At 68.4% G+C, this 103,333-nt stretch carries 110 protein-coding genes and 1 tRNA gene; 50 read left to right on the top strand and 61 right to left on the bottom strand.

Annotated elements, in window-relative coordinates; genetic code table 11:
• The 4 genes from GVN21_RS10210 to GVN21_RS10195 form a co-directional block, all read right to left on the bottom strand.
• A partial coding sequence (locus GVN21_RS10210) for an outer membrane beta-barrel protein (RefSeq protein WP_166574629.1) occupies nucleotides 1-808 on the bottom strand: 808 nt, incomplete at its 3' end.
• Nucleotides 809-1,082: 274 nt separating this feature from the next.
• The gene (locus GVN21_RS10205) at nucleotides 1,083-3,152 is read right to left on the bottom strand and encodes an NAD(+) synthase (RefSeq protein ID WP_166574628.1); all 2,070 of its coding nucleotides are present in this window, start codon (nucleotides 3,150-3,152) and stop codon (nucleotides 1,083-1,085) included.
• 47 nt (nucleotides 3,153-3,199) lie between these two features.
• Nucleotides 3,200-4,102, bottom strand: coding sequence for a division plane positioning ATPase MipZ (locus GVN21_RS10200; RefSeq protein WP_166574634.1), 903 nt, complete (start codon nucleotides 4,100-4,102; stop codon nucleotides 3,200-3,202).
• Nucleotides 4,103-4,253: 151 nt separating this feature from the next.
• The gene (locus GVN21_RS10195) at nucleotides 4,254-4,400 is read right to left on the bottom strand and encodes a hypothetical protein (protein ID WP_166574627.1); all 147 of its coding nucleotides are present in this window, start codon (nucleotides 4,398-4,400) and stop codon (nucleotides 4,254-4,256) included.
• Between the two features lie 204 nt (nucleotides 4,401-4,604).
• Here GVN21_RS10195 and GVN21_RS10190 point away from each other — a divergent pair, with 204 nt between their 5' ends.
• Both GVN21_RS10190 and GVN21_RS10185 read left to right on the top strand, forming a co-directional pair.
• Nucleotides 4,605-6,431 (top strand): dipeptide ABC transporter ATP-binding protein, encoded by a 1,827-nt coding sequence (locus tag GVN21_RS10190; protein ID WP_166574626.1) that lies wholly within the window; start codon nucleotides 4,605-4,607, stop codon nucleotides 6,429-6,431.
• A 25-nt stretch (nucleotides 6,432-6,456) separates the two neighbouring features.
• Nucleotides 6,457-8,403, top strand: coding sequence for a prolyl oligopeptidase family serine peptidase (locus tag GVN21_RS10185; RefSeq protein ID WP_166574625.1), 1,947 nt, complete (start codon nucleotides 6,457-6,459; stop codon nucleotides 8,401-8,403).
• Nucleotides 8,404-8,407: 4 nt separating this feature from the next.
• Here GVN21_RS10185 and GVN21_RS10180 read toward each other — a convergent pair whose 3' ends face one another.
• The 6 genes from GVN21_RS10180 to GVN21_RS10155 form a co-directional block, all read right to left on the bottom strand.
• On the bottom strand, nucleotides 8,408-9,103 hold the full coding sequence (locus GVN21_RS10180; RefSeq protein WP_166574624.1) for a hypothetical protein: 696 nt from the start codon (nucleotides 9,101-9,103) through the stop codon (nucleotides 8,408-8,410).
• Between the two features lie 60 nt (nucleotides 9,104-9,163).
• Nucleotides 9,164-9,865: a hypothetical protein gene (locus GVN21_RS10175; protein ID WP_166574623.1), complete on the bottom strand. Its 702-nt coding sequence runs from the start codon at nucleotides 9,863-9,865 to the stop codon at nucleotides 9,164-9,166.
• 46 nt (nucleotides 9,866-9,911) lie between these two features.
• On the bottom strand, nucleotides 9,912-10,685 hold the full coding sequence (locus GVN21_RS10170) for a hypothetical protein (RefSeq protein WP_166574622.1): 774 nt from the start codon (nucleotides 10,683-10,685) through the stop codon (nucleotides 9,912-9,914).
• A 35-nt stretch (nucleotides 10,686-10,720) separates the two neighbouring features.
• The gene (locus GVN21_RS10165) at nucleotides 10,721-11,551 is read right to left on the bottom strand and encodes a protein-glutamate O-methyltransferase CheR (RefSeq protein ID WP_166574621.1); all 831 of its coding nucleotides are present in this window, start codon (nucleotides 11,549-11,551) and stop codon (nucleotides 10,721-10,723) included.
• The gene (locus GVN21_RS10160) at nucleotides 11,548-11,913 is read right to left on the bottom strand and encodes a response regulator (protein ID WP_166574620.1); all 366 of its coding nucleotides are present in this window, start codon (nucleotides 11,911-11,913) and stop codon (nucleotides 11,548-11,550) included. The genes GVN21_RS10165 and GVN21_RS10160 overlap by 4 nt, the downstream gene beginning before the upstream one ends.
• 107 nt (nucleotides 11,914-12,020) lie before the next feature.
• Nucleotides 12,021-12,698, bottom strand: a complete 678-nt coding sequence (locus GVN21_RS10155; protein WP_166574619.1) for a histidine phosphotransferase family protein — start codon at nucleotides 12,696-12,698, stop codon at nucleotides 12,021-12,023.
• A gap of 87 nt (nucleotides 12,699-12,785) precedes the next feature.
• Between GVN21_RS10155 and GVN21_RS10150 the strand changes: the two genes are divergently transcribed.
• Nucleotides 12,786-12,971 carry a DUF3553 domain-containing protein gene (locus GVN21_RS10150; RefSeq protein WP_166574618.1) on the top strand — a complete coding sequence of 62 codons (186 nt, stop codon included), beginning with the start codon at nucleotides 12,786-12,788 and terminating at the stop codon, nucleotides 12,969-12,971.
• Nucleotides 12,972-13,742: a 3'(2'),5'-bisphosphate nucleotidase CysQ gene (gene cysQ / locus GVN21_RS10145; protein ID WP_166574617.1), complete on the top strand. Its 771-nt coding sequence runs from the start codon at nucleotides 12,972-12,974 to the stop codon at nucleotides 13,740-13,742.
• 172 nt (nucleotides 13,743-13,914) lie between these two features.
• On the opposite strand, the gene GVN21_RS10140 is transcribed toward cysQ, so the two are convergent.
• Nucleotides 13,915-15,093, bottom strand: a complete 1,179-nt coding sequence (locus tag GVN21_RS10140) for an MFS transporter (RefSeq protein WP_166574616.1) — start codon at nucleotides 15,091-15,093, stop codon at nucleotides 13,915-13,917.
• A 98-nt stretch (nucleotides 15,094-15,191) separates the two neighbouring features.
• Between GVN21_RS10140 and GVN21_RS10135 the strand changes: the two genes are divergently transcribed.
• Nucleotides 15,192-16,001, top strand: a complete 810-nt coding sequence (locus tag GVN21_RS10135; RefSeq protein WP_166574615.1) for an exodeoxyribonuclease III — start codon at nucleotides 15,192-15,194, stop codon at nucleotides 15,999-16,001.
• 71 nt (nucleotides 16,002-16,072) lie between these two features.
• Here the strand turns inward: GVN21_RS10135 and GVN21_RS10130 are convergent, their stop codons facing one another.
• Nucleotides 16,073-16,288 carry a hypothetical protein gene (locus GVN21_RS10130; protein WP_166574614.1) on the bottom strand — a complete coding sequence of 72 codons (216 nt, stop codon included), beginning with the start codon at nucleotides 16,286-16,288 and terminating at the stop codon, nucleotides 16,073-16,075.
• 99 nt (nucleotides 16,289-16,387) lie between these two features.
• A complete protein-coding gene (locus GVN21_RS10125) occupies nucleotides 16,388-17,074 on the bottom strand; it encodes a response regulator transcription factor (RefSeq protein ID WP_166574613.1) in 687 nt (228 codons plus the stop codon).
• Nucleotides 17,075-17,084: 10 nt separating this feature from the next.
• Between GVN21_RS10125 and GVN21_RS10120 the strand changes: the two genes are divergently transcribed.
• Nucleotides 17,085-17,648: a L,D-transpeptidase family protein gene (locus GVN21_RS10120; RefSeq protein ID WP_166574612.1), complete on the top strand. Its 564-nt coding sequence runs from the start codon at nucleotides 17,085-17,087 to the stop codon at nucleotides 17,646-17,648.
• A complete protein-coding gene (locus tag GVN21_RS10115; protein ID WP_346764243.1) occupies nucleotides 17,641-18,846 on the top strand; it encodes a CoA transferase in 1,206 nt (401 codons plus the stop codon). The genes GVN21_RS10120 and GVN21_RS10115 overlap by 8 nt, the downstream gene beginning before the upstream one ends.
• Here the strand turns inward: GVN21_RS10115 and GVN21_RS10110 are convergent.
• Nucleotides 18,843-20,771, bottom strand: coding sequence for an HWE histidine kinase domain-containing protein (locus GVN21_RS10110; protein ID WP_240902852.1), 1,929 nt, complete (start codon nucleotides 20,769-20,771; stop codon nucleotides 18,843-18,845). The two genes, GVN21_RS10115 and GVN21_RS10110, sit on opposite strands and share 4 nt — an antisense overlap.
• Before the next feature lie 152 nt (nucleotides 20,772-20,923).
• Here GVN21_RS10110 and GVN21_RS10105 point away from each other — a divergent pair, with 152 nt between their 5' ends.
• From GVN21_RS10105 to GVN21_RS10060, 10 genes are all read left to right on the top strand, one after another.
• Nucleotides 20,924-21,268 carry a hypothetical protein gene (locus GVN21_RS10105; protein ID WP_166574610.1) on the top strand — a complete coding sequence of 115 codons (345 nt, stop codon included), beginning with the start codon at nucleotides 20,924-20,926 and terminating at the stop codon, nucleotides 21,266-21,268.
• Nucleotides 21,265-21,678: a hypothetical protein gene (locus tag GVN21_RS10100; protein ID WP_166574609.1), complete on the top strand. Its 414-nt coding sequence runs from the start codon at nucleotides 21,265-21,267 to the stop codon at nucleotides 21,676-21,678. Before GVN21_RS10105 ends, GVN21_RS10100 begins: the two co-directional genes overlap by 4 nt.
• A gap of 84 nt (nucleotides 21,679-21,762) precedes the next feature.
• Entirely contained in the window at nucleotides 21,763-22,383 is a 621-nt protein-coding gene (locus GVN21_RS10095; RefSeq protein WP_166574608.1) for a superoxide dismutase, read from the top strand.
• 83 nt (nucleotides 22,384-22,466) lie between these two features.
• Complete coding sequence (locus GVN21_RS10090) at nucleotides 22,467-22,637, top strand: DUF1328 domain-containing protein (RefSeq protein ID WP_166574607.1); 171 nt, start codon at nucleotides 22,467-22,469, stop codon at nucleotides 22,635-22,637.
• Between the two features lie 170 nt (nucleotides 22,638-22,807).
• Nucleotides 22,808-25,645 (top strand): pitrilysin family protein, encoded by a 2,838-nt coding sequence (locus GVN21_RS10085; protein WP_166574606.1) that lies wholly within the window; start codon nucleotides 22,808-22,810, stop codon nucleotides 25,643-25,645.
• On the top strand, nucleotides 25,642-26,436 hold the full coding sequence (thiD, locus tag GVN21_RS10080; protein WP_166574605.1) for a bifunctional hydroxymethylpyrimidine kinase/phosphomethylpyrimidine kinase: 795 nt from the start codon (nucleotides 25,642-25,644) through the stop codon (nucleotides 26,434-26,436). The genes GVN21_RS10085 and thiD overlap by 4 nt, the downstream gene beginning before the upstream one ends.
• Nucleotides 26,437-26,526: 90 nt before the next feature.
• Nucleotides 26,527-26,982 carry a surface-adhesin E family protein gene (locus GVN21_RS10075; RefSeq protein WP_166574604.1) on the top strand — a complete coding sequence of 152 codons (456 nt, stop codon included), beginning with the start codon at nucleotides 26,527-26,529 and terminating at the stop codon, nucleotides 26,980-26,982.
• A gap of 53 nt (nucleotides 26,983-27,035) precedes the next feature.
• Nucleotides 27,036-27,521, top strand: coding sequence for a surface-adhesin E family protein (locus GVN21_RS10070; protein WP_166574603.1), 486 nt, complete (start codon nucleotides 27,036-27,038; stop codon nucleotides 27,519-27,521).
• A 41-nt stretch (nucleotides 27,522-27,562) separates the two neighbouring features.
• Complete coding sequence (locus GVN21_RS10065) at nucleotides 27,563-28,129, top strand: nucleotidyltransferase family protein (RefSeq protein WP_166574602.1); 567 nt, start codon at nucleotides 27,563-27,565, stop codon at nucleotides 28,127-28,129.
• 9 nt (nucleotides 28,130-28,138) lie between these two features.
• Entirely contained in the window at nucleotides 28,139-28,951 is an 813-nt protein-coding gene (locus GVN21_RS10060) for a PhzF family phenazine biosynthesis protein (protein ID WP_166574601.1), read from the top strand.
• A 91-nt stretch (nucleotides 28,952-29,042) separates the two neighbouring features.
• Here the strand turns inward: GVN21_RS10060 and GVN21_RS10055 are convergent, their stop codons facing one another.
• Both GVN21_RS10055 and GVN21_RS10050 read right to left on the bottom strand, forming a co-directional pair.
• The gene (locus GVN21_RS10055; protein WP_166574600.1) at nucleotides 29,043-29,369 is read right to left on the bottom strand and encodes a hypothetical protein; all 327 of its coding nucleotides are present in this window, start codon (nucleotides 29,367-29,369) and stop codon (nucleotides 29,043-29,045) included.
• Nucleotides 29,370-29,490: 121 nt separating this feature from the next.
• A complete protein-coding gene (locus GVN21_RS10050; RefSeq protein ID WP_166574599.1) occupies nucleotides 29,491-31,383 on the bottom strand; it encodes an ATP-binding protein in 1,893 nt (630 codons plus the stop codon).
• Nucleotides 31,384-31,556: 173 nt separating this feature from the next.
• Between GVN21_RS10050 and GVN21_RS10045 the strand changes: the two genes are divergently transcribed.
• Nucleotides 31,557-31,892, top strand: coding sequence for a hypothetical protein (locus GVN21_RS10045; protein WP_166574598.1), 336 nt, complete (start codon nucleotides 31,557-31,559; stop codon nucleotides 31,890-31,892).
• A gap of 235 nt (nucleotides 31,893-32,127) precedes the next feature.
• Nucleotides 32,128-32,592, top strand: coding sequence for a hypothetical protein (locus tag GVN21_RS10040; RefSeq protein ID WP_166574597.1), 465 nt, complete (start codon nucleotides 32,128-32,130; stop codon nucleotides 32,590-32,592).
• On the opposite strand, the gene GVN21_RS10035 is transcribed toward GVN21_RS10040, so the two are convergent.
• Nucleotides 32,575-33,495, bottom strand: a complete 921-nt coding sequence (locus GVN21_RS10035; RefSeq protein ID WP_166574596.1) for an EamA family transporter — start codon at nucleotides 33,493-33,495, stop codon at nucleotides 32,575-32,577. The genes GVN21_RS10040 and GVN21_RS10035 overlap by 18 nt on opposite strands.
• Nucleotides 33,496-33,824: 329 nt before the next feature.
• Here GVN21_RS10035 and GVN21_RS10030 point away from each other — a divergent pair, with 329 nt between their 5' ends.
• The 4 genes from GVN21_RS10030 to GVN21_RS10015 all read left to right on the top strand — a co-directional run bounded on the left by GVN21_RS10030 (nucleotide 33,825) and on the right by GVN21_RS10015 (nucleotide 38,188).
• Entirely contained in the window at nucleotides 33,825-35,000 is a 1,176-nt protein-coding gene (locus GVN21_RS10030) for a phosphoserine transaminase (RefSeq protein WP_166574595.1), read from the top strand.
• 39 nt (nucleotides 35,001-35,039) lie between these two features.
• The gene (gene serA / locus GVN21_RS10025; RefSeq protein ID WP_166574594.1) at nucleotides 35,040-36,617 is read left to right on the top strand and encodes a phosphoglycerate dehydrogenase; all 1,578 of its coding nucleotides are present in this window, start codon (nucleotides 35,040-35,042) and stop codon (nucleotides 36,615-36,617) included.
• A gap of 56 nt (nucleotides 36,618-36,673) precedes the next feature.
• Nucleotides 36,674-38,059, top strand: a complete 1,386-nt coding sequence (locus GVN21_RS10020) for an NCS2 family permease (protein ID WP_166574593.1) — start codon at nucleotides 36,674-36,676, stop codon at nucleotides 38,057-38,059.
• A 52-nt stretch (nucleotides 38,060-38,111) separates the two neighbouring features.
• Nucleotides 38,112-38,188: transfer RNA gene (locus GVN21_RS10015), tRNA-Arg, on the top strand.
• 77 nt (nucleotides 38,189-38,265) lie between these two features.
• Here GVN21_RS10015 and GVN21_RS10010 read toward each other — a convergent pair.
• Nucleotides 38,266-39,177 (bottom strand): iron-containing redox enzyme family protein, encoded by a 912-nt coding sequence (locus GVN21_RS10010; protein ID WP_166574592.1) that lies wholly within the window; start codon nucleotides 39,175-39,177, stop codon nucleotides 38,266-38,268.
• Between the two features lie 172 nt (nucleotides 39,178-39,349).
• Here GVN21_RS10010 and GVN21_RS10005 point away from each other — a divergent pair, with 172 nt between their 5' ends.
• From GVN21_RS10005 to GVN21_RS09995, 3 genes are read left to right on the top strand one after another with little or no spacing between them, the layout of a single operon-like run.
• Nucleotides 39,350-39,580 carry a hypothetical protein gene (locus GVN21_RS10005; protein WP_166574591.1) on the top strand — a complete coding sequence of 77 codons (231 nt, stop codon included), beginning with the start codon at nucleotides 39,350-39,352 and terminating at the stop codon, nucleotides 39,578-39,580.
• The gene (cphA, locus tag GVN21_RS10000) at nucleotides 39,577-42,294 is read left to right on the top strand and encodes a cyanophycin synthetase (RefSeq protein WP_166574590.1); all 2,718 of its coding nucleotides are present in this window, start codon (nucleotides 39,577-39,579) and stop codon (nucleotides 42,292-42,294) included. The genes GVN21_RS10005 and cphA overlap by 4 nt, the downstream gene beginning before the upstream one ends.
• Nucleotides 42,287-43,120 (top strand): cyanophycinase, encoded by an 834-nt coding sequence (locus tag GVN21_RS09995; protein WP_166574589.1) that lies wholly within the window; start codon nucleotides 42,287-42,289, stop codon nucleotides 43,118-43,120. Before cphA ends, GVN21_RS09995 begins: the two co-directional genes overlap by 8 nt.
• Here GVN21_RS09995 and GVN21_RS09990 read toward each other — a convergent pair.
• Entirely contained in the window at nucleotides 43,104-44,036 is a 933-nt protein-coding gene (locus tag GVN21_RS09990; protein WP_166574588.1) for a methyltransferase, read from the bottom strand. The two genes, GVN21_RS09995 and GVN21_RS09990, sit on opposite strands and share 17 nt — an antisense overlap.
• Nucleotides 44,037-44,204: 168 nt before the next feature.
• Here GVN21_RS09990 and GVN21_RS09985 point away from each other — a divergent pair, with 168 nt between their 5' ends.
• Nucleotides 44,205-44,618 (top strand): YbaN family protein, encoded by a 414-nt coding sequence (locus tag GVN21_RS09985; RefSeq protein ID WP_166574587.1) that lies wholly within the window; start codon nucleotides 44,205-44,207, stop codon nucleotides 44,616-44,618.
• A gap of 13 nt (nucleotides 44,619-44,631) precedes the next feature.
• Here GVN21_RS09985 and GVN21_RS09980 read toward each other — a convergent pair whose 3' ends face one another.
• Together GVN21_RS09980 and GVN21_RS09975 are read right to left on the bottom strand one after the other, a co-directional pair.
• Nucleotides 44,632-46,089, bottom strand: coding sequence for an MFS transporter (locus GVN21_RS09980; RefSeq protein ID WP_166574586.1), 1,458 nt, complete (start codon nucleotides 46,087-46,089; stop codon nucleotides 44,632-44,634).
• 87 nt (nucleotides 46,090-46,176) lie between these two features.
• Nucleotides 46,177-46,560, bottom strand: coding sequence for a DoxX family protein (locus GVN21_RS09975; protein ID WP_166574585.1), 384 nt, complete (start codon nucleotides 46,558-46,560; stop codon nucleotides 46,177-46,179).
• Nucleotides 46,561-46,632: 72 nt separating this feature from the next.
• Here GVN21_RS09975 and GVN21_RS09970 point away from each other — a divergent pair, with 72 nt between their 5' ends.
• Nucleotides 46,633-47,115, top strand: a complete 483-nt coding sequence (locus GVN21_RS09970) for a PaaI family thioesterase (protein ID WP_166574584.1) — start codon at nucleotides 46,633-46,635, stop codon at nucleotides 47,113-47,115.
• Nucleotides 47,108-48,058, top strand: a complete 951-nt coding sequence (locus GVN21_RS09965) for an alpha/beta hydrolase (RefSeq protein WP_166574583.1) — start codon at nucleotides 47,108-47,110, stop codon at nucleotides 48,056-48,058. Before GVN21_RS09970 ends, GVN21_RS09965 begins: the two co-directional genes overlap by 8 nt.
• A 166-nt stretch (nucleotides 48,059-48,224) precedes the next feature.
• On the opposite strand, the gene GVN21_RS09960 is transcribed toward GVN21_RS09965, so the two are convergent.
• The gene (locus GVN21_RS09960; protein ID WP_166574582.1) at nucleotides 48,225-48,629 is read right to left on the bottom strand and encodes an NtrZ family periplasmic regulatory protein; all 405 of its coding nucleotides are present in this window, start codon (nucleotides 48,627-48,629) and stop codon (nucleotides 48,225-48,227) included.
• A 338-nt stretch (nucleotides 48,630-48,967) separates the two neighbouring features.
• On the opposite strand from GVN21_RS09960, the gene GVN21_RS09955 reads away from it, so the two are divergent.
• The 3 genes from GVN21_RS09955 (at nucleotide 48,968) to lptE (ending at nucleotide 52,592) form a co-directional block, all read left to right on the top strand.
• Entirely contained in the window at nucleotides 48,968-49,447 is a 480-nt protein-coding gene (locus tag GVN21_RS09955; RefSeq protein WP_166574581.1) for a DUF3576 domain-containing protein, read from the top strand.
• 68 nt (nucleotides 49,448-49,515) lie between these two features.
• Entirely contained in the window at nucleotides 49,516-52,098 is a 2,583-nt protein-coding gene (gene leuS / locus GVN21_RS09950; protein WP_166574580.1) for a leucine--tRNA ligase, read from the top strand.
• 23 nt (nucleotides 52,099-52,121) lie between these two features.
• Nucleotides 52,122-52,592, top strand: a complete 471-nt coding sequence (gene lptE, locus GVN21_RS09945) for an LPS assembly lipoprotein LptE (protein ID WP_346764242.1) — start codon at nucleotides 52,122-52,124, stop codon at nucleotides 52,590-52,592.
• Here the strand turns inward: lptE and GVN21_RS09940 are convergent.
• Nucleotides 52,589-53,023, bottom strand: a complete 435-nt coding sequence (locus GVN21_RS09940; protein WP_166574578.1) for a PaaI family thioesterase — start codon at nucleotides 53,021-53,023, stop codon at nucleotides 52,589-52,591. The genes lptE and GVN21_RS09940 overlap by 4 nt on opposite strands.
• 83 nt (nucleotides 53,024-53,106) lie before the next feature.
• On the opposite strand from GVN21_RS09940, the gene GVN21_RS09935 reads away from it, so the two are divergent.
• On the top strand, nucleotides 53,107-53,697 hold the full coding sequence (locus GVN21_RS09935; RefSeq protein ID WP_166574577.1) for a TetR/AcrR family transcriptional regulator: 591 nt from the start codon (nucleotides 53,107-53,109) through the stop codon (nucleotides 53,695-53,697).
• A 12-nt stretch (nucleotides 53,698-53,709) separates the two neighbouring features.
• Entirely contained in the window at nucleotides 53,710-54,759 is a 1,050-nt protein-coding gene (holA, locus tag GVN21_RS09930; RefSeq protein WP_166574576.1) for a DNA polymerase III subunit delta, read from the top strand.
• On the opposite strand, the gene GVN21_RS09925 is transcribed toward holA, so the two are convergent.
• Nucleotides 54,756-55,160: a cupin domain-containing protein gene (locus tag GVN21_RS09925; protein ID WP_166574575.1), complete on the bottom strand. Its 405-nt coding sequence runs from the start codon at nucleotides 55,158-55,160 to the stop codon at nucleotides 54,756-54,758. The two genes, holA and GVN21_RS09925, sit on opposite strands and share 4 nt — an antisense overlap.
• Nucleotides 55,161-55,246: 86 nt before the next feature.
• Between GVN21_RS09925 and GVN21_RS09920 the strand changes: the two genes are divergently transcribed.
• On the top strand, nucleotides 55,247-55,876 hold the full coding sequence (locus GVN21_RS09920) for a LysE family translocator (protein WP_166574574.1): 630 nt from the start codon (nucleotides 55,247-55,249) through the stop codon (nucleotides 55,874-55,876).
• A gap of 90 nt (nucleotides 55,877-55,966) precedes the next feature.
• Entirely contained in the window at nucleotides 55,967-56,557 is a 591-nt protein-coding gene (locus GVN21_RS09915; RefSeq protein ID WP_166574573.1) for a hypothetical protein, read from the top strand.
• A 61-nt stretch (nucleotides 56,558-56,618) separates the two neighbouring features.
• Here GVN21_RS09915 and GVN21_RS09910 read toward each other — a convergent pair whose 3' ends face one another.
• Nucleotides 56,619-57,407, bottom strand: coding sequence for an SDR family NAD(P)-dependent oxidoreductase (locus GVN21_RS09910; protein ID WP_166574572.1), 789 nt, complete (start codon nucleotides 57,405-57,407; stop codon nucleotides 56,619-56,621).
• 56 nt (nucleotides 57,408-57,463) lie between these two features.
• Between GVN21_RS09910 and GVN21_RS09905 the strand changes: the two genes are divergently transcribed.
• Both GVN21_RS09905 and GVN21_RS09900 read left to right on the top strand, forming a co-directional pair.
• Nucleotides 57,464-57,868, top strand: coding sequence for a YkvA family protein (locus GVN21_RS09905; protein ID WP_166574571.1), 405 nt, complete (start codon nucleotides 57,464-57,466; stop codon nucleotides 57,866-57,868).
• A gap of 77 nt (nucleotides 57,869-57,945) precedes the next feature.
• The gene (locus GVN21_RS09900) at nucleotides 57,946-58,704 is read left to right on the top strand and encodes a lysoplasmalogenase (protein ID WP_240902850.1); all 759 of its coding nucleotides are present in this window, start codon (nucleotides 57,946-57,948) and stop codon (nucleotides 58,702-58,704) included.
• Here GVN21_RS09900 and GVN21_RS09895 read toward each other — a convergent pair.
• From GVN21_RS09895 to GVN21_RS09880, 4 genes are all read right to left on the bottom strand, one after another.
• Nucleotides 58,701-59,639, bottom strand: coding sequence for a DMT family transporter (locus GVN21_RS09895; protein ID WP_240902849.1), 939 nt, complete (start codon nucleotides 59,637-59,639; stop codon nucleotides 58,701-58,703). The genes GVN21_RS09900 and GVN21_RS09895 overlap by 4 nt on opposite strands.
• Nucleotides 59,632-60,357, bottom strand: coding sequence for a 2OG-Fe(II) oxygenase family protein (locus tag GVN21_RS09890; protein ID WP_166574570.1), 726 nt, complete (start codon nucleotides 60,355-60,357; stop codon nucleotides 59,632-59,634). Before GVN21_RS09890 ends, GVN21_RS09895 begins: the two co-directional genes overlap by 8 nt.
• A gap of 11 nt (nucleotides 60,358-60,368) precedes the next feature.
• Entirely contained in the window at nucleotides 60,369-61,256 is an 888-nt protein-coding gene (locus GVN21_RS09885; RefSeq protein WP_166574569.1) for a glucose 1-dehydrogenase, read from the bottom strand.
• Nucleotides 61,257-61,346: 90 nt separating this feature from the next.
• The gene (locus GVN21_RS09880; protein WP_166574568.1) at nucleotides 61,347-62,345 is read right to left on the bottom strand and encodes an NADPH:quinone oxidoreductase family protein; all 999 of its coding nucleotides are present in this window, start codon (nucleotides 62,343-62,345) and stop codon (nucleotides 61,347-61,349) included.
• Nucleotides 62,346-62,423: 78 nt separating this feature from the next.
• Between GVN21_RS09880 and GVN21_RS09875 the strand changes: the two genes are divergently transcribed.
• Nucleotides 62,424-63,308, top strand: coding sequence for an isoaspartyl peptidase/L-asparaginase (locus GVN21_RS09875; protein ID WP_166574567.1), 885 nt, complete (start codon nucleotides 62,424-62,426; stop codon nucleotides 63,306-63,308).
• Nucleotides 63,309-63,354: 46 nt separating this feature from the next.
• Nucleotides 63,355-64,611 (top strand): UbiH/UbiF/VisC/COQ6 family ubiquinone biosynthesis hydroxylase, encoded by a 1,257-nt coding sequence (locus GVN21_RS09870; RefSeq protein WP_166574566.1) that lies wholly within the window; start codon nucleotides 63,355-63,357, stop codon nucleotides 64,609-64,611.
• A gap of 220 nt (nucleotides 64,612-64,831) precedes the next feature.
• On the opposite strand, the gene GVN21_RS09865 is transcribed toward GVN21_RS09870, so the two are convergent.
• The 12 genes from GVN21_RS09865 to GVN21_RS09810 form a co-directional block, all read right to left on the bottom strand.
• A complete protein-coding gene (locus GVN21_RS09865; protein ID WP_166574565.1) occupies nucleotides 64,832-65,026 on the bottom strand; it encodes a Trm112 family protein in 195 nt (64 codons plus the stop codon).
• Nucleotides 65,027-65,035: 9 nt separating this feature from the next.
• Nucleotides 65,036-65,689 (bottom strand): LON peptidase substrate-binding domain-containing protein, encoded by a 654-nt coding sequence (locus tag GVN21_RS09860; protein WP_166574564.1) that lies wholly within the window; start codon nucleotides 65,687-65,689, stop codon nucleotides 65,036-65,038.
• 10 nt (nucleotides 65,690-65,699) lie between these two features.
• On the bottom strand, nucleotides 65,700-66,599 hold the full coding sequence (gene trxA, locus GVN21_RS09855; protein ID WP_166574563.1) for a thioredoxin: 900 nt from the start codon (nucleotides 66,597-66,599) through the stop codon (nucleotides 65,700-65,702).
• Between the two features lie 87 nt (nucleotides 66,600-66,686).
• Nucleotides 66,687-67,196 (bottom strand): YbaK/EbsC family protein, encoded by a 510-nt coding sequence (locus GVN21_RS09850; protein ID WP_166574562.1) that lies wholly within the window; start codon nucleotides 67,194-67,196, stop codon nucleotides 66,687-66,689.
• A 3-nt stretch (nucleotides 67,197-67,199) separates the two neighbouring features.
• On the bottom strand, nucleotides 67,200-69,173 hold the full coding sequence (locus GVN21_RS09845) for a polar localization protein TipN (RefSeq protein WP_166574561.1): 1,974 nt from the start codon (nucleotides 69,171-69,173) through the stop codon (nucleotides 67,200-67,202).
• Between the two features lie 152 nt (nucleotides 69,174-69,325).
• Nucleotides 69,326-69,538, bottom strand: coding sequence for a hypothetical protein (locus GVN21_RS09840; RefSeq protein ID WP_166574560.1), 213 nt, complete (start codon nucleotides 69,536-69,538; stop codon nucleotides 69,326-69,328).
• 117 nt (nucleotides 69,539-69,655) lie between these two features.
• The gene (locus tag GVN21_RS09835) at nucleotides 69,656-70,804 is read right to left on the bottom strand and encodes an MFS transporter (protein ID WP_166574559.1); all 1,149 of its coding nucleotides are present in this window, start codon (nucleotides 70,802-70,804) and stop codon (nucleotides 69,656-69,658) included.
• A gap of 29 nt (nucleotides 70,805-70,833) precedes the next feature.
• The gene (locus tag GVN21_RS09830) at nucleotides 70,834-71,079 is read right to left on the bottom strand and encodes a DUF2164 domain-containing protein (RefSeq protein ID WP_166574558.1); all 246 of its coding nucleotides are present in this window, start codon (nucleotides 71,077-71,079) and stop codon (nucleotides 70,834-70,836) included.
• Nucleotides 71,076-72,113, bottom strand: coding sequence for a DUF1176 domain-containing protein (locus GVN21_RS09825; RefSeq protein WP_166574557.1), 1,038 nt, complete (start codon nucleotides 72,111-72,113; stop codon nucleotides 71,076-71,078). The genes GVN21_RS09830 and GVN21_RS09825 overlap by 4 nt, the downstream gene beginning before the upstream one ends.
• Nucleotides 72,114-72,123: 10 nt before the next feature.
• Complete coding sequence (locus GVN21_RS09820) at nucleotides 72,124-72,540, bottom strand: hypothetical protein (RefSeq protein ID WP_166574556.1); 417 nt, start codon at nucleotides 72,538-72,540, stop codon at nucleotides 72,124-72,126.
• The gene (locus GVN21_RS09815) at nucleotides 72,537-73,550 is read right to left on the bottom strand and encodes a phosphotransferase family protein (RefSeq protein WP_166574555.1); all 1,014 of its coding nucleotides are present in this window, start codon (nucleotides 73,548-73,550) and stop codon (nucleotides 72,537-72,539) included. The genes GVN21_RS09820 and GVN21_RS09815 overlap by 4 nt, the downstream gene beginning before the upstream one ends.
• The gene (locus GVN21_RS09810) at nucleotides 73,547-74,656 is read right to left on the bottom strand and encodes a hypothetical protein (protein ID WP_166574554.1); all 1,110 of its coding nucleotides are present in this window, start codon (nucleotides 74,654-74,656) and stop codon (nucleotides 73,547-73,549) included. Before GVN21_RS09810 ends, GVN21_RS09815 begins: the two co-directional genes overlap by 4 nt.
• A 112-nt stretch (nucleotides 74,657-74,768) precedes the next feature.
• On the opposite strand from GVN21_RS09810, the gene GVN21_RS09805 reads away from it, so the two are divergent.
• The gene (locus tag GVN21_RS09805; protein WP_166574553.1) at nucleotides 74,769-75,134 is read left to right on the top strand and encodes a DUF423 domain-containing protein; all 366 of its coding nucleotides are present in this window, start codon (nucleotides 74,769-74,771) and stop codon (nucleotides 75,132-75,134) included.
• On the opposite strand, the gene GVN21_RS09800 is transcribed toward GVN21_RS09805, so the two are convergent.
• Nucleotides 75,112-76,332, bottom strand: coding sequence for a multidrug effflux MFS transporter (locus GVN21_RS09800; protein ID WP_166574552.1), 1,221 nt, complete (start codon nucleotides 76,330-76,332; stop codon nucleotides 75,112-75,114). The two genes, GVN21_RS09805 and GVN21_RS09800, sit on opposite strands and share 23 nt — an antisense overlap.
• 94 nt (nucleotides 76,333-76,426) lie before the next feature.
• Here GVN21_RS09800 and GVN21_RS09795 point away from each other — a divergent pair, with 94 nt between their 5' ends.
• Complete coding sequence (locus tag GVN21_RS09795) at nucleotides 76,427-76,864, top strand: hypothetical protein (RefSeq protein WP_166574551.1); 438 nt, start codon at nucleotides 76,427-76,429, stop codon at nucleotides 76,862-76,864.
• A gap of 168 nt (nucleotides 76,865-77,032) precedes the next feature.
• Nucleotides 77,033-79,162, top strand: a complete 2,130-nt coding sequence (locus GVN21_RS09790; RefSeq protein ID WP_166574550.1) for a sodium-translocating pyrophosphatase — start codon at nucleotides 77,033-77,035, stop codon at nucleotides 79,160-79,162.
• A 64-nt stretch (nucleotides 79,163-79,226) separates the two neighbouring features.
• Here the strand turns inward: GVN21_RS09790 and GVN21_RS09785 are convergent, their stop codons facing one another.
• Nucleotides 79,227-80,117: a sulfotransferase domain-containing protein gene (locus tag GVN21_RS09785; protein WP_166574549.1), complete on the bottom strand. Its 891-nt coding sequence runs from the start codon at nucleotides 80,115-80,117 to the stop codon at nucleotides 79,227-79,229.
• Nucleotides 80,118-80,256: 139 nt separating this feature from the next.
• Between GVN21_RS09785 and GVN21_RS09780 the strand changes: the two genes are divergently transcribed.
• Nucleotides 80,257-81,558: a replication-associated recombination protein A gene (locus GVN21_RS09780; RefSeq protein ID WP_166574548.1), complete on the top strand. Its 1,302-nt coding sequence runs from the start codon at nucleotides 80,257-80,259 to the stop codon at nucleotides 81,556-81,558.
• On the top strand, nucleotides 81,555-82,277 hold the full coding sequence (locus GVN21_RS09775) for an RluA family pseudouridine synthase (RefSeq protein WP_346764241.1): 723 nt from the start codon (nucleotides 81,555-81,557) through the stop codon (nucleotides 82,275-82,277). The genes GVN21_RS09780 and GVN21_RS09775 overlap by 4 nt, the downstream gene beginning before the upstream one ends.
• A 164-nt stretch (nucleotides 82,278-82,441) precedes the next feature.
• Here GVN21_RS09775 and pip read toward each other — a convergent pair whose 3' ends face one another.
• From pip to glyA, 10 genes are all read right to left on the bottom strand, one after another.
• A complete protein-coding gene (gene pip, locus GVN21_RS09770) occupies nucleotides 82,442-83,434 on the bottom strand; it encodes a prolyl aminopeptidase (protein WP_166574547.1) in 993 nt (330 codons plus the stop codon).
• A 280-nt stretch (nucleotides 83,435-83,714) separates the two neighbouring features.
• Nucleotides 83,715-84,716 (bottom strand): alpha/beta hydrolase, encoded by a 1,002-nt coding sequence (locus tag GVN21_RS09765; RefSeq protein WP_166574546.1) that lies wholly within the window; start codon nucleotides 84,714-84,716, stop codon nucleotides 83,715-83,717.
• 59 nt (nucleotides 84,717-84,775) lie between these two features.
• Nucleotides 84,776-85,753, bottom strand: coding sequence for a thiamine-phosphate kinase (gene thiL / locus GVN21_RS09760; RefSeq protein WP_166574545.1), 978 nt, complete (start codon nucleotides 85,751-85,753; stop codon nucleotides 84,776-84,778).
• Nucleotides 85,737-86,273 (bottom strand): transcription antitermination factor NusB, encoded by a 537-nt coding sequence (nusB, locus tag GVN21_RS09755; RefSeq protein WP_166574544.1) that lies wholly within the window; start codon nucleotides 86,271-86,273, stop codon nucleotides 85,737-85,739. The genes thiL and nusB overlap by 17 nt, the downstream gene beginning before the upstream one ends.
• The gene (gene ribH / locus GVN21_RS09750; RefSeq protein WP_166574543.1) at nucleotides 86,270-86,734 is read right to left on the bottom strand and encodes a 6,7-dimethyl-8-ribityllumazine synthase; all 465 of its coding nucleotides are present in this window, start codon (nucleotides 86,732-86,734) and stop codon (nucleotides 86,270-86,272) included. Before ribH ends, nusB begins: the two co-directional genes overlap by 4 nt.
• Nucleotides 86,731-87,867, bottom strand: a complete 1,137-nt coding sequence (ribB, locus tag GVN21_RS09745; protein ID WP_166574542.1) for a 3,4-dihydroxy-2-butanone-4-phosphate synthase — start codon at nucleotides 87,865-87,867, stop codon at nucleotides 86,731-86,733. The genes ribH and ribB overlap by 4 nt, the downstream gene beginning before the upstream one ends.
• Entirely contained in the window at nucleotides 87,864-88,457 is a 594-nt protein-coding gene (locus tag GVN21_RS09740) for a riboflavin synthase (protein WP_166574541.1), read from the bottom strand. The genes ribB and GVN21_RS09740 overlap by 4 nt, the downstream gene beginning before the upstream one ends.
• Nucleotide 88,458: 1 nt before the next feature.
• Entirely contained in the window at nucleotides 88,459-89,154 is a 696-nt protein-coding gene (locus GVN21_RS09735; protein WP_166574540.1) for a RibD family protein, read from the bottom strand.
• A gap of 4 nt (nucleotides 89,155-89,158) precedes the next feature.
• On the bottom strand, nucleotides 89,159-89,626 hold the full coding sequence (gene nrdR / locus GVN21_RS09730) for a transcriptional regulator NrdR (protein ID WP_166574539.1): 468 nt from the start codon (nucleotides 89,624-89,626) through the stop codon (nucleotides 89,159-89,161).
• Nucleotides 89,627-89,657: 31 nt separating this feature from the next.
• Nucleotides 89,658-90,947, bottom strand: a complete 1,290-nt coding sequence (gene glyA, locus GVN21_RS09725) for a serine hydroxymethyltransferase (protein ID WP_166574538.1) — start codon at nucleotides 90,945-90,947, stop codon at nucleotides 89,658-89,660.
• 165 nt (nucleotides 90,948-91,112) lie between these two features.
• On the opposite strand from glyA, the gene GVN21_RS09720 reads away from it, so the two are divergent.
• A complete protein-coding gene (locus tag GVN21_RS09720) occupies nucleotides 91,113-91,547 on the top strand; it encodes a MucR family transcriptional regulator (RefSeq protein ID WP_166574537.1) in 435 nt (144 codons plus the stop codon).
• 84 nt (nucleotides 91,548-91,631) lie between these two features.
• Nucleotides 91,632-92,297, top strand: a complete 666-nt coding sequence (locus GVN21_RS09715) for a hypothetical protein (RefSeq protein ID WP_166574536.1) — start codon at nucleotides 91,632-91,634, stop codon at nucleotides 92,295-92,297.
• Nucleotides 92,298-92,301: 4 nt separating this feature from the next.
• On the opposite strand, the gene hemA is transcribed toward GVN21_RS09715, so the two are convergent.
• From hemA to GVN21_RS09685, 6 genes are all read right to left on the bottom strand, one after another.
• Nucleotides 92,302-93,528 (bottom strand): 5-aminolevulinate synthase, encoded by a 1,227-nt coding sequence (gene hemA, locus GVN21_RS09710; protein WP_166574535.1) that lies wholly within the window; start codon nucleotides 93,526-93,528, stop codon nucleotides 92,302-92,304.
• 206 nt (nucleotides 93,529-93,734) lie between these two features.
• Nucleotides 93,735-94,490, bottom strand: coding sequence for a class I SAM-dependent methyltransferase (locus tag GVN21_RS09705; RefSeq protein ID WP_166574534.1), 756 nt, complete (start codon nucleotides 94,488-94,490; stop codon nucleotides 93,735-93,737).
• Nucleotides 94,487-95,287, bottom strand: coding sequence for a class I SAM-dependent methyltransferase (locus GVN21_RS09700; RefSeq protein ID WP_166574533.1), 801 nt, complete (start codon nucleotides 95,285-95,287; stop codon nucleotides 94,487-94,489). The genes GVN21_RS09705 and GVN21_RS09700 overlap by 4 nt, the downstream gene beginning before the upstream one ends.
• A 66-nt stretch (nucleotides 95,288-95,353) precedes the next feature.
• Nucleotides 95,354-96,406, bottom strand: coding sequence for an enoyl-CoA hydratase/isomerase family protein (locus GVN21_RS09695; RefSeq protein ID WP_166574532.1), 1,053 nt, complete (start codon nucleotides 96,404-96,406; stop codon nucleotides 95,354-95,356).
• Entirely contained in the window at nucleotides 96,403-96,837 is a 435-nt protein-coding gene (locus GVN21_RS09690; RefSeq protein WP_166574531.1) for a type II toxin-antitoxin system VapC family toxin, read from the bottom strand. Before GVN21_RS09690 ends, GVN21_RS09695 begins: the two co-directional genes overlap by 4 nt.
• A complete protein-coding gene (locus GVN21_RS09685; RefSeq protein WP_166574530.1) occupies nucleotides 96,834-97,100 on the bottom strand; it encodes a type II toxin-antitoxin system Phd/YefM family antitoxin in 267 nt (88 codons plus the stop codon). The genes GVN21_RS09690 and GVN21_RS09685 overlap by 4 nt, the downstream gene beginning before the upstream one ends.
• A 93-nt stretch (nucleotides 97,101-97,193) precedes the next feature.
• Between GVN21_RS09685 and GVN21_RS09680 the strand changes: the two genes are divergently transcribed.
• From GVN21_RS09680 to GVN21_RS09670, 3 genes are read left to right on the top strand one after another with little or no spacing between them, the layout of a single operon-like run.
• On the top strand, nucleotides 97,194-97,637 hold the full coding sequence (locus GVN21_RS09680) for a hypothetical protein (RefSeq protein WP_166574529.1): 444 nt from the start codon (nucleotides 97,194-97,196) through the stop codon (nucleotides 97,635-97,637).
• Between the two features lie 40 nt (nucleotides 97,638-97,677).
• The gene (hemB, locus tag GVN21_RS09675) at nucleotides 97,678-98,694 is read left to right on the top strand and encodes a porphobilinogen synthase (RefSeq protein ID WP_166574528.1); all 1,017 of its coding nucleotides are present in this window, start codon (nucleotides 97,678-97,680) and stop codon (nucleotides 98,692-98,694) included.
• A 55-nt stretch (nucleotides 98,695-98,749) separates the two neighbouring features.
• Nucleotides 98,750-99,748 carry a pyridoxamine 5-phosphate oxidase gene (locus GVN21_RS09670; RefSeq protein ID WP_166574527.1) on the top strand — a complete coding sequence of 333 codons (999 nt, stop codon included), beginning with the start codon at nucleotides 98,750-98,752 and terminating at the stop codon, nucleotides 99,746-99,748.
• Here the strand turns inward: GVN21_RS09670 and GVN21_RS09665 are convergent.
• On the bottom strand, nucleotides 99,742-101,460 hold the full coding sequence (locus tag GVN21_RS09665) for an alkaline phosphatase family protein (RefSeq protein ID WP_166574526.1): 1,719 nt from the start codon (nucleotides 101,458-101,460) through the stop codon (nucleotides 99,742-99,744). The genes GVN21_RS09670 and GVN21_RS09665 overlap by 7 nt on opposite strands.
• Before the next feature lie 58 nt (nucleotides 101,461-101,518).
• Nucleotides 101,519-103,333, bottom strand: a 1,815-nt coding sequence (locus GVN21_RS09660; RefSeq protein ID WP_166574525.1) for a molybdopterin cofactor-binding domain-containing protein, incomplete at its 5' end; no start/stop codon positions are given.

Here is a 103,333-nt window from a genome sequence, read left to right as displayed (position 1 = left end):
ACCTTCGGCCTGCGCTACAGCTTCGCCCCGGCGGCGGCGGGGCCGCAGCCGGGGCGAAGCTGTAGCGCAGGCCGAAGGTCAGGGACTGATCTTCGTACTGGCCTTCGATGTCGCCGGGGGCCGGCATGCCGGGCGGGGTCGAGACGTAGTCGGTCGAGAACCGCAGGTCGTTGCCGTCCAGGTAGCGGTAGGTGACGTCGGCCGTCAGGCGCTGGGTGATGTCGAAGGAGACACCGCCGATGAACTGCCAGGCGAAGGCCGTGTCGCTGTCATCGATCCGCCAGCCACCGAAGGCCGGGGCGTCGTTGAAGCGGCCGCCGATGTCCATCTTCACCTTGTTGACGCCGATACCGGCGCCGACGAACGGACGGAAGGACGAGGACGGGAAGAAGTCATACAGGACGTTCGCCATGAACGTGTACGACTCGACGGAGCCCTGCGGGGCGCTGCAGGTCGGACCGACCGGGACGGTCGGCGAGCAGACCGCGTCCGGAACCGTCAGGCGGTTCGGGTCGCCGGTGATCGACTCGATGTCGCCGGTGCGCACGCCGCCTTCCAGCTCGACACGCCAGTTCGGAGCGAACTGGTAGCCGAGGCGGGCGAAGCCGGCCAGATTGTCTTCCTGCTGGAAGTCATACTTATAAGGGGACCCGTCGACGGCGATGCCTTCCGACGAGGTTTCCATGCCCTCGGGCCAGTGGTAGCCGAGGTCGAACGCGCCGTACCAGCCGCGTTCCTGAGCCATGGCCTGGGGAGCCAGCGCCAGAGCGCCGAGCACACCGCCCAGCAACAGTGCTTTCTTATTCAAGGTGAGCCCCTCACTCTATAGTTTGCCAACGCGCCATCGCCCGGCATGATTTTGTACCGCACGATCCCCTTAAGAACCCCTTTCGCCAGGCCAATGGCCAAGCGAAACGAACCCCTCCGGATACCGCCGCCGACTGCCAAACGCCGAAGGGAAGGTTGGGTTCCCGACGAAAATTTCAGCTATCGACTGCTTGTACAGAACCAAGCGCGATGCCGCGACCTTACGCCACGCCGACGGCGTTTGCCAGCCTTGCTTGCCCCTGCGGAGGCAGGGTTCAGGGCTTGTCGGGCGTGTTCGCCTCAAGTTCGGTCAACCAGGCATCGACCCGGGCGTCCGACGGCATCCGCCAGTCGCCCCGCGGAGATAGAGCGCCCCCGGACGAAATCTTCGGGCCGTTGGGGACGGCGGAACGCTTGAACTGGTTGGCGAAGAACCGGGTCAGGAATAGCCGCAACCAACCCTTGATCGTTGGCAGATCGTAGGTTTTTCGATCTTTTTCAGGGATTTCGGACGGCCAGGGCCGGCTGCTGTGGGGGCCCCAGGCCTCGTGCGAAAGATAGGCGATCCGCGAGGGCGCAAAGCCGTAGCGGGCGAGGTAATGCAGGTTGAAATCCTGCAGCGCATAGGGGCCGATGGAGGCTTCCGTGGACTGGGTCTGGCCGCTGTGGCTTGCCGGTATCAGTTCGGGAGAAATTTCGCTGGCCAGCACGGCAAGCAGCACGTCCGAGGTCGCCGCGTCCACTTCACCGGATCCGGCGACGTAGCGGATCAGGTGCTGGATCAGCGTCTTGGAGACCGATCCATTGGGGTTGTAGTGGCTCATGTGGTCGCCCACGCCGTAGGTGCACCAACCCAGCGCCAGTTCCGACAGGTCCCCGGTCCCCACCACCAGCCCGCCGTGCTGATTGGCCAGCCGGAACAGATAGTCGGTGCGCAGGCCGGCCTGGACGTTCTCGAAGGTCACGTCATGAACCGGCTCGCCCTTGGCGAAGGGATGGCCCATGCCCTCGAACATGGTCATGGCCGTGGGCCGGATATCGAGCTCGGCCCCGGTGACCCCCAGGGCGTTCATCAGCCGCCAGGCGTTCGACTTCGTCCCCTCGGAGGTGGCGAAGCCTGGCATGGTCCAGGCCAGGATGTTGCTGCGCGGCCAGCCCAGGGCGTCCATCACCTTGGCGCTGACCAGCAGGGCCTGGGTGGAGTCGAGGCCGCCGGAGACGCCGATCACCAGCTTCTTCAGGCCGGTGGACTTCAGCCGCTGGGCCAGGCCCTGGACCTGGATGTTGTAGGCCTCGTGGCATTCCTCGGCCAGGCGGGCCGGGTCGCTGGGCACGAACGGGAAGCGCTCCAGCGGGCGGGCCAGATCCAGTTCCCCGGCCGGGGGCTCCATCGCGATGGCGATGCGGCGGAACGGGTCGCGGGGCCTTGAGGCGGCGGCGTCGCCGAAGGTCACCGTGCGGCGGCGCTCCTGGCGCAGGCGCAGGATATCGACATCGGCGGCCACGAAGGCCGATCGGGTCGGGAAACGCGCGGTCTCGACCAGCTGGGCGCCCAGCTCGAAGACCGCCGCCTGGCCGTCCCAGGCGTTGTCGGTGGTCGATTCCCCCGGGCCGGCGGCGGAATAGACATAGGCCGCCTGGCAGCGCAGCGACTGGCCAGCGCAGAGCAGCTGGCGCTCCCTGGCCTTGCCGATGACAATGTTGCTGGCCGACAGGTTGAGCAGCACCTCGGCCCCGGCCATGGCGGCGAAGGTGGAGGGCGGTTCCGGCGTCCAGACATCCTCGCAGATCTCGATCCCGAAGGTGGCGGCGGTTCGGCCGAACAGCTCGATGTCGAAGAGCAGATCGGTCCCGAACGGCGCCTCCTGGCCGGCAACTTTGAGGGTCCGGCCGACGACGCCCAGGCCCGAGGCGAACCAGCGGCGCTCATAGTACTCACGATAGTTGGGCAGATAGGTCTTGGGGACCACGCCCAGGATCCTGCCGCCCTGGATGACCACCGCGCAGTTGTAGAGCCGGCTTTCACCGCGCAGCGGGGCGCCGACGACGAAGGCCGGGCGCAGCTTGCGGGTTTCTTCGGCCAAAGCCGCGATCGCGGCCTCGACCGCGTCCAGCAGGGCCTCCTGGTGGAACAGGTCGTCGATTGAATAGGCCGACAGCCCCAGTTCCGGGAAGGTCATCAGCGCGACACCCGCCTCATGGCCCTCGCGAACCAGGGCGGCGGTCTCCCGCCCATTGGCGGCCGGATCGGCCACGGCGGTCAGCGGCACGCAGCCGGCGACGCGCACGAAGCCGTGGCGGTAGGGTGATCGGAACGGCAGGTCGGTCGGGGCGCGGTGAGCCATGGCGTCTATATAGAGGGCCGCGCCGAAATGCGGGAGTTCCTAAGCGGTCAGGCCATTTCCCGGGCGGCGACCTCGATCACCGGCGCATTGGCCGGGGCAGCCGCGTCGGGGATCAGCCGCAGGGCGACCAGCAGCTCGCGCAGCTCCTCCTTGGCCGCGGCGCGCGGGGTGCTGATGCTGACAGGCCGCACACCGGGCGACAGGTCGGCGATGGTCAGGCCGAAAGGGAACATCTCCCGATAGGCGACCCGGTCGCGCAGCCAGGGGCCGATCCGGAAGCCGGCGGTGTCGGCCAGGGCTTCCAGGCCCTGGGTGACGCGTTCACGATTACGGACGTCGGCGCCGGCCATGCGGTTGCGCAGCACCACCCAGTCGAGCGACCGGCCGTGGGCCTCACGCGTCCGCCGGGCCTCCTGCACCACGCGGGTGTAGAGGCTGGGGCGAAGCAGCTCCAGGCTCATCGGGTCGACCTGGCCCAGCACGTCGAAGTCGACGAAACTGTCGTTCATCGGGGTCACCACAAGGCTGGCCTGCAGGTGGGCGGATCGCGAAACGGGCGTGTCGGACCCGGGGGTGTCGACCACCACCAGATCCGCGTCGGCCATGGCCAGGCCGATCGCCTCCTCGAAGCGGGCCACGGCTTCGGCGGGATCGCCCATCGCCAGGGCCATGGTGTCGTCAGCCAGCTTGTATTCGAGCGGCACCGGCGCATCGACCCCCGCGGCGGGAAGCCAGCGGCGGCGGTTTTCCAGGAAGCGGCCCAGGGTCTGTTGGCGCAGGTCGGTGTCGATCACCGCCACCCGGCTGCCGCGATACATCATGGCGGTGGCGATCAGCGCCGCGACGGTGGACTTGCCGGCGCCGCCCTTTTCATTGCCGATCACGATCACCCGGCCAGGCGGGGGCCGGCTGGTCTGGTCCTCGACCTCGCGGTCGTTGCGCCACCACATGTTCATCCCCGTGCCCCAAATCCGTCCATGACGGAGGGCCGCCTGCAACAGGCGGGCCACAAGGCCTTGTAGCATAAGGGAACGCCCGGCGCCGAATCCGGGCGAACAGTGTGCGGCGATTTGCCTAATCTCTAATCGGGGAGCCCGGCGACTACCGGAAAACGCCCTCGACGAAGAGACAGGCCAGCGCGACCCCCGCGACCAACGCCCAGGGCGCGGCGGCGACCAGCACCTGGCGCGGCGTGGCCGGCTCGTCCGAAGCGAGCGGCGAGAGGGTGATCAGATTGAACAGCCGCATGGCGCGACATCCCCAATGACGACGTTTCTTATAGTGGGCAGACGTTGACGCTGGTTGAAGATGTCGGGAATGCGACATCTTTGTCCAACTGGATTTTTAGCACCCAGTTTGGGTATCGCCCGCCGGCGCTCCGGGGATTGCCGGACGTTCATTTGCGCGTCAGCCGGGGATCGCTATCGTAGCGCACCTTTCGGAGTGCCCTGATTGTCCAGTTCCAATGCCCCCGTGCTTTCCCTCCGCGACCTGAAGGTCAGCTTCGACACCCCCGACGGCGTGGTCGAGGCGGTGCGGGGGGTCTCCCTCGATGTCGGGCCGGGCGAATGCCTGGGCGTGGTTGGCGAAAGCGGCTCGGGCAAGAGCCAGACCTTCATGACGGTCATGGGACTGCTGGCCCAGAACGGCCGGGCCAGCGGATCGGCCACCTTCGAGGGCAAGGAGCTGTTGACCCTTTCGCCTCGGGCGCTGAACGGCATTCGTGGGTCGAAGATGACCATGATCTTCCAGGACCCGCTGACCGCCCTTACCCCCCATGTGAAGATCGGCGAGCAGATCGCCGAGCCGCTGCGGCTGCACCTGGGCCTTTCCGACAAGGAGGCCAAGGCCCGGGCGCGGCAGTGGCTGGACCATGTGCGCATTCCCGAGGCCGCCCGGCGACTGAACCAGTATCCGCACGAACTGTCCGGCGGCATGCGGCAGCGGGTGATGATCGCCGGCGCCATGGCCTGCGATCCGGCCCTCCTTATCGCTGACGAGCCGACAACGGCCTTGGATGTCACTGTGCAGGCCGAAATTCTCGACCTCATGGCCGAGCTTCAGCGGGAGACCAAGACGGCCCTCGTGCTGATCACCCACGACATGGGGGTTATCGCCCGCCTCGCCGACCGCGTCTGCGTGATGAAGGACGGGGCCTATGTCGAGGAAGGGCCGGCCGCAGAGCTCTTCGCCGACCCGAAGACCGCCTACACCCGCGCCCTGCTGGACGCGATCCCGCGCCTGGACCGTCCCGATCGCGGCGGGCGGCCGACCACCGAAGCGGTAGCCGAGGCGGCGCCGGTGATCGTCGAGGGCCAGGACGTCAAGGTCTGGTTCCCGGTGCGCCAGGGCGTGCTGGGTAAGAAGGTGATGCTGCGGGCCGTCGACGGGGTCGATTTCGCCATCAAGCAGGGTGAGACCCTGGGCGTGGTCGGCGAGAGCGGTTGCGGCAAGTCCACCCTCAGCCGGGCGGTGCTGCGCCTGCTGCCGCCGGGCAGCGGCGAGCTGGACGGGACCATCACCGTGCTGGGCCGCGACATCACCCACGCCGACCAGGAAGAGATGCGCAAGGCCCGGCGCGACCTGCAGATCGTCTTCCAGGACCCGCTGGCCAGCTTGGACCCCCGCTCGACCATCGGCGATTCCATAGCCGAGCCGCTGCGCGTCTTCCGCCCCGAGTTGAACCGCGCCCAGCGCGAAGTCGAAGCCGCCGCGATGATGGAGCGGGCCGGCCTGTCGCCCACCCTGATCAACCGCTATCCGCACGAGCTGTCCGGCGGCCAGAACCAGCGGGTCGGCATCGCCCGGGCGATGATCCTGAAGCCAAAGCTGGTCATCTGCGACGAGGCGGTCAGCGCCCTGGACGTCTCGATCCGGGCCCAGATCATCGACCTGTTGATCCATCTCCAGAAGGAGATGGGCATGGCAATGATGTTCATCAGCCACGACCTGGCCGTGGTCCGCGAGATCAGCCACCGGGTGATGGTGCTCTACCTCGGCCGGGTAATGGAGTTGGCCAGCCGCGACCAGCTCTATGCCGATCCCCGGCATCCCTACACCAAGGCCCTGCTGTCGGCGGCCCCGATTCCCGACCCGGCCATCGAGCGTCAACGACAGCGCGTCCGCCTGACCGGCGAGCCGCCCTCGCCGCTCGACCCGCGCGCGGCCTTGCGTTTCCTGCCGTCCAGGCTCTCCGACGATCCGAACGAGCCGGTCTATAGTCCGCAGCTGAAAGAGGTGGCCCCCGGCCACCTGGTCAGCGAATTCGATCCCGCCTGATCCACCGTTCTTGGGGCCTTTTCACATGATCCGCCGAATTCTGCTCGTCTCGGGGGCCGCCGCCGCGCTCGCCCTGCCCTTCGCCGCCGTGGCGCAGCAGGCCGCGCCGCCGGTCGAGAAGCGCCAGCAGGGGACCCTGTCGCTGGAAAACGTGCCGGTCACTCCGCCCGAGGTACGCGAAGGCCTGCGCCGCTACCAGAACGCCCGCTCCGCCAGCTTCCAGGGCTGGCTGGGCGACGGCTCGATGCTGATCGGCACCCGGTTTGGCCAGACCGGCCAGATCCACAGGGTGGCCAAGCCCGGCGCCGACCGCACCCAGCTGACCTTCTTCGATGAGCCGGTGGGCGGGGCGGAGGGCATCCCCGGCACGGCCGACCGCTTCATCTTCGTCAAGGACACCGGCGGGGACGAGTACTACCAGGGCTACATCGCCGGCCTGACCGGACCTGAGGTCGCCTTCACCGAGGCCGGGACCCGAAACCAGGCGATGGTGTTCAGCAAGGACGGCAAGACCCTGGTCTGGGCCCGGGTCGGCAAGGGTGATCCTGACTACGACATCGTCATGATGGACGTGGCCGACCCGTCCAGCCGCCGCAAGATCTTCGACGCCAGCGGCGCCACCGCCCCGATCGCCCTGTCGGATGACGGCAAGACAGTGCTGCTCGGCCGCTACTACTCCTCGACCTCCAGCAAGCTGTTCCTGCTCGACGTGGCCAGCGGCAAGCTGACCGAGCTCAATCCGTCCAAGACCGAGATCTCCTACCAGGGCGGGGTCTTCACCCCGGACGGCAAGTCGATCCTGGTGCTCAGCGACCAGGGCTCGGACGTCAAGCGGCTGGTCAGCATGGACCTGAAGACCGGCAAGTCGGTCCCGATCACCCCCACGGACCTGAAGTGGGACGTCGAGACCTTCGAACTGTCCGACGACGGCCGCCTGCTGGCCTACAGCGTCAACGAGGGCGGCCAGAGCCGGGTGGTGGTCCAGGGCTTCCGCACCAAACAGGCCGTGCCGCAACCCAAGCTGCCGGTCGGGGTGCTGGCCGCGCTGAAGTTTTCGCCGGACGGCAAGAGCCTGGCCATCGGGCTGAACACCGCCACCTCGCCGGCCGACGTCTGGAGCTTCGATGTGGCCGGGGGCGAGCTGACCCGCTGGACCTACAGCGAGGCCGGCGGGCTGGACCTGTCGACCCTGCGCGAGCCGGAGCTGGTCAGCTTCAAGTCGTTCGACGGGCTGGAGGTGCCAGCCTGGGTCTACAAGCCCGGCAAGATCGACGGCAAGGCGCCGGTGATCATCGACATCCATGGCGGACCGGAAGGCCAGGACCGGCCGGGGTTCAACACCCGCCGGCAATACTGGGCCCAGGAACTGGGCGCGGTGACCATCGCCCCGAACGTTCGCGGCTCCGACGGCTACGGCAAGCGCTACATCGCCCTCGACAACGGGCCCAAGCGCCAGGACAGCGTCAAGGACATCGGCGCCCTGCTCGACTGGATCGCCACCCAGCCGGACCTCGATAAGGACCGGGTGGTGGTCTATGGCGGGTCATACGGCGGGTTCATGGTGCTGGCCTCGCTGGCCGCCTACAACGACCGGCTGGCGGGGGCCGTGGACATCGTCGGCATCTCCCACTTCAAGACCTTCCTCGAAAACACCGAGGGCTATCGCCGCGACCAGCGCCGGTCGGAGTACGGCGACGAGCGGGATCCGAAGATGGCCAAGATCTTCGAGGAGATCTCGCCCCTGAACCTGACCGACAAGATGAAGAAGCCGCTGTTCGTCATCCAGGGCCGCAACGATCCCCGCGTGCCCTGGACCGAGGCCGAGCAGATCGTCGCCAAGGTGCGCGCCCAGGGCGGCGAGGTCTGGTACATGATCGCCGCCGACGAAGGCCACGGCTTCCGCAAGAAGCAGAACATCGACGCCCAGCGCGAGGCCGAGACCCTGTTCCTGCGGAAGGTGTTCGGAGAGTAGCCGGCTACTTCGGCCGGACCTCCATGCGGTAAGGAATGTAGAGAGCCAGCTCGAGGGGGCCCGACTGGTACCAGCTGATCGGCAGTTGCAGCCCTTGGGCCGTAACGCCGTAGCCGTCACCGAAGGCGGCGGCGGACTTGAGCGAGTCCTTGGCGATTAGGGCAATGACCTCGCCCCGGTACTGCTCCGGCTGGATGATGCTGAGGTTCACATCAGAGCTGGTGGTGATCTCGGTGCGGCCGGATTTCGGGGTCTTTTTCACGAAGTCCTCGATCCGCTGGCTGGCGCCGTCGAGGGTGTCCGCGGGGCCGATCCGGGTCTTGATCAGCAGGGTGACCTGTTCGGTGTCCACCCGGCTCGACGAGCTGATCAAGGACTCGATCATCGTCTCATCAACCTTCCCGACGATTTCTTCGCCGATGCCCAGTTCGATGCTGGGGTCCTTGGCCGCGGCCGCGATCATGCTGCGCAAGGTGGCCTTCAGCTCGGCACGCCGCATCGCCGGGTCTCGGGTGTCGCAGACGACATAGGTTTCGACCAGCAGGTTGTCGGCCCGCTTTCGCAACACGACATGCGGCGTCTGCGTCGCGTCGTACTCCGAAATCCGCGAGCCGGTGACAACGATCTCCTCGACCTCCTGGGCCAGGACGGGCGCGGTTAGCAGCCCGGCGATGGTCAGGCCGATGATAAGTTTTCGCATGATGAGTTCCTCCCGGCGCCAGTTGCGCGCCGGGAGCCGACAGTCGTCAAGCGGGGCCGGCTATTTCGGCTGAATCTCCAGCCGGTAGGGGATGTAGAGGGCCAGCTCCAGCGGGCCGGAGCGGTACCAGGTGACCGGCAGGTTGAGGCCGCCGACCGAGACGCCGTAGCCCGCGCCGAAGGCGGAGGCCGAGCCCAGCGCGTCCTTGGCGATCAGCGCGATGATCTCACCCCGGTACTGCTCCGGCTTCACCAGGGTCAGGTTCCACTGGTTGCCGCCGAGGATTTCGGTGCGGCCGTCCTTGGGGGTGGACTTGATGAAGGCGGCGATGCGGGCCGAGGCGCGGTCGAAGGTATCGTCAGGCCCGATCGGCGTCTTGATCTGGATGCGGGCGCTGGAGGTGTCCACCTTCGACGCGCTGCCGATCACGCTGTCCAACATGGTCTCGTCGAAGGGCGCGATCACCTTGTCGCCGACCCCCAGCTCGATCCCCGCGTCGCGGCCGGCGGCGCGGATCATGTTGCGCAGGGTGGCCTTCAGCTCCTCGCGGCGCTGGGCCGGGTCGCGGGTGTCGCAGATGACCGTGACCTCGAGGATCAGGTTGTCGGCCCGCCGCCGCAGCACGACATGGGGCGTCACCGCCGCGTCGAAGGTATTGGCCCGCGAGCCGGTGACGTTGACCTCACCCGCGTAGCCGTCCTGGGCTCCCGCGGGCATGGCGATGAGCCCGGCGAGGGCCAGGCCGAGAATGAGTTTGCGCATGTTGAAATCCTCCCGGCGCTGAGTGCGCGCCAGGACGGGCGGATCGTCAACCGTTGTCGGCCAGGCAGCGTTGGTAGAGTTCGTAGTCACGGGCGCAGAGCCGCTCGATCTTGGCGCGTTCGTCGGCGCTGATGTCAGACCGGGCGATGGTCTGTGTCTTGTTGTGGCGACCGAAGGCGACGGGCTTTCCCATCCGCGCGGTCAAGCGAGCGGCCAGCTTGTCGGCCGTTTCCAGGGTGGCCCAGTCCCAAAGGGTTTCCGTCAGATGGGCGTCCAGACTCTTGCCTTCCGGCCAGCCGAGATAGGCGGCGGCCAGGTCACCGAACACCTCTGGATGGTCGAGCTGGAAGTCGAGGAAGCCGGCGAAGTCATAGCGGCCCGCCGCGCCGGCCAGGATGTGGGCGTCGAACCGTTGCCAGGGCTTCTTCTTCAGATAGCCGGCACGGGCGTAGTTGTAGTCGCTGCGGGCCCGCTCGGCCGGCTCGCGCATCAGGGTGACGAACCGCACCGGCAGGGTCACGCGGCGGCGGACCGTGGCGACATCGCTGTGGCCCCCGGCGATCAGGTCGCCAGGCCGGCCTTCGGCTTCAATCTTGCGAAGGGCGGCGTCGAGGGTCAGGACACCGAGCTTCTGGACCAGGTTCTGGGTCTGGGAGCGCCAGAGTCGGAAGGCCTGCCAGCCGCTCAAGCTCGCTTCCCGGCGCAGGGTGTCGGGGAGATAGAACCGGCCGCGATCCTCGAACGCTTGGCCGAGCATCCGCGTCAGGCTGGTCGAGCCGCTCTTGGGAATCCGGATGCAGTGGACGAGGGCCTCGCTCATGACCCCATCGGTAGCAGGCCCGCCAGGACCGTCAATCAGGCCGCCGCCGCGCGATGCGCCGGGTTGCGGACATAGAGGCCCGGCCGGCCGGTCACCGGGCGGAAGGCCGTGGTGATCGTCTCCGCCGCCTCGCCCGCCCCCAGCATGAGCAGGCCGTCGGCCGGCAGGAGGGCGGCCAGGCTTTCCAGCACACGCCGGCGATAGGGCGGCTCCATGGCGCTGAGCACATTTCGGCAGAAGATGACGTCGAACCGGCCCATGACGGTCAGGTCGCTGATCAGGTTGACCCGCCGCCAGCGGACCCGCTGGCGGATGCGGGGGGTCAGGCGCCAGTTGTCCTCGACCTTTTCGAAATGAGCCAGCAGCTGCCGGATCGGCAGGCCGCGCTGGACCTCGAACTGGGTGTAGAGGCCCGACTGCGCCTTCTCAAGCAGCCGTTCGGAGAGGTCGGAGCCATAGATCTCCACCTTCGTCCCCGGGGGCAGGCCCTCGCCCTGTTCGGCGATCATCGCCAGGCTGTAGGCTTCCTGGCCGCTGGCGCAGGCGCAGCTCCAGATACGGATCGGCTCCTGCCCGCGCAGCCGCGCCAGCGTCGGCAGCAGCTCACGCTGGAAGGTGGTGAACGGCGCGCGGTCGCGGAAGAAGGCGGTCTCGCCCTGGGCCAGGGCCTCGACCACCGCCCAGATCAGCTTCTCGTCCCGTTGGCTGCGCAGGGCGGCGGCCATCTCCGGAATCCCGGCGAAGCCCTCGCGGCGGGCCAGGGGGTTGAGCCGGCTTTCCAGCAGATAGGTCTTGCCGGGATCCACCTTCAGGCCGGCGCGGGCGCGGGCCAGGGCGGCGAACAGCTCGATGTCCTGCGGGCTCAAAGCACACCGGCCTCGGCGAACTTCGCCTCGATGATGTCGCCGTCGAAGGGCTTCATGATGTACTCGGTCGCGCCGGCGTCGAGGGCCTCGCGGATGCGTTCGGGGTCGGTCTCGACGCTGCAGAACACCACCTTGGGATGGTCGCCGCCGGGCTCCAGCCGCAGCTGGCGCAGGAAGTCGATGCCGTTCATCAGCGGCATGTTCCAGTCGAGCAGTATGGCGTCAGGCATGGCCGCGCGGCACCAGGCGAGCGCCTCCATCCCGTCGGCGGCCTCGGCGATCTCGAAGCCGAGGTCCTCCAGGATGCGGCGGGCCACCTTGCGGATCACCCGGCTGTCATCGACCACAAGACAGGTCTTCACGACGCGAAAAGCTCCTTCCCCAGCAGGCGATGTTGTGGGGCGCGTCGGTTAAGAGAGGATGAGGGTGTTAAGAAATTTCCGTCCCTCATCCCGCCGCTGAGCGGTCGCTAGGCCGGAACCCAGGCCGCCAGGGTCAGCCCCTCATCCGAGGTCTCCACGGCCACCTGGCCGCCGGCCTGGGCCACCAGACTGTGAACGTAGAAGGCCTGAATCCAGGCGCCGCCCATGGCGTCACCCTTGGGCTTGCCAAGCAGGCCGCCGGCCACCTCGGGCTTCAGGCGCACGCGCGGGCCGGCGCCCTCGACGCTGAGGGCGATGCGGCCCCCGGCCTCGACCGCCTTGACCGTCACCGTCCCACCGGTGGGCAGCGCCGAGCCGGCGATCTGGGCCAGGTTGAGCGTGGTGCGGGCGGCGGGCTTGTTGAGGCTGGCCGGGATCACCTCCCAGGCCAGGCTCGCCTTCATATGGCCGAACACCCCCTGGGCCAGGGTCTCCAGCTCGCGGGCGTCGAACACCTCGGTGGTCGAGGCCGAGCCGAAGGCGGCGCGGCAGAAGGCTAACAGGTCGGCCAGCTTGCGAGCGGACTGGGCGATCAGGGCCATGGCGTCTTCGCGCATGTCCTGGGCGGTCGGATCGTCCAGCAGGTCGAGGCCGGAGACGATGGCCGAGGCCGGGCTGATGAAGTCGTGGCAGAGGCGCGCCGCCAGCTGGGCCGCCAGGTCGACCGGGTCGGCCGGTGCGGCGGTGAGGTCGGCTTGGGCGAGGGTCTCGGGCGCGTCGGTCATGCCCAGCCTTCTAGCTGTGATTTGGCCGGCGAGCCAACGGCGACAAACGGTTGGCGCGGGCCGGGCAAAACCCTTATGGCCTTGGCGATGGACGCCGATCCCTTCCTGGAGCCGGGCGCGCTGGTGCGCCATCCGGGCCGCCCCGACTGGGGCCTGGGGCAGGTGCAGTCCTGCATCGGCCACCGGGTGACCGTGGACTTCGAACAGGCCGGCAAGCAGGCCCTCGATGCGCGGACGGTGCGGCTGGAAGTGGTCGAGGATGGGGAGAGTTGAGTGAGCGCTGATCCGGACAACATCGGGGCCGTCCTGGCCGACATCGTCGAGGAGGCCGGGCGGCTGATCCTGCCATTGTGGCGCACGGCGCTGACGGTGGACGCCAAGGCCGACAACAGCCCGGTGACCGAGGCCGACCGCCAGGGCGAGATCCTGATCACCCAACGGCTGAAGGAACGCTTCCCCGACATTCCGGTGATCGGCGAGGAGCACGCCGCCGAATACGGCACGCCTGACCAGATCGGACCCCGATTCTTCCTGGTCGACCCGGTCGACGGCACCAAGGCCTTCGTACGCGGCGATCCCAGCTGGACGGTCAACATCGGCCTGATCCAGGATCGCCACCCGGTGGCCGGCGCCGTCTGCAGCCCGGCCAGCGGCGAGACCTGGTACACCTCGGACTCGGGCGCCCTGAAGCGCACGGGCGGCCAGCCCGCCCAGGCCTGTCGCGTCCGTCCCTGGCCCCAGGGCCAGTCGGTGGCCCTGATCAGCCACACCATGAAGGAAGAGACCACCCGCAAGCTGGCGGAGGAATACGGTTTCGACACCACCCTGGCGATGGACTCATCGGTGAAGCTCTGCCGCATCGCCGAGGGCACGGCCGACATCTATCCCCGCCACGGTCCGACCAGCGAGTGGGACATCGCCGCCGCCCAGGCGGTGCTGGAGGCCGCCGGCGGCACGGTGCGCACGCCGGACGGCACGCCGTTCCTGTACGGGAAGGCCGACGAGCAGTTCAAGAACGGCTGGTTCGTGGCGCGGGGCGGCTAGAGCAGGGCTCGATTTGATGGAATCAAATCGCGCTGCTCTAGGTTCTTGCTGGTCGCGCGTTTGACCCGATTACCGGTCCCCACTAATCGGAACGCGCTCTAGTCGCCTGTCCCACTCGTTGAGCCGCAGTCTCACCCGCCGGGGTTCATCCCGGCTGCGCGTTACCGGCTCCCTATTTCCGGCCCCAGACCGTCAGGGCCAAGGCCGCCAACCCGGCCACCGCCACGATCGGCACGGTGGACATCACCACGTCGCCGCTGGTCGCGCCGGAGCCCAGCAGCATCCCCGCCACCAGCGGCCCGAACACCGAGCCCAGGCGGCCGGCGGAGACCGCCGCGCCCACACCCACGCCGCGCACCTTCTCTCCATAATGCTGGGGCGCCAGGGCGTAGAGGCCGAACTGGCCGGCCATGATCAGGAAGCCGGCGGCGAAGGCCATCAGGGCAAGGGGCGTCGTCCCCGTCAGGCCCGACAGCACGATCAGCACAAGCATCAGCATCAGGAAGATGCCCAGGAACGGTCGCTTGGCGCCGATCCGGTCGATGGCCCAGCCGGCGAACAGGCCGCCCAGGGCCCCACCGATGTTGAATAGAGTCATGATGCCGGCAGTGTCCTTCGGCGCCACCCCCCGCTGGCCGAGCAGGATCGGCAACCAGTTGAGGAAGAGATGCAGCACCAGGGCGATGGCCGCGAAGCTGATCCACAGGCTGGCGGTGGTGGCCAGGCGGTCGCGGCCGAACAGGGCGTGCAGGCTGTCACCCGTCAGCACGTCTTCGGCCGACTTGGCCTTGGTCTCGGGCAGCAGGAAAAGCAGCAACGCGGCGAGAATCAGCGGCGCCACCCCGCCGACGATGAAGATCAGCCGCCAGTCGGCCTGGGCCGCGTCGGTGCGGGCCAGCAGGCCGACCAGCGCCCCGCCCAGAGGGAGGCCGGCGGTGACCAGGCCGACGGTAAAGGCCTTGCGCTTCTCCCCCGCCAGCTCCGCCGACATGGCCAGCAGCATCGGCATGGCGCCGCCAAGCCCCACGCCGCAGAGGAAACGGACCAGCAGCAGCACATCAAGGTTGGGAACCCAGGCGGTGGCGATGGAGAACAGCCCGAACACCACCACCGAGGCCAGCAGCACAGGCTTGCGGCCCAGCCTGTCGGCGAACGGCCCTGCCATCAGGGCCCCGACGAACAGGCCCAGCGGACTGGCGCTGAACGCCGCCCCCGCCTCTTCCGGCGACAGTCCCAGATCCGGCAGCATCCTCGGCCCCGCCACCCCCATGGAGGCGATGTCGAACCCCTCCAGCATGGCGGCCAGCAGACAGAGGCCTATGGCCATGGCGGGCGTTGTCGGTTTGGTCATCGAGGTCTCCCCGCCGGGACCTTGGCACATCCCGTGGCGCCGTCAATCGAGCCGAAATCCTGTGGCCCCGGAGGCCCCGCCGGGGGTAGGAACGCGCCATGCGCATGAGACTCGCCACCTGGAACATCAACTCCGTCCGGCCCCGGGGGGAGCTGATCGGTCGGATGATCGAGGAGATCGCCCCCGACGTCCTGGCTCTGCAGGAGATCAAGTGCCAGGAACATGAGTTCCCGCGCGAGATGTTCGAGGCGCTAGGCTATCGCCACTTCCGCATCCATGGCCAGAAGGGCTGGCACGGGGTGGCCATCGTCTCGCGCCTGCCGATCGAGGACAGCCCGCCGCTGAACGTCTGCAAGAACGGCCACGCCCGTTGCGTGGGCGCGGTGATCGGCGGGGTGGAGATCCAGAACTTCTATATCCCGGCCGGCGGCGACATCCCCGACCGCGAGCTCAATCCCAAGTTCGACCACAAGCTCGATTTCTTCGAAAAGCTGACCGCCGAGTTCGCCAAACGCGATCCCCGCAATCCGTTGATCGTCACCGGCGACCTCAACGTGGCCCCCGGCGAGCACGACGTCTGGAACCACAAATACATGTCCAAGGTGGTCAGCCACACCCCCGTCGAGGTGGCGGCCATGGAGGCCCTGGTGGCGTCCAACAACTTTATCGACCTGCCGCGCGAGGTGGTGCCGCCGTCGGAAAAGTTGGCCAGCTGGTGGAGCTATCGCGCCGCCGACTTCCGGGCATCCAACCGGGGCCTGAGGCTCGACCACATCCTGGTCAGCCCCGGCCTGCGCGAGGCGGCCTTCCACACCGGAAAGGCCATCTCCAAGGTCCACGACGATGTGCGCGGCTGGGAAAAGCCCAGCGACCACGCGCCGGTCACCGCGGATTTCATGGTTCCGTGACGACTGAGGCCTACCTGCAGTCAGCCGTCCAATCCCTACAAGGGACTATCTTCTATCAAGTGACCCTAGGACTAGATGGTGTCGGCCTGATCTGTCAGGCCACAGATCGAACGGACCTTCGCATTCTTGCGGACGCCGTCGGCCAAATCGACACGCCCATCCCTAATGACGATGGCCTTACGGCACTGAATGCGCTGCTGGTCGAGCTGGTGACGCCACTTTTCGGCTCCAGGGTCACAGGCCTTCGACGCCGCGACGACAACGCCTACCTGCTGACCTTCGAGCACGGCGAAGTGCTCAGCCTCCTCAGATCCTCGGACGACAACATCACTGACAACATCGTCCGTATTGTCGGGTCGGAACTTTATTTGCTTCTCGACCAGACCCTACGGCTGCAGCCGATACCCGCCGGCCTCGGTGACCAGCAGCTTGGCCTGGCCGGGATCGGGCTCGATCTTCTGGCGCAGGCGGTAGACGTGGGTTTCCAGGGTGTGAGTGGTGACCCCGGCGTTGTAGCCCCAGACCTCGGTCAAGAGTTCCTCGCGGGCGATGGCCTTGGCCCCGGCCCGGTAGAGGTATTTGAGGATGTTGGTCTCTTTTTCCGTCAGCCGCACCTTCTTGCCTGCCTCGGTGACCAGCAGCTTGGAGGCCGGACGGAACTCGTAGGGGCCGATGCGGAAGATGGCGTCTTCGCTGGCCTCATGGCTGCGCAGCTGGGCGCGGATGTGGGCCAGCAGCACGGCGAAGCGGAAGGGCTTGGTCAGGTAGCCGTTGGCCCCCGATTCCAGGCCCAGGATGGTGTCGGCGTCGGTCGCGGCCGCGGTCAGCATGACGATCGGACAGGTCACCCCCTGCTTGCGCATCATCTTGCAGGCCTCGCGGCCGTCCATGTCGGGCAGGTCGACGTCGAGCAGGATCATGTCCGGCCGCACTTCGCGGGCCATGGCCGCCCCCTCGGACGCCGTGCCGGCCTCCAGGGTGGCGAACTCCTCGTGCAGGCGAAGCTGTTCGGCCAGCGCGCCGCGCAGGTCGGTGTCGTCGTCGATGATCAGGAGGGTCTTGCGTTGCGCCATGCGGGGGACCATGCACCGTTTCGCACCATTAGGCCAAGCATCGCGGCTCGACCCCGGAGCGTCAAAGTTGAACTTCACCGCCCATTCCGACGGCCGTTTTCAGATAGGAGACCGAACCGTCCCCTGCATCCTCGGGAAGGGTGGCGTCCGTATGGCGGCCGACAAGCGGGAGGGCGATGGCGCTTCGCCGCTGGGCGTCTGGCCGATCCGCCGGCTGCTGTACCGGCCCGACAAGGCGCCGCCGCCGAAGACCGGGCTGGCCGTGCACGCCATCCAGCCGAACGAGGGCTGGTGCGACGCGCCGGAGGATCCCGACTACAATCGCCCCGTCCGCCTGCCCTATGCCGCCAGCCATGAAAAGCTGTGGCGGGAGGACGATGTCTACGACCTGGTGCTGGTGCTCGGCCACAACGACGACCCGGTGGTTCCGGGCATGGGCTCGGCCATCTTCCTGCACCTGACCCAGCCCGACCGCCGACCGACCGAGGGCTGTGTCGCGCTGGACCGGCCCGATATGCTCGACCTGCTGGCGCGGGCCAGGCCTGGGGATGCGGTGGAGATCGTCCGTGACTAAGGGGGTTGAGGGGCCGCTGGCCGGCCTGACCGTCATCGAGATGGGGACCCTGATCGCCGGGCCGTTCTGCGGCCAGATCCTCGGCGACTTCGGGGCGACGGTGATCAAGCTCGAGGATCCCGGCAAGGGCGATCCGATGCGCCAGTGGGGCCGCAGCCTGCCGATGGGCCACAGCCCCTGGTGGCCGGTGATCGGGCGCAACAAGCGGTCGGTGACCCTGAACCTGCGCGACCCGGAGGGGCAGGCGATTGCGAAGCGCCTGATCGCCGGGGCCGACGTGCTGGTCGAGAATTTCCGGCCGGGCGCCTTGGAGAAATGGGGCCTGGGCTATGAGGCGCTGAGCGCCGAGAACCCCCGCCTGATCATGGCCCGCGTCTCCGGCTTCGGCCAGACCGGACCCTATGCCCAGCGGGCTGGCTACGCCCTGATCGGCGAGGCCATGGGCGGCCTGCGCTACATTACCGGCGAGCCCGACCGGGCGCCGGCGCGGGCCGGCATCTCGATCGGCGATTCCCTGGCCGGGCTGAACGCGGCCCTGGGCGTGATGATGGCCCTTCATGCGCGGGAGCGCACCGGACGTGGACAAGTGGTCGATGCGGCCATCTATGAGAGCGTGCTGTCGGTGATGGAGAACCTGATCACCGAGTACGGCCTGACCGGCTATGTGCGGGAGCGGTCGGGGGCGGTGCTGCCGGGCATCGCGCCGTCCAACGCCTATCCGACGGCCGACGGGGCGCTGGTGGTGATCGGCGCCAACCAAGACACCCTGTTCGCCCGGCTGTGCGAGGCCATGGGCCGGCCTGGGCTGGCGAGCGATCCGCGCTACGCCGGCCATGCGGCGCGGGGCGAGAATCAGGCCGAGCTGGATAGCCTCATCGCCAGATGGACCGCGACCCTGGACGCTGAGGTCCTGCTGGAGCTGATGCGACAACACGGTGTGGCGGCGGGCCGCGTCTATCGCGCACCGGATATGCTGGACGACCCGCAGTTCGCGGCGCGCGAGGCCATCGTCGAGACCCCCCATCCGGTGTTCGGCGCAGTGAAGATGCAGAACGCCTTTCCCCGCCTTAGTGAGACGCCCGGCGCCGTGCGCTGGCCGGGGCCGGGGCTGGGCGAACATACCGAGGCGGTGCTGACCGAACGAGCCGGTGTGGATGCGGGCGCGCTGGCGGGCCTGCGAGCGCGCGGCGTGATCTAGCGTCCCACGGCCTCGGCCACGGCGCGGACGATCTGCTGGATGTTGTAGGGTTTGCGGACGATGGGGGCGGAGAAGCCGCCGGGGGCGCCACGCTCGCCATAGCCGGTGGCGAAGACGAAGGGGATGCCCCGCGCGGCCAGCCGCTGGGCCACCGGGGTGACCAGCTTGCCGCCCAGGTTCACGTCCAGAACGGCGGCGTCCAGCGTCACCTCGGCAAGACCGAGGGCCTCGTCCACATCGCCGGCGGTTCCGACGATGGTCGCGCCGGCCTCGACCAGCCCCGCTTCGAGCTCCAGGGCCAGCAGGGTGGCGTCCTCGACGATCAGCAGGCGCAGGCCATCGACCCCTCCGGCGACGCCGGCCGCGCCGATCGACACTCCGCTCTTCTGCTCGGCCGCCTCGGCCAGCGCCGCCGCCTCGGCGCGGCCGACGCCGGGTTCGGCCAGGGCGTCCCGGGCGGCGGTGATGTGGGCGCGCAGGCCCTCGCGGGGATAGCTGATCTTGCCGACGCCGCCGAGTTCGCGGCCGGTGACCCGATCCAGCAGCACGGCGCCGAAGCCGGTGCGGGTCGGCGGCTGCACCGGCGGTCCGCCGATCTCGGTCCAGTCGAGGGCGAAGCCGCCGTCGGGCCGCTTGCGCCAGTCGAGCATGACCCTGCCGCCATCCATGGACAAGGCGCCGTACTTGATGGCGTTGGTGGCCAGCTCGTGCAGGGCCAGGGACATGGCGTTGGCCGCGCGGGGGGTGAGGAAGAAGTCCGGCCCCGACCACACGGCCTGTCCCTGACCGAGACCCCCGAGCTCCGCCTCGACGATGGATCCCAGGCTCGCGCCGCGCCAGCGGGTGGCGGTCAGCAGTTCATGCGCCTTGGCCATGGCTTTCAGCCGACCCGAGAAGCTTTCCATGAAGGCTTCGGCCGAGCTGGTCCGGCGGGCCGACTGGGCGGCCAGGGACTGGACGGCGGCCAGCACGTTCTTGATGCGATGGTCCAGCTCGGCCATCAACGTCTCGCGCTGGTCCTCGTCGCGCTTGCGGTCGGTGATGTCCTGGACGACGCCGATGATCTTCCGCGCCTTGCCGTCATCCCCCAGCACCACGGTCCCGGCGCCCAGCATCCAGCGAACTTCGCCGCTATCAGGCCGCTGGATGCGGTATTCGGCGCGGTAGCGGCCGGTTTCGCGCAGCGAACGGTCTACCTCGGCGCGCAGCCGTTCGCGGTCCTCGGGATGGACGAAGCGATAGGAGAGATCGCCGCCCTCGCCGCCGGCGCTGTCGCGGGTCAGGCCCGTCATGGTCTTCATCTGGTCGTTGACCACCATCCGGTCGTCGGCCAGGTCCCATTCGAATTCGCCCAGGCCCGCCGCCTCCAGGGCCAGGTCTCGGCGCTGCCGGTCGAGGCGGCGGCCGCGCTCGACCGCCAGCCGGTGGGCGTCGGCCATCAGATGATCGGTGGCCATGTCGGCCAGATCCTTCAGCGCGGCCAGCTGGTCGTCTGTCCCGTCGGCATGGGGTTCAGGGTCGCCCACGGCCAACAGCCCCACCACCGCCCCGTCGTGCGTCGTCAGGGGGGCGCAGGCGTAGAATGTGACATCGACCTGGGTCAGCAAATCGCGGACGTCGTCGAATCGCGCATCCTTGCCGATATCGCCGCTGATCAGAGCCTCTCGCCGGGCGATCATCACATCGGCCAGGGAACCGGCGCGGGGATACTCCCGCCTGGGCAGGCCTATGATCGACTTGTGCCAGAGCCGGTCGCGGTCGACGAGCACGATGGCGGCCCGTGGCGCGCCGAACAGGGCCGCGGCCAGCCGCGTGACCCGGTCGAAATGCGGATCGGCTTCGCTGTCCAGCGCGCCGAGGCCGCGAAGGACGGCCAGCCGATCCTCCTCGGTCATTGCCGCGTCGGGTGCGACATTTTTACTCATCTGGGCACCATAGTCCGCATTCACGCACTAAGCGAGCGGTGGCGCGTAGAGGTCTGGTATCCTACATTGGAACCAGGCCGTGACCCCGACGTTGTCGGGGCGTCATCGACGACGCCCCGGGTCCGGGGTGCGAACCCTAGCGGAGTGATCCCATGACCAACGTGCCCACCGGCGCCGAAACCGAGGCCGCCAAGGCCAAGACCGCTCTGAAGAGCGCCGCCAGCCATGCCGAAAAGAGCTTTGCCGAGGCGGCGGAAGCGGCCAAGTCCAGCATCACCGAGGCGGCCAACCGCGCCGAGGTGGCGATCCGCGAAGGCCTCGAGACCTTCCGCGCCCAGAGCCGCACCTATGCCGACACGGCCAGCCATCAGCTGGATGTGACCCAGCGCTACGTCTCCGAGCGGGTCAAGGAAAAGCCGATCACCGCCACCCTCGCGGCGGTGGGCGTCGGCCTGCTGCTCGGCCTGGTCCTGGCCGGCCGCGGCGACCGGCGTTGATCGTCGAACGCACGCTTGCGGCATTGGCGACGGCGGCGGCGGTAGTCGCCGCCGTCTTCGTGTCCATCGTGGCGGTGTTCTTCACCGTCTACGCGCTGGTCGAGCCCCACTGGGGCGCGGCCGGCGCGGGCGCGGTGGTGGCCGGGACGGCGGCCCTTCTGGCCGCGATCATTGCCATGATCGCCGCCCGCAGGATGGAGGGCGACCACCGCCGCAAGGCCGAGGAAGCCCAGGCCAGCCAGCAGGCGGGCGGGCAGCCGGACATGGTCCAGGTGCTGCTGCATGTGGTGAAGGACCGTCCCTTGCTGTCGGCCGGGGCGGCTATCGCGATGGGCGTCTACGCCATCCGCAATCCGGCCCTGATCAGCGCCGTTGTGCGCGGCTTCATGGATACCCGGTCCAAACCCTAATCCCTCCTGCGCGTTCAGCAGGTGGCGCGGCGCCGGCCTCCGGCGCCGCACGTCGTTCTATTCAAACAGTACGAGGCGCGCATCATGTTCATCCTCCCCGATCTTCCCTACGCCAAGAACGCCATCGAGCCGGTCGTCTCCGCCCGGACCTTCGAGTTCCACCACGGCAAGCACCACAAGACCTACGTCGACACCCTCAACAAGATGCTCGAGGAAAAGGGCGAGCGCCCTGAAAGCCTTGAGGCGGTGGTCAAGGCCGCCGGCCCCGGCAAGCTGTTCAACAACGCCGCCCAGGCCTGGAACCACGGCTTCTTCTGGGAATGCATGACCCCCTCCCCGGCCGCCCCGGCGGGCGACCTGGCCGGCGCCATCGAGGCGTTCGGCGGGCTGGAAGCGCTGAAGGCCAAGTTCGTCGAAACCGGCGTCGGCCAGTTCGGCTCCGGCTGGGCCTGGTTGGTCTGGCAGGACGGCAAGCTGGCGGTGATCCCCAGCCACGACGCCGAGACGCCGATCAGCGACGACAAGGCCTTCCCGCTGCTGGTCTGCGACGTCTGGGAGCACGCCTACTACCTCGACCACCAGAACAACCGGAAAGGCTTCCTCGAAGCCTGGTTCGACAAGGCGGCCAATTGGGCCTTTGCCGAACGCCAGTTGGCGGCCGCCAAGGGCGACGGTGAAGGATATCGTTATCCGGCGCCGAAATAACGGGAACCTGTAAGAAAGAAGGCCGTTCTCACAATCGACGGCGCGACGTCTTCGCGCCCCGATCAGAGGAAAGGTTTTCCAAGATGCTCAGGTGGGCGCTTATCTTCCTTGTCGTGGCGCTTGTCGCGGCAGTTCTTGGCTTCGGCGGTCTCGCTGGCGCTGCGGTAGACATCGCGAAGATTCTGTTCTTCGTGTTCTTGGCTCTGTTCGTGGTCTCGCTGGTCATGAACCTGGTCAGAGGCCGGGCGCCTTAGCCGCAAAGGCTTAGACGCAGGTCTTCAAGAGGGGCGGCGCTGAAAGGCGCCGCCCTTTTTCGTGGGCACGGCTCTAGTCGCACCGCCTCTGGGGTGCTGTCCGACGCGAACTCTTTTCGTCGTCCCCGTTGCCCGCCAATGCTAAAGCTCGCGATCCTTCAAGGAGCCGCGTGTTGAACCTCCCCGCCAAGATCCTGGCCCTGGCCCTGCTGGCCGCCGTTCCCTCCAGCGTGGCTATCGCGCCGGTCGCTGTCGCCCAGGTCCAGGCCAAGCCCAGCGCCCCGCCGATCAAGTTCCGCGAGCGGACCCTGCCCAATGGCCTGAAGGTGATCAGTTCGGTCGATCGCACGACCCCCAACGTCACCGTGCAGGTCTGGTACGGCGTCGGCGGCAAGGACGATCCGGAGGGGCGGACCGGGTTCGCCCACCTGTTTGAGCATCTGATGTTCAAGGCCACCCGCGACATGCCGGCCGAGACCCTGGACCGGATGACCGAGGACGTCGGTGGCTTCAACAACGCCTTCACCGCCGACGACATGACCGCCTACTACGAGGTGGCCCCGGCCCATCACCTGGAGCGGCTGCTGTGGGCGGAGTCCCAGCGGCTGGGCTCGCTGGTGATCGATGAGGCGGGCTTCGCCTCCGAGCGCGACGTGGTGAAGGAGGAGTTGCGCAGCCGGGTGCTGTCCAACCCCTACGGCCGGTTCGTCTCCCTGCTGATCCCTTCGGCCAGCTACAGCGTCCATCCCTATCGCCGGCCGGTGATCGGCTCGATCGAGGACCTGGACGCGGCCACCGTCGATGACGTGCTGAACTTCCACGCCGACTACTATCGGCCGGACAACGCCGCCCTGATCGTGGTCGGCAATTTCGACGAAGCGGCGCTGGACGCCTGGGTCGACAAATACTTCGGGCCGATCAAGACGCCCGCCACGCCCCTGCGGCGGGTCACCGTGGAGGAGCCGGCCCGAACCGGCGCGAAAACGGTCACCGGCTATGCGCCCAACGTGTCGCTGCCGGCCATCGCCATTACCTGGCAGGCGCCCCGCGCCGCCCATCCGGACGCCGCGCCGCTTATGGTTCTGGACGCCATCCTGTCGGGGGGAAAGTCCTCGCGGCTGTACAACAGCCTGGTCTATGACCAGCAGCTGGCCCAGACCGCCTTCTCGACCGCCGAGCTCAACGCCCAGCCGGGCCTGTTCTACGTCGGCGCGATCATGGCCGGCGGCAAGACGCTGGACGAGGGCGAGAAGGCCCTGATGGCCGAGGTGGCCAAGGTACGGGCCGCCCCGCCGACGCCTGCCGAACTGGCCGAAGCCAAGAGCGAGATGATCGCCGGGGCCGTGCGCGAGCGCGAGACGATCGAGGGTCGGGCCAGCGTGCTGGGCGGGGCCCTGCTCCTGGAGGGCGACGCCGACAAGGCCAACACCGGCATCGCCGAACTGGAGGCGGTGACCGCCGCCGACGTCCAGCGGGTGGCGGTGAAGTACCTGGATCCGGAGCGGATGGTGGTGATCCGCTATCTCGACGAAAGCCAGCGGCCGGCCGGCCAGGCCGAAGCTGCGCCCCCGGCGACCGCGGTTCCCAGCCGCCCGTTTACGGGCCAGCGGGTCACCCTGCGGCCCGAGGGCGAGCGCGAGAAGCCGCCGGCCCTGGGCGAGCCGATCGCCCCGGTGCTGCCCACGGCGTCCGAAAAGACCTTGCCCAACGGGCTGCGGGTCATTGTCGCCCGGTCCAGCGACCTGCCGCTGGTCACCGTCGACCTGACGGTGCGGGCCGGCTCGATCTTCGATCCCGACGGCAAGGCGGGCCTGGCCGGCATGGCCGCCGACCTGATGACCGAGGGGGCCGGCGGCAAGACCGCCACCCAGATCGCCGCCCAGACCGAGGCGCTGGGCGCCGACCTGTCGGCCGGCGGCGGCTCGGAGTTCACCTCTGTGACCCTCAATGTGCTGTCGTCCAACCTCGACCCGGCCATCGGGCTGATGGCCGACGTGGCTCTGCGCCCCGCCTTTGAGGCCGATGAACTGGACCGCGTCCGCGACCAGGCCATCGACGGCTTCCAGGTCTCGCTCAGCGAGCCGGGCTCGGTGGCCGGCTATGTGGTGGCCCCGGCCGTCTGGGCCGGCACCCCTTTCGGCGATATCTCCACGCCGACTACCCTGAAGGCCCTGACCCGCGACGACCTGGCCGCCTTCCACAAGCGCTGGTTCCGGCCCGACAACGCGGTGCTGGTGATCGCCGGCGACATCACCCCGGAGCGCGGCTTCGCCCTGGCCGAAAAGGCCTTCGGCGCCTGGAAGGCCCCGGCCGACAGGCTGCCGCCGGCGCCGCCGGTCACCGCCGCCTCGCAACCCCGGATCATCATTGTGGACATGCCCGGAGCCGGCCAGGCCAGCGTGATCGTCGCCAAGCGGGCGATCACCCGCGACGACCCCCGCTATTACGCCGGCCTGGTGGCCAATAACGTCCTGGGCGGCGGCTATAGCTCGCGGCTGAACCAGGAAATCCGCATCAAGCGGGGACTGGCCTACGGCGCCGGCTCCTCCCTGTCGGTGCGCAAGGGCAGCGGCGGCTTCTCCGCCTCCACCTCCACCAAGAACGAGACTGCGGGCGAGGCCGCCGACCTGTTGCGGGCCGAGATGGGGCGTTTGGGAACCACCCCGCCGACCGCGGACGAGATGGCCGCCCGCAAGTCGGTGCTGATCGGCAGCTTCGGCCGGGCGCTGGCGACCACCGATGGGTTGGCCAGCACCCTGGGCTCCCTGGCCGCCTACGGCATCGATCTGGGCGAGATCAAGGTCTACACGGCAAGGATAGAGGCGGTTACGCCCGAGCAGGTCCGGGCCTTTGCCGCCCAGGTGCTGAAGCCCGGCGAGACCAGCGTGATCGTGGTGGGCGATGGCAAGCTGTTCGGCGAAAGCCTGAAGAAGGCCCTGCCGAACGCCGAGGTCATCCACCTGTCCGAGCTCGACCTCGACAGCCCGACCTTGAGGAAGCGCAAGTGAGGGGCCGCGTCCTGATCATCGCCGGCTCCGACAGCGGGGGCGGCGCGGGCCTGCAGGCCGACATCAAGGCCGTGACCATGCTGGGCGGTTATGCGGCCACGGCGGTGACCGCCATCACCGTGCAGAACACCCTGGGGGTCACCGGCGTGCACCCCATCCCCCTGGAGTTCGTCGAGGCCCAGGCGCGGGCGGTGCTGGACGATATCGGCGCCGACGCCCTCAAGACCGGCATGCTGGGCGATGCGGCGACGGTCGCCGTGGCCGCCCGGATCATTGACAGCGCCGCCGGCGTCCCCGCCGTGATCGACCCGGTGATGATCGCCAAGGGCGGGGCCTCCCTGCTGGACGCCCGGGCTGTCGAAGCGGTGCGAACCGAGCTGATCCCCCGCGCCGCCCTGTTGACCCCCAACGCGCCGGAGGCCGAGGCCCTGACGGGTCTTCCCGCAACCACCACCGACGATCTGCGCCGGGCCGGCGAGGCGCTGCTGCGGCTGGGCGCCAAGGCGGTGCTGATGAAGGGCGGCCATGTGGCCGGCGAGCGGCTTGTCGACATCCTGATGACGCCCGAGGGCGAAACCGCTTTCGAAGCCGAGCGGATCGACACCGTCCACACCCACGGCACAGGCTGCACCCTGGCGAGTGCGTGCGCCGCGGGCCTGGCCCAGGGGATGGAGCTCACCGCCGCCGTCGCCCGCGCCTGGGACTATGTCCACCGGGCCATCGAAACCGCGCCGGGGCTGGGAAGCGGCCACGGGCCGCTCGATCACGGCTGGCCGCTGCGCAAGCGATAGGCGCCCTTAACCTCTTAGAAAACCGCGACAACTTGCGCGGTGACGGCCTGGCCGGCCCATGTTTTGCTTCCCCCAAGTCGGGAGGTTTTCATGCGCATGCTTGCTGCGTTGGCCGCGCTCGCGGTCCTGGTTCCCACCGCCGCTTCGGCGGAAACCTGGTTGGCCATAGCCAAGGCCAACGGCCATGCCTCCTATGCGGATCCGGACGCCATCGCCGGCGACGACCGCGAGGCCACCGTCCGCGAGATGAAAATCTACGACCCGCCCCTGACCCTGGACGGCAAGACGGTGCGGGCCCGGATCGTCAACTACCGGTTCGACTGCGAGACCACCCGGTTCAAGATCCTCAGCGTCGAGAACCTCGACACCGCCGGGACCAGCGTCGGCCTCTTCCCGATCACCGAGGATTTCCGCGAGCCGGCCATCCAGGGCACCGTCGGGGAGCGGCTGGCCGCCTTCGGTTGCGGGTCGATGGCCATGGACCCGATGGCCGCCCGCACGCGCGACGAGGCGATTGCGGATGGTTTGGCGATGTTGGAGCCCTGAACCCCCATTTCCTGGGGATGTCGGCCCCGCCATGGCCTGCGAGTGTGCCCGACATGAGAACCGCCAGGAAAACTCGCCCGGTCGTCGCGCCCGCCATCGGTCTGGCGATCCTGGCCCTGACAGTCTCCGCCGTCCCGGCTCAGACCGCCAGCCAGTGGCGGCACTACAGCACCACGCAGGGCTTTGTGAGCTACCTCGACACCGGAACGATACGGCGGCAGGGCGACCTGGTCACCTATCGCACGCTGAGGTTCTATCGCACGCCGCAGCAGGGCCGGATGGCTCGGCATGCCTGGATCACCTGGTCCGAAGCCCGGTGCACGACGTTTGAGGAGAAGGACTACCGGATGGACGGCCTCGAGGCGGACGGCAGCATCGGCGAAACCAATCGCCAGGGCGGTGTCCTGATCGCCGCCACGCCAGGGACGGTGGGTTATTCCACCATCTCCCATGCCTGCGGCAAACCCCTGACCTCGCCGGCTCTGGCCACACCGGCCGCCGTCGTTGCGGACGCCAAGGTGCGACTGGGAATCCGCTAGAGAATCGACGAAGACAGTCGGCCCGCTCGCAAAGGCCGACCATGCTGAACGCCCGCCTAGAAGAGATCGTCCGCGCCGCTCCCACCCTTATGACGGCGCTCCATCACGCCCGCGATCTCGACCTGCCCGATTGGCTCTATGTCTCGGGCGCTGTCTACCAGCGGGTCTGGAACCACCTGACCGGCCGCGAGGCCGACTACGGGGTGCGGGACTACGACCTCGTCTACTTCGACCCCGACACCAGCTACGAGGCCGAGGACGTTTTCATCAAGCAGGCCGCCGGTCACTTTCCGCCGCCGCTGAACGAACTGGTGGAAGTCCGCAACCAGGCCCGCGTCCACCTGTGGTTCGAGGACCACTTCGGCGAGCCCTACGCCCCCCTGTCGAACAGCGCCGAGGCCCTGTCGCGGTTCGTCGCTCCGGCCTTCAGTGTCGGCATCCGGCTGGAGAAGGACGACCGCCTGACCATCGAGGCCCCCTTCGGCCTGGACGACGTCTTCGCCATGACCCTGCGGCCCAATCCGAACCGGCCGCTGGCCAAGGGCTGGCCCAAGACCACCGCCTCGGCCAAGGCCCGCTGGCCCGAAATCAAGATCCTCGAGCCCTAGGGAGCCCCCATGCGCCAGTGGACCATCGACGCCTTCGCCGCCGCCCCGTTCAAGGGCAATCCCGCCTGTGTGGTCGCGCCGTTCGACGCCTGGCCGGACGAGGCCTGGATGCAGACCCTGGCGGCAGAGAACAACCAGGCCGAAACCGCCTTTCTGCTGAAGACCGACGATGCGGCCCGGTTCGGCCTGCGCTGGTTCACCCCGGCGCTGGAGGTGCCGCTGTGTGGCCACGCCACCCTGGCTTCGGCCCATATGCTGTTCGCGGAACTGGGCCTGGACGCGCCGCAGGTCGCCTTTGAGACCAAATCTGGGGTGCTGACCGTGAGCCGCGAGGGCGACCTCTACGCCATGGACTTTCCGGCCAACCCGCCCAGACCCACGGCCGCTCCGAGCGGACTGCTTGAGGCCCTTGGCGGCGTCCAGGCGGAGGTGTGGGCCGCCAGCTATCTGGTCGCGGTGCTGGGCAGCGAGGCGCAGGTGCGCGCCCTGACCCCCGATCTCGCCGCGATCAACACCATCGTGGGCGAGGCGACCGGCGGACGGGGCAACCTGGCGGTGGCGGCGCTGGCGGATGAGGGCTCGCCCTACGACGTGGTCAGCCGCTTCTTCGCCCCCGGCTCCGGCATCCCGGAGGACCCGGCGACCGGCTCGGCCCACTGCATCCTCAGCCCCCTGTTCGCCGAAAGGCTGGGCCGGGGCCGCCTGCGCTTCCACCAGGCCTATCCAGGCCGGGGCGGCGACCTGGATTGCGAGCTGGTCGGCGACCGGGTGATGCTGCGCGGCAAAGCGGTGACGGTGATCGAGAGCCAACTCAGGCTCTGAACAGTAAAACGCCCCCGCTCCGTGGGGAGCGGGGGCGCCGGACGGGCCGCCTTGGAGGGGGAGGTACGCGGCGGCCCGTATTCTCAGATCCCTAGTAGCGGCGGCCGTCGCGGTCGCGGCGCTCGTAGCGGATCTTGGCGCTCAGCACGTCGAAGCGACGGTCGAGGTCACGGCGTTCCCACTGTTGCAGGCCGCCGGTGGCCCGGTAGCGGGCTTCGAGGCGGGCGATGCCGCGGAATTCTAGGCGCAGGTTGGCGGCTTCACGGCGGCTCAGCGCGCCGGTGCGGACGCCCTGGTCGATCCGACGATCGAGGTTGGCCTGGCGTTGGTTGATGTTCTGCCACGGGGCGGCGAGGGCGGGGGCGGCGGTGGCGGCCAGGGCCGACGCCGCGACGATGGCAATAGCGATCTTTTTCATCGGTTTGTCCTTCCTTGAGCACGCCGCCGGGAGGTGGGGTGGACGACGTTGAGGACAGTTAAACACCCGGCGCCTGAAACGGTTCTGACCGGTTCGTTGTCTGGCGTTCAGGAATGGAAAACTAGGCGACCGCCGCCTGGCCGGTATTCGAGGTCGCTTCGCTGACGCCGGCCAGAGCCTGTTCGATCGCGACATACAGTCGCTGCAGCTCGATCGGCTTGGAGACGTGGCCGTCCATGCCGGCCGCGAGGTACTGTTCGACCTGGTAGGTCATGGCGTTGGCGGTCAGGGCCAGGATGGGGATACGCGGCAGGTTGGCCCGGCGCTCCTCGGCGCGGATGGTCTCGGTCGCCTCGACCCCGTCCATCACCGGCATCTGGATGTCCATCAGGATCAGGTCGAAGCCGCCGGTGCGCCAGGCCTCGACCACCGACTGGCCGTCGGGGGTTATGGTCAGGTCGACGTCAAGTGGGTCGAGCACGGCGCGCAGCACCTTCTGGTTGGTCAGGTTGTCCTCAGCCGCCAGGATACGCAGCGCCCGGCCGCCCTCGGCCTCGACCTCGTCCTGCGGCAGGGCGGCGGGGATGACCGCCTCACCCCGGGCCAAGGGCAGATCGACAACGAAGGTCGACCCCTCGCCCGGCGCGCTGCGGGCGACGATCTGGCCACCCATCAGCTGGGCCAGCTCGCGGCAGATGGCCAGGCCAAGGCCGGAGCCGCCGAACTCGCGGGTGCTGGAATTGTCGGCCTGGACGAACTTGTCGAACAGGGTCGGCAGCTTGTCAGGGGCGATGCCGATGCCGGTGTCGGCCACCGTGAGACGGAGCCCGCCGGCCGGGTTCAGGCTGAACCGGGCGCCGATCGCCCCTTCGACGGTGAACTTCACCGCGTTGCTGAGCAGGTTGCCGAGAATCTGGCGCAGCCGATCGCGGTCGCCCTTCCAGGCCCCGGCGGCGTCCGGCTCGACGGTCAGGTCGAAGCGCAGGCCCTTTTCCTGGGCCAACACCGTGAAGGCGCGGCGGCAACCCTCGGCCAGCTCCTCGAGGTCGAAGTCGCCGGGCTTCAGCTCCAGCTTGCCGGCCTCGATCTTCGACAGGTCCAGCACGTCGTTGAGCACGGCCAGCAACAGCTCGCCCGACTCGCGAATGACACTGAGGCGTTCGCGCTGTCGGCCGTCCAGCTCGCCCCGGCTCATGACATCGGCCATGGCCAGCACGCCGTTCAGGGGCGTGCGGATCTCATGGCTCATGTTGGCCAGGAACTGGCTCTTGGCGACGTTGGCGCTGTTGGCCACGTCGCGGGCCACGACCAACTCGTCCAGGGTGTGGCGCAGGTCAGCGTCGTTGGCTTTCAACTTGGCCAGAAGCTGGTTGAAACTGCCCGCCAGGCTGCGGAACAGGGCGTCGTCGGTGGCCTTCTCGGCGACCGGCTTGAACTGGCCGCTGGCCGCGACCTCTTCCATGGCCCGCGACAGTCGGTCGACCGGGGCGGTGATCCGCCGGGCCAGGCCCCGGGACAGGAACAGGGCCGCGCCCGCCGCCCCGAAGAACAGCGCCATGGTCAGGGCCAGAAAGCGGGGCAGCATCTTCGCCAGGCTGGGGTCGGTCACCCCGATCCGAAGTTCGCCGACCTTGCGGCCCTGGAAGATTACCGGCTGGACCAGGGTCTTGGTCGCCGTCAGGTCGGAGTCGGTCTTGGCGGCCACCTCCCGTCCCTGAGGGTCGATCAGCCGGGCCGAAACCACCGATTCCGGCTTGGCGGCCGCCTCGACGGCGGCCTGGGCCGCGACCACATCACCGTCGGCCATCGAGGGCGCGGCGACATTGGCCATGATGCTGGCCAGCAGCTGCTGAGTGTTGCTGGTCTGCTGCTTGGCCACCGACCATTGCTGGAACAGGAAGCTGGCGCATGCCACCAGCAAGACGGCCAGGGTCGTCACCAGCGCGACGCTGGCGATCCGCGCCTGGAAGGGCGCGTGGTGAGCCGTCTCCTGCGATGACGTCGGTTGCTGCATTTGCCCGAGTTCTTGGCCCCGTTTCCCGGGCGTTATCGCGCAATCTTCCTAACGCTTCGCTTCCAGCGCGAATGTTCGCGATGCGACAAATTAACCCTTGATTCACGTTGGAGGACGTTAAGATTTGGTTTACTATCCTTACTAAGCCATTAACGGCTTCAATGGAGGGTAGAGTGGATAAGGCATTTGTGGCGCAGCGTGTGGCCACCAAGCTGTTCTCGACCGAAAAGGCCATCGATGCGGCCATGGTCGAAGCGGCCGAACTCCTGGCCGGCGCTGTCGAGGCCCGCGCTCAACTGAAGCTGTCCGCCGTCACCGGCGACTCGGCCCAGGCCAAGCTGGTGGAAGCCATCGCCGCCCTGGCCGAAGCCCGCACCGCCATCGTCGGCATGCACAACGAGATGGCCGAGCTGAAGCTTCGCGTCGGCATCCGCACCAAGCTGATCGGCGTGGAAGACAAGCCGGAGCCGGACGAGAAGCCGAAGGGCTTCCTGCGCGACGTCGGCTAAACCGACCTCCGGGTTCGAAAGTTTGGGGCGCGCCGGCCAAAGGTCGGCGCGCCCTTTTCCTTTTGACAGTCGTCTGCCGGGCGCTTTCGTCGAGCCCCGTTGATTGCAGATGCAGCAAATATTTCGGCTGTGCGACAAATCGACGTTATGCCGCGACTTGCCGGGCTCCGTTCAACCAAGGTTGCGATAGTTTAACTGGTGTCATGCCTAATTCAGCCTAGAGCCTGACACAGACATGCCCAGTTATATCCTTGTCCTGATCGTATGGGTTGCCATTCTGGCAACCGTCCTCTTTTCCGTGTGGAAAGGCGGCGTTGCGGAGCGTTGGGCCGGATGGCTGGTCGGGGCGGGGGCGCTCTACGCCTTCCTGGTGGCGAGATTCCTCGGCGACGAATGGCGCACCCTGGCGTTTCTGTCCGGAGATTTTCTGTTGGCGGCCGGCTTCCTGGCCCTGGCCGTGCGCTACGCCAGCCTGTGGCTGGGGGGGGCCATGCTGCTACAGGCGGTCCAGTTCACGCTGCATGCCTGGTACATGCTGGGCGAGAAGAAGCCGGACTTCTTCCACGGCGTGGTGAACAACGCCGTTACCATGGGCATCCTCCTGTGCATCGCCTTCGGCACCGCCACCGCCTGGCGCCGCCGGGTGGCCGCCCAGAAGGCGGAAGCAGCCCGACTGGACGCCTCACCCGCCGCGGTTTGACCGCCACGTCGTCAGGCCCACGCCCATCAGGATCAGGCCGAGCGCCGCAAAAGTGGTCCAGCCCAGCCGCTCTCCCATCAGCGCCACCCCGACCAGGGTCGCCCACAGCGGGGCCAGGTACATCGACATGCTCATGAACACCGGCCCCCGCCGTTGGACCAGCCAGACGTAGCCGACGCTGCCGAGCGCGGTGGAGAAGACACCCAGGGCGGTCACCGCCGCCAAGGCCTTCAGCGGCGGGATGGGCGGCAGAGGGGTGGTGGCGAAGGCCCCGACCACCGCGAACACCAGGCCGGTCAGTACCATCAGCAGGGCGCTGGCCGTCGAGCTGAGCGGCGGCGCCTTGCGGGTGATGATGTTGGAGGCGGCGTAAAGCAGGCCGCCGAGGATGGCGGCGCCCAGCGCCAGGCCCTCGACCGCCCCGCCCGTCGCCGCCCGAGGCCAGACCAGCACGACCAGACCGACGAAGCCCAGCGCCACGCCGGCGCCCCGGCGAAGGTCCAGCCGGTCGTCGGCCAGCATCAGATGGGCCAGGGCGGCGGTGAACAGCGGCGAGCAGCCGTTGCAGATGGCGTTGATGGCGCTGGGCAGGCCCTGGGCGGCAAAGGCGAACAGGAAGAAGGGCGCCGCCAGCCCGATCAGGCCGAAGGCCGAATACCAGGCCCAGGCCACGTCCGGCCGGGGCAGAAGTCGCGGCAACCGCTCACCCCGCGCCGCGCAAATCACCCCCAGGGTGATGCTGGCCACCAGCAGCCGCAGCACCGTGTTCCAGGCCGGCGGAATATCATGCACCGCGATCTTCAGCACCGCGAACGCCGACCCCCAGGCGATCACCAGCGCGGCCAGCACCAGCCAGTCGACGATCGGCGGCGCGGCGCGCGGAGAGGCGGCGGAAACGGTCATGGCCGGGGTGATAGGGGGCGTCGAGGTCAGTGTCGTCTCAATCCTGGTTTCGGATCGTGAAGCGGGGACTGGTTCGCCGCCGCGCCGTCGGCAACGGCAGAACACTGGCGTCGCCCGGCGTACCTGTCCCCGACGTGGCGCACCGGGGACAGGTACGCCGGGCGACCACCGAGACCTCTCCATTCAGGCCAGCGAGGCGGCGAACCAGTCCCCTTCAACCCGGACCAGAAAATCTCCCCTTGCGGCGGCGCATAATTTCGGGTCTCTGGCCGGCGGGCCAGGCCTCCCCAACGAGGCCCAGTCCATCTGTGAGGATGGGAGACATCGCTATGACCACGACCCCGGCCACGCCCGGAGTGCGCCCCGCGCGCCCTGAATTTTCGTCCGGCCCCTGCGCCAAGCGCCCCGGATGGACCCCCGAAAACTTGAGTGACGCCGTCCTCGGCCGCTCGCATCGCGGCAAGCCCGGCAAGGCCGCCCTCAAGCGCGCCATCGACCAGACCCGCGAGATCCTCGAGGTTCCGGCCGACTACCTGATCGGCATCGTCCCCGGCTCCGACACCGGCGCCGTCGAGATGGCCCTGTGGTCGCTGCTCGGCCCCAAGCCGGTTCAGCTCCTCGCCTTTGAGTCCTTCGGCAAGGATTGGGTGACCGATGTCACCAAGCAGTTGAAGCTGCCCGACGTCGAGGTGCTCGACGCCCCCTACGGCCGGCTGCCGGACCTGACCAAAGTTCGCCCCGACGTCGACCTGGTGTTCACCTGGAACGGCACCACCTCCGGCGTCCGCGTGCCGAACGGCGACTTCATCGCCGCCGATCGCACCGGCCTGACCATCTGCGACGCCACCAGCGCAGCCTTTGCCCAAAAGCTCGACTGGGCCAAGCTCGATGTCGTCACCTACAGCTGGCAGAAGGCGCTCGGCGGGGAAGCCGCCCACGGCGTCCTGATCCTCTCGCCCCGCGCCGTCGAGCGGCTGGAGAGCCACACCCCCGCCTGGCCGATGCCGAAACTCTTCCGCATGACCAAGGGTGGGAAGATCAACGCCGAGATCTTCGAAGGCGCCACGATCAACACTCCCTCCATGCTCTGCGTCCAAGACTATCTCGACGCCCTGGCCTGGTCGAAGGATGTCGGCGGCCTCAAAGGCCTAAACGCCCGCGCCGACGCCAACTTCGCGGCCCTGGCGGCCTGGGTGGAAAAGACCCCCTGGGTCGATTTCCTGGCGGTCGAGCCCGCCACCCGCTCCAATACCAGCGTTTGCCTCAAGGTCGTCGATCCCGCGATCGCCGCCCTGCCGGCCGACGCCCAGGCCGACTTCGCCAAGAAGCTGGCCTCCCTGCTGGAGAAGGAAAAGGCGGCCTACGACATCGGCGGCTATCGCGACGCGCCTGCCGGCCTTCGCATCTGGTGCGGCTGCACCATTGAAACCGCCGACGTCGAAGCCCTGACCCCCTGGCTGGACTGGGCCTTCGCCACCGTCTCCGCCGAACTCGCCTCGGCCTGAACCCACACTCCGTTTCAATACGCACACGAGGAGGCACCCATGCCCCGCGTCCTGATTGCTGACAAACTCTCGCCCGCCGCCGTCGAAATCTTCGCCAAGCGCGGCGTCGAGGCCGATGTGAAGACCGGCCTGTCCAAAGACGAACTGCTGAAGATCATCGGGGACTACGACGGCCTGGCCGTGCGCAGCGCCACCAAGGCCGACAAAGATGTTCTGGCCGCCGCGACCAAGATGAAGGTCATCGGCCGGGCCGGCATCGGGGTCGACAATGTGGATATCCCTGCCGCCACGGCCAAGGGCATCGTGGTGATGAACACCCCGTTCGGCAACTCGATCACCACCGCCGAGCACGCCATCGCCATGATGTTCGCCCTGGCCCGCGAACTGCCCGCCGCCGACGCCTCCACCCAGGCCGGCAAGTGGGAGAAGAACCGCTTCATGGGGGTGGAGCTGTTCAACAAGACGCTGGGCCTGATCGGCTGCGGCAACATCGGCAGCCTGGTGGCCGAGCGGGCCCTGGGCCTGAAGATGAAGGTCGTCGCCTACGACCCCTTCCTGTCGGCCGAACGCGCCGTCGAGCTGGGTGTCGAGAAGGTCGAGATCGACGAGCTGATCGAGCGGGCCGAGTTCATCACCCTGCACACTCCGCTGACCGACAAGACCCGCAACATCCTGTCGGCCGAAGCTCTGGCCAAGACCCGCAAGGGCGTGCGGATCATCAACTGCGCCCGCGGCGGCCTGGTCGATGAGGCGGCCCTGCGCGCCGGCCTGGACAGCGGCCACATCGGCGGCGCGGCCTTCGACGTCTTTGTGCAGGAGCCGGCCGGGCCTGAGAACGTCCTCTTCGGCGCCCCCAACTTCATCGCCACCCCGCACCTCGGCGCCAGCACCGCCGAGGCCCAGGAGAACGTCGCCCTGCAGGTGGCCGAACAGATCAGCGACTACCTGCTGACCGGGGCGATCACCAACGCCCTGAACAGCCCCTCGATCACCGCCGACGAGGCGCCCAAGCTGAAGCCCTTCGTCGCCCTGGCCGAAAAGCTGGGTCTCTTCGCCGGCCAGATGATGGACCCGGGCCTGAAATCCATCGAGGTCGCCTACATCGGCGAGGTCGCCAAGCTGAACGTCAAGCCGATGACGGCCGCGGCCCTGGCCGGGGTGCTGCGCCCGATGCTGGCCGAGATCAACATGGTCAGCGCCCCCGCCATCGCCAAGGAACGCGGCGTGACGGTGTCGGAGAACCGCCAGGAGCTGTCGCCGGTCTATGACAGCCTGATCCGCATCACCATCGGCACGGAGTCGGGCGAGAAGTCGTTCGCCGGGGCGGTGATCGGCGGCATCCCGCGCATCATCGAGGTCAAGGGCATGGAGCTGGACGCCCCATTCGGCGCGGCCATGCTTTACGTCAACAACCTCGACAAGCCGGGCTTCATCGGCGCGCTTGGCGGCATGCTGGGCGAGGCGGCGGTCAACATCGCCACTTTCAACCTCGGCCGTGTCGGCGCAGGCGACGACGCCATCGCCCTGGTCGGTGTCGACCAGGCGCCCGACGCCGCCCTGCTGGCGCGGATTCAGGCTCTGCCGCATGTGAAGGAAGTCCGCGCCCTGGTGTTCTGACCGGCGCGCTTGACGGTTTCGGCCTCCCCGTTCCTACTCGGCGCGGGGAGGCCGTCATGATCAGCCGTTTCTTCCGCCTGGCGGAAAACAACACCACCGTACGCACCGAGCTGCTGGCCGGGGCGACCACCTTCCTGACCATGGCCTACATCGTCCTGGTCAACCCGGCGATCCTGGGCCAGGCCGGCATGCCGGTCGCCGCCGTGGCCGCAGCCACCTGCCTGGCGGCCGGGATCGGCTCGATCCTGATGGGGACCATCGCCAACTATCCCATCGCGTTGGCCCCCGGCATGGGGCTGAACGCCTACTTCACCTACACCGTGGTGCTGGGCATGGGCCTGCCCTGGCAGACGGCGTTGGGGGCGGTGTTCATCTCCGGGGCGGCCTTCCTGCTGATGACCCTGGCGGGCCTGCGTCAGCTGATCATCGGGGCCATCCCAAGGCCGCTCTATGCCGCCATCGCCGCGGGCATCGGCCTGTTCATCGCCTTCATCGGCCTCAAGAGCGCGGGTATCGTCGTGGCCCACCCAGCCACCACCGTGGCGCTGGGCGACCTCAAAAGCCCCGCCGCCCTGGTCGCGATCGTCGGCCTGGCGCTGATCGCCCTACTGCAGGTCTGGCGGGTGCGGGCGGCCATCCTGATCGGCATTCTGGCGGCCAGCGCACTCGGCTGGCTGCTCGGCCTTGTCGTCTTCAAGCCCGAGCCCTTCGATCCGGCGGTGATCACCGCCACCCTGTTCCAGGCCGACATCCCGGCCGCCCTCGGCCTCGGACCGAACGGCAAGGGCCTGACCATCGGCCTGATCGAGATCCTGTTCGTCTTCCTCTTCGTCGACCTGTTCGACAACCTGGGCACCCTGGTCGCCGTCTCCAGCCGCGCCGGCCTGGTCCAGCCCGACGGGACCATCCCGCGCCTCAACCGCATCTTCGTCGCCGACAGCCTGGCCACCATGGTCGGCGCGGCCGCCGGCACCAGCACCACCGTCAGCTACATCGAGAGCGCCTCGGGCGTCGCCGCCGGCGGTCGCACGGGCCTCACCGCCGTGACCACCGGCGTCCTCTTCCTCGCCGCCCTGCTGCTGGTCCCCTTCGCCGCAGCCATTCCCGCCGCCGCCACGGCCCCGGCCCTGATCCTCGTCGGCGCCCTGATGATGGCCCCGCTGGCCCAGGCCGACTGGACCGACCCCCAGGTCGCCATCCCGGCCTTCCTGACCCTGATCATGATCCCGCTGACCTTCTCCATCGCCAACGGCCTGGCCATGGGGATCATCGCCTATGCGGTGCTGAAACTGGTTCGGCCCAAACCGGCCGAACGCCCCGACGAGGCGCGACCCGAGGGCTTCCTCACCCGCCGCCTGCTGGGCGTCCCCTTCGGCGACCTCTTCCTCTACCTCCTGGCCGCCCTCTGCCTGGCCCGCTTCATCTGGCTGGGCGCGGAATAGCTGTTTGCGAAAACGACCCCTTTCCGGTAGAGACCCGTTTCCCTGGATACAGGCACCCGTAGCTCAGCTGGATAGAGCGCTGCCCTCCGAAGGCAGAGGTCACACGTTCGAATCGTGTCGGGTGCGCCAGGGTTTCCAAAACACACAATTTGGATCGCCCTTCGGGTGAACAGCTGGCCGCTGGCCTTGGCCAGTCTAAGTCTGGCTCACGCCGCCATCTCCAGGGCCGGCCGAAGGTGGGCGCGGTAGGCTTCGTAGCAGCGGCGGCCGCAGTCGAGGCGCATTAACGCGCCCTCGGCGATATAACGGGCGCAATCCGGGTCGGCCTCGACCAGCGGGCGCAGCACTTCGGCGTTCCAGGCCTCGGAATGCTTGATATCGAGGGTGGCGTGGAGGGCGAAGTAGCGTCGCTCCTTGCCGACGCCGAGCCGCTTTAGCCCCTCGGCGACATGGGCCGCACGCCAGGGGGCGGTCAGCTCCACGGCGCCGAGCGCGCCGATCGCGTGATAGGCGTAACGGCGGGTGGTGGCGAAGGCGACCAGGGCGTTGCCGAGCGCCAGGGACGGCGCCAGTGTCGTGGGGATCGTCGGCTTGAGGTCGAGCGCATGGGCCAGCTTGTCGAGCATCGGCCCGTGCATGCCCGGCGCGCCGCCATGGCCCATCTCGTCCCAATAGTTGCGCGCGAGTTCCAGCTTGGCGCGGACCGGCATCTTGACCTGGGTATAGGCGACCAAGTCGTCGAACCCCGCCTCGCCGGCGACTTCCTGCTCGAGGAACCAGCGCATCTCTTCCAGGCTGGCCTGCTCAGCCAGCCAGGGGAACAGGGGATCGTTCTGACCCGGGCCGGTTTCCTTGAGCGCCTCGAACCAGGCGTTGAACCCCTCCGGATCGGTCGGCACGCCTTTGACCCGGTCATGGACCTGGGTGCGGAAGGCCTCGATGAACTGGCCTTCCAGCCGGCGCATCTCAAAGTCCTCGACGAGGTCTGCTTCCCAGTGGGGACTGGGCTTGCCTACAGCGAGCCGCTCATGGTTCCAGCGAGAAAGCCGCCGCTGGACCTCCGCCGAAAAGATATCCGGCGTGTGCACGTCGGCGATGTTGTAGTCGCGCGGATACATCAGGTGACTCCATCCTCTCAAGAGCAGCCAATACGCGCCAGAAGGCGGGCGGTTCCAGGGTCGCGGCGCCGACATAAACCTATGATAAGTTGGGGAAAATTCCCCTCCTCCGGGCCCGCGGGCCTAGGAACCTAAACATCTGATCGCCGTTCAGACTCGCCTCGAAAGCCAAGTGGAAGCGAGACGGACGGTCATGGCGCCAACAGCAGGGACGAAATTCGCGATCGAGCCCGCCGACGGCGGCTGGCGTTGGGCGACCTTCGATCTGTCCGGAGCGCCGCTGGAAAGCGGCCGCGCCGGGAGCAAACGAGAGGCCGCGGCCCTGGTTATCCGCCGAATCCTCAAGGCGGCGCTGCCCCAATTGGACGCGCCGATCATTGTCGAGCATCGGAAGGCCGCATGATCCGGGTGCTCGAGGCGGCCGTCTATCGGGGTCCTCACTATTACAGCACCCGGCCGATGATCCGGATCATGGTCGATCTGGGTCCGCTGGAAGACTTCCCGTCGGACCGGCTGCCAAATTTTGCGGACGAGCTGCTGGCGCGACTGCCGGGCCTGGAACGCCATGGCTGCAGCTACCGCCAGCCGGGCGGCTTCGTTCGCCGGCTGCGGGAGGGAACCTGGCTTGGCCACATCGCCGAGCATATCGCGCTGGAACTTCAGACACTGGCCGGGGCGCCGGCCAGCCGGGGCAAGACCCGGTCCGTGAAAGGCCGACCAGGTGTTTACAACATCCTCTTTTCCTATCGATCCGAGGCCGCCGGCCGCCTGGCGGGGCGTTGCGCCCTGGATCTGGCCAATTCCTTGCTGCCGCCTGACCTGCAGGGGCTTGAGGGACTCGATCTGATCTCGCCTCCCCCCAAGGCGCTGGAGCAGCCGTTCGACCTGAACATGGCGGTCGCGGAGATCGCCGCCCTGATCCGAAAGGAGGCCTTCGGGCCCACGACCCAGTCCCTGGTCGATGCGGCGCGCCGGCGGCGGATTCCGGTGACCCGGCTGAACGAGTATAGCCTGGTTCAGCTCGGCTGGGGCGCCCGGCGCAAGATCCTGCGGGCCAGCATCACCGGTGAGACCTCGCTGATCGCCGTCGAGACGGCCGGGGACAAGAGCCTGACCAAGGCCCTGCTGGGCCGCGTCGGAGTTGCCGTGCCTAAGGGCCAAGTGGTCCGGACCGCTGACGAGGCGGTCGCCGCGGCGCAGCGGATCAAGGGGCCGGTGGTGGTCAAGCCGCTCGACGGAAACCACGGGCGCGGGGTCAATCTGGACCTGCGTAGCGAGGATCAGGTCCGCTGGGGCTTCGAGCAGGCCGTCCCACATTCGCGCCGGGTGATCGTCGAGCAGCACTACACGGGCCGGGACTATCGGATCCTGGTCGTCGGCGGCCAGGTCGTGGCGGTGGCCGAGCGCCGCCCGGCCGAGGTGGTCGGCGACGGTCGGCACAGTATCGCCGAGCTGATCGCCCAGGTGAATGCGGACCCGCGCCGAGGCGTCGGCCATGAAGCGGTGATGACCCGGATCGTCATCGACGCCCACGTCGAGGAGATGCTGGCCCGGGTCGGGATGACGGCCGAGACCGTGCCGCCGCGTGGCAAGGCGGTGCAGCTGCGGGCGACGGCCAACCTGTCGACCGGGGGGACGGCCGTCGACCGCACCGACATCATCCATCCCGACAACGCCGCCATGGCCAGGCGCGCCGCGCTGACCGTCGGTCTCGATGTCGCCGGTATCGACTTCATCGCCCCGGACATCACCCGCTCGGTTCGCGAGACCGGGGGCGGGATCGTGGAGGTCAATGCGGCGCCGGGCTTCCGCATGCATCTGGCGCCTTCGGAGGGCAAGCCCCGCGACGTGGCCCAGGCGGTGATTGATCTGCTCTATCCGGCAGGCTCCCGCGCCCGCATTCCGATCGTGGCGGTGACCGGCACCAACGGCAAGTCGACGGTCGGGCGGATGATCGCCGCCATTCTGCGCCGCCAGGGTCTGACCGTCGGGCTGACCAACACCAGCGGCGTCTACGTGAACGACGAGCGGCTGGTCGCCGGCGACGCCAGCGGGCCCCGGAGCGCGCGGATGGTGCTGGCCGACCCGACCGTCGAAGCCGCCGTGCTGGAGACCGCCCGGGGCGGCATCCTGCGCGAGGGCCTGGCCTTTGACCGCTGTGACGTCGGGATCGTCCTGAACATCGCCGCGGACCATCTGGGCCTAAAGGGCATCAACACCCTGGAGGACCTGGCCAGGGTCAAGTCGGTGGTGACCGAGTCGGTGTCGCGGCGCGGCCTGAGTGTGCTCAACGGCGACGATCCCCACACCCTGCGGATGGCCCGCCACGCCGGCGGGCGGGTGGCCTATTTCACCATGGCCGGCGGCGAGGCGATGTCGCCGCTGCTGCAGAAGCATCTGCTCGCGGGCGGCATCACAGCCTCGGTCGAGGACGGGATGATCGTCATCCAGGAGGGCCCCAGGCGCACCGAGGTGATGGGCGTCGACGATATCCCCGCCACCCTTAACGGCGCCGCAGCCTTCAATGTGCAGAACGCCCTGGCCGCCGTCCTGGCCGGCCATGGCCTGAAGGTCCCGGTCGCGACGGTGCGCGAGGCGCTGGCCGCGTTCGGCTCGTCCTACGAACAGAACCCGGGTCGGCTGAACATCCATGAGGTCGGCGGCGTGCGGGTGATCCTGGACTATGCCCACAACGGCGAGGCGGTCCGGGCTTTGGGCGCGCTGCTCGACCGGATGCGGCCCAGCCACGGCCGGGTCATCGGTGTCGCCAGCATGCCGGGCGACCGGCGGGACGAGGACATCCGCGAGATGGGCGCCCTGGCCGGCCAGATCCTCGACCGCGTCGTCTTTCGCGAACGGCCCGACGGTCGCGGCCGGCCGACCGGGGCGGTGCTCGCCCTGCTGACCGAAGGCGCGATCCAGGCCGGGGCCGACCCCGCCCATATCGAGCAACACCTCAGCGAGCACGACGCCGTCGACGCCGCCCTGCGCGCCGCCAGGCCTGGCGACCTGGTGGTCATCATGCCCACAGAGGTCGAGGCCGTCTGGCGCCAGATCCTGGCTTACGAACCCGATTTCCGGGCCCCGCCGTCCAACCCGGAGCTGCTCCATGTCTGAAGGCCCCCTGTTCATCATCGGCGGACACGAGGACAAGGAGGGTAAGCGCCGAATCCTCAAGGCCATCGCCCGTGAGGCGCGTAGCCGCCGGCTGGTGATCGCCACGATCGCCTCGCACGCGCCTGAAGGCTATTTCGACTCCTACCAGAAGGGGTTCGAGGGGCTGGGCGTCGGCGAGCTGGTCGAGCTCTATGTCGAGGATCGGGCCGAGGCTCACGATCCTGCCAAGCTGGCGCTGCTCGACGACGCGGCCGGGGTCTTCTTCTCCGGGGGCGACCAGCTGAGGATCAGCAGCCAGATCGGCGACACCCCCCTGGAGGCCCGCATCCGGGAGATCTGGCAGGGCGGCGGCTTCCTGGCCGGCACCTCCGCCGGCGCCTCGGTGATGAGTGACACCATGCTGGTGCGCGGGACCAGTTCGGAGAGCCATCGGCTGGGCGATCTCCACATGGCGCCGGGCCTTGGGCTGGTGCGGGACGTGATCATCGACCAGCATTTCGCCGAGCGCGGCCGTATCGGCCGGCTGCTGGGAGCGGTGGCTCAGAGCCCGCGGGTGCTGGGGATCGGCATCGACGAGGATACCGCCATCGTGCTGCGCGGCGGCGCCTTCGAGGTGCTGGGCAGCGGGGCGGTCTATGTGGTCGACGCCTCGGGGGTCACCGCGTCCAATGTCGCCGAGGGCCGGGCCGACTGCGCCCTGTCGATGTTCGACGTGCGGATGCATGTGCTGGCCAACGGCGACCGGCTCGACCTGACGACCCGCCGCCCGGCCGACCAGCCGCTGCCGGTTGAGGCCATCGCGGACGCCTCTACGCCGGGCGGGTGAGCACGGCCCCGACGGCGGCGATGCGCTCGACATCCTGGTAGGCTTCGCGCCCGAGCTCGCCGCCGAAAATGTCCGGATCGAGCTCCTGGTAGGTGAGCGAGCAGCCCGCCTCCCTGGCGGCGTCGGCGAGCAGGCGTCCCAGTTGGTCCTCGCCGCCGGTCAGGATCGGACTGCCGGTGTAGAGCAGCAGCCGCCCGCCCGGACGCAGCCGCGTCATGCCTTCGACGGCCCAGTCGAGTGACAACCGCGCCCCGTGAAGGTCGCCGCCGTCCCGGTAGACGCGACCCGAGCCGCCGGCGATGAACGGCGGGTTAGCGAGGATCAGGCCAAAGCCGTCGCAGACGGCGTCGTATCCCCTGGCCTCGCAGAGCTGAACCGTCTGGCCCGCGTGCTCGGCATTGGCGGCGGCCAGGGCCAGGGCGGCCGGATTGGGGTCGCTGAGCGTGACCGCCGATCCAGGACACCGGGCGCCGGCGACAAGGCCGCCGACCCCCGATCCGGTGCCGATATCGAGGATCGGTCCTTCCGGCGTGCGGGCCATCAGGGTCGCCTCGATCAGGTTCGCGAAGCGGTAGGAATCCGGGCCGAGGAACACGGAATCGGCCGCGTCGGTCGGAAAGGCCGAATGCAGGAACAGCAGATCACCGACCGAGGAGCACCGCAGCCGACTGCGCAAGCCCGCCTGCGTCCGCTCAAGCCCATCGGCAGCCTCGAGGGATTCCGTGAAATCCGGGTCCAACGCCCCCTCGGGAAACGGCAGCGACCAGCCGAAGATGTCGCGCAGCGTCGGCGACGCGGGCGGGCCGCGACGGTGCATCCGGCGGATTGTCCCAGTGTTCGGCGTGACGAAGCGATAGCCGCTCGACTGGAGCAGCGATAGCAATCGGACGCGAGCGTGGTGTCTGGTATCCGGCATGGCTGACCCCCGATGCGGCTTGGCTCGACGCCAATGCCCGGGCGCGCGGTGTGTTCCGGCCGGCGCCGACGAATGGGGCGCTGAGGTCGAAAGGACTCTCGGGCCCGCGGCGATCACCGTCTGCGGACAGGTCTGCTATAGCGCTTGGGTGCGCCAGGACCTCCGCCAATGACCGATCCCGAAGGCCCGCCGCCGAAGCCAGCGGACAAGCCGGCGATCGGGCCCGTCCGACGGCTGCTGCTGCGATCGCTTGGCGTGGTGATGGTGGGGCTTGGCGCAGCGGGCGCCTTCCTGCCGCTACTGCCGACCGTGCCCTTCCTGCTGGTGGCGCTGTGGGCCTTTAGCGCCAGCTCGCCGGAGTGGGCGGAAAAGCTGCGGCGGCACCCCCGGTATGGGCCGTCGCTGATCGCCTGGGAAGAACGGAAGGCGATTCCGACCTCGGCCAAGATCGCGGCCGGAACCATGATGGCGGTCAGCTGGACGATCCTGGCCGTGAGCTATCGCAATCCATGGGTCGTCGGCGGTGTCGGGGTGCTGCTGCTGGCGGTGTTCGCCTATGTCGTCACCCGGCCGAGCCGTTAGATCGAAACGCGCACTAGACCTGCCGCCCCTCGTGGCGGGCCCGAAGCTTCAGCGAAATCTCGTCATGCACGGGACGGCTGATGGCGTAGGGCCACAGCAGCGCCACCCCGACGCAGGAGATCGCCGCCGCCAGGGGACCATGCACCAGCACCAGTCTGATCAGGGCCTCCGGCTCGACCACGATGTCAGCCGTGGCCTTGGCCGGCATGCCCATCAGGTCCAGGCCGATGCCGGCCAACAGCACGCCGATGCCGCTGGCCGCCTTGGCCGCGAAGGTGATGCCGGAGAAGTAGAGACCCTCGCGCCGATGGCCGAAGCGCAGTTCATGCTCGTCGGCGGCGTCGGCCATCATCGCCGGGAAGGCGACCAGCACCAGACCGATGCCGAATCCAGCCACCAGCATCATGGCGAACAGGGGCGGCATGGCCGCCGGGCCGGAGGGCCGGAACAGGCCGCTGACCCACAGGATCGGCATCACCAGCCAGACCAGGTTGAGCAGGCTGACCCCGATCATCACCACCGACCGCTTCTCGAACCAGCGCGACAGGGCCGGGGCCATGGGCACGCCGATCACCGTGCCGATCAGCAGCACGAAGGTCAGCAGCTTGATCTCCTCGGTGCCGATCTTCCAGACGAAGGTGTTGTGGTGCGCCCCGGTCGTGCCGTTGACCCCGATCGCCACCATGATCAGCAGGCAGGAGAACAGCAGGATGCGGAACGATTTGTTGGAGAAGATCTCCTTCACCTCGCCGGGCAGGCGGCTGAGCATCGTGCGTTCGGTGGTGTCGGCCTGCGGCAGGCTCATGGCGTAGCGGGCGACGCCGGCGCAGCAGAGCACCATGCAAACCGTCAGCAGCGCCGCCACCGACCAGCCGAACGGCGGATAACCCTCCAGCCTGAACAGCTCCTTGGGCGGGACCAAGAAGACGTTGTAGGCCAGTAGAATGACCCCGACGACCGACGCCAATCCGATCAGGGTGCGCCAGACGACGATCCGCGAGCGCTCGATATAGCCGTCCGACATCTCGGCCCCGAGGGCGATGAAGGGCACGTTGAAGAGAGAGGTGGCGCCGCGCGCCAGCAGCGAGGCGCCCAGCAGCCAGAGGAACAGCATGGTGTGGTCCAGCCCCTGGGGCGGGGAGAAGATCAGGCCGAAGCCCAGCGCCACCAGCGGGATGCTGAGCACCATCAGCGGTAGACGCCGCCCGAACCGCGAGCGGATGTTGTCGGAGATCGACCCGACCAGCGGGTCCATGATGGCGTCGACGCAGAGGCTGAGGCCCACCGCGATGCCGGTCAGGATGCCCGACAGGCCCAGGACCTGGGTGTAGTAGAAAAAGGTGAAGGGCAGGGCGACGTCGAACCCGCCGCTCTGCACCGCCTGGCCGAGACCGTAGGCGAACTTGACGTGGATCGGGGGTTTGAAGGCGGCCGCAACCGGTGTCGCCCCTGCCGTCTCGACTGCGCTCACCGACGTCTCCCCTTGTATTTTGCCGTCAGGTTGAGGCCGCCGGTGGGGCGAGGCAAGGGTGACGTGGCGGCAGGAAATGCCCGGGTTTCACCGCCTCTTCAGCCATCCGCCGACCCACAGGGCCAGGACGACCAGCACCGGCTGGAACGCCAGACGGGGCGCGTGATACCACCAGCTGTCCGGCAGGCCCGGCACGTGCACGCCGTTGAAGGCGTGGTGCAGGTTGGCGGGAAACACCCCGACCGCATACAGCGCCAGCCCCAGGCCCGCCCACCGCCGCAACCCGGGGATCAGGAGGCCAAGGCCGCCGGCGATCTCGGCCAGGCCGGTCAGCTGCACCGCCAACACCGGATACGGAACCCAGGGCGGCATGATCGGCAGAAAGGCCGGCGTTTCCACGAGGTGCAGCACCCCGAAGGCGGCATAGGCCGGCCCAAGGATCCAGCAGGCGATGACGCGGGCGCGGCTCATGTTTCCAAAGCGACCATCGGTTAGCCTTAGTTGCCGCTTCCGCCGCATTCAAACGCTTGTTAGGCTTAGGTCATGTCCGATGATCTGACCGAGGCCCAGACGGCCGATATCCCACCGGGATACTCCATCCTCAACTGGACCCGAGGGTTCGGCCGCCAGATCGGACCGCTTTACGAAAAGCATGACGACACCGGCGCCACCCTGGCCTTCCGGGTCGAGGAACACCACACCAACGGCATGGCCAACTGCCACGGCGGCATGCTGATGAGCTTTGCCGACATGGCCTGGGGGCGGGTGATCAGCGTGGCGCGCAGCCACTACTGGGTCACCGTGCGGCTGACCTGCGACTTCCTGTCGGGCGCCAAGCTGGGCGAATGGATCGAGGGTCGGGCCGAGTTGGTAGCCGAAGAGGACGATGTCTTCACCGTTCGCGGCCGCATCTGGGCCGGCGACCGGGTGATCATGACCGGCACGGGGATTTTCAAGGCCATCGGCCCGCGCCCGCCGCGGCCCGGCGAGAAGGCGTTCGTGGAAATGGAGACGGCCCGTGGCTGACGGTCCCGGCGCCTGGCCGGAGCATCCTCCGCCCCTGGCCCCCTACAACGGCGAGACCCCGCCGGCCCCGGCCTGGTTCACGGCCGCCCTGGCGGTTGAGCCCGAGCGCAGCCGGTTCGAGGTGCTGGGCGCCAGTATCGAACTGCTGACCTGGGGCGAAGTGGGCAAGCCCGGCCTGCTGCTGCTGCACGGCAACGGCGCACACGCCGACTGGTGGAGCTTCATCGCCCCCCTGCTCAGCGAGGACTACCGGGTGGCGGCGATCAGCTGGTCGGGCATGGGCGACAGCGACTGGCGCCCCAGGTACAGCGCCGAAATCTTCATGGCCGAGATCCTGGGCGCCATCGAGGCCGCCCAGCTGGAGGCCGACGGCGGCAAGACCCGGGTGGTCGGCCACAGCTTCGGAGGCTTTCCGACCCTCTACACGGCCGTCCACAACGGTGACCGGCTGGCCGGCGTCGTCATGCTGGATTCGACCATCCATCCGCCGGAGCATCAGTGGAACGGCCCGCCCCGGCGAAACGGCCCCAACAAGGTCTATGCCGATCTGCCCAGCGCCCTGGCCCGCTTTCGCCTGGCCCCGCCGCAAGCCTGCGAGAACGATTTCGTCGCCGATTGGATCGCCCGCAAGGCGCTCCGCCAGGCGCCGATGCCCGACGGCTCGGGAGTGGGTTGGACCTGGAAATTCGATCCGGAACTCTGGCACAATTTCACCATGCCGGCCCTGGGCGAGCTGCTCAGCCAGGTGAACTGCCCCGTGGCCCTGGTTTGGGGCGAGCGGTCGAAACTGATGTACCCGGCCACCAAGGCCTTCATGTTGCGCGAACTGCCGGACGATATCGTCAAGTTCTCCATCCCCGACGCCGACCATCACGTGATGATCGATCAGCCGCTGGCGACAGCGGCCGCGCTGAGGGCGCTGCTGGCGAGTTGGCCGTCCTGATATCCCGTCATTCCGGAAAGCGCGCAGCGCTTATCCGGGACCCAGGGGTGGCAGGTCACCTGCCGCAAAGCTGTGTTGGATAGCGAGATCACGCACTCCTGGGTCCCGGATAGTCCGCTTCGCGGCCTTCCGGGATGACGGAAAGTGTGCGGTGTCCCTGAGGGGATCAGAACTTGAAGGTCGTTTCCAGCCGGACCCGGGGCGCTTCATCGCGCTCGTTGGGGCGGCGAACCGGGTTGTCGCGCTCGGAAGCCAAGCCGACGGCCCCGCCGACACGGAGGCTCGGGGTGACCTTGAAGTAGGCGCCGGCTTCCAGGTCCTTGGCGTCGGCTTCGCGGCCGACGGGAGAGCCGAGGCCGACCTTGACGCCCCATTTGCCCGTCTTGGCGTCGAACTGCAGGCTGCGGTCGGAGCGGTTGGGGCCAAGGCTGCGGTCGCGGAGGTCGAAGTCGCCGCGCACGCGGAACTCTTCGCCGGGCTTGGCCTGGGGCTTCTGTTGGGCATGCGCCGTCCCGGCCGATCCAACGAGGATCAGCGCGGTTGCCGCCGCCATGTAAAGCGCCTTGCTCATAACCTGCTCTAAAAAGCCCTGCCCCAAGCTGAACTTGTCCGCCTGGGGGCCAGGCCGTCAGCTCCTCTTCCCACTATATAAGCGATCTGGGCGACTTTGGGTCAACGCGGCTTGGTGAACACGGATCGATTCCCATCTCGCCTGTGGCGGGAAGGCCACGAGATTCGGCATTGGACCGGCGGCGGCCATGATGTAGACGCAACGCCGAAGCGTAAATGCGTGGGGGTGGGACGCCTGTTCGCCGCAATTGCGCTGCAACTCTTGGCGACACCTTCCCGATCTGGAAGGGTTTGCGCCGTCCTTAAGAGGACCGGCGCGGCGATTTGGAGCGATACGGCATGCGGTTTGCGCGCGGGGCGTTCAGGTTGGGCGCGGTGGTGGTTCTGGCGGGGGCCCTGGCGGCCTGTGGCTCGAGCGGCCCCAAGCAGGTCAAGGACGGCAACGGCGGCTTCCTGGGCATCGGTGGCGGCAAGAAGGCCCCCAAGGGCACGGAGATCGGCGTCAACAGCTACCTTTGGCGCGCCAGCCTCGACGTGCTGAAGTTCATGCCCCTGGCCTCGGCCGACCCCTACGGCGGCGTGATCATCACCGACTGGTACACCGACCCGCAGACCCCCAACGAGCGGTTCAAGGCCACGGCCTACATCCTCGACACCCGCCTGCGCGCCGACGCCCTGAACGTGACCGTCTTCAAGCAGGTCAACCAGGGCGGAACCTGGGTCGACGCCCCGACGGCGGCCCAGACCGAGGTGGACATGGAAAACGCCATCCTCGACCGCGCCCGCAAGCTTCGACTTGCCAACATCGGCGAAGAGTAGACGCTAGCCTTCTCCGTGGGCGCAGGGGGAGGATTGCCCCCCGTTCCCCGCCGCCCTAAAGACCGGCCATGGCTCGCTACAATCCCAAGGAAACCGAGCCCAGGTGGCGCAAAGCCTGGGCCGACGCCGATGTGTTCCGCACGGCTGACGACGACCCGCGCCCCAAGTTCTATGTCCTGGAGATGTTCCCCTATCCGTCCGGGCGGATGCACATGGGGCATGTGCGCAACTACACCATGGGCGACGTGGTGGCCCGTTATAAGCGGGCGCAGGGCCATGCGGTGCTGCACCCGATGGGCTGGGACGCCTTCGGCATGCCGGCCGAGAACGCGGCCATGGAGCGCGGCGTCCACCCCAAGGGCTGGACCTATGACAACATCGCGGCCATGCGCGAGCCGTTCAAGGTGCTGGGCACCAGCATCGACTGGTCGCGCGAGTTCGCCACCTGCGATCCCGAGTACTATGGCCAGCAGCAGCGCTGGTTCCTGAAGCTGCTGGACAGTGGCCTGGTCTATCGCCGCGAGGCGACGGTGAACTGGGATCCGGTCGACATGACCGTGCTGGCGAACGAGCAGGTCATCGACGGCAAGGGCTGGCGCTCGGGCGCGACGGTCGAGAAGCGCAAGCTGACCCAGTGGTTCCTGCGCATTACCGACTATGCCGACGAGCTGATCGAGGGATTGAGCACCCTGGACCGCTGGCCTGAGAAGGTCCGGACGATGCAGGAAAACTGGATCGGCCGCAGCCAGGGCCTGCGGATGACCTGGGCGTTCGATGGCGTTGCGCCGGCCGGCCTGGAAGGCGGGCTGGAGGTCTACACCACCCGTCCCGACACCCTGTACGGCGCCAGCTTCCTGGCCATCGCCCCGGACCACCCGCTGGCCGAACAGCTGTCGGCCGATCCCAAGGTCGCAGACTTCATCAAGCAGTGCCGCGCGGGTGGCACCAGCGAGGTTGAGATCGAGGCCGGGGAGAAGCTGGGGCTGGATACCGGCCTGAGCGTGGTTCACCCCTTCGACCCGGACTGGAAGCTGCCGGTCTGGATCGCCAACTTCGTGCTGATGGACTACGGCACGGGCGCCATTTTCGGCTGCCCGGCCCACGACCAGCGCGACCTGGACTTCGCCCGCAAGTACCACCTGCCGGTCAAGCCGGTGGTGCTGCCCTCCGACGCCCACCCGGCCACCTTCATGGTCGGGTCGGAGGCCTATGTCGGCCCGGGGAAGATCTTCAACTCCGACTTCATGGACGGGATGACGGTGGAGCAGGCCAAGGCCGCCGCCGTCAGCCGTGTCGAAGCCCAGGGCCAAGGCCAGGGCGCCACCGTCTATCGCTTGCGCGACTGGGGCGTGTCTCGCCAGCGCTACTGGGGCTGCCCGATCCCGATCATCCATTGCCAGGCCTGTGGACCGGTCCCCGTGCCGGACGACCAGCTGCCCGTGGTGCTGCCCGAGGACGTCACCTTCGACGTTCCCGGCAATCCGCTGCTGCGTCATCCGACCTGGAAGCATGTGAAGTGCCCGTCCTGCGGCGCCGATGCGCAACGCGAGACCGACACGCTGGACACCTTCGTGGACTCGAGCTGGTACTTCGCTCGCTTCGCCAATCCGCATGCGGCCGAGCCGATCGACAAGGCCGCCGCCGACAAGTGGATGGCGGTCGACCAGTACATCGGCGGGGTCGAGCACGCGGTGCTGCACCTGCTCTACGCCCGCTTCATCACCCGCGCTCTGAAAGACCAGGGGATGCTGAGCGTGGCCGAGCCCTTCGCCGGGCTGTTCACCCAAGGCATGGTCACACACGAGACCTACAAGACTGCTGAGGGTGACTGGGTGGAGCCCGCAACCGTCGACTTCGTCACCGTGGACGGCGCGCGCCAAGCGCGGATGAAGGTCAGCGGCGAGCCTCTGGTCATCGGCGACATCGAGAAGATGTCGAAGTCCAAGAAGAACGTCGTCGCGCCCGAAGGCATCTTCGAGACCTACGGCGTCGACGCCGCCCGCCTGTTCGTGATGAGCGACAGCCCGCCCGAGCGGGACGTCGAGTGGACCAATGCCGGGGTCGAGGGCTCCGGCCGCTTCGTGCACCGCGTCTGGGCCGAGTTCGATGCTCAGCCGGAGGGTCCCGCGCCGGTCTTCGATCCGGCGGACGCCGCGGCGACCGAGCTGCGTAAGGCCACCCACAAGCTGATCGGGCCGGTGACCGACTCCATCGAGCGGTTCCGTTTCAACACCGGCGTGGCAAAGCTGTACGAGTTCCTGAACATCCTCAAAGCCTATCCGGCCGCCGACGCCTCCGCGGGCGTGCAGGCGGCGCGGGCCGAGGCGCTGGACGTCCTGGCCCGGCTGATCGCCCCCTTCACCCCCCACCTGGCCGAGGCCTGCTGGGAGCGCCTGGGCGGCGAGGGCATGGTGGTCAACGCCGCCTGGCCCAAGGCCGACCCGGCCCTGGCCGCCGACAACGAGGTCACCCTGCCGGTGCAGATCAACGGCAAGCGCCGCGGCGAGGTGGTGGCCCCCAAAGGCGCCGCCAGCGCCGATGTCGAGGCGCTGGCCCTGGCGGACGCCGGCGTTTCGGCTCATCTTGCCGGCCTGACCGTTCGCAAGGTGATCGTGGTCCAGGACCGCATCGTCAACATCGTGGCCAACTGATGATCCGACCTGCAGCTCTTCTCGTGCTTCTCGGGGCCCTGGCCCTGCCGCTGGGCGGCTGCGGGTTCACCCCGCTGTACGCCGCGCCGGGGGTCTCCCCCGGCCTGTCGGCCATCGAGACCATCGCCCCGGAGGGCCGCGCCGGCGCCCTGCTGCGCGAATCGCTCGACGACGCCCTGGCCCGCGACGGTCGCCCGGCCGAGTGGCGGCTGGAGCTGGTGCTCAAGGAAAGCCGCATCCCGCGCGGCCGCCGCCCCGACGGGGTGGCCAGCCGCTACGAATATGTGGTCACCGCCAACTGGAAGCTGATCAGCCGCGCCGACGGCTCGACCGCGACGCAGGGCGTCAGCTACGCCGAGGTCACCTTCGACCGCGCCGACCAGCCCTATGCCGCCATCAGCGCCCAGCAGGACGCCGAGCAGAAGGTGGCCGACGAGCTGGCGCGGAAGATCCAGATGGATCTGGCCGTCTGGATGCTGAAGCGAAACGGCTAAGCGGCCGTCGGGAAGGGCATCAGAAACTGCTGCGCCGTCGCCTCGGCGACCAGCTGGCCATCCTCGCGGCGGAACTCGGCCCGCACGGTGATCACCTGCCGGGTCACCGCCACCACCCGGGCGTCGATGTTCAGCGGGACCAGGCGCGTCACCCGCACGAAGTTGAGCTGCAGGTTGATCGTCCGATAGGCCTGTTCGTCGCTGACCACGGTCATCGCGGCAAAGGCCAACGCCTGGTCGGCCAGGGCCGCCAGGTAACCGCCGAACATTGTGCCATCGGCGTTCTCGAGATCGGGTGAGGGCCACCAGGTCTTGCGGATCCACCCCTCGCCCCAGGCGTCGAGCAGGCCGAGCTTCAAGGTCCTGACGACCGACGGTGGTTCAGAGCCGCCGGCGACGAGAGCATCCAGACGGTCGGTGGCCCAGGTCATGCGGCGATCCTCAAGCCGTTGGCGAGGCCATAAAGATGAGCAATGCTCACCTTTTGGCTACTCAGCTTTGCCCGTTCGGACCGATGACCGACCAAACCCCCGCCGTGCGGCGCGTTGTCCCCCGTCAGGCCCGCGCCCAGGCCTGTGTCGAGGCGATCCTCGAGGCGGCGGCTCAGATTTTGGAGTCGGGCGGCGAGGCGGCCTTCAACACCAACGCCATCGCCGAACGGGCCGGGGTCAGCATCGGCGCCATCTACCGCTACTTCCCCGACAAGCAGGCCATCCTCGTGGCCATGTCCCAGCGGGAACAGGCCAGGATCGATGAGGCCGCCCCCGCTGGCGCAGACGGTCAGGCCGCCGACCGGACGATGATCCGCGCCTTTCTCCGCGCCTTCGACGGCCGCCGCGTGGCCCGCCGGGCGGCAGTCCGCGCCCAGCTGGCGATCAGCGATCCCAAGGCCCTGGCGGCCGGCTTCGACCGTCTGCCGCCGGTCCTGGACGCCGAGGGCCGGCCCCTAACCCCCGTCCAGCGGTTCGTCCTCTCCCGCGCGATCCACGGGGCCATGCGGGCGGCGGTGCTGGAGGACCAGCCCTTCCTGCATTCACAGGAACTGGAGGATGAACTGGTGCGATTGGGCCGCGCCTATCTGGGCCTTCGGCGCCAAAGCCAGTAGGTTGGCGATCAGATGATCGTCTCCAAACGCCCCGACGTCGACCGCATCCTGAAAGGCCCGCCGGACAACATCCGCGCCGTGTTGCTCTACGGCCGCGACCGCGGCGGAGTTCGGGAACGGGCTGATGCACTGGCCAAGCGGATCACGCCGGACCTCAACGATCCCTTCAACGTCGCCATGCTGACCGAGACCGACCTCGACCAGGCCGGCCGGCTGGAGGAGGAGCTGACCGCCCTCTCGATGATCGGCGGCCGGCGGCTGATCCGGGTGCGGCTGACCGGGGAGCGCACGGCGCCCGACAAGACCGCCGCCGAAGCCCTGGCCGCCCATTCGGAAGGCAAGCTCAACCCCGATGCCTTCCTGATCGTCGAGGCCGGCGCCCTGGGCCGCGACTCGGCGCTGCGCAAGGCGGCGGAGAAGGCGGCCGCCTGCGCCGCCATCCCCTGCTACGAGGACGAGCAGGGCGACGTCGCCCGCATGGCCCGCGAGGCCTTGGGCGCCGACAAGGTCAGCCTGGATTCGGCGGCGCTCGATCTCTTCGCCTCGCGCATGCCCAAGGAGCGGGGGGTCGCCCGCCAGGAGATCGAGCGGCTGATCCTGTGGATCGGTCCCGGCAGCGGCCGGCAGGTCACCGCCGCCGAGTTGGAGGAGTTCCTGGGGGTCGAGCCGGAGGCCTCGCTGTTCGAAGCCGCCAATGACGCCTTCGGAGGACGGCTGGCCGCCGCCCAGGCGGGCCTGGCCCGCGCCGCCGCCGAGGGCGAGGCCGGCCCGCCGGCGGTCCGCGCCATGGGCATGCACCTGGGAAAATTGCGGCGAACCCTGACCCTGGTGGCCAGCGGCGCGGGCCTGCCCGAGGCGGCCAAGGCCAGCGGCGTGTTCTGGAAGCAGGAGCGGGAATTCCTGCGCCAGGCCCGCGCCTGGACCCTCGACCACATCGACGCCCTGCAGCCGGAGATCCTGGCCGCCGACAAGGCCTGCAAACAGACCGGCAGTCCTGACCGCCTGATCGCCGAACGCCTGGCCCTGACGATCGCCGGGCGGGCGCGGCGATTGGGACTTTAGGGCTTCACCCGCTCCTTCAGCGGATAGGCGATGATCAGCACCAGCTCCTCGTCGCCTATCTGGCGGATGCCGACATCGGCGCCTTCGTAGAGATAGGCGGCCATCCCCGCCTCCATCGGCGTGGTCACCCCGTCAGAGGTCACCTCCCCCCGGCCCGACAGCACATAACAGACTTCGTCGTGCTTCAGCACATGCAGCCCGATGGCCGCGCCCTTGTGCATCACCCGCTTGCGGAACTCGAAGTTGCGACCCGGCGCCGCGTCGCTGATCCGATAGGCGGTGCTCATCCCCGTTCCGTTGTGCGGCGGGGGCTCCTGGCGGACGACCTTCGTCTCGTCGATGATCACCGCCGGCGGAGCCTGGCAGAGTGCGGCGGCCAAAAGCGCAGCGAGCAGGGTCATGGGGTGTCCTCCTTCCGAGCACGATGACACCGGTTTCCCGAGCTCGCAACATTGACCCCGCCGCCGCTGGGCGTAAGCAGCGCGGCATGCAGCTTCCCGTCGACCCGGCCCGCTACAGCGCCTTCCTGCTCGTCATGGCGGGGATGGCCGCCTTTCCGGGGCCGGCCAACCTTTTCTCGATCGCCACCGGCATGCGGCGCGGCAAGGCGGCGGTCATCCAGGGGGTGGCGGGCATGACCCTGGCGACCCTGTCCTGGTTTGCCGCCGCCGCCCTGGGCCTGGGCGCGGTGATGGCCGCCTTCCCACAGGCCTTCCAGGCCCTGACCATCGCCGGTGGCCTCTATCTGATCTGGATGGGCCTCCAATCGATCCGGGGCGGCGTCGTGAATGCCCCCGAGCCCCCGCCGCCGGAAGCGCACCTCGACCGATCCGCCCTGCGCGACGGCTTCGCGGTGCAGTTAGCCAATCCCAAGGCCCTGCTGTTCTTCGGGGTGGTGCTGCCCAGCTTCGCCGACCCCGACCGGCCGCTGGTCCCGCAGCTGCTGCTGTTCGCGGCCGCCACGATCGGGATGGATCTGGTCACCATGACCGCCTACGGGCTCGGCGGCGCGGCCCTGGCCGAGCGGATGAGCCAGCCGGGGTTTCGGCGCATCTTCCGGTTCGCCATCGGCGGCCTGCTGATCGCCGCCGCCGCGTTGATTCTGCTCAGACGGTAAGCGCCGCCCTTGCGCAACTTCTGCCGCGATCCGAGGTTAACCTCTTAGGGACGCTACCGCGCGGCAAGCGCGGGATCAGGAGGACATGCGATGAAGATCGCGAAGGCCGCGGCAATCGCGGCGGTGCTGGGATTGGCTGGGGCAGGGATTTCGGCCTGCGCCACGGCCACGCCCTATCAACCCAACGTCCGGGGCCAGTCGGTCTCGGGCGGCTATACCGACCAGCGGATCACCGCCGACCGCTACCGGGTCAGCTTCAACGGCAACAGCCTGACGTCGCGCGACACGGTCGAGCGCTATCTGTTGTTCCGGGCGGCCGAGCTCACGCTTGCGGAGGGCTACGACGGCTTCGTGCTGGCCGACCGAGAGACCAACCGTGACAGCCGCACCTATTACGACCCGCCCCCTGGCGGCCGGTTCGGCTATGGCTACGGCTACTGGCGGCCGAGCTGGCGCTATTTCGGCCCCCGCTACGGCTGGCGCGCCTGGGATCCGTTCTACAGCAACCGGTTCTGGGCCGACGACATGGACATGCGCACCGTGACCAAGTTCGAGGCCAACGCCGAGATCGTCATGTACCGCGGCCGCTCGCCCTCGCCCGCCGACCGCAGCTTCGACGCCCGAGAAGTGGTGGCCAACCTCGGCCCCGGCATCGTGCGGCCGGAAGACGTTCGGCGCTGACCGCAACGAAAAAAGGCCCCGCCGGTTGGCGGGGCCTCCATCGTTTCGAAATCACCGAAGCTTACCGCGGGGCCATACGGATGGCGCCGTCCAGGCGGACGTCTTCGCCGTTGAAGTAGCCGTTGGTGATCATCTGCAGCGCCAGCGAGGCGTACTCTTCGGCCAGGCCAAGACGCTTGGGGAAGGGCACGGAAGCCGCCAGGGCTTCCTTCACCTGGGGAGGCGCGGCGTTCATCAGCGGGGTGTTGAAGATGCCGGGCAGGATGGTGTTGACCCGGATGCCCTCGCCCATCAGGTCGCGGGCGATCGGCAGGGTCATGCCAACCACGCCACCCTTGGAGGCCGAATAGGCCGCCTGGCCCATCTGGCCGTCTTCGGCCGCCACCGAGGCGGTGTTGACGATCGCGCCGCGCTCGCCGTCTTCCAGCGGATCCAGGGTCAGCATGCCGGCCGCGGATTTGGCGATGCAGCGGAAGGTGCCGATCAGGTTGATCTGGATGATCATGTCGAAATGGGCCAGCGGGAAGTGCTTGATGGCGCCGGTGGTCTTGTCGCGGCTGGCGGTCTTGGCGGCGTTGCCGGTGCCGGCGCAGTTGACCAGGATCCGCTCCTGGCCGTTGGCGGCGCGGGCCTTTTCAAAGCCGGCGTCGACCTCTTCGTCGCTGGTCACGTTGACGGCGCAGAAGGTGACCCCCAGTTCTTTCTCGAGGGCGGCGCCGCGATCGGCCTGCCGGTCGAGGTCGAAGATGGCCACTTTCACGCCTTGGGCGACCAGGGCGCGGACGGTGGCTTCACCGAGGCCCGAGGCGCCACCGGTGACCACGGCGGAAATGGAACTATCGAGTTTCATGGACGTCTCCCATCGAGATCGTGTTGAATAGTGTTTCGGAGAGAGGGTTTAGTCTCGTGAGCGCGAAAGCCAAGCCGTCACCCAACGTCAATCCGGAGGAGATTATCGCTCCGGGCAAGGCGCTCGTGCCTGAAGTGATCCGTGTCAACGAGATGAGGGTGCGCGAAGGCTTCTGGCCGAAGGTGCGCAAGGTGGCCGCCAAGGTGCCCTTCCTGGACGACGCCCTGGCCATCTGGTGGTGCGCCCGCGACCCGGAAACCCCCATCGCCGCCAAGGGGATGATGCTGGCCGGCCTGGCCTATTTCATCCTGCCGACCGACGCGATCCCGGATGTGCTGGCGGGCGTGGGCTTCACTGACGACGCGGCGGTGATCGCGGCCTTGCTGGCGGTCGTGGGCAAGAACATCAAGGACCGGCACCGGGCGGCGGCACGGAAGTTCCTCAGGGATGACAAGGGGTAGACCTCGGTTGACGGGCTGACCGCGCCGGGTCCAACTCCCCTCGGGGAGGGCCTTGCATGGTCTTGGGCGAGCATAGGATGGTCAAATCGGCGTCAGGTCACGACGGTGAACTGACCATGGCCGGCATGGGATACGCCGACTTTCCGACGCTTCTTTTCGGTGGCGCCCTGCTGTTTTCTCCGCTCGCGGCGATCCTGTATGGGTTGGTGTACAGCCATCGGCCGCCGTCCGCCTTCCGGACGGTCCTGAAGACCTCCGCCGTCGGGATCCTGGCGCTGCTGGTCTTCGTGAACTTGGCGGCTTTTCCGGGCAGCGAGGCGGCCCGCTCGTCCATGATCCTGCTCGGCGCGGGCTTCGCCCTCTGCGCCATTGGCGACGCCTTCCTCGCGGGTAACCCCAAGCGGTGGTTGCCGCCGGGCCTGGTGGCCTTCCTGCTCGGCCATGTCGCCTTCATCGTGCTGTTCGCCGGGGCGGCTGAAACCCGGACCCTGGGACCTGTGATCTACGCGGCGATGGCCGTAGTGGCCCTGGTCGGCGCCGGCATGTTGCGCTGGCTGTGGCCCCACCTGGGAGCCCTGCGCTGGCCCGTCGTGGCCTATGTGGTGGTCATCGTGGTGATGGTCTGCGAGGGCCTGACCCACTGGTCGCACAACATCGCCTGGGCCATCGGCGGCCTGCTGTTCATGGCCTCGGACGCGATCCTGGCCGGCCAGTTGTTCCGAAGCGCCAAGCTGCCCGGCCCGGCGCGCCTGACCGACTGGGCAATCTGGTTCCTCTACTATGGGGCGCAGGTAGCCTTCCTGACGGGTGCGATTGCCTACTCGGCGAAGGTCTAGTCGGCCCGCTTCGACGCCCGCTGTTCCCGCCAGGTGATCAGCAGGGTGGAGGCCACCACGATCAGCGCCCCGACGATGGTCGGCCAGGTGGGGATTTCGTGGAAGATCCACAGGCCGACGATCACCGTGAACACCAGCCGGGTGTAGTCGATGGGGGCCATGGCGGCGGCGTCGCCGATCTGCATGCCCTTGATGTAGCAGGCCTGGGTGATGGTCCCGATCACCCCCATGGCGCAGAGCAGGGCAAAGTCGGGCCAGGTCGGCCATGCCCAGACGAACAGGGCCGGCGGAATGGAAAAGACCAGCCCCAGCACCGCCGCATAGACCAGCAGCACGAAGGGGCTGTGGTCGCGGGTCATCACCTTCATGCCGGTGATGGTCATGGCGAACAGGGCCGCCGAGCCGAGCGCCGCCGCCTGGCCCCAGCCGAAGCCGTGGTCGCCACCGGCGACGAAGCCGGGCGCCAGCATCACGGTCACCCCGACGAAGCCGAACAGGGCAGCCCCGATCCGCCAGGCCCCCAGGCTTTCGCGCAGGACGAAGAAGGCCAGCGGCACCAGCCACAGGGTGCGCGTGAAGCTGAGCGCGTTGGCCTCGGCCAGCGGCAGGGTCTGGAAGGAGTAGAAGGACAGGATCATCCCGATGGTCCCCGCCCCCGAGCGGAACAGCAGGATGCCAAGCCGCGTGGTGCGGAAGGCGCCCTTCACGTCGCGCAGGATCATCGGCAGCAGCACCACGAACCCCGCCGCCGATCGGTAGAAGGTCTGCAAGGCCGCGGGATAGTCGTCGCCCAGGAACTTGATCAGGGTGGTCATCGCCGTGAAGCAGATGGCCGAGGCCAGCATCCACAGGGCGCCGCGCAGGTTGGGGGCCAGGCCATGGTAGGCGGCCCTGGCCCGCTCGACGCGACCGATCGGCGGCAGCTCCTCAGGCATGCCGCACCCAGCCGGTGATGCTCAGCCGGTTCGCCCCGGCATAGGGCGCCACATAGCTCACCGCGTGGGCGGCGGGGATGGAGAAGATGTTGAGGGCGTTGAAGGCCGGGGCATAGCCCTCGGCCACATGCCCGTCCTCATCCAGGAAGTTGAGCACCCCGCCCCAGTCGGCGCGCCAGACCGGGGTGAAGTTCAGCACATAGGCGAACAGGCGGTTCTTGCCGCTGATCAGGTCGTCATGGGCCGACAGGAAGTCGCCGGGCCGATAGCGGCTGGCCATGGTGTCGGCAAAGGTCCCGCGCGGCTCACCGGTCAGGGCTGAGACGAAATCGAGGAAGGCCCGGCCGTTGACGAAGTCGTGGACCGCCTCGATGGGCGCCAGGTCCCCACCCCGCCGCACGCCCTTCTCCACATCGTCGCTGACCCGCCAGGCGTCGAACTGGAAACAGAAGCCGGCCCGCGCCGCCGCCGTCATGTCGGCGTCGAAGGCGGCGCGGTTTTCAGCCGTCATACCGTCGAACTGGGCGAGGTCGCCGTCGAGACTGGGCCCCGTGGTCCGCCAGGACTTGATCCAGGGAACCTTGGGCCCGGCCAGGGCATCGGCCACGGCCCGCGCCCCGTCGCCCGCGAAGAAGCCGGGGATGTGCAGCCGACCCAGGCGCCGGAAGACCTTCGCCATGTCGGCGGGGTCGAGATCCGGATCGATGGTCAGCCGCACGTCGTCTCCCTTCAGCCGGCCCGCTGGGCGGCCATGGCCTCGCGCATCTGCATGGCCTGTTCCGGGGTGATGCCCATGGCGTCCAGGATCGGCGAGCCGGCGGTCGGATCCCAACTGCCCCGGCCGCCGATGGTGATGCCGCCGTCGACCACGATGTGGGTGCCGGTGACGAAGACGCTGTCGTCGCTGGCCAGGTAGAGGGCCGCGCGTGCGATGTCGTCCGGGGCGCCGGCCTTGGGGATCGGCTGGATCTTGTCACCCACCTCGGCCACCCGCGCGGCCATCTGGTCGGCCACTTCGCGGGGCAGCCCCATGCTGGCGCCGAAGATGGAGGTGGCGATCAGGCCGGGGCAGATGGCGTTCACCCGAATCTTCTGCGGGCTCAGTTCGGCCGCGGCGCAACGGCTCATATGGATCACTGCGCACTTGGCCGAGCTGTAGGCGATGGGCCCGAACCCGGCCTGCAGGCCGGCGATCGAGGCGGTGTTGATCACACTGCCCCCGCCACGCTTCAGCATGTGTGGAAGGGCGTACTTCATGCCCAGCATCGGCCCCTTGACCAGCAGGGCGAAGGTGGCGTCCCAGCCGGCGGCGTCCATGTCGGCCACCCCGGTGGTGGTCCCGCCGTGGCCGGCGTTGTTGAACAGCACGTCCAGCCCGCCGAATTCGCTGGCGGCCAGGTTGACCGCCTTTTCCACGTCCGCCTCGACCGTGACGTCGCAATGGGCATAGCGGACGGTGTCGGGGAACCGCTTCTCCAGCATTGCCCCCTTCTCGTCCTGCAGGTCGGCCGCGATCACCCTGGCCCCCTCCGCCACGAAAAGCTCCACCGCGCCCAGCCCGATCCCCGACGCGCCGCCGGTGATCACGGCCACCTTGCCTTCCAGCCTTCCGGCCATGGGTCTTCCCTCCCTAGGATGTGTCGCCCGGCTTTGCCGGGTCGTTATCGTTTCAGGTCTGGATCCCGGACTGCGCCGGGATGGTGGTCGTCACTCCGTGACGACCACCACCTTGCCCATCGCCTTGCGCGCCGCCAGGTGGGCGATGGCGTCTCCCGCCTTGTCGAGGCTGAAGCGCTCGGAGACGAACGGCTTGATCTTGCCCTCGGCGTACATGGCCATCAGCTGCTTGACGTTTTCCTGGTGCGCCTGCGGATCGCGGGCCACTGCGGCGCCCCAGAACACCCCGACGATGTCGCAACTCTTCAGCAGGGTCAGGTTCAGCGGGACCTTGGGGATCCCGGCCGGGAAGCCGATGACGAGGAACCGCCCGCCCCAGCCGGCCGCCCGGATGGTGGCCTCGGCATAGTCGCCGCCGACCGCGTCATAGGCCACGTCCCAGCCGGCCGGCCCGCAGGCGTCCTTGAACAGTTTCGCCAGTTCCTTGGCGCCGTCCTTGTCGAAGGGCCCGGTCGGATAGACCACGCCCGACTCGGCGCCGTGCTTGATGGCCAGGTCGACCTTTTCCTGGCTGGAGGCCGCCGCGATCACCCTCGCGCCCATCGCCTTGCCCAGCTCCACCGCCGCCAGGCCGACGCCCCCGGCCGCGCCCAGCACCAGCAGGGTTTCGCCGGCCTTCAGGTGGCCGCGATCCTTGAGCGCGTACCAGCTGGTGCCGTAGGTCATCATGAAGGCCGCCGCCTCGTCGAAGGGCATCTCGTCGGCGATGGGGGTCAGGCGGCCGGCGTCCAGGGCCACCACCTCGGCCATGCCGCCACTGCCGGTGCTGGCCAGCACCCGGTCGCCGACCTTGACGTTGGTCACGCCGTCGCCCAGGGCCTTGACCACGCCCGAAACCTCACCGCCCGGCGAGAAGGGCCGCGGCGGCTTGAACTGGTACATGTCCTGGATCATCAGCACGTCGGGATAGTTGACGCCGCAGGCCTTGACCGACAGCAGCACCTGGCCGGGACCGGCGGTCGGCTCGGCGACCTCGTCCACCACCAGCGTCTCGGGACCACCCACGACCTTGCTGAGCACCGCCTTCATGCCAACTCTCCCGCTTTTCTGTTGTCTCGACTGAGCCTATTGCCGCCGTTGAAAAGTTCATAGGCCGGGAGGCCCCCGATGGCGAACAAATGTTTGAGTGTCGTGCTGCATGGCGGCGCGGGGGCGAAGGCCGGCCGCGACTACAGCCGTGAGATCGAGCATATGCGCGGCCTGATCGAGGCCGCCCGCGACGCGCTGAAGGCCGGCGCAACCGCCCTGGACGTCGCCGAGGCCACCACGCGGGAGCTGGAGGCGTCCGGCCTCTACGTCGCCGGCCGCGGCGCCTCCCCCAACACCGACGGCATCTATGAGCTCGACGCCGCCATCATGGACGGCCACCTGCTGCGCTGCGGTTCGGTCGCCGCCCTGGAGGGCTTCGAGAGCCCCATCGCCGTGGCCCGCGAGGTGCTGGAAAACACCTTCCACGTCATGCTGGCCGGCTCCGGTGCGGCCGGTTTCGCCGCCGCGCGGGGATTCAAGCGGATCGAGAACCCGGACGCCTGGTTCACCCGCGCCGGAACCTTCGAGGACAACCATCCGCCGGGCACACTAGCGCACGGCACGGTCGGCTGCGTGGTTCGCGACGAGGAAGGCCGGCTGGCCGCCTGCACCTCCACCGGCGGGGTGTTCGGCAAGATGCCCGGCCGGGTGGGGGATTCGCCGATCCTGGGGGCAGGCTGCTGGGCCGACGGCCACGTGGCCGTCTCCTGCACCGGCCAAGGCGAGTACTTCGTCAAGGTCGCCGCAGCCGCACAGCTGGCCCACCGCATGCGGTTCGCCGGCCAGTCGGTCGAAGAGGCCGCCAAGGCCGTCCTGGCCGAGATCGCCGGCCTGGGGGGCGATGGCGGCCTGATCGCCGTGGCCGCCGACGGCTCCATCGCCATGCCTTATGTCAGCCAGGGCATGAAGCGGGCCGCCCTGACCCCCGACGGCCGCATCGTCTCGGCGGCGTTCGAACTCTGACCCGAGGCGCTGGACTTAAGCCCCCCACAGCGCACATATCCGTTTCATGACCCAAGCCCACGACGCCGACGTCATCATAGCCGGGGCCGGGATGGCCGGCGCCACGCTCGGCCTGGCCCTGGCCAGCGCGGGGCTGACCGCCATCCTGGTCGATCCCGCTCCCTTCGACGCCCAGCTGGCGCCGACCTTCGACGGCCGCTCCAGCGCCATCGCCTATGCCAGTTTCCGCCAGTGGCGGGCGTTAGGCGTCGGCGGGGACCTGGAACCCCACGCCCAGCGCATCGAGCAGATCCTGGTCACCGACGGGACCAGCCCCGGCGCCGCCGCAAGCCGGCCGGGCTCGGCCTTCCTGCGCTTCGATTCCGCCGAGATCGGCGATGTCTCGGACGGCGAGCCGCTCGGCTACTTGATCGAGAACCGCCGTATCCGCGCGGCCCTGGCGGCCGGGGTCCTGCAATCACCCAACCTCACCGTGCTGGCCCCCATGAAGGTCACGGCCGTCGAGGTCACGCCCGGCGCGGCGAAGGTCACGCTTTCCGACGGCCGGGTCCTCTCGGCCCCTCTGGTCGTCGGCGCCGAGGGCAAGGCCTCGGTGGTTCGCCGGGAAGCCGGCATCGACACCATCGGCTGGGGCTACGGCCAGTCGGGCGTGGTGGCCACGGTCGCCCTGGAGCGGGACCATGACGGTGTCGCCCACGAATACTTCCTGCCCGGCGGCCCGTTCGCCATCCTGCCGCTGACCGAGCAACGGGCCAGCCTGGTGTGGACCGAAAAGACCGCCCAGGCCGAGGCCCTGCGCCATGCCCGGCCGGAGATCCTCCACGCCCATATGCAGCGCCGGTTCGGCGAGTTCCTCGGCGCGCCGACGGTGCAGGGGCCGATCTTCGTCTACCCCCTCGCCCTGTCACTGGCCGAACAGATGAGCGCCCCCCGCGTCGCCCTGCTCGGCGACGCCGCCCACGGCGTTCACCCGATCGCCGGCCAGGGCCTGAACCTGGGCCTCAAGGACGCCGCCGCCCTGGCCCAGGTGTTGGTCGAGGCCCTGCGGCTGGGCGAGGACATCGGCTCGGAAGTCGTGCTGGAGCGCTACGCCGCCTGGCGCCGCTTCGACAACACCATGCTGGCGGCGGCGACCGACGTCTTCACCCGCCTGTTCAGCAACGATATCGCGCCGCTGCGGGCGGTGCGGGGGCTGGGCCTGGCGGTGGTCAATCGCATCGCCCCGGCGAGGAAGTTCTTCATGCGTGAGGCTGGCGGCGCGGTGGGGGATCTGCCCCGGCTGCTCAGAGGCGAGGCGCTTTAGGTCCGACGTTCTTAGTTCCGCCGCCTTGGGGGGCGGGGGACCGCGCGCGAATACGCGCGTGGTGGTGTGGGCAGCGCCAGCCGACGGGAATTGCCGCGTTCTGGCGCGGCCGTCGATGCCGGCTTTCATCATCAATGGGAAGGGCTAGCGCTGTCCCCTCAGTCCGGCGCGTATTCGCACCGGACAGCTCCCCCAGAAGGGGAGCGACTACGAAATCGGTCTATTCGCCCAGTTCCCGCGCCTCTTCCGGCAGCATGACCGGCACCCCGTCGCGGATCGGGTAGGCCAGTTTGGCGCCGCGGCTGATCAGTTCGCCGGCGCCGCGGTCGTACTCCAACGGCCCATGCGTGACCGGGCAGACGAGGATTTCCAACAGACGGGGATCAACGTCGATCTGAGAAGGGGTCTCTTGCATAGGCGTCTCTTACTGCATCGAAGAACCTTCGTCGTCCCCGATCACCGAGCCGATGCGCAGCAGGGCGGTGAGGATCTCGCCGCGCTCGCCGTGGGTTACGGCCTCCAGCAAAGCCTGTTTCTCGGCCGGCTCGAATGGCAAGCCCATGGACAGGCTGTCGATCAGCGACTCGGCTGGCGCCCCTTGGGCAGCCTCCCAGTCCACCGCCAGCCCGCGCGGCTCAAGATAGCCTTTCAGGGCCTCAAGCAGGTCGGCGTTGCCGAGGCCGCTGGCTGGCGGCGGCTGCAGGTCGTCGATGAAGGGGGCGTAGTCGGCGCGAACCTGCCGATACGGCGCCATCAGGCCCAACTCCTCCTTGATGCGGAACCGGCAGACCCCCGTCAGGGTGACCAGGTAGCGCCCATCGCCCGTCTCGGCGAAGGCGGTCACCCGGCCGGCGCAGCCCACCGGGCTGAGGGCCGGCCGTTCGCGGTCGCCGCCGGCGCGGGTCTGGACCATGCCGATGATCCGGTCGCCGCCCATGGCGTCGTCGAACATGTTGAGATAGCGCGGCTCGAAGATGTTGAGCGGCAGTTGCCCGCCCGGCAGCATCACCGCCCCGTCGAGCGGAAACACCGGTATCGCCTGGGGCAGGTCCTCGATCTTGCGGTAGCCGGTGACCATGGCGGGCTTCCTAACTGAACAGGATCGACGACAGGCGCCGGCGTCCGGCCTTGGTGACATCCGAGGTCTGCCCCGCCGCCTCGAACACGGTGAGGAGTTGCTTGCGCGCCGCCTGCTCGTTCCACTCGCGGTCCGCGGCGATGATGTCCAGCAGGTGGGTGGCCGCGTCCTGGTAGCGGCCCTGTCCGGCCAGGGCGCCGGCCAGGTCGAAGCGGGCCTGGTGGTCGTTCGGATCGGCGGCCAGGGCCCGTTCGAACTCGGCCGTCTCGGAAGCGGCGCCCTCGGCCAGCGCCAGGCTGGCCCGCGCCGCGTCCAGGTCGGCGTCCTTGGCGCCTTCGGGAGCCATGGCGACGATCTGGGCCGCGCCCTCTACGTCGCCGTTCTGGATGTAGATGCGGGCCAGACCGCCGATGGCCTTCACATTGGCCGGGTCCATCTGCAGGGCCTGGGCGTAGGCCTGGGCCGCGCCACCGAGGTCGCCCAGATCGACCGACTCCTTCGCCAGCGCCAGGACCTCGTCGATCGCGTTGGCCGGCGGCGGGCCGGCCAGCCGTTCGACGAACTGCTTCACCTGGCTCTCGGGCAGGGCGCCCTGGAAGCCGTCCACCGGCTGGCCGTTTACGAAGGCGTACACCGTCGGGATCGACTGCACCCGCAGCTGGCCCGCGTAACCGGGGTTCTTGTCGACGTCGATCTTCACCAGCTTCACGGCGCCGTTCATCCCCGTGACCACCTTCTCCAGGGTCGGGGTCAGCTGGCGGCAGGGGCCGCACCAGGTGGCCCAGAAGTCGACGATCACCGGCTGGGTCTTGGAGGCCTCGATGACGTCAGCCATGAAGCCGGCGTCGCTGCCGTCCTTGATCAGGTCGCCCTTGGGGGCCGTCGGGGCGGTTTCGCCGATGAGGGTCATTCTGGGTCCGTAGGCTCTGTGTGTTGGCCGGAAAGATGGGCGCATCGCCGCCCGGGTTCAACGCACATCCGGAGGATTTGGTCGCCCCTAGCCGTCAACCCGCTGCAGGTTCGCGAAGTCGACGATGATCGGCTCATGCGACACGGCAGTCAGAAACCGGCGAAAATCGGCCTGGCTGACGGCAGTGGTGGCGGTGTTGACCAGGGGGTGGAAGTTGACCGGGTCGCTCGCGGCCAGGGCCGCGTCGAGCACGAAGGTGACCTGCCCCTCCGTGTCGTTGGCCAAGGCGAAGGCGGTCACCGAGCCGGGGGTCACGCCCAGGACCTGCTTCATCAGCTCGCCGCTGCCGAACGACAGCCGGGCCGAGCCGATCACTGGATGCAGTCGCTTCAGGTCGATCTGGGTCTCGCCCAGCGCCGAGATCATCCACAGCCGGCCCTTGGCGTCCTTGAGGAACAGGTTCTTGGTGTGGCCGCCCGGCAGCTCCGCCTTGAAGTCGTCGCCCTCGCCCACGCGAAACACCGCCGGATGGTCCAGCGTGCGGTGGGCGATCCCCAGTTCGTCGAGGAAGGCCAGCAGTTCTTCCTTTCCTCGCATGGGTCAGCCGCCGTCGCGGGTGCTCAGCGGCGCGTCGGGATCCGAGGACGGACGCTTGGCGGCGGGCGGCGGGGTGGCGGGCGGTGCGGCCTGGCCGGCGGCCCCGGCCACCACGCCCATCAGCTTCACCGCGTCGGTCAGCATGTCGTAGTTGCGGCGCACCCGCTCCTGGAAGGCGTTGTCGATCGCCTGGGTCTCGGAGGCGGTGCGGCGGGCGCTCTCCATCAGGTCGTCCATGCCCCGATCGACAGCGGTCTTGACCTCCTCGGCCTGGACGCGCGCCTGCTCCGGGAGGGCGCGGGTGCGGGTCTCAAGGTCGGCCAGCAGGGCCTGCAGCTCGGCCAGGGTGGTCTTGGCCGAGGCGGCCCCCTCCTCCAGCCGGGCCGCGGTCTGGGCGCCCGCCTGCTCGACCATCTGGGCCGAGGATTCGATGAGGTCGCGAGCCTCGTCCAGCCGGGCCTGGAAGATGGCGTCGGCCTTCTGATGGGCGGCGAAGGCGGCTTCGTTCAGCTGATCGACGCGGCCCTGGGCGGCGCCGGCATGGCCCTCGGCGGCCTCACGGGCCTCGTTGGCGGCGCGGGTCAGGCGGTCGACCGCCTCGCGCAGGTCGCGCTCCAGCCGCGCCCGCTCGCCAGCGGCGGCGTCGCTGAGCAGCGACAGGGCGCCCTGGGACTCGCCGGCCAGCGCCTCGCGCTCGGAGGCTGCGGTTTCCAGCAGGGCGGTCATCTGGCTGGCCGCTTCGCCGATCAGGGCGCGCAGAGCCTCGCCGCTCTTGCCGGCGAGGTCGCCAAGCTCGCTGGCGCTCATCGTCGCCTGGGCCACGAACTCCGAAAGCTGGGCGGCGCGGGTCTCGGCCTGGGCGGCGAAGTCCTCCTGGTCGGCGCGGATCGCGTGGCTGACGGTGACCAAGGCGGCGCGCTGCTGCGACAGCCCCTGCTCGACGACCCGCATCTGGTCGCCGACCCCGACGCCGGCGGTCTCCAGGCGGGCGACCTGGCGGGCCAGGTCCTCGCCGGCCACGCGGGCGGCGTCGCTGGCCTCGCCAGCGGCCGCGGCCAGATCGGCGGCGCGGGCGGCCAGGGCGGCTTCAGCCTCTCGCAGCTGGGTCTCGGCCAAGTCGGAGGCCTCGGCCACCATACGGGCCTGCATCGAGATGCTGTCGGCCACGGTGGCTGAGCGATTGTCGAGCTCCCCGCTGAGCGCGCTCAGCGAGTCGCGTTGGCGGCCAAGGGTGGCGGCCAGATCGCGGGACGTGCGCTCGGCGGCGGCGGCGGCCTCGGCGAGGCGCTCGGTCTCCTCCGCCAGGGCCTGGCGCAGGGCCAGCATGGTCTCGCGCGCCTCGGTGGCGGAGAGGGCGGCGGCGTCGATCTCGCTGCGGATGGCCTGGACGGCCGCGCCGCTCTCGGCGGCGGCCAGGGCGGCGGGACCGACCATGGTGGTGGCCAGGTCGCGGGTGCGGCGGATCTCGCCCGACAACTTCTGGCTCTGGCGGATCACCATGGCGACCAGCCAGATCAGCGCCAAGGGCCCGATGGCCAGGCCGGCGAACACCGCGATGGCCAGCGGGTCGGATTGCAATGGCACGACACCCTGGCGGTAGCCAAAGGCATAGGCGATCGGCGCCACGGCCCAAAGGGCGGAGACGATGCAGGCGGCGGCCCAGATCCCCGCTCCACTCGGCTCCCTCACCGTCGGCGCATGGGCAATGACGGCGGGCGGCAACGGCGGCTCGGCCGTGGGGCGCAGGAAGGTGTCGGGCTGCGGCGGGGCGACGGCGGCTCTGGCGGGCTCCGGGGCCGGCTCGGGGAGCGGCCGCTCCGGCGCCAGCTCGACCATTGGTGCCTCGATGATGTCCAGCTCGGCCTCGGCCATGGCCGGGGCGTCCAGCCGCTGGTCGGGGGCCGGCTCGAAACGCGGGACGATCCCTTCCGGCGCGATGCGGGTGAAATCGAGCGTCGGGCGCTTCTTGGCCTTCATGCGCTTTGTATCGTCCTGAAGCGGGCCGGACCTTGGACGGCGCGTCGGCCCCGACCCCAGCCCTCGCGCACCAAGGGAAACCTAGACGTGAATGGGGCCGGCGTTAAGTCGGTTGCAACGATTTCGTAAGGGGAAACAGCCGCGTGGCCGATTCAGACGGTCCTGGCGGCTGTGACGGACGGTGGCGCCACCTCATCCGGGCACGGACCCTCTTGGGCGATGGCCTTTTTAGACGGTGCTGATTCGCGCTGGATCACCCGCTCGGGCTCGGGATGCGACACACCGACCTCAATCCCGAAGTGATTGAGGGTCGCGACAGCCATCCACACGACGAGGGCTGCGACGAGTTCGACAATGGCTTGCATGGGGCGTCCCTCCCCGGAAACCGATAACCCGGTTATCCGCCGGGTTCCGCAAGCTGGCAATATGTCCAAACGTGAACTTTCGGACAGGTTTGACCGGCCGGCTGCGGCGATGAACCGCTAGGGCTTGCGAATGAGCAGGCCGATGGCCGCCAGCCCCGTGAGGGTCATAGCCGTCATCCCGAGGTAGCCATGCGGACCGAATGCGTCGAACAGGGGGCCCGACGCCAGGGTCGCAAGGCCGATGAACAATCCGCCGGCGCACGCGGAGCTGACCGTCTGGGCGGCGGAGGCCGCGTGCGGCGGGGCGTAGCGCTCGATCAGCGCCAATGACCCAAGGAAGGTGGCGGTAAAGCTGAGGGAATGTAGGCCCTGCAGTGGGAACAGCAGCCAGAGCGGCGGGGAGAAGGCCATCGCCGTCCAGCGGATCAGCGCCGCCAGCCCCCCGATCGCCACCATCATTTCCGGCCGCACCCGCCGGCGCCACGGATCGCCGAACCACATGAAGGCGACCTCCAGCACCACGCCGATCGCCCAGAGCGCCCCGATCCAGGCCTCGCCGATCCCCTGCTTGCGCCAGAGGAGGGCCGAGAAGCCGTAGTAGAAGCCGTGAGTCGCCTGGATCACACCGCTGCCGACCACCGCTATGATGAAGCCCCGGTTGTGGATCAGGTCCGAAAGCCCACGCCAGCGGGCCGACCGGGGCGGAGGTTCGCCGCCCTCGTGCACCGGCTCGGGCGGCAGCATGAAGCGAGCGGCCAGGGCGGCGGCCAGAGCGGCGGTGATCGTCCAGAAAAGCACCAGGTCGGGGGCAGCCAGCGTCAGCAGAGCGCCGACCGCCAGGTTGCCGACCACGAAGGCTACCGAGCCGATGCCCCGGGCGAAGGGGTAGGAAAACCCCTCCCGCCGGGCCAACCGCAGGCTGATGACATCGCCGAGCGGCGGCAGGGTGCCCAGCATGCAGGAGGCGATGGTCCAGGCGACCAGCCAGGCGGCGAAGCCCTCGACCAGGGCGATGGAGGCATAGGCCAGGGCGGCCACCGCCCCGAACAGGATCAGCGGCGTGCGACGCAGCCGGAACCCGTCGCCCCAGACGGCGGCCAGTGGTGAGACCACAATGCGGGCCAGCATCGGAGCGGCGAGAATGATGCCGATTTCCGCCCCGCTCAGGCCTTGGCTGCGGAACCACACGGGCATGTAGGGCAGGCTGGCCCCGGTGCCGATGAAGATGGCCGCATAGTAAAGGCCAAGGCGCAGCTGGGTGGGCATGGGGGCAGTTAGCGCGAGTCCGCCGCCGGTTATAGCTTCACCGGCTGCTCGATGGCCTGCACGGCCTCGATGAGGTCGTCACCCCGTTTCCGCAGCACGGCCTGGGCGTCATAGAGGGCCTGATTGTAGTAGATCGGACCCAGGGTCTCGGCGAGATAGTCGAGCAGATCGAGTGTCTCGAACTGGCCGATCTCGAACTCGTATTCAGCCTTGAGGTGGTCGCGCTGCAGGCGGACCAGGCTGTCCTGGGTCTGGCGGTCGAGCTTGATGGTCATCGGACCTGCCGCACTTCGGCGCGGTACAGGGTCGGCCAGTCGTCGGAAGATACGCCCCGGCAGTCGCTCATCACCGATTGCTCGACCAGGACGAAGGCCTGGCCGTTCCAGGCCCAGCGGATCATCGAGCCGCAGTCGCCGAGGCCCCTGCCCTTCTCGAACGCGCTGAGGGTCAGGGTGCTTGGGTCGAAGTCGGGGTTGGTAACGTAGCCGGTCTCCTCGCCGTAGCCGTCGGCGTAGGGGAAGATGAGTTCCGCCACCTTGCGGCCGGCGTTGTCGGCGGTGAAGAACTTGTAGCTGAAGTTGTAGGCCCCGCTGCTGCAAATGGCGCCCCACAGCTGCAGGTCGGGGCCCAGCCGCGCCCAGATCGCCGGAAAGTCATTGGGATCGCCCAGGCTGTCGCAATCCTCGTGCTTGGCGATCTCGCGGATGAAGACCGGCGGCTTACTCTTGGCGCCGCCCTTCGCCGCCGGCGGGACCTCGACGATGGGAAGTGGCGGGGCAGCGGGCGCGGCCGATGGCTGGCCGGCGCCGCGGGCCACCAGGGCGTCGGCCAGGCCCGCCCGGTCCTGCTGGGCATCGATGTAGCGGAGCGAGGCGGAACTGCCGGTCAATGAGATGTCGGACTTGATCCCGCTAGGCCCCTGGATACTGAGCGTGCGGGCGTCACGAATGACATCGATCAGGACGGCGGAGTCCTTGGCGTCCAGTGTCCTGGTCCAGCGGCCCTCGTCCTCATCGGGGTCGATGACGAGGAGGGAACGCCCGTCGGCATGGACGCTCCAGACACCGCCTGCGGGAGGCTCCTCGAAGAAGTTCAGGCCCAGGCTGACCCGGGGCGCCGCGCCTGGCCCGGCATCTCGCGACACCTTGATCCAGGACTCGCTCGCGGACTCCGAGAAGCCGAAGGCCGAGCAGGTCTTCAGGTTGTCGCAGACCACCATCCATTCGCCGAAAGTGCGGTTGTCCTGGGCCTGCGACGGCGCGGCGAACCACGCGGCCAGCAAGCCGGCCAGAACCAGAACCCCGCGCATGCGCCCTCCGTCAGTTGGCGGGCAGGGGCGGCAGGTCGAGCCGCCGCATGTCCGCGCTTTTCACATAGAAGCGCAGGATGGCGTGATCGAGGGCGGTGTCGCCAGCGTTTTCGACGGCGATGTGCAGGTCGATGAGCGCCCGGCGCAGGGTGGCGTTGGTGCGGTCGAGGCCGGCGATGGAGAAGTCGCGATCGACGTCCGCCTCTGCCGGAATGGCGGCGCCGCCCTGGCTGAGCAGGTCGCGGATGGCCCCGTTCTCCCACAGCCGGGCTTCGGCGCCGCGTTCGGCCTCCTGGGCGCAAAGCAGGGAGATCATGCCGGTGACGGCCACCTTGCCCTGCATGAAATCGCCCAACGCCTCGGGCGGCGGCGGCTCCATCATCGACAGGAAATTGCCGAGCAGCAGTTCGGACGCGGTCGGGGTCATGCCAGGCCCTCCAGCTTGGCGAGGACATTGGCCAGGATCTCGTCCTGGCGGCGGGCGGTGTACCAGCCGGACAGGCCCAGCACCGGGTCCTTGAAGCCGCCAGCCCGGTATTCCTTGGCCGAGGACACCCAGATAGCGGCCCCCTTCACCGAGGCGAACAGTTCCCACCAGGCGAAGGCAGCGGGATCGACCTTCAACCCACTGGCTGCTTCCCACAGGGCGATGGCTTCCTCGCGAGGGACCATGCCGGAGACGCGATGGGTCTCCTTGTAGGACCACAGCGGCTCGATGGCCCAGCCGAGGTCCTCCAGGGGATCGCCGATATGGGCCATCTCCCAGTCGAGCAGGGCGACGATCTTGCCCGCTCCATCGTGCAGGAAGTTGCCCGTCCGGTAGTCGCCATGGACGACGCTGAGCTTCTGGGCCGGCGGCGGCGGGTTGCGGCGCAGGCGGCGGATAGCCGCCCGGATGATCATCTGGGGGTGTTCCTCGTCCTCGTTGACGACCCCCTCCCAGTAGTCGAGTTCCTTAGACCAGCAGCCGTCGAGAGCCGGGGTCACGGCCGCTTCGCTGATCGGCAGGGTGGCGGGATCGGCGGCGGCGATCGTCCCCAGGTGAGTGAAGAACTGCCGACCGATTTCGGCGGCATGCTCGCCATAGGGCGGCATGGTGAAGGGGCTCTGGGCCTTGCCGCCGTCGATGCGACCCATGATGAAGAAGGGCCGTTCGAGCTCGGCCCCCTCCTCTTCCAGCGCCAACGCCTCGGGCACCGGCAGGCCCTTGTCGAAGAAGGAGCGGAAGGCCAGGAATTCGACCCGCCGGTCGGTGTCGATCAGGCTGCCGGTCGGGTCACGGCGCAGGATCATGCCCCGCGTGCCGCCATCAACCTCAAGGTCGAACCGGTAGGTCTCGCGGCTGGCCCCACCGGGAATGCGGGACAGGCCATGAACCTTGGCCGGCTTACCGCCGGTGCGGGTCAGGTAGGCTTCCAGTTGGTCCTGCAGGCTCATTTGGCCATGTCCAGGATGTCGCTGAAGCCGGAAGGCTGGTGCGGGCCCATGACCAGCTGCTCGAGCACCCCCCTGCCCTTGCGCACCGTGCCATCGGCGTCGGTGTAGATCACCTCGCTCAGCGCCTGGACGTGCAGGTTGAAGGGCATCTTCGGGTCGGCCTCGGCCAGGACGATGTCCTCGCGCTCGACGGCCAGCGGGCCGTGCAACAGGCCGTGGCTCCATTTGGGATGGGTGTAGCCCAAGCCCATCATCTGGAAGTTATAGAGCGGCTTGAACTCGACCTTGCCGGCCGGCTTGCCCCAGTCGTCGGTCAGTTCCACCACCGCGTCGACAGCGTGGCGGGTGCCGGACTTCCAGTTCACCTTGGCCTGGCCGTTGAGGTGGTCGAAGCCCTCTTCGTCCGCCTGGTCCGGGACCCAGACGGCGCGGGTGTTCCACGGGCGGCCCAGAGCGTCTTCATTGGAATGGAAGAAGAACGAGCCGTTTTCGAAGCTACTGGGCGACCACAGCCAATAGAACTGCGGCTTGGGCGCCGGGATGATGTCCTGGCTGTCGCGGGCGCCAACCGGGCGGATGCCCCAGCTGCGGTCGCGGGTGCCGACGAAGCCGTCGACGCTGCGCCGCTCGCCGTCCAGCTCGATCCAGCCGGTGTAGCGGCCGTTCTGGGTCAGGCGGGTGTAGTCCATGAAGGCGCGGGTGCCGTTGCGGCGGATGAAGCGCGGCTCTTCGATGGGGGCCGAGCGGCTCTCGAACTCGACCTCGGCCTTCAGGCCATGCTCGGGGGAGTCGACGAGGATCTTCAGCTTATGGAGCGGCTCGACCACGACGATCCGCAGCGGACCGCAGGCCATGTCCATCCGGTCGCCAAGCTGGCCGCTGACATGCAGGGCGGTCTCGACGCCATTGCGAACCACCACGAATGCGCCGTCGGTGACGTTCAGGTGCGGATAGACCCCGAAGGCCGCGGCGAAGAAGTCCTCGCCCTCGGTCGGGTGATAGCCGTTGAAGAAGTAGCGGTCGTAGAAGTTCCGGTCGGTGCCGCCATAGGCGATCGGCTCCGGCGTCTGGTGAATCGGATAGTCGTCGCCACGGGTCAGCGCCATGCGGTAGTCCTCCCTCGAACGCGGGAGCCTCTGACGGGCCCTCGTGCGTGATCGCTGTTCAGGTTACGCGTACGGCAGGCGAATTCAACGGTGACCGTGGGGCAAGAGCGTAATGAAAAACACGAACATTGACGTGGCCCTGGCGGCGCTGGCCGGACTGGCGGCCGTGGGCTTCGGCGCCTTCGCCGCCCACGGGATCAGTGACCCCAAGGCGGTCGAGTGGCTGAAGACCGCTGGGCAATACGCTGGTGTTCACGCCCTGGCGGTTCTGGCGGTTTCGGCGCTTGCGAGGGGCGGTCTGAAAGTGATCACCGGGACCCGGGCCGCATTCCTGGTCGGCATTCTGTTGTTCAGCGGCTCGCTCATCACCATGGCGTTTGGGGGACCGCGCTGGTTGGGCGCCGTCACACCGGTCGGCGGGCTGGCAATGATGAGCGGCTGGCTGTTGCTGGCGATCAGCGCGCTGCGTCGGGCCTGAGCGCCAGGAACCGGAGGGCGGCTCCGGATCCAAGCAGGCAGAGCAGCATGACCACCGCCATCGGGATCGGGGTGCCGTTGTGGATGGTCCCCGCCGCGGCGCTGGCCAGGGCCCCGGCGCCGAACGACAGGCCGCCGCTGAGCGCGGAGATCGAGCCGGCCCGGCGCGGGTCGCAGCTGAGAGCGCCGGCGGTGGTGTTGCCCTGCATCAGGGCATAGGTGGCCAGGGTGACGAACAGCAGGGGCAGCAGCAGCCAGGGGCCGCCGAGACCGCTGACCGCGGCCAGGGCCAGCAGCACGCCGAAACCGATGGCGACCAGGCTGGCCGTCTTCAGCACCGCGTCTGGGCTGTGGCGACGCAGCAGCATGCGGTTGACCTGGTTGGCGCCGATCACCCCGAAGGCGTTGAGCCCGAAGATCACCGCGTAGGGCGTCGGCTCGAATCCATAGATCCCCATGATCAGCCCCGGCGAGGCCGAGATGTAGGTGAACAACACCGCCCCGTTCAGCGCCCCGGCCAGCAGGTAGCCGATCAGCCTGGGCTGGACGAGCAGGGCCGCATAGGCCTGGAACGGGTTTTCCGACGCCGCCTGAGCCGCTGTCTCGGCCGAGCGCGACTCGCGCAGGCGGAAGGCCACCGCCAGGGCCACCGCCACCCCAAACGCCGCCAGGCACCAGAAGATGGCCCGCCAATCGGCGACCATCAGCACCAGGCTGCCGGCCGCCGGCGCCAAGATGGGCGCCAGACCCATCACCAGCATCAGCAGGGACAGGATCCGGGCGGTGTCGCGATGGTCGAAGTTATCGCGCACGATGGCCCGGGCGATCACCCCGCCCGCGCAGCCGCCCAATGCCTGCAGGAAGCGAGCGCCGATCAAGGCGTTCACGTCACTGGCCAGGGCGCAGATTACCGAGGCCACCACATAGACCGCGCAGCCGACCAGGATGGGTCCGCGCCGACCGAACCGGTCCGAGGCGCTGCCGTAGAAGAACTGGCCGATGGCCATGCCGGCCAGGAAGGTCGACAGGGTCAGCTCGACCTGCGCCTGGCTGGCGCCCAGCGACTCCGCGATGGCCACCTGGGCCGGCAGGTACATGTCGATCGACATCGGCGCGAAGGCCGTCATGGCGCCGAGCAGGATGACAAGGCCCCAGGGAGTCGGAGCCGGCGGCGGCAGGGTTTCGTTTCGGTCGGTCAAGGCGGGGGTGACATGCGCCGTGGGTCCGGACGTGACAACCCCCTTTGCGCCCCTCGAAACCGCCCCTTAACCGTGGCCGGCGCAGAAAGCTGTCATGGATCGCCGCAGCCTCTTCGCCCTCGCGCCCGCCCTTCTGGCCGCTTCCGCGGCCAAGGCGTCCGCGCCTGCCAAGGGCAAGGAGAAGGAAGGGTCAGGCCAGTACGTCGACCTGTCGCCGGTCGCCCTGCCCATCGTGGTCAAGGGCAGGCTGGTTAACTACGTGTTCGCCTCGGTGCGGCTGAACCTGTCGCCCTCGGCCGATGCGGCCAAGCTGCGGGCCAAGGAGCCCTATTTCCGCGACGCCCTGGTCCGGGCCGCGCACCGCACGCCATTCACCAACCCCAAGAGCTATGTCGAGCTCGATGTCGCCCGGCTCAAGGCCAGCCTGCTGCGCGACGCCGGCGCCATCGCCGGGGCCAAGAACTTCGTCAGCGTGACGGTCAGCTCCCAGACCCCCAAGCAGCGCACCGGCCTGCCGCGCCCGACGGCCTGACAGGCCCGAATACCGGCGCCATTGCGCCCACCCTTTCTATTTGGCAAACACGACCGGTCTTTTTCGCAATGGGCGCATGCCGCCCAATCGAGAAGGGGGACTGGAAGCCGCCCGTAAAGCGGGCCAAAGCCCCCCGCGCAAGGAAACAAGGGGCATCTGGAAACAACAATGAGTACCGATCAATTCCTCTGGCTTGCCATCGGCGGGGGCGTGATTGCCGTCGTCTACGGCATCGTCCAGACCATGGCGCTGATGCGCAAATCGGCGGGCAACGCCCGCATGCAGGAAATCGCCGCAGCCATCCAGGAAGGCGCGCAAGCCTATCTGAACCGCCAGTACACCACGATCGGCATCATCGGCGCCGTGGTGCTGGTTGGCCTGTTCCTGGTTCTCGGCGCGCTGCCGGCCGTCGGCTTCCTGGTCGGCGCGGTGCTGTCGGGCGCCGCCGGCTTCATCGGCATGCTGATTTCGGTCCGCGCCAACGTGCGCACCGCTCAGGCGTCCTCCGAGAGCCTGGCCAAGGGCCTGAACGTCGCCTTCACCTCCGGCGCCGTCACCGGCATGCTGGTGGCCGGCCTCGCCCTGCTGGGCGTTGCGGGCTACTACTATGTGCTGACCAACGTGCTGGCCGCCGAAGGCCGCGTGGTGATCGACAGCCTGGTCTGCCTGGGCCTTGGCGCCTCGCTGATCTCCATCTTCGCCCGTCTGGGCGGCGGCATCTTCACCAAGGGCGCCGACGTGGGCGGCGACATGGTGGGCAAGGTCGAAGCCGGCATTCCGGAAGATGATCCCCGCAACGCCGCGACCATCGCGGACAACGTGGGCGACAACGTCGGCGACTGCGCCGGCATGGCCGCCGACCTGTTCGAGACCTATGCGGTGACCACGGTCGCAACCATGGTCCTGGCCTCCATCCTTTTCACCGGCGCGGACGCCGTGGCCATGATGATGCTGCCGCTGGCCATCTGCGGCATCTGCATCTTCACCTCCATCGTCGGCACCTTCTTCGTCCGCCTGGGCAAGAAGCAGAACATCATGGGCGCCCTGTACCAGGGCCTGATCGTCACCGGCGTGCTGTCGCTGCCGGCCGTCTGGTGGGTCGTCCACCAGCTGGTCCCGGCGCCGATCACCGCCGGCGGCGTGACCTACTCCGCCGACGCCCTGACCTACTGCGGGTTCGCCGGTCTTGCCGTCACGGCCCTGATCGTGATGATCACCGAGTACTACACCGGCACCAATTTCCGCCCGGTCCGCTCGGTCGCCCAAGCCTCGGTTTCCGGTCACGGCACCAACGTGATCCAGGGCCTGGCCATGAGCCTGGAGTCCACCGCCCTGCCGGCGCTGGTGATCATCATCGGGATCATCGTGACCTACACCCTGGGCGGCCTGTTCGGGATCGCCATCGCCACGACCACCATGCTGTCGCTGGCCGGCTTCATCGTCGCTCTGGACGCCTTCGGCCCGGTCACCGACAACGCCGGCGGCATCGCCGAGATGGCCGGTCTTCCCCCGGAAGTCCGCGTCACCACCGACGCCCTCGACGCCGTGGGCAACACCACCAAGGCCGTCACCAAGGGCTACGCCATCGGGTCTGCCGGTCTCGGCGCTCTGGTGCTGTTCGCCGCCTACACCGAGGACCTGAAGTTCTTCGCCGCCAACGCCGCGCCGGGGACTTTCTTCGCGGACCTGGGCAGCGTCGCCTTCGATCTCTCCAACCCCTATGTGGTTGTCGGCCTGCTGTTCGGGGGGCTGCTGCCCTTCCTGTTCGGCGGCATGTCGATGACAGCCGTGGGCCGCGCCGCCGAAGCGGTGGTGCATGAGGTCCGCCGTCAGTTCCGGGAAAACCCCGGCATCATGACCGGCGAGGTGAAGCCCGAGTACGGCCGCGCCGTCGACATCCTGACCAAGGCCGCGATCCGCGAGATGATCGTGCCCTCGCTGCTGCCGGTCGTGTCGCCCGTCGCGCTGTTCTTCATCCTGGACGCCATCACCACCCGCCAGAACGCCTTCGCCGGCCTCGGAGCGATGCTGATGGGCGTGATCGTCACCGGCCTGTTCGTCGCCATCTCGATGACCAGCGGCGGCGGCGCCTGGGACAACGCCAAGAAGATCATCGAAGAGGGCTTCACCGATAAGGACGGGGTGCTCCACACCAAGGGTTCGGAGGCTCACAAGGCCGCCGTCACCGGCGACACCGTCGGCGACCCCTACAAGGACACCTCGGGTCCCGCCGTGAACCCGATGATCAAGATCACCAACATCGTCGCCCTGCTGCTGCTGGCCATCCTGGCGCACTAAGGCTTCGGTTCGGTTCCAAGCGAAGGGCCCCGGGGAAACCCGGGGCCTTTTTCTATGCCGGGCGTCACCAACCCTGGGCGCGCAGGTCCTGGCCCAGGCGATCGGACCAGTAGTCCGTCTCAGACGCGAACAGGTCGCGCAGCGATGCAGCGATCTCCGGAGAGGCCAGCGCCGGCTGGGGCCGCACATCGACGACATTCGGGCGCCCCTTGACGATGCGGGCCAGACGATTGCGCAGGGTTGGCTTGACCGGAAGCCGGGTGGGGTTGCGGTGCGGCAGGCCTTCGGGGAAGCCGGACGGGTCGAGGTCCAGAAACCGGCCCAGCGTCGCGGCCAGCTCCGCGGGCGCCGCCAGCGATTGCTCGAAGGTCAGAACCAGCACCCGCTCGGCGCCGAACACCCCCTCGAACCGCTCGACATGCCGGCGATAGGCGGTGTTGGCCAGGTACTGGAAGGCCCACAGCTCATTGTCGTAGCGGCTGCGGTAGAGGTGCGGCGAGACCTCGCCGGCGTTGATGGCCCTGGCCAGCCGGCCCAGTTCCTCCTGCTCCGCCCAGGCCAGGTCAGGTCGAAGAGCGCCGAACACCGCCTCCGGGTCGCGGCGATCCTGCCCCCGCTTGTAGAGGTGCATGTAGCCGGAATAGGCGCGCGCGGCCGGCGCCCGCAGGATGAAGATGAACTTCAGATCCGGCCCCAGAGCCCCGCGCAACAGCCCAGGCACACGCACGTCCGGCATATAGGCGGTCGTCGCATCGACTCGAACCTTCGGGGTCTGGCCGGGCAGCGGTATAAAATGGCGGCCATAGCGTGACAGGTCCGACAGCTTCTCGAGCTTGCTGAAGAAGGCGTTCTCCTTGCGGTGGGAGAGCAGGCAGTCGGGATGCCGCGACAGGTACTCGGCCAACGAGGTGCTGCCGGCCTTCTGACATCCGGCCAGGAAGACGTTGGCGAACACGCTGGACCCCTTCGTCGAATTCGACCGCCGGCAAACGAAGCCCGCCGCACACGGAGTTGCTGATGGCGAAACTCCGCCGCTGGCGCAATCGGTTTCAGCTGCGGGGGCGCCTGACGCCCAAGTCTGCTAGAGACTCGCCATGTCCGATCTCTTCGAAGCCGCCGGCCTGACGCCGCACGCGCCCGCGCCGCTTCCCGAACGCCTCCGCCCCCAGAGCCTCGATGAGGTGGTGGGCCAGGATCATCTGCTTGGAACCGGCGGGGCGATCCGGCGGATGGTGGACGGCAATCGCCTGGCCTCGATGATCCTCTGGGGCCCTCCCGGCACCGGCAAGACCACCATCGCGCGGCTGCTGGCCAAGGCGGCGGGGTATGAATTCCAGCAGCTGTCGGCGGTGTTTTCCGGCGTCGCGGACCTGAAGAAAGCTTTCGAACAGGCGCGGATGCGGCGTTCCGCCGGGCAGTCGACCCTGTTGTTCGTCGACGAGATCCACCGCTTCAACCGCGCGCAACAGGATGGATTCCTGCCGTTCGTCGAGGAGGGGATCGTCACCCTGATCGGAGCGACGACCGAGAACCCCAGCTTCGAACTGAACGGCGCCCTGCTCTCCCGCTGCCAGGTGTTCGTCCTGCGCCGCCTCGACGAGGAGGCGCAGAACCAACTGCTCAGCAAGGCCGAAGCGGTGGAGGGCCGCCCCCTCCCGGTCGATGACAACGCCCGCCAGGCCCTGGTCGCCATGGCCGACGGGGATGGTCGATACCTGCTGACTCTTGCTGACACTTTGCTGGGCTTGGACTTCCCCAAGCCGCTCGACATCGCCGGCCTCAGCCAAGTGCTGCAGAAGCGGAGCCCCGCCTACGACAAGGACCGAGAGGAGCACTACAACCTCATCTCCGCCCTGCATAAGTCGGTGCGCGGTTCCGACCCCGACGCCGCCCTCTACTGGCTGGCGCGGATGCTGGAGGGCGGCGAGAATCCGCTGTTCCTGGCGCGGCGCCTGGTGCGGATGGCGGTCGAGGACATCGGACTGGCCGATCCCATGGCCCTGGTGATCGCCAACGCCGCCAAGGACGCCTACGACTTCCTGGGCAGCCCGGAGGGTGAGCTGGCCCTGGCCCAGGCGACCGTGCACCTGGCCGCCGCGCCGAAGTCGGTCGCCGTCTACAAAGGCTTCGGCGAGGCGCGGAAGGCGGCGCGGGACACCGGCTCGCTGACGCCCCCGGCCCACATCCTCAACGCCCCGACCAAGCTGATGAAGGACATCGGCTACGGCAAGGGCTACGCCTATGACCCCGACACCGAGCGCGGGTTCAGCGGCCAGAACTACTTCCCGGACGGGATGGAGCGCCGGCGGTTCTACCGGCCCAAGGACGAGGGCGCGGAGGCGCGGATCAAGGAGCGGCTGGACCGCTGGACGGCCATACGGGACTCCGAGGGGTGAGCCCGCCCCTCACCGAGACGGACATCGCCTTCGTCAAATCCCTGGTCATCCACGAGGACGCGGCGATCATCGCGCTCAACAAGCCCTCCGGCCTGTCGAGTCAGGGCGGGCGGATCAAGGCGCACACGCTCGACGACCTGCTGGCCGCCTTCGCCAAGTCGAGCGGCAACCGCCCTCGCCTCATTCACCGGCTGGACCGGGACACCTCCGGCGTCATCCTGACAGCCCGAACAAAGCCGGCGGCGGGGTTCCTGGGCAAGGCGATGATGGGACGGCGGTTCCGCAAGACCTACCTGGCGATCGTCACACCCGGCGCGCCGGAGCCGGCCGGCGGGACCATCGAACATCCCCTGCGCCGGGAGGAGATCGGCCGCGAAAGCTACATGCGGATCGCCAAGGCCGAGGAGCCGGGCGCCGAGAACGCCCTGACCCGCTATCGCACCCTGGCGCGGGGCGAGGCCGCCGCCCTGGTCGAATGCAGCCCGCAGACCGGCCGGATGCACCAGCTGCGCGTCCACCTGGCCAGCATGGGCCGGCCCATCGCCGGTGACGCCCGCTATGGCGGGGCGCTCAGCGTCGGCGGCGTGGCGGTCCCGCGCCTGATGCTGCATGCGGCGCGGCTGAGCTTCCCCCACCCTGACGGCGGGACGACGACCATCGAGGCGCCGATGCCGGATGACATGCGGGCGGTGGCGGCGGCGTTGGGTGTCAATCCCTGACCGCCGGCGCGGGCCCGCCTCCTGGTCCGTCGCTCACGCTCCGAACCGTCCTCCGCCCACTCTCGTGGGCGGAGAGCGACACCTTATCGCTCTCCCCCATGAAATGGGGGAGTGGATTTGGCGAGCGCTGCAAGCGAGCCAAACCGAGGGGGTCCCCCAGGCGCTTAGGCCCGAACCGCCGCGTCTGTCGCCCGGATCAGGCCGTCGATGACCCCCGGCTCCGTCGAGGCGTGGCCCGCGTCCCAGACGATCTCGAACTTGGCTTCCGGCCAGGCCTTGTGCAGGGCGTAGGCGGTTTCCAGCGGGGTGACCACGTCGAACCGCCCCTGCACGATCCAACCCGGGATGTGGCGGATCCGCTCGACGTTCTTCAGCAGCCAGCCGTCCTCGTCGAAGAAGCCGCGGTTGGCGAAGAAGTGGTTCTCGATGCGGGCGAAGGCGATGGCGAAGTCCGTCTCGTTGAACTTCGGCGGCCGGGCCTCGGGCCCCCGGATGGAGATGGTGTCCCCTTCCCACTGGCTCCAGGCGGCGGCGGCTTCCGACTGCACCTTGCGGTCGGGATGGGTCAGGCGGCGGTGGTAGGCGGCGATCAGGTCGCCGCGCTCGGCCTCCGGGATCGGAGCCTGGAACTTCTCGAAGGCGTCGGGGAACAGCATGCCCGCGCCATCCTGGTAGAACCACTTCAGCTCGCGCTGGGTGACCAGGAAGATGCCGCGCAGCACCAGGGCGGTGACCCGCTCCGGATGGGTGATGGCGTAGGCCAGCGCCAGAGTGGAGCCCCAGCTGCCGCCGAACACGCACCACTTCTCGACGCCCAGATGCACCCGAAGCCGCTCGATGTCCTCGATCAGGCTCCAGGTGGTGTTGTCTTCCAGGGAGGCGTTGGGCCGGCTCTTGCCACAGCCGCGCTGGTCAAACAGGGCGATGCGGTACTTCTGGGGATCGAAGAACCGCCGCATGGTCGGATTGATCGCCCCGCCCGGCCCGCCGTGCAGCACCACCGCCGGGACGCCGCCGGGATTGCCGCACTCCTCGAAATAGATTTCGTGCGGCACGCCGGCCTTCAACCAGCCGAAGTTGTAGGGATCGATCTCGGGGTAGAGACTGCGCCGACCAACGGTCTGGGCAACGGAAAGGGTCGGCGAAGCACGGTCCATGGGACGGTTCTACGACGGCTTCCGCTGGGTCGCCAGTGAACTCGGAGTCACAGGGGGCAGGTAGCCAAGCGGACAGTCAGTTCCGCCCCCTTTGGGGGCGGGGGACCGCGCGCGAATACGCGCGTGGTGGTGGGGGCAGCGCCGGCCCATGGGGGTGGCCGCGTTCTGGCGCGGCCGTCGAAGCCGGCGTTCATGATCAACACGAAACGCCGGCACTGCCCCCTCAGTCCGTCGCGTATCCGCGGCCGGACAGCTCCCCCAGAGGGGGAGCGACTACCGGTTAGATGGGAAAGCGCTTCCCCAGCCAGGCTAGGAGCGCCCGGTTCGTCTCCACCGGCTTTTCCTGCTGGGTCCAGTGGCCGCTGCCTTCGATCAGCACCTTCTCCAGGTCGTCGCAGATCGCCTCCATCCCGTCGGCCGAGGACGGCGGCAGGACCGCGTCCTTCTCGGCCATGACCATCAGCGACGGCTGGCGGACACGGTGCTCGATGTGTTCGGAGGCGTGCCAGTTGCGGGTGAAGTTGCGGTACCAGTTGATGCCGCCGGTGAAGCCGGTGCGCTCGAAGGTCTCGACATAGGCCTCGAACTCTTCGTCGGTCAGGAAGAACGGCCGGGGGTCCACCTCCGGGCTCCACATCTCCAGCATGTCGACCATGGCGAAGAGGGATGGATCGCCCTCTTTGCGCTCGGTGGCGAAGCCGCCACCGACGGGCATCGGCATATCGAGGGGCCGGCGCAGGAAGAAGTCCATCACCTTGCGCGGGTCCTTGCCGAGCGCCGCATCGGCCTCGCCGGGGGTCTGGAAGTGGACGATGTACATGCGCTCGCCCAGGCGGTTGCGCATGATGGCGATCGGATCGGCGGGGGCGCGGGGCTGGAAGGGGGTGTTGAGGCTGATCACCCCGGCGACGCGGTCCGGATGGCGGACCGACATATACCAGACCACGAAGCCACCCCAGTCGTGGCCGCAGAAGATCGCCTTCTCCGCCCCGATATGGTCGAGCAGCGCCACAAGGTCGGCGCAGAGGTTTTCGAGGTCGTAGCTTTCGACCGCCTCGGGCCGGTCAGTCAGCCCGTAGCCGCGCTGGTCGGGGGCCACCACCCAGCGGCCGGCGTCGCTGAGCGCCTTGATCTGGTGGCGCCAGCTGAAGGCCAGCTCCGGGAAGCCATGCGAGAAGACGATCGGAATGCCCTTCTTCGGGCCGGCTTCGTAGTAGGCCATCCGGATGCCGTTGACCTCGGCGTACTGGACCGGCGGCATCATGGTCTCGATGGCGGACATGGCGTTTCCCTTTTGGTTTTCGGCAACCTGCCAAGGCCGCCGCCACGGAAGGCAAGCACTCAGACGTGTGTCCAGCCGAGATGATCCACGGGCAGGTTACGCCCCTCGAAGACGGCGGTGACCCCCTGCCCCAGCTTCATGCGGCCGACCACGCGGAGGTCCAGATCGGCGGCCCGGATGGCCGGCAGCTCGGCCGGATCGACGGCGATCAGCAGCTGGTAGTCATCGCCTCCGGCAGCCAGGCGCAGGCGGGCGGCGGCCTCGTCCGGCTGCGCCGCCAACCAGGCGGCGGCGGGGCCGGAGAGCGGAACCTGTTCCAGGGCGATCTCGGCGGCCAGGCCGCTGGCGATCGCGATGCGGCCGGCGTCGGCCAGCAGCCCGTCGGAGACGTCGGCCGAGGCGCGGGCGAACCGGCGCAGGGCGGGGATCAGGTCCAGGCGCGGCGTCGGGGTGCGGTAGCGGGAGGCCAGATAGCCATCATCCGGCAGGCTGCCCTGCGCGGCCTGGAGACCCAGCCAGCCATCGCCGATGGTCCCGCTGACCATCAGCAGGTCGCCGGGCTGAGCCGTGGCGCGGCGGACCATGCCATCGGTCGGAACCTCGCCAATCAGGGTGGCGGTCACGGTCAGCGGACCGGGGGTGGAGACGGTGTCGCCACCCAGCAGCGGCAGGGCCCAGGTCTCGCCCGCTTCCCGCAGGCCGTCGGCGAACCGCTGCCTGGCTTGCCAGCCCAGGTCCTTCGGCCAGGCGACGGAGAGGAAATAGCCGATCGGGTCGGCGGCCTTGGCGGCCAGGTCGGACAGGTTCACCGCGAGCAGCTTGCGGGCCACCGTGTCCAGTGGATCGCCTGGCAGGAAGTGGACGCCGGCCACCATGGCGTCCTTGGTGATCACCAGGTCGTGGCCCTGGCGCGGCCGGATCACCGCCGCGTCGTCGAGCAGATCCAGCGCGCCGGGATGGCCCCGCGTCAGGGGCCGCAGGAGGCGTTCGATCCAGCCGAACTCCCCCTCGTCGGGCGCTTCAGGTCCGGCGGGCATCCTTGGCGATCCCGTCCAGCGCCCCGTTGATGAAGCCGGGCTCCGGCCCTTCGAAGAAGGACTTGGCGATCTCGACATACTCGTCGATGGCCACCTCCAGCGGCACGTCCGGCCGGTGGATCAGCTCCCAGGCGCCGGCCCGCAGGATGGCGCGGGCAGTGGCGTCCAGGCGGTCCAGCTTCCAGTTGGAGGCCAGCCGGGTGGTGACCGCCTTGTCGATCTCGGCCTGCTGGCCGACGGCGCCCCGGATCAGGTCGGCGAAGAAGACCTCGTCGGCCTGGGCCAGCAGTTCGCCCTCGATGTCGCGGTCGAAGCGATGCTCGCTGAACTCGCGGATCACCACCTCGACGCCCGCGCCGGTCATCTCCATCTGGTAGAGCGCCTGCACGGCGGCCAGCCGCGACACCGTCCGGGCCCGGCGCTCGGCCTTGCTCAGGTTGGCAACCGGCTTGGCCTCGGCATGGGCCTGCAGCTTCTCGAAGGCCTGGGCCAGGGAGGTCGGCTTGGCGTCCTCGCTCATCGCTTGGCGCCCCCGAGCAGCTGGCGCTTGTGGGTCAGCACATCGAGCGCCGCGCGGGCCGCGCCACCACCCTTGTCACCCTCGGAGACCCGGGCGCGAGCCCAGGCCTGGTCTTCGTCCTCGACGGTCAGGATGCCGTTGCCGATCGGCAGGCCCTTGAGGGTCAGGTCCATGATCCCCCGCGCCGACTCGTTGGAGACGATCTCGAAGTGATAGGTCTCGCCGCGCATCACCACGCCGAGGGCCACATAGCCGTCATAGCGCACGCCGGCCGGCCGGCGGCCGCCCTCGTCCGCCAGGGCGATGACCCCCGGAATCTCCAGGGCGCCGGGTACGGTGACTACGTCATACTCCGCCTCAAAGGCGTCCAACGCCTCGGTCGCGCCGCGCAGCAGCTCGTCCGACAGGTCGGAATAGAAGCGTCCCTCGACGATCAGGATGCGCACGGGGTCGTCGATCATTCACTCTCTCCACCGCCACCAAGGGCGGAAATCGGGGCGCGGCCCACGATCTTCAATCCATACCCCTCGAGCGCCGCCGGTTTGAACGGGCTGGACGTCAGCAGGGTCATCTCCCGCACGCCGAGGTCGAGGAGGATTTGCGCCCCGACGCCATAGTCGCGCAAGGCGTTGTTTCGATACTGGCTGCCCGCCTCGGTGTCGATGCCGTAGCGCTCGCTCAGCCAGGCGGGGTTGGGATCGCGGATGAACACTGCGACGCCGGGGCCGTCGTGCGCGCCGATGGCCTTCAGGGCGCTGGGGATATAGTCGGTCCGGGCGCCCAGGGCGCCCAGCATGTCGGCCGCCATGTCCACTTGGTGCATCCGCACGAGTGTGGGGTGATCGGCATCGATCTTGCCCTTCACCAGGGCGACATGCTCGCAGCGGTCGATGCTGTTGCGGTAGACGATCATCCGGAAATCGCCGCCGAAGTTGGAGATGAACGGCCGCTCGAGCACCCGCTCCACTTGGCGTTCGTTGCGCCGGCGATAGGCGATCAGGTCGGCGATGGTGCCGATCTTCAGGCCATGGAGCTGGGCGAAGGCGACCAGTTCCGGCAGCCGGGCCATGGTGCCGTCATCGTTCATGATCTCGCAGATCACGCCGGCCGGGTTCAGCCCCGCCAGCCGCGAGATATCCACCGCCGCCTCTGTATGGCCGGCGCGGACCAGCACCCCGCCGTCCTTGGCCACCAGGGGGAAGACGTGGCCGGGGGTGACGATATCATCGACGCCCTTGGTCGGGTCGATGGCCACTGCCACGGTGTGCGAGCGGTCGTGGGCCGAGATGCCGGTTGTGACCCCCTCCTTCGCCTCGATGGAGACGGTGAAGGCGGTCTGCATGCTCTCGCGATTGTCGGCGGCCATCGGCGGCAGACGCAGCTGTTTGGCCCGGTCGTTGGTGATGCTGAGGCAGATCAGGCCGCGGGCGAACCGGGCCATGAAGTTGATCTGCTCGGGCGTGGCGAACTGGGCGGGGATGATCACGTCCCCCTCGTTCTCGCGGTCCTCGGCGTCGACCAGGATGTAGGGACGGCCGTTGCGGGCGTCCTCGATGATGTCCTCGATGGGAGAGATCGGCGTGTCGTGGCTCATGACGCGGTCTCCTGCCACCGCGCGAGGTATCGCGCCAGCATGTCGATCTCCAGATTGACCTTGGACCCCGGTTTCAGCGCGCCCAGGGTGGTCACGTCCCAGGTGTGCGGGATGATGTTGAGGCCGAAGACGTCGTCCTCCACCTCGTTGACGGTCAGCGAGACACCCTCGACCGCGATGGAGCCCTTCGGCGCGATCAGCCGGTGCAGCGGCCGGGGCGCCCGGATGCGGTAGCGGTGAGAACCGCCCTCCGGCTCGATGGACAGCACCTCCCCCACCCCGTCGACATGGCCAGAGACGACATGGCCTCCCATCTCGTCGCCCAGCCGCGCGGCGCGTTCGAGGTTGACCCTGTGGCCCTCCTCCCAGTCGCCCAGGGTGGTGTGGGCCAGGGTCTCGCCGGAGACCTCGACGGCGAACCAGCCCTCGCCCTTCTCGACCACCGTCAGGCAGCAGCCGGCGTGGGCGATGCTGGCGCCCATGTCGATCGTCGCGACATCGTAGGATGTCTCGATCTCGTAGCGGCGGTCGCGGTTGGTCTGCCGGACCGAGCGGACCCGGCCGACGTCGGTGACTATGCCTGTGAACATCTCAGAGCCTTTCGTAGCGTTCCCACAGGTCGTTACCGACCTCATGGACCGCAAGTCGTTTGAACCGGGGCGCGTCGGCCAGGCGGTTCAGCACGAACTCACCCACGGCCGGACGTCCCTCATCCCCGAGGATCATTGGCGCCCGGAACCATTCGATGGCGTCGACCAGGCCGGCTTTGAGGAAACTCGCCGCCACCTGGCCTCCGCCCTCGATCATCAGCCCGCCTTCGAACGTGAAGTCCTCCGGCGGGGCGACGGGCAGGCGATCGCTGACCTTACGGTTCAGCCAGCCGGACAGGGCGTTCAAGGCCTGTGGCAAGTCCGGCCGGGCATCTTGCGAGTCCACCTGTAGGACGGTGACCCCAGCGTCAGTCAAACGCTTGTTTGGCGCCGTGGTGGAGATGATCACCGTGTCGAGGCGGTGAGCGTCCTGGACGAGCTTGGTGTGGATGGGCAGCCGCTGACGGCTGTCCAGGACGACGCGGGCCGGCTGAATGGCGACGAAGCCGGGCAACCGCACGGTCAGCTCCGGATCATCGGCAATGGCGGTCTCCACCCCGACCAGCACCGCCTGGTGCATGGCGCGAAGGCGGTGGACCTCCTCGCGCGCTTTTTGGCCGGTGATCCACTTGCTCTCGCCCGCGGCGGTCGCAATGCGGCCGTCGAGGGAGGTGGCGAGTTTCAGGGTGACGCGCATGGCGTCAGTCCTCCTGATCCTCGCTGAGCCCCTCATCCGACAGGAACTTGGCGAAGTCGTCCGTATGCCGGAAATCCCGGTAAACCGAGGCGTAGCGAACGTAGGCCACGTCATCGAGCGCCTTAAGCGCCTTCATCACCATCTCGCCCACCGCGCTGCTGGGCAGCTCGGTCTCGCCCATGCTTTCCAGCTGGCGGACGATGCCGTTGACCATCCGGTCGACCCGCTCGCTGTCGATCGGACGCTTGCGCGTGGCGATGGCGATCGAGCGGACCAGCTTCTCCCGATCAAACGGCGAACGCCGGCCGGACCGCTTGAGGATGGTCAGTTCGCGCAGCTGCACCCGCTCGAAGGTGGTGAACCGGCCGCCGCATTCGGGGCAGAGACGGCGGCGGCGGATGGCCGCGCCGTCTTCCGACGGGCGGCTGTCCTTCACCTGGCTTTCCATGTGTCCGCAGAACGGGCAACGCATGATGTTGGCCCCTCCCGGTAGGCCGTGCCTATTAGTTGTAGACGGGGAACCGCTTCGTCAATGCGACGACTTCCGCCCGCACCCGCGCCTCGACCTCGGCATTGCCGTCCGGATTGGCGGCCAGCCCGTCGAGCACTTCGCCGATCCACTTGCCGACCTGGCGGAATTCTTCCGTGCCGAACCCGCGCGTGGTGCCGGCCGGAGAGCCGACCCGGATGCCCGAGGTCTTGGTCGGGGGCAGCGGGTCGAACGGGATGCCGTTCTTGTTGGTCGTGATGTGGGCCCGCTCCAGCGCCTGTTCGGCCTGGGCGCCGGTGACATTCTTGGGCCGCAGGTCGACCAGCATAACGTGGCTGTCGGTGCCGCCCGAGACGATGTTGAGCCCCGCCGCCTGCAGGCTGTCGGCCAGCGCCCGGGCGTTGTCGATGATGCGGGCGGCGTAGTCCTTGAACGCCGGCTGCAGCGCCTCGCCGAAGGCGACCGCCTTGGCGGCGATCACATGCTCCAGCGGCCCGCCCTGGATGCCCGGGAAGATGGCGCTGTTGAACTTCTTGCCCAGATCTACGTCGTTGCTGAGGATCAGCCCGCCGCGCGGTCCGCGCAGGGTCTTGTGCGTGGTGGTGGTCACCACATGGGCGTGCGGAAGGGGGCTGGGGTACACCCCGGCCGCCACCAGGCCGGCGAAGTGGGCCATGTCGACCATCAGGTAGGCGCCGATGCTGTCGGCGATCTGGCGGAACTTCGCAAAATCGATGACCCGGCTGTAGGCGCTGCCGCCCGCGATGATCAGCTTGGGCTGCTCGCGCTGAGCGATCTCGGCGACGGCGTCGTAGTCGATCTGGTTGTCCTGCTGGCGGACGCTGTAGCTGACCGGCTTGAACCATTTGCCGGACTGGTTGGCGGGGCTGCCGTGGGTCAGGTGGCCGCCGGCGGCCAGGTCCATGCCCAGGAAGGTGTCGCCCGGCTTCAGCAGGGCCATGAACACCGCCTGGTTGGCCTGGCTGCCGCTGTGCGGCTGGACGTTGGCGTAGGCGGCGCCGAACAGTTCCTTGGCCCGGTCGATGGCCAGCTGCTCGATGACGTCCACGTATTCGCAGCCGCCGTAGTAGCGCTTGCCCGGATAACCCTCGGCGTACTTGTTGGTCAGGATCGAGCCCTGAGCCTGAAGCACCGCCTTGGAGACGATGTTCTCGCTGGCGATCAGTTCGATCTGGTCGCGCTGTCGGTTCAGCTCGTGATCGATGGCCTTGGCGATGTCGGGATCGGCCTGAGCCAGGTCCGCGCCGAAGAAGGCCGGGGCGATTGGGGAATGGGCGGTCATTGGGGTCTCTCCGGCTGGGAGGGGCGCGGGGGTCGCGCCCTGTTAAGGGGTGAGAGGGTGCGGATCAATCGGAACCGGCATTTGTCGGCGTGCGTTGGGCTCGCAAGGTCGGCCGCCGCTTTCGGCTGAACCGTTTAGTGATTGAGTACGAAGGGAAATCCATCGATGGCCGATGACCTTGGGGGGCGGACCACGTCGCAGGCCGAACTGCTGCAACTGGGGGCCGACATCGTGGCGGCCTATGTGACCCGAAACCAGGTGAGCGCCTCGTCGTTGCCCGACCTGATTCGTTCGGTGCATCAGACGTTGAGCGGTCTGGAAGGTGAGCAGGCCGCACCGGCTCAGGCGGCCGGCAAGCAGAAGCCGGCGGTGCCGATCTCCCGCTCGGTCCAGCACGACCACATCGTCTGCCTGGAGGACGGCAAGAAGCTGACCATGCTGAAGCGCTACCTGCGGGCGCGCTACGACCTGTCTCCGGAAGAGTATCGCCGCAAATGGGGTCTGCCGCCGGAATACCCGATGGTCGCGCCGGCCTACGCCGAGCGACGGTCTGACTTCGCCAAGAAGATCGGGCTGGGAAAAGGCGTTCGGCGGAAATAGCTCCTGACGTTCCCCTTTCTGTAGTGCTCAAGACCATTGATGGCAACGCCCGAATGGCTATGATTGTGCCAATCGGGGGTTGCAATGAACGGCAGACAGATCGCGCTGGCGTCGCTGGCTTGTGGAGCGATTGGAACGGCGTTTGCCGGTTTTCAGCTTTGGCCCAAGGCAGAAAATCCGGCGCAGTCGGAAGCAGTAGCACCGGTGGCCGCGCAACAGCCTGCCGAGGGTAGTCAGTCTAGCAATTGCACTGCGACTATCTCGGGTGGGCAACAAGGCAACATCACCTGCAACAACAACGTCGCAATCAACACACCCTTACAAGTCGCCGGGAACATAAAAAGAGTTGAGTTTTCGATAAACGAATCCAGCGCCTACGTGACAGCCAGAGAGCTAGAAAAATACGAAGGAAAGATTGTCTACATCAGCGGAGCGATCGATCCCGCCCCTGAAGAATCCAAGATTTATGGTGTATATTTCGATGATAATGAAGATATATTTAGACTCAAGACCCTAGACGTTACGGTTTATGAGAAGTGCGAAGGGTTTGTCGGGTTTGAATGCGGCGGCACCAGCCTATACTTCAAGTCAGTGGATGAGCACAGCATTAGCTGGGTCAATGGCTACCATACGATCTCTGGTTATTTTCTGGTGCGACAAGCACAGGGGATGCACCAAGGCATTACCTCTCTCGTCCTACAGGGCATGAAAGAGTCAGAGGTGGCCCTAGCCGACCCAGGGACCCGATAATAGCCTACGCCGCCACCCCCCCGAGGCGGGCGATGTTGCAGTGGGCCCAGAGCTTTTCCATCGCCCCGACCAGGTCGCGCATCATCTCGTCCGTGTGGAACGGCGTCGGGGTGAAGCGCAGGCGCTCGGTGCCGCGCGGCACGGTCGGATAGTTGATCGGCTGCACATAGACCCCATGGTCTTCGAGCAGCATGTCCGAGACCATCTTGCAGTGGACCGGATCGCCGACCAGCACGGGCACGATATGGCTGACCGACGGCATGACCGGCAGGCCGGCGTCGCGGAACATCTTCTTCAGGGTTTCGGCGCGCTCCTGATGGATGACGCGAACCTCGTCGTGCGCCTTCAGATAGCGCACCGAGGCCACCGCCCCGGCGGTCAGGGCCGGCGGCAGGGAGGTGGTGAAGATGAAGCCGGAGGCATAGCTGCGGATGGCGTCGACGATCTCGGCGTCAGCGGCGATGTAGCCGCCCATGACGCCGAACGCCTTGCCCAGGGTGCCTTCGATGATGTCGATCTCGGCCATCACCCCGTCACGCTCGGCGACGCCGGCGCCGCGCGGCCCGTAGAGGCCAACGGCATGGACTTCGTCGAGGTAGGTCATGGCGCCGTAGGTCTTGGCCAGGGCGACCGTGCCGGCCAGGTCGGCGATGTCGCCGTCCATCGAATAGACGCTCTCGAAGGCGATCAGCTTGGGCGCGTCGACCGGCGCGGCGGCCAGCAGCGACTCGAGGTGTTCCAGGTCATTGTGGCGGAAGATCTTGCGCTGGCCGCCACCGTTGCGGATGCCGGCGATCATGCTGGCGTGGTTCAGCTCGTCCGAGAAGATGATCAGCCCGGGCAGGATCTTGTAGAGCACCGACAGCGCCGCTTCGTTGGCCACATAGCCGGAGGTGAACAGCAGAGCCGCGTTCTTGCCGTGCAGGTCGGCCAGCTCAGCCTCCAGCTCGACGTGGTGATGCGTGGTCCCGGAGATGTTGCGGGTGCCGCCAGAGCCCGAGCCGTTGGCGTCGATGGCCGCGTGCATGGCGTCCAGCACCACCGGGTTCTGGCCCTGGCCCAGGTAGTCGTTCGAGCACCAGACAACGATGTCCTTGGCGCTGCCATCGTCACGGGTCCAGGTAGCGCGCGGGAAGTCTCCGCGATGGCGCTTCAGGTCGGCGAACACCCGATAGCGGCCTTCGGCGCGGACCTGTTCAACGGCGGTCCTGAACGCGGCTTTATAGTCCATCGACGATGTCCGGCCCCACCCCGAGGTCCGGTCCTTTTCGTTTTCGTTATACGGCGCGGGGTTTATCCCTCATCGCCGGGGCCTGTCCAATTAAGGAATTTTACTGAAGCAGAATACGCCGCCTATCGTCGCGGGTCTTGCGAGAACGTCTCGCAAGAAGGGCTCCAGGGTCCGAGGCCGTGGGCCTCGAACCCCTCGCGGGCCGGTTATTTCGGCTTGCGGAACTTCAGGACGAACTGGTCCGTCTTGCCCTTGATCGAGTCGTCGAAGACCGAGGCCGTGCGCGGATCGGTGGGATTGCGCAGGAAGTCCTTCTCCTCGACCAGCACGAAGCCGGCGGCGGTGACCTCGGCCTTCACGGTGGCGATGTCGATTCGGTGCAGGCCGTCGCTGTCCCGCGTGCCCGAGCCGTCGGCGGCGTAGTGGTCGATGACGATCAGCACCCCGCCGGGCTTGAGCGCATTGAACAGCGCCTTGTTGACTATCCCGGCCAGGGGCGGCGGGGCCACCTTCAGGTGCATGTCGTGGTAGTTCTGGGCGGTGAAGATCACGTCCACCTGCTCGGGCACGGCCACGGCGCCGAGCGAAGGCCGGAGCGGAGTGACGTTCTTCAGCTCGGCGGCGACCTTGTCCTGGCTGGTCCCGTACTGGGCGCTGAACTGCACGAACTCGGCCGGTTGGATGGCGTAGACCCGGCCGGTCGGGCCGACCGCCGCGGAAAACACCCGGGTGAAATAGCCGCCGCCCATGATGAAGTCGGCCACCTTGTCGCCCGGCTTGATCTCGGCCAGGGCCAGCACGTCCGCCGGCTTACGGGCGGCGTCACGGGCCTTGTCGGCGGCCGGGCGGGCCGGATCGGCCAGAGCGGCAACGTAGTTTTCGACCACCGAATGGGCGGCCACGGCCCCGGTCAGGACCAGGGCCAGAGCCCCGGCGGCGGAAGCGAGTACTGTTCTTTTCATCGGCGAGCCCTCCCCGGCTTGCGGAAGCGGTAGACGAACTGGTCGGTCCGTCCCCGGATGGATTTATCGAACACGCTTACTGTCAGTCTGTCGCCGGGATCGCGAAGAAAGTCCGCCTCCCCGTCGAAGATAAAACCGGCCGCCTCGACCTCGCGCCGGACCACCGCCGGGTCGATGCGGTGAAGATTGTCGACCGCCGAGATGCCGCTGCCAGCCCTTGCGGAATGGTCAATGATGATGAACACCCCGCCCGGCTTCAGCGACTGGAAGACCTGCCGGTTAAACCGCGCCACGTCGACCGGGCCCATCCGCTTGGTATGCAGGTCATGGTAGTTCTGGGCCGTGAACACCACGTCCAGCCGCTCGGGGGCGGCGAACCTCGGCATGGTGTCGACGATCATCCGGGTGTTGGCATAGGCCGGATCGCGGGTCACCTCGGCCACGGCTGGATCGCGGTTGGCCTGAGCGGCGAACTCGCCGGGCACGTAGGCATAGACGCGGCCGCGTGGTCCCACGGCCTTGGAGAATATGCGGGTGAAATAGCCGCCGCCCGGAACGGCGTCGGCCACCTTCATGCCGGGCTTGATCCCCGCGAACAGCAGGGTCTCGCCCGGGCGGCGGTTCTCGTCGCGGGCCATGTCGGCGGCCGGCCGCGAGGGATCGCTCAGCGCTGTCTCGATCCAGGCCGGCAGCATCGCGCCGGTCTCGACGGGCGGAGGCGGCGGCGGCGGGGTGGTGGCGCAGGCAGTGAGGGCGAGGACGGCCGCCAGGGCCATCCAGCTTACGCGGGGCGTCATGCGTCTCTCCTGGACGTCGTTCTACTCGGTCCCCCGACCTACGACTGTCTTAGGCGAAACTTTGACCTACGTCAGCGGCGTCCATTCCTGATCGGCCGGCAAGGGCGCGAAAATCTCGTCCAGCAGATCATCGCCCACATCCTCGACCGCCACCGGGTTCCAGCGCGGGTTGTTGTCCTTATCGACGATCACCGCCCGTACGCCTTCGAGGAAGTCGTGCATCCGCACCACTCGCGCCCCGATCCGGTATTCCATGACCATGTTGTCGGCGAAGTCGTCGAACAGGGCCCCGTGGGCCAGTTGCCGGAAGGCGACCTTCATCGTCTGCGGCGACTTGCTGGCCAGTCCCGCCAGGGTGCCGCGCGCCCAGTCGCCGCCGTCCTGCTCCAAGTCCTGCAGGATGGCCTCCACCGACTCGCGGCCGAACAGCCGGTCGATGTCCTCCAGGTGCGGCTCAATCGGCGCCGGGCCCGCGTCGCGCACGAAATGCGCCAAGGCGCCGGGGACGGAGTCCGGATGCTCCAGCAACGCCGCCTTGAACCCCTCGACGTGCTCGGACGGCATATAATTTGTTGCGACCCCCAGCCGTACGCAGTCAGCGCCCTTGATCCGCGCCCCGGTCAGCGCCAGCCACAGTCCAGCCTTTCCCGGCAGCCTCGGCAGGAACCAGCCGCCCCCCACGTCGGGGAACAGCCCGATCCCGGTCTCCGGCATGGCGAAGGTCGTCCGCTCGGTGGCGATCCGGACGCCTGCGGGCATCGACAGCCCCACCCCGCCGCCCATGGTCACCCCGTCCATCACCGCCACCACGGTCTTGGGATAGGTGAACAGCAGGTGGTTCAGCCGGTACTCTGTGTGGAAGAACTCGCGCGCCGCCGCGCCATCTCCCGCCCCGCTCTCGGCCAGCATCCGGATGTCACCACCGGCGCAGAACCCCCGCTCGCCGCTGTGGTCGATCAGCACCACCTGCACGCACTCGTCATCCCGCCAAGCCAGCAAGGCGTCGGTGATCAGCCGGCACATGTTGGTGGTCAGCGCATGCAGCGCCTTGGGCCGGTTCAGGGTGATGCGGCCGACGCCGGACTCGATACGGGCGAGTACTTCGGGTTCTTCGGTCATGGGATGGAAACGCCTCGCAGGTCGAAACAGTCGATGCCAACTAGCCCGGCCAGGCGCACAAGTCCGCCATCCCGTGTCGCCAGTCCACAGCTGAAATCGGCGGCCAATTGAAGATAGGCAGCGTCGAACAGGCTGATCTGCCCCTCCCGAGCCAACGGCCGCAGCCCGGCGACGGCGGCCGGCAGGAGGGGTTCGATCAGCATCACAGGGAGGCCATCCAACGCCGCCAAAGCGGTGTCCAGGTCGCCCGCCGCCAGCAACCCGCGCCACTCAAGCGCCAGCAGGATATTGCCCGCCTCCCACTGGAAGATGTGCGGCGCGACGAAGGTGTCCGCGATGTGGTCGCTCAGGAACTCCTCCGCGGCAGCAGTCGCCTGTGATGGCAGAATCCACGACAGGGCCGCGGATGCGTCGATAACAACGAGGCTCACCGATGGCCGTCTTGTTTCAGGTCTTCCCAGGTTTCCCGCATGCATTGCGGACTTCCGGAGGCGATCTTCGCCCGTACCGCCCTCAACCGGGCGACGAGGTCCTGGCCCGGCGACGTCTTCTGCCGCGAAGGCCCGCCGGCCTTACTCAGTCGGGCGATCGGCTTGCCGTGCTTGGTAATGACGATCTCTTCCCCGTTGCGGTCTACCGCATCGACCAGCGCCGACAGGTTGGTCTTGGCTTCGAGAATGCCAACCTCGCGCATGGTCCACTCCCAGTTCTGACCAGTCTGGTCAGAATACCACGGCTGGACCGCAGCCGGAACCTCGGCCAAGCTTCCCGAATGGACGGAGGGCCGATGACCACGACCGACACGGCGCCAGCCCGCTTCGACAACGAGCGGATCATGGGCCTGATCAACTACGCCCTGCTATTCAGCAGCGTCTTCTTCGCCGGCGTCCCTGCTCTGGTCGCGGTGATCCTTGCCTATGTCCAGCGATCGTCCGCCAGCCCGGCCATGCGCCAGCACTACCGGTTCCAAATCTGGATCTTCTGGATAAGCGTCCTGCTCGGGGCCGTCGCCGGCATCTGTGGCTCCTGGGCGATCGTAGACATGGTCCAGCAGGCCCGTGGTGGCGGCGACTTCTGGGCGCCTCGGGATTTCGACTTCGACGGCGTCGCCCTCACCGGCCGGATGATCGTCCTGTTCGGCATCGCCGGCCTGGCGCTGATCGCCATGACTCTGTGGCTGCTGGCCGCCCCGACGGTGGGCTTCATCCGCCTGATGGTCAGCAAGCCCTGACCCGCTTGCGCTGCCGCCCCGGCTGCGCGACACCGGCGTCATGAACGTCCCTCCGCTCGCCCCCTACCCCGCCACCCGCCTGCGCCGGCTGCGCCAGGCCGACTGGTCCCGCCGGATGGTGCGTGAGACCACCCTCGCCCCCGCTGACCTGATCTGGTCGATGGTGGTGCATGAGGGCGAGGGCCGTATCCCGGTGGCCTCCATGCCTGGCGTGGACCGGCTCAGTGTCGAGGAAGCCGCCAAGGCCGCTGTCGAGGCGCGTGACCTGGGCATCCCCTGCATCGCCATCTTCCCCCACATCGACGGGGCCCGGAAGGATGCCGAGGGCAGCCTCGCCGCCGAGGAAGAGGGCGTCATCTGCCGCGCCATCCGCGCGATGAAGGCGGCCGCACCCGAGGTCGGCATCATGTGCGACGTGGCGCTCGACCCCTTCACCACCCACGGCCACGACGGCGTGCTGAAGGACGGCCGCATCGTCAACGACGCCACCATCGAACGGCTGGTCGAGCAGGCCCTGGTCCAGGCCCGCGCCGGCTGCGACATCCTCGCCCCGTCGGACATGATGGACGGCCGCGTCGGCGCTATTCGTGCCGCCCTCGAAGCCGAGGGCCTGCAGGACGTGATGATCATGTCCTACGCCGCCAAGTATGCCTCCGCCTTCTACGGCCCCTACCGCGACGCCATCGGCTCGGGAAAGCTGGGCAGCGGCGACATCGCCAACCCCGGCGACAAGAAGACCTACCAGATGGACCCCGCCAATAGCGACGAGGCCCTCCGCGAGGTGGCCCTCGACATCGCTGAGGGCGCCGACATGGTGATGGTCAAACCGGGCATGCCCTACCTCGACATCGCCCGCCGCCTGGTCGACGCCTTCGCCATGCCGACCTTCGCCTTCCAGGTCAGCGGCGAGTACGCGATGATCATGGCCGCCGCCCAGAACGGCTGGATCGACGAGGAACGGGCTATCTTAGAAAGCCTCGGCGCCTTCAAGCGCGCCGGCTGCGCGGGGATCATCACCTATTTCGCCCCCCGGGCCGCCCGGATGCTGCGGGGCTAGTTGCGATTTATTCTCAGCGAAGTCAGACTGCCCTGAAGGAAGGGGAGTGACGGTCATGGATCGCATCGTATCGGTCGCGGAGCTCGAGACCTGCATCGGCGTCGCGGGCCTGGGCGTGAAGATGAAGATCATCGACCACCTGGACGAAACGGCGGCCGGATGGATCGCCGCCTCCCCCATCGCCTTCATCGGTGTCGCCACCGAAGACGGGCCGACCGTCACGGCGGCCGGCGGCCCGGCCGGCTTTGCCATCGTGGCCGGCAAGACCACCCTGCGCATCCCCCTGTCAGCCATCGACGAGGCCTCGGCCCTTGTCCCCGGCGCCGGGGCCGGCGTGCTGTTCCTGGCCACCGGGGTCGGAGAGACCCTGCGGGCCAACGGTCGCGTCGCCAGGGTTGATGACCAGGCGGTCGAACTGTCCATCGAGGAGTGCTTCGTCCACTGCGCCAAGGCGCTGATCCGCTCGGCCTTCTGGGCGGGTGACGCGGAGGACGCTCCCTCCGAACCCGGCGCCTTTCTGGACGCAAGCCGCTTCCTGGCCCTGGCCACCATGGACGGTCGGGGCCTGATCGACGTCAGCCCCAAGGGCGACCCGGCCGGCCTGTTGCTGCGGAGCGACGGCGGCCGTGTGACCCTGGCCGAACGGCCGGGCAACCGGTTGGCCTTCGGCTATCACAACATCATCGAGCGGCATGATGTGGCCGCCCTGGCGCTGATTCCCGGCAGCACCCAGGTCGCCCTGCTCCAGGGCCGCGCCGCCCTGACCACCGACGAGGCGATCCGCAACGGCTTCGTGGTCGAGGGCAAGAAGCCGATCCTGGCCACGGTGATCGACACCACCTCGGTTGCGCTGAAAGCCAGCCCGGCGCTCGCCCGCGCGGGCCTGTGGTCAGGCCTCGACCCGGCCCGGCATATCGACCCCGCGGCCACTCTGGTCGCTCACCTGAAACTCAACAGGGAAGAGGGCGTCCAGGCCACCATGCTGCGGCTGGCGGCGACGCGGGACGTCGTCGCGGGTGGGCTGAAGAGCAGCTACAAGACCGACCTCTACTGAGCCTTTTCCCAAGGCCAGCGGAATCCCGCCTTCTTTGCCTCCACGGGCGCCGCCGCAACTGCCGGCTTGGGGCAGGCCGCCACCGCGAACCCGCCCAGGTCCAGGCAGCGCCCGTCGATATCGGCGGGCGGCGCCACGCCGATCAGGTGCGCCAGGGTCGGGGCGATATCGATGGTCTCAATGCTGAAGAACCGCTCCTGGCCCTCCGAGCCCGGCCACCAGAACAGGATCGGCACCCGCCGGTCATAGTCCCAGGTGCTGCCGTGGGTGCTCATCGCCCCGCCTGTCCCCGGCGCCCGCAGCGGTGCGATGCCCGGCCGCAGGATGACGGAGACATCGGTCGAGCGGCCCTCCACGGTGCTAAGCGCCGCCCGCTCCCGCAGGCTGTACTCCTCCGGCGGCGTGCCCGGACGCGGCGGGGGAGTCTTCAGCAGTTCCTCTGTCGTGAAGGCGTCCACCACGTCCGGCTCTGCCTTCAGGACGGCCACGGCCGCCGCCGCCACCTTGCCCCGCAGCGGCTGCGGCAGCCGCACCCGGTCCTTGCCGACGATGAACAGGCCCCAGCCATCGAAGTTCGCGGGGTCCTCGGTCAGCTTGAACTGCGCCTTCAGGCTGGCGTTCAGCCGCGTCACGATGCCGGGATCGATACGGCGAGCCTCCGGAAAGCCGCGCTCGGCCGAGCGTTCGGGATAGTCCGACCCGCCATGGTCAGCGGTAAGCACCACGATGGCCCCGCCCGGCAGGCCGGTCACCGCGTCCAGCAACCGGCCGATGTTGGCGTCCAGCCGGTACATCTGCTCACAGGTCTCCGGGCCCTGGGTGCCGAAGCTGTGGCCGATGCGGTCGGTGGCCGACAGGCTGACGGCCAGGATGTCGACGCCCGGCCCCTGCCCCAGTTTCTGTTCGGCCAGCAGATGCAGCGCGCCATCGACGGTCACGTCGTCGAGCAGCGGCGAGGTGTCGAACACGAACTTGGCCGGCGGCACCTTGGCGCGGAACGCCACACTGCCGACCTGATAATCCCGCTCCAGCGCCCGGCAGACGTCCTGCTCATAGGTCCAGGCCGGCGGGGTGGCCGCGAACCGCGCCTTCAGTTGGGCATTGATCCCGCGTACTGGTCCCAGCTTGGCATCGCCATCCTGCCCGGGCTCGACATAGGTGGTGAAGCCGAAGCCCTCGCGGTACCAGAACACCCCGTCGGCCTTGTGCCCGGCCATGGTGATCGCCCCGCGATCCTTGCCGGAGATGCCGAACACCCGGCTCGGCGCCCCGCCGTCCTTCAGCCAGTCGCCCAGGGTCGAGGCCCGCATGTTGTCCGGCCCCACCGGCAGGCCTCCGGCCCCGCCGGCAATGCTGTTGGCCGGGGCGCTCAGGCAATAGACCGGCTTGCCGCTCACCGGATCGATCCAATCGTTGGCCGGAATCCCCGTCTTGTTCGGATGCTTGCCGGTCAGGATGGTCGAATGGCCGGGGCAGGTCTCGGTGTTGGCGTGACTCTGCCAGCCATTGGCATAGACCAGCCCCTGGTCCGACAGGGTCCGCAGCCCCTTGGTGAAGCGCGGTCGGTACTGGGCGTAGAGATTGCCGCTGAGCTGATCGACGCTGATCACCACGATCAGCTTGGGCGGATCCTTCGGCGCCGCCATCGCCCCCCCGGCGACGGTCAGGGCGGCAAGGCCGGCGAAGGCGCTGATCCAGCGTCGGACGGACATTCGAACTTCCCGGAACTTCAAGGTGCAGACGCCCTCATAGGGCGCCGCCCCGACAGAATCACGACGATTGAAGTTGCGCCATGATCGGCAGCTTGCGGATCGGCTTGCCGGTCAGCTTCACCAGCGCATTGACCAGCGCCGGCGTGGCCGGCGGCAGGCCCGGCTCGCCGATCCCGCCCAGCACCGGCTCGTCGTTCTCGATGAAGATCGTCTCGATCTTCGCCGGGGCCTCGTTGATCCGCATCATTCGATAGCCGTCGAAATTGCGATTCTGACAGGACCCGTCGGCGATCTCGATCCCTTCGAAAAGCGCCGTCGACAGCCCCTGGACGATGCCGCCCTCCATCTGGTTGCGCGCCCCGTCCGGCGTCACCACCCGCGCGCAGTCGATGACGCAGGTCACCTTGTGCAGCTTGACCTCGCCGTTCTCGATCGAGGCTTCCACCACATGGGCGCAGAGGCTGGCGAAGCTGTAGACAAAGGCGAACCCGCGAGCCCGGCCGGCGGGGAGGGGCTTGCCCCATTCCCCAGCTTCCGCCGCCGCATCGATCACCTTCAGCGCCCGAGGATTATCGGCCAGCAGTTCGCGGCGCAGCTGCACCGGGTCCTTCTTGGCCGCCGTGGCCACCTCATCGAGGAAGGCCTCCAGGAAATACCCGTTCTGCGTCGCGCCAACCGCGCGCCAGGGAGCCATCGGGATGGGCTGATCCACCCGCACCCAGTCCAGCTTGTAGGCGCCGGGCTTGTAGAGGAAGTCGGTCAGGATCTGCACCGAGGAGAAGTCCAGCACCCCCTTGGCCAGCCTGCCCGGCTGGAAGCTGTCGCGCATCGAGGGCCCGGCCGTGCGGATCGACAGCCCGACCACTTTGCCGTCCTTGTCCAGGGCGCACTTCAGCCGCGCCACCTGCGCCGGCCGGTACCAGCCCTGGCCGATCTCGTCCTCCCGCTTCCAGAAGAACTTCACCGGCTTCTTCACCGCCATCGCCGTGACCACCGCCGCCGGCACCCCATCGTCGCCCAGCCGTCGGCCGAACCCACCGCCCAGCATCAGGGTGTGCAGCTTGATCTTGTCGACCGGCAGCCCGGCCGCCTTGGCCGCCGTCCCGCGATTGCGGTCCTGCGTCTGGAACGGCCCCCAGATCTCCAGGCCCCCGTCCGCCGTCGGCTCGATGGTCACCGACCAGGGCTCCATCGGCGTATGGGCGATGTAGGGCACCTCATAGTCGGCCTCGACCACCTTGGCCGCCCCGGCCGCCGTGGCCGCAAAGTCGCCCTCGGTCTTGGCGCTGATCGCCTCGGCGTCCTTGTCCAGGCCCGCCAGCATCGCCGCCGAAATCGCCTCCGAGGTCAGCCCGTCGTACGGCGTGGACGCCCAGGACACCTCCAGCGCCGCCGCGCCCTTCATCGCCGCCCACTGGGTCTTGGCGATCACCGCCGCCCCGCCCGGGAAGGGCACGACCTCTTCGACGCCCCCGACCGCCAGGCAGGCGCTCTTGTTCATCTTGCCGACCTGCGCCGTCCACACCGGGGCCAGCACGGCGCAGGCGTAGACCATCCCCGGCCGGGTGAAGTCCGACGAGAAGATCGGCTCGCCCCGCACCTTGGCCGGGATATCGACGCGCGGCGTCACCTTGCCGACGATCCGATAGATCTTGGGGTCCTTGGGAACCCCCTCGACCGCCGGCGCGGCCGCGGCCAGTTTCGCCGCCTCGCCGAGCGGCATGATCGCCTTGCCGCCGCGCAGGACCTTGCCGTCCGCGATGGTGATCTCAGCCGCCGGGACGCCGGCCTTGGCCGCCGCCGCGTTGACCAGGCTCTGGCGCGCCGAGGCGCCGACCTTCCGCAAGGAATCCCACCAGGCCCGCACCCCGGC

The sequence above is a fragment of the Caulobacter sp. SLTY genome, assembly GCF_009905535.1.
Classification (GTDB): domain Bacteria; phylum Pseudomonadota; class Alphaproteobacteria; order Caulobacterales; family Caulobacteraceae; genus Caulobacter.
This window is presented reverse-complemented; position numbering and strand designations above follow the sequence as displayed.

Excerpts from the sequence above, each read along its gene's own strand:
- GVN21_RS10205 (WP_166574628.1), bottom strand. The coding sequence starts at position 3,152 with ATGGCTCACCGCGCCCCGACCGACCTGCCGTTCCGATCACCCTACCGC.
- GVN21_RS10200 (WP_166574634.1), bottom strand. The coding sequence starts at position 4,102 with ATGTGGTGGCGCAACGACCGCGAGGTCGAGGACCAGACCAGCCGGCCC.
- GVN21_RS10195 (WP_166574627.1), bottom strand. The coding sequence starts at position 4,400 with ATGCGGCTGTTCAATCTGATCACCCTCTCGCCGCTCGCTTCGGACGAG.
- GVN21_RS10185 (WP_166574625.1), top strand. The coding sequence starts at position 6,457 with ATGATCCGCCGAATTCTGCTCGTCTCGGGGGCCGCCGCCGCGCTCGCC.
- GVN21_RS10180 (WP_166574624.1), bottom strand. The coding sequence starts at position 9,103 with ATGCGAAAACTTATCATCGGCCTGACCATCGCCGGGCTGCTAACCGCG.
- GVN21_RS10175 (WP_166574623.1), bottom strand. The coding sequence starts at position 9,865 with ATGCGCAAACTCATTCTCGGCCTGGCCCTCGCCGGGCTCATCGCCATG.
- GVN21_RS10170 (WP_166574622.1), bottom strand. The coding sequence starts at position 10,685 with ATGAGCGAGGCCCTCGTCCACTGCATCCGGATTCCCAAGAGCGGCTCG.
- GVN21_RS10155 (WP_166574619.1), bottom strand. The coding sequence starts at position 12,698 with ATGACCGACGCGCCCGAGACCCTCGCCCAAGCCGACCTCACCGCCGCA.
- GVN21_RS10150 (WP_166574618.1), top strand. The coding sequence starts at position 12,786 with ATGGACGCCGATCCCTTCCTGGAGCCGGGCGCGCTGGTGCGCCATCCG.
- GVN21_RS10140 (WP_166574616.1), bottom strand. The coding sequence starts at position 15,093 with ATGACCAAACCGACAACGCCCGCCATGGCCATAGGCCTCTGTCTGCTG.
- GVN21_RS10135 (WP_166574615.1), top strand. The coding sequence starts at position 15,192 with ATGCGCATGAGACTCGCCACCTGGAACATCAACTCCGTCCGGCCCCGG.
- GVN21_RS10125 (WP_166574613.1), bottom strand. The coding sequence starts at position 17,074 with ATGGCGCAACGCAAGACCCTCCTGATCATCGACGACGACACCGACCTG.
- GVN21_RS10120 (WP_166574612.1), top strand. The coding sequence starts at position 17,085 with ATGCACCGTTTCGCACCATTAGGCCAAGCATCGCGGCTCGACCCCGGA.
- GVN21_RS10110 (WP_240902852.1), bottom strand. The coding sequence starts at position 20,771 with ATGAGTAAAAATGTCGCACCCGACGCGGCAATGACCGAGGAGGATCGG.
- GVN21_RS10105 (WP_166574610.1), top strand. The coding sequence starts at position 20,924 with ATGACCAACGTGCCCACCGGCGCCGAAACCGAGGCCGCCAAGGCCAAG.
- GVN21_RS10095 (WP_166574608.1), top strand. The coding sequence starts at position 21,763 with ATGTTCATCCTCCCCGATCTTCCCTACGCCAAGAACGCCATCGAGCCG.
- GVN21_RS10090 (WP_166574607.1), top strand. The coding sequence starts at position 22,467 with ATGCTCAGGTGGGCGCTTATCTTCCTTGTCGTGGCGCTTGTCGCGGCA.
- GVN21_RS10075 (WP_166574604.1), top strand. The coding sequence starts at position 26,527 with ATGCGCATGCTTGCTGCGTTGGCCGCGCTCGCGGTCCTGGTTCCCACC.
- GVN21_RS10070 (WP_166574603.1), top strand. The coding sequence starts at position 27,036 with ATGAGAACCGCCAGGAAAACTCGCCCGGTCGTCGCGCCCGCCATCGGT.
- GVN21_RS10065 (WP_166574602.1), top strand. The coding sequence starts at position 27,563 with ATGCTGAACGCCCGCCTAGAAGAGATCGTCCGCGCCGCTCCCACCCTT.
- GVN21_RS10060 (WP_166574601.1), top strand. The coding sequence starts at position 28,139 with ATGCGCCAGTGGACCATCGACGCCTTCGCCGCCGCCCCGTTCAAGGGC.
- GVN21_RS10055 (WP_166574600.1), bottom strand. The coding sequence starts at position 29,369 with ATGAAAAAGATCGCTATTGCCATCGTCGCGGCGTCGGCCCTGGCCGCC.
- GVN21_RS10050 (WP_166574599.1), bottom strand. The coding sequence starts at position 31,383 with ATGCAGCAACCGACGTCATCGCAGGAGACGGCTCACCACGCGCCCTTC.
- GVN21_RS10040 (WP_166574597.1), top strand. The coding sequence starts at position 32,128 with ATGCCCAGTTATATCCTTGTCCTGATCGTATGGGTTGCCATTCTGGCA.
- GVN21_RS10035 (WP_166574596.1), bottom strand. The coding sequence starts at position 33,495 with ATGACCGTTTCCGCCGCCTCTCCGCGCGCCGCGCCGCCGATCGTCGAC.
- GVN21_RS10030 (WP_166574595.1), top strand. The coding sequence starts at position 33,825 with ATGACCACGACCCCGGCCACGCCCGGAGTGCGCCCCGCGCGCCCTGAA.
- serA (WP_166574594.1), top strand. The coding sequence starts at position 35,040 with ATGCCCCGCGTCCTGATTGCTGACAAACTCTCGCCCGCCGCCGTCGAA.
- GVN21_RS10020 (WP_166574593.1), top strand. The coding sequence starts at position 36,674 with ATGATCAGCCGTTTCTTCCGCCTGGCGGAAAACAACACCACCGTACGC.
- GVN21_RS10010 (WP_166574592.1), bottom strand. The coding sequence starts at position 39,177 with ATGTATCCGCGCGACTACAACATCGCCGACGTGCACACGCCGGATATC.
- cphA (WP_166574590.1), top strand. The coding sequence starts at position 39,577 with ATGATCCGGGTGCTCGAGGCGGCCGTCTATCGGGGTCCTCACTATTAC.
- GVN21_RS09995 (WP_166574589.1), top strand. The coding sequence starts at position 42,287 with ATGTCTGAAGGCCCCCTGTTCATCATCGGCGGACACGAGGACAAGGAG.
- GVN21_RS09990 (WP_166574588.1), bottom strand. The coding sequence starts at position 44,036 with ATGCCGGATACCAGACACCACGCTCGCGTCCGATTGCTATCGCTGCTC.
- GVN21_RS09985 (WP_166574587.1), top strand. The coding sequence starts at position 44,205 with ATGACCGATCCCGAAGGCCCGCCGCCGAAGCCAGCGGACAAGCCGGCG.
- GVN21_RS09975 (WP_166574585.1), bottom strand. The coding sequence starts at position 46,560 with ATGAGCCGCGCCCGCGTCATCGCCTGCTGGATCCTTGGGCCGGCCTAT.
- GVN21_RS09970 (WP_166574584.1), top strand. The coding sequence starts at position 46,633 with ATGTCCGATGATCTGACCGAGGCCCAGACGGCCGATATCCCACCGGGA.
- GVN21_RS09960 (WP_166574582.1), bottom strand. The coding sequence starts at position 48,629 with ATGAGCAAGGCGCTTTACATGGCGGCGGCAACCGCGCTGATCCTCGTT.
- GVN21_RS09955 (WP_166574581.1), top strand. The coding sequence starts at position 48,968 with ATGCGGTTTGCGCGCGGGGCGTTCAGGTTGGGCGCGGTGGTGGTTCTG.
- leuS (WP_166574580.1), top strand. The coding sequence starts at position 49,516 with ATGGCTCGCTACAATCCCAAGGAAACCGAGCCCAGGTGGCGCAAAGCC.
- GVN21_RS09940 (WP_166574578.1), bottom strand. The coding sequence starts at position 53,023 with ATGACCTGGGCCACCGACCGTCTGGATGCTCTCGTCGCCGGCGGCTCT.
- GVN21_RS09935 (WP_166574577.1), top strand. The coding sequence starts at position 53,107 with ATGACCGACCAAACCCCCGCCGTGCGGCGCGTTGTCCCCCGTCAGGCC.
- holA (WP_166574576.1), top strand. The coding sequence starts at position 53,710 with ATGATCGTCTCCAAACGCCCCGACGTCGACCGCATCCTGAAAGGCCCG.
- GVN21_RS09925 (WP_166574575.1), bottom strand. The coding sequence starts at position 55,160 with ATGACCCTGCTCGCTGCGCTTTTGGCCGCCGCACTCTGCCAGGCTCCG.
- GVN21_RS09920 (WP_166574574.1), top strand. The coding sequence starts at position 55,247 with ATGCAGCTTCCCGTCGACCCGGCCCGCTACAGCGCCTTCCTGCTCGTC.
- GVN21_RS09915 (WP_166574573.1), top strand. The coding sequence starts at position 55,967 with ATGAAGATCGCGAAGGCCGCGGCAATCGCGGCGGTGCTGGGATTGGCT.
- GVN21_RS09910 (WP_166574572.1), bottom strand. The coding sequence starts at position 57,407 with ATGAAACTCGATAGTTCCATTTCCGCCGTGGTCACCGGTGGCGCCTCG.
- GVN21_RS09900 (WP_240902850.1), top strand. The coding sequence starts at position 57,946 with ATGGTCAAATCGGCGTCAGGTCACGACGGTGAACTGACCATGGCCGGC.
- GVN21_RS09895 (WP_240902849.1), bottom strand. The coding sequence starts at position 59,639 with ATGCCTGAGGAGCTGCCGCCGATCGGTCGCGTCGAGCGGGCCAGGGCC.
- GVN21_RS09885 (WP_166574569.1), bottom strand. The coding sequence starts at position 61,256 with ATGGCCGGAAGGCTGGAAGGCAAGGTGGCCGTGATCACCGGCGGCGCG.
- GVN21_RS09880 (WP_166574568.1), bottom strand. The coding sequence starts at position 62,345 with ATGAAGGCGGTGCTCAGCAAGGTCGTGGGTGGTCCCGAGACGCTGGTG.
- GVN21_RS09875 (WP_166574567.1), top strand. The coding sequence starts at position 62,424 with ATGGCGAACAAATGTTTGAGTGTCGTGCTGCATGGCGGCGCGGGGGCG.
- GVN21_RS09870 (WP_166574566.1), top strand. The coding sequence starts at position 63,355 with ATGACCCAAGCCCACGACGCCGACGTCATCATAGCCGGGGCCGGGATG.
- GVN21_RS09865 (WP_166574565.1), bottom strand. The coding sequence starts at position 65,026 with ATGCAAGAGACCCCTTCTCAGATCGACGTTGATCCCCGTCTGTTGGAA.
- GVN21_RS09860 (WP_166574564.1), bottom strand. The coding sequence starts at position 65,689 with ATGGTCACCGGCTACCGCAAGATCGAGGACCTGCCCCAGGCGATACCG.
- trxA (WP_166574563.1), bottom strand. The coding sequence starts at position 66,599 with ATGACCCTCATCGGCGAAACCGCCCCGACGGCCCCCAAGGGCGACCTG.
- GVN21_RS09850 (WP_166574562.1), bottom strand. The coding sequence starts at position 67,196 with ATGCGAGGAAAGGAAGAACTGCTGGCCTTCCTCGACGAACTGGGGATC.
- GVN21_RS09845 (WP_166574561.1), bottom strand. The coding sequence starts at position 69,173 with ATGAAGGCCAAGAAGCGCCCGACGCTCGATTTCACCCGCATCGCGCCG.
- GVN21_RS09840 (WP_166574560.1), bottom strand. The coding sequence starts at position 69,538 with ATGCAAGCCATTGTCGAACTCGTCGCAGCCCTCGTCGTGTGGATGGCT.
- GVN21_RS09835 (WP_166574559.1), bottom strand. The coding sequence starts at position 70,804 with ATGCCCACCCAGCTGCGCCTTGGCCTTTACTATGCGGCCATCTTCATC.
- GVN21_RS09830 (WP_166574558.1), bottom strand. The coding sequence starts at position 71,079 with ATGACCATCAAGCTCGACCGCCAGACCCAGGACAGCCTGGTCCGCCTG.
- GVN21_RS09825 (WP_166574557.1), bottom strand. The coding sequence starts at position 72,113 with ATGCGCGGGGTTCTGGTTCTGGCCGGCTTGCTGGCCGCGTGGTTCGCC.
- GVN21_RS09820 (WP_166574556.1), bottom strand. The coding sequence starts at position 72,540 with ATGACCCCGACCGCGTCCGAACTGCTGCTCGGCAATTTCCTGTCGATG.
- GVN21_RS09815 (WP_166574555.1), bottom strand. The coding sequence starts at position 73,550 with ATGAGCCTGCAGGACCAACTGGAAGCCTACCTGACCCGCACCGGCGGT.
- GVN21_RS09810 (WP_166574554.1), bottom strand. The coding sequence starts at position 74,656 with ATGGCGCTGACCCGTGGCGACGACTATCCGATTCACCAGACGCCGGAG.
- GVN21_RS09805 (WP_166574553.1), top strand. The coding sequence starts at position 74,769 with ATGAAAAACACGAACATTGACGTGGCCCTGGCGGCGCTGGCCGGACTG.
- GVN21_RS09795 (WP_166574551.1), top strand. The coding sequence starts at position 76,427 with ATGGATCGCCGCAGCCTCTTCGCCCTCGCGCCCGCCCTTCTGGCCGCT.
- GVN21_RS09790 (WP_166574550.1), top strand. The coding sequence starts at position 77,033 with ATGAGTACCGATCAATTCCTCTGGCTTGCCATCGGCGGGGGCGTGATT.
- GVN21_RS09780 (WP_166574548.1), top strand. The coding sequence starts at position 80,257 with ATGTCCGATCTCTTCGAAGCCGCCGGCCTGACGCCGCACGCGCCCGCG.
- pip (WP_166574547.1), bottom strand. The coding sequence starts at position 83,434 with ATGGACCGTGCTTCGCCGACCCTTTCCGTTGCCCAGACCGTTGGTCGG.
- GVN21_RS09765 (WP_166574546.1), bottom strand. The coding sequence starts at position 84,716 with ATGTCCGCCATCGAGACCATGATGCCGCCGGTCCAGTACGCCGAGGTC.
- thiL (WP_166574545.1), bottom strand. The coding sequence starts at position 85,753 with ATGCCCGCCGGACCTGAAGCGCCCGACGAGGGGGAGTTCGGCTGGATC.
- nusB (WP_166574544.1), bottom strand. The coding sequence starts at position 86,273 with ATGAGCGAGGACGCCAAGCCGACCTCCCTGGCCCAGGCCTTCGAGAAG.
- ribH (WP_166574543.1), bottom strand. The coding sequence starts at position 86,734 with ATGATCGACGACCCCGTGCGCATCCTGATCGTCGAGGGACGCTTCTAT.
- ribB (WP_166574542.1), bottom strand. The coding sequence starts at position 87,867 with ATGAGCCACGACACGCCGATCTCTCCCATCGAGGACATCATCGAGGAC.
- GVN21_RS09740 (WP_166574541.1), bottom strand. The coding sequence starts at position 88,457 with ATGTTCACAGGCATAGTCACCGACGTCGGCCGGGTCCGCTCGGTCCGG.
- GVN21_RS09735 (WP_166574540.1), bottom strand. The coding sequence starts at position 89,154 with ATGCGCGTCACCCTGAAACTCGCCACCTCCCTCGACGGCCGCATTGCG.
- nrdR (WP_166574539.1), bottom strand. The coding sequence starts at position 89,626 with ATGCGTTGCCCGTTCTGCGGACACATGGAAAGCCAGGTGAAGGACAGC.
- glyA (WP_166574538.1), bottom strand. The coding sequence starts at position 90,947 with ATGACCGCCCATTCCCCAATCGCCCCGGCCTTCTTCGGCGCGGACCTG.
- GVN21_RS09720 (WP_166574537.1), top strand. The coding sequence starts at position 91,113 with ATGGCCGATGACCTTGGGGGGCGGACCACGTCGCAGGCCGAACTGCTG.
- GVN21_RS09715 (WP_166574536.1), top strand. The coding sequence starts at position 91,632 with ATGAACGGCAGACAGATCGCGCTGGCGTCGCTGGCTTGTGGAGCGATT.
- hemA (WP_166574535.1), bottom strand. The coding sequence starts at position 93,528 with ATGGACTATAAAGCCGCGTTCAGGACCGCCGTTGAACAGGTCCGCGCC.
- GVN21_RS09705 (WP_166574534.1), bottom strand. The coding sequence starts at position 94,490 with ATGAAAAGAACAGTACTCGCTTCCGCCGCCGGGGCTCTGGCCCTGGTC.
- GVN21_RS09700 (WP_166574533.1), bottom strand. The coding sequence starts at position 95,287 with ATGACGCCCCGCGTAAGCTGGATGGCCCTGGCGGCCGTCCTCGCCCTC.
- GVN21_RS09695 (WP_166574532.1), bottom strand. The coding sequence starts at position 96,406 with ATGACCGAAGAACCCGAAGTACTCGCCCGTATCGAGTCCGGCGTCGGC.
- GVN21_RS09685 (WP_166574530.1), bottom strand. The coding sequence starts at position 97,100 with ATGCGCGAGGTTGGCATTCTCGAAGCCAAGACCAACCTGTCGGCGCTG.
- GVN21_RS09680 (WP_166574529.1), top strand. The coding sequence starts at position 97,194 with ATGACCACGACCGACACGGCGCCAGCCCGCTTCGACAACGAGCGGATC.
- hemB (WP_166574528.1), top strand. The coding sequence starts at position 97,678 with ATGAACGTCCCTCCGCTCGCCCCCTACCCCGCCACCCGCCTGCGCCGG.
- GVN21_RS09670 (WP_166574527.1), top strand. The coding sequence starts at position 98,750 with ATGGATCGCATCGTATCGGTCGCGGAGCTCGAGACCTGCATCGGCGTC.
- GVN21_RS09665 (WP_166574526.1), bottom strand. The coding sequence starts at position 101,460 with ATGTCCGTCCGACGCTGGATCAGCGCCTTCGCCGGCCTTGCCGCCCTG.